At 40.1% G+C, this 115343-nt stretch carries 101 protein-coding genes, 1 tRNA gene and 1 pseudogene (1 of these 103 running past the window's edge); 45 read left to right on the top strand and 58 right to left on the bottom strand.

The genetic code is table 11. The features are described from left to right. The 10 genes from NYF15_RS14915 to galU all read right to left on the bottom strand — a co-directional run. Positions 1-879: the 5' portion of an acyltransferase gene (locus NYF15_RS14915; RefSeq protein WP_371353968.1), read on the bottom strand. It extends 168 nt beyond the left edge of the window; the window shows 879 of its 1047 coding nt (coding positions 1-879); the start codon lies at positions 877-879; its stop codon lies beyond the left edge, outside the window. Positions 880-890: 11 nt separating this feature from the next. Beyond that, complete coding sequence (locus NYF15_RS14910) at positions 891-2798, bottom strand: hypothetical protein (RefSeq protein WP_130150001.1); 1908 nt, start codon at positions 2796-2798, stop codon at positions 891-893. After that, entirely contained in the window at positions 2795-3967 is a 1173-nt protein-coding gene (locus tag NYF15_RS14905; protein ID WP_130150002.1) for an O-antigen ligase, read from the bottom strand. Before NYF15_RS14905 ends, NYF15_RS14910 begins: the two co-directional genes overlap by 4 nt. Further along, entirely contained in the window at positions 3960-5138 is a 1179-nt protein-coding gene (locus NYF15_RS14900) for a hypothetical protein (protein WP_371353967.1), read from the bottom strand. Before NYF15_RS14900 ends, NYF15_RS14905 begins: the two co-directional genes overlap by 8 nt. Continuing rightward, a complete protein-coding gene (locus NYF15_RS14895) occupies positions 5128-5634 on the bottom strand; it encodes a glycosyltransferase (protein WP_130150004.1) in 507 nt (168 codons plus the stop codon). Before NYF15_RS14895 ends, NYF15_RS14900 begins: the two co-directional genes overlap by 11 nt. Further along, a complete protein-coding gene (locus NYF15_RS14890) occupies positions 5634-6086 on the bottom strand; it encodes an oligosaccharide biosynthesis protein Alg14 (protein ID WP_130150005.1) in 453 nt (150 codons plus the stop codon). The genes NYF15_RS14895 and NYF15_RS14890 overlap by 1 nt, the downstream gene beginning before the upstream one ends. Then, positions 6079-6396 carry a DapH/DapD/GlmU-related protein gene (locus NYF15_RS14885; protein WP_228074465.1) on the bottom strand — a complete coding sequence of 106 codons (318 nt, stop codon included), beginning with the start codon at positions 6394-6396 and terminating at the stop codon, positions 6079-6081. Before NYF15_RS14885 ends, NYF15_RS14890 begins: the two co-directional genes overlap by 8 nt. Positions 6397-6500: 104 nt before the next feature. Beyond that, positions 6501-7328: a glycosyltransferase family 2 protein gene (locus tag NYF15_RS14880; protein WP_341802837.1), complete on the bottom strand. Its 828-nt coding sequence runs from the start codon at positions 7326-7328 to the stop codon at positions 6501-6503. Positions 7329-7343: 15 nt separating this feature from the next. After that, entirely contained in the window at positions 7344-8687 is a 1344-nt protein-coding gene (locus tag NYF15_RS14875) for a UDP-glucose/GDP-mannose dehydrogenase family protein (protein ID WP_130150007.1), read from the bottom strand. Positions 8688-8697: 10 nt separating this feature from the next. Further along, positions 8698-9591: a UTP--glucose-1-phosphate uridylyltransferase GalU gene (gene galU / locus NYF15_RS14870; protein WP_371353966.1), complete on the bottom strand. Its 894-nt coding sequence runs from the start codon at positions 9589-9591 to the stop codon at positions 8698-8700. A 258-nt stretch (positions 9592-9849) separates the two neighbouring features. On the opposite strand from galU, the gene NYF15_RS14865 reads away from it, so the two are divergent. From NYF15_RS14865 to NYF15_RS14850, 4 genes are all read left to right on the top strand, one after another. Beyond that, positions 9850-10548, top strand: a complete 699-nt coding sequence (locus tag NYF15_RS14865; RefSeq protein WP_130150009.1) for a transglutaminase-like cysteine peptidase — start codon at positions 9850-9852, stop codon at positions 10546-10548. Continuing rightward, a complete protein-coding gene (locus tag NYF15_RS14860) occupies positions 10532-12538 on the top strand; it encodes an EAL domain-containing protein (protein WP_130150102.1) in 2007 nt (668 codons plus the stop codon). The genes NYF15_RS14865 and NYF15_RS14860 overlap by 17 nt, the downstream gene beginning before the upstream one ends. Before the next feature lie 21 nt (positions 12539-12559). Beyond that, the gene (locus tag NYF15_RS14855) at positions 12560-13105 is read left to right on the top strand and encodes a hypothetical protein (RefSeq protein ID WP_237118462.1); all 546 of its coding nucleotides are present in this window, start codon (positions 12560-12562) and stop codon (positions 13103-13105) included. Positions 13106-13169: 64 nt separating this feature from the next. Beyond that, entirely contained in the window at positions 13170-14480 is a 1311-nt protein-coding gene (locus NYF15_RS14850) for an O-antigen ligase family protein (protein ID WP_371353965.1), read from the top strand. 63 nt (positions 14481-14543) lie between these two features. Here NYF15_RS14850 and NYF15_RS14845 read toward each other — a convergent pair whose 3' ends face one another. The 14 genes from NYF15_RS14845 to yceD form a co-directional block, all read right to left on the bottom strand. Then, on the bottom strand, positions 14544-16400 hold the full coding sequence (locus tag NYF15_RS14845; protein WP_371354216.1) for an alkaline phosphatase D family protein: 1857 nt from the start codon (positions 16398-16400) through the stop codon (positions 14544-14546). Continuing rightward, positions 16400-17179: a TatD family hydrolase gene (locus tag NYF15_RS14840; RefSeq protein WP_130150013.1), complete on the bottom strand. Its 780-nt coding sequence runs from the start codon at positions 17177-17179 to the stop codon at positions 16400-16402. Before NYF15_RS14840 ends, NYF15_RS14845 begins: the two co-directional genes overlap by 1 nt. Before the next feature lie 13 nt (positions 17180-17192). Continuing rightward, positions 17193-17519, bottom strand: coding sequence for a PilZ domain-containing protein (locus NYF15_RS14835; protein WP_062569227.1), 327 nt, complete (start codon positions 17517-17519; stop codon positions 17193-17195). Positions 17520-17527: 8 nt separating this feature from the next. After that, positions 17528-18421, bottom strand: coding sequence for a DNA polymerase III subunit (locus tag NYF15_RS14830; protein ID WP_237118459.1), 894 nt, complete (start codon positions 18419-18421; stop codon positions 17528-17530). Between the two features lies 1 nt (position 18422). Continuing rightward, positions 18423-19049, bottom strand: coding sequence for a dTMP kinase (gene tmk, locus NYF15_RS14825; protein ID WP_130150015.1), 627 nt, complete (start codon positions 19047-19049; stop codon positions 18423-18425). Positions 19050-19064: 15 nt separating this feature from the next. Further along, positions 19065-20045 carry an endolytic transglycosylase MltG gene (gene mltG, locus NYF15_RS14820; RefSeq protein WP_371353964.1) on the bottom strand — a complete coding sequence of 327 codons (981 nt, stop codon included), beginning with the start codon at positions 20043-20045 and terminating at the stop codon, positions 19065-19067. Continuing rightward, entirely contained in the window at positions 20042-20854 is an 813-nt protein-coding gene (gene pabC, locus NYF15_RS14815) for an aminodeoxychorismate lyase (RefSeq protein ID WP_371353963.1), read from the bottom strand. The genes mltG and pabC overlap by 4 nt, the downstream gene beginning before the upstream one ends. Before the next feature lie 57 nt (positions 20855-20911). Beyond that, positions 20912-22150, bottom strand: a complete 1239-nt coding sequence (gene fabF / locus NYF15_RS14810) for a beta-ketoacyl-ACP synthase II (RefSeq protein WP_130150018.1) — start codon at positions 22148-22150, stop codon at positions 20912-20914. A 117-nt stretch (positions 22151-22267) separates the two neighbouring features. Continuing rightward, positions 22268-22504, bottom strand: a complete 237-nt coding sequence (gene acpP / locus NYF15_RS14805; RefSeq protein WP_016707440.1) for an acyl carrier protein — start codon at positions 22502-22504, stop codon at positions 22268-22270. A gap of 238 nt (positions 22505-22742) precedes the next feature. Then, on the bottom strand, positions 22743-23489 hold the full coding sequence (gene fabG, locus NYF15_RS14800) for a 3-oxoacyl-ACP reductase FabG (protein ID WP_371353962.1): 747 nt from the start codon (positions 23487-23489) through the stop codon (positions 22743-22745). 11 nt (positions 23490-23500) lie between these two features. Then, positions 23501-24427, bottom strand: a complete 927-nt coding sequence (gene fabD / locus NYF15_RS14795; protein WP_371353961.1) for an ACP S-malonyltransferase — start codon at positions 24425-24427, stop codon at positions 23501-23503. Between the two features lie 70 nt (positions 24428-24497). Then, positions 24498-25526, bottom strand: a complete 1029-nt coding sequence (plsX, locus tag NYF15_RS14790; RefSeq protein WP_130150021.1) for a phosphate acyltransferase PlsX — start codon at positions 25524-25526, stop codon at positions 24498-24500. An 11-nt stretch (positions 25527-25537) separates the two neighbouring features. Then, positions 25538-25708, bottom strand: a complete 171-nt coding sequence (gene rpmF, locus NYF15_RS14785; protein ID WP_062569235.1) for a 50S ribosomal protein L32 — start codon at positions 25706-25708, stop codon at positions 25538-25540. Between the two features lie 10 nt (positions 25709-25718). Further along, the gene (yceD, locus tag NYF15_RS14780) at positions 25719-26243 is read right to left on the bottom strand and encodes a 23S rRNA accumulation protein YceD (RefSeq protein ID WP_130150022.1); all 525 of its coding nucleotides are present in this window, start codon (positions 26241-26243) and stop codon (positions 25719-25721) included. A gap of 141 nt (positions 26244-26384) precedes the next feature. Between yceD and NYF15_RS14775 the strand changes: the two genes are divergently transcribed. Beyond that, a complete protein-coding gene (locus NYF15_RS14775) occupies positions 26385-26981 on the top strand; it encodes a nucleoside triphosphate pyrophosphatase (RefSeq protein ID WP_237118451.1) in 597 nt (198 codons plus the stop codon). Here NYF15_RS14775 and NYF15_RS14770 read toward each other — a convergent pair. Continuing rightward, positions 26929-27621, bottom strand: coding sequence for an HAD family hydrolase (locus tag NYF15_RS14770; RefSeq protein ID WP_371353960.1), 693 nt, complete (start codon positions 27619-27621; stop codon positions 26929-26931). The genes NYF15_RS14775 and NYF15_RS14770 overlap by 53 nt on opposite strands. Next, positions 27608-28576, bottom strand: coding sequence for a 23S rRNA pseudouridine(955/2504/2580) synthase RluC (gene rluC, locus NYF15_RS14765; RefSeq protein WP_130150025.1), 969 nt, complete (start codon positions 28574-28576; stop codon positions 27608-27610). The genes NYF15_RS14770 and rluC overlap by 14 nt, the downstream gene beginning before the upstream one ends. 617 nt (positions 28577-29193) lie before the next feature. On the opposite strand from rluC, the gene rne reads away from it, so the two are divergent. Next, positions 29194-32379, top strand: coding sequence for a ribonuclease E (rne, locus tag NYF15_RS14760; RefSeq protein ID WP_371353959.1), 3186 nt, complete (start codon positions 29194-29196; stop codon positions 32377-32379). Between the two features lie 109 nt (positions 32380-32488). Here rne and NYF15_RS14755 read toward each other — a convergent pair whose 3' ends face one another. The 5 genes from NYF15_RS14755 to yejK form a co-directional block, all read right to left on the bottom strand. After that, positions 32489-32800, bottom strand: a complete 312-nt coding sequence (locus NYF15_RS14755) for an EthD family reductase (RefSeq protein WP_371353958.1) — start codon at positions 32798-32800, stop codon at positions 32489-32491. Between the two features lie 233 nt (positions 32801-33033). Next, positions 33034-33906: a PhzF family phenazine biosynthesis protein gene (locus tag NYF15_RS14750; RefSeq protein ID WP_371353957.1), complete on the bottom strand. Its 873-nt coding sequence runs from the start codon at positions 33904-33906 to the stop codon at positions 33034-33036. 9 nt (positions 33907-33915) lie between these two features. Continuing rightward, positions 33916-34740, bottom strand: coding sequence for an alpha/beta fold hydrolase (locus NYF15_RS14745; protein WP_371353956.1), 825 nt, complete (start codon positions 34738-34740; stop codon positions 33916-33918). A gap of 187 nt (positions 34741-34927) precedes the next feature. After that, complete coding sequence (locus tag NYF15_RS14740) at positions 34928-35269, bottom strand: hypothetical protein (protein ID WP_371353955.1); 342 nt, start codon at positions 35267-35269, stop codon at positions 34928-34930. 170 nt (positions 35270-35439) lie between these two features. After that, on the bottom strand, positions 35440-36456 hold the full coding sequence (yejK, locus tag NYF15_RS14735) for a nucleoid-associated protein YejK (RefSeq protein WP_130150031.1): 1017 nt from the start codon (positions 36454-36456) through the stop codon (positions 35440-35442). Between the two features lie 63 nt (positions 36457-36519). Between yejK and NYF15_RS14730 the strand changes: the two genes are divergently transcribed. The 11 genes from NYF15_RS14730 to NYF15_RS14680 all read left to right on the top strand — a co-directional run bounded on the left by NYF15_RS14730 (position 36520) and on the right by NYF15_RS14680 (position 47543). After that, positions 36520-36732, top strand: coding sequence for a DUF1414 domain-containing protein (locus NYF15_RS14730; RefSeq protein ID WP_054554702.1), 213 nt, complete (start codon positions 36520-36522; stop codon positions 36730-36732). Positions 36733-36737: 5 nt separating this feature from the next. Then, the gene (locus tag NYF15_RS14725; RefSeq protein WP_130150032.1) at positions 36738-38231 is read left to right on the top strand and encodes a DUF3413 domain-containing protein; all 1494 of its coding nucleotides are present in this window, start codon (positions 36738-36740) and stop codon (positions 38229-38231) included. Between the two features lie 64 nt (positions 38232-38295). Next, a complete protein-coding gene (locus NYF15_RS14720) occupies positions 38296-38769 on the top strand; it encodes a DUF4124 domain-containing protein (RefSeq protein ID WP_371353954.1) in 474 nt (157 codons plus the stop codon). Positions 38770-38870: 101 nt separating this feature from the next. Continuing rightward, a complete protein-coding gene (gene aceK, locus NYF15_RS14715; RefSeq protein WP_237114155.1) occupies positions 38871-40595 on the top strand; it encodes a bifunctional isocitrate dehydrogenase kinase/phosphatase in 1725 nt (574 codons plus the stop codon). A 16-nt stretch (positions 40596-40611) separates the two neighbouring features. Then, positions 40612-41550, top strand: coding sequence for a LysR family transcriptional regulator (locus tag NYF15_RS14710; protein ID WP_062569248.1), 939 nt, complete (start codon positions 40612-40614; stop codon positions 41548-41550). A 198-nt stretch (positions 41551-41748) separates the two neighbouring features. Further along, on the top strand, positions 41749-42192 hold the full coding sequence (locus tag NYF15_RS14705) for a PA2169 family four-helix-bundle protein (protein ID WP_062569411.1): 444 nt from the start codon (positions 41749-41751) through the stop codon (positions 42190-42192). 1062 nt (positions 42193-43254) lie between these two features. Continuing rightward, positions 43255-43629, top strand: a complete 375-nt coding sequence (locus NYF15_RS14700; protein ID WP_371353953.1) for a hypothetical protein — start codon at positions 43255-43257, stop codon at positions 43627-43629. 141 nt (positions 43630-43770) lie between these two features. Further along, a complete protein-coding gene (locus tag NYF15_RS14695; protein ID WP_371353952.1) occupies positions 43771-44208 on the top strand; it encodes a hypothetical protein in 438 nt (145 codons plus the stop codon). A gap of 486 nt (positions 44209-44694) precedes the next feature. After that, positions 44695-45480, top strand: a complete 786-nt coding sequence (locus NYF15_RS14690; protein WP_371353951.1) for a hypothetical protein — start codon at positions 44695-44697, stop codon at positions 45478-45480. A 98-nt stretch (positions 45481-45578) separates the two neighbouring features. After that, positions 45579-46592, top strand: a complete 1014-nt coding sequence (locus NYF15_RS14685; protein ID WP_371353950.1) for a DUF4917 family protein — start codon at positions 45579-45581, stop codon at positions 46590-46592. 81 nt (positions 46593-46673) lie between these two features. Next, entirely contained in the window at positions 46674-47543 is an 870-nt protein-coding gene (locus NYF15_RS14680; protein WP_371353949.1) for an HNH endonuclease, read from the top strand. A 326-nt stretch (positions 47544-47869) separates the two neighbouring features. Here the strand turns inward: NYF15_RS14680 and NYF15_RS14675 are convergent, their stop codons facing one another. The 5 genes from NYF15_RS14675 to NYF15_RS14655 all read right to left on the bottom strand — a co-directional run bounded on the left by NYF15_RS14675 (position 47870) and on the right by NYF15_RS14655 (position 54683). After that, entirely contained in the window at positions 47870-48847 is a 978-nt protein-coding gene (locus tag NYF15_RS14675; protein WP_371353948.1) for a catalase family peroxidase, read from the bottom strand. A gap of 230 nt (positions 48848-49077) precedes the next feature. Then, a complete protein-coding gene (locus NYF15_RS14670; protein WP_371353947.1) occupies positions 49078-51927 on the bottom strand; it encodes a TonB-dependent receptor plug domain-containing protein in 2850 nt (949 codons plus the stop codon). 170 nt (positions 51928-52097) lie between these two features. Next, complete coding sequence (locus NYF15_RS14665; RefSeq protein WP_371353946.1) at positions 52098-53168, bottom strand: FecR family protein; 1071 nt, start codon at positions 53166-53168, stop codon at positions 52098-52100. Continuing rightward, positions 53165-53725, bottom strand: coding sequence for an RNA polymerase sigma factor (locus tag NYF15_RS14660; protein WP_371353945.1), 561 nt, complete (start codon positions 53723-53725; stop codon positions 53165-53167). The genes NYF15_RS14665 and NYF15_RS14660 overlap by 4 nt, the downstream gene beginning before the upstream one ends. Before the next feature lie 82 nt (positions 53726-53807). Beyond that, a complete protein-coding gene (locus tag NYF15_RS14655) occupies positions 53808-54683 on the bottom strand; it encodes a LysR family transcriptional regulator (RefSeq protein WP_130150042.1) in 876 nt (291 codons plus the stop codon). Between the two features lie 106 nt (positions 54684-54789). Here NYF15_RS14655 and NYF15_RS14650 point away from each other — a divergent pair, with 106 nt between their 5' ends. From NYF15_RS14650 to NYF15_RS14605, 10 genes are all read left to right on the top strand, one after another. Next, a complete protein-coding gene (locus NYF15_RS14650) occupies positions 54790-55443 on the top strand; it encodes a peroxiredoxin-like family protein (protein ID WP_371353944.1) in 654 nt (217 codons plus the stop codon). Positions 55444-55483: 40 nt separating this feature from the next. After that, the gene (locus NYF15_RS14645) at positions 55484-56206 is read left to right on the top strand and encodes a haloacid dehalogenase type II (RefSeq protein ID WP_371354215.1); all 723 of its coding nucleotides are present in this window, start codon (positions 55484-55486) and stop codon (positions 56204-56206) included. Positions 56207-56462: 256 nt separating this feature from the next. Continuing rightward, a complete protein-coding gene (locus tag NYF15_RS14640; RefSeq protein ID WP_371353943.1) occupies positions 56463-57665 on the top strand; it encodes an efflux RND transporter periplasmic adaptor subunit in 1203 nt (400 codons plus the stop codon). Positions 57666-57679: 14 nt separating this feature from the next. Next, positions 57680-60853, top strand: a complete 3174-nt coding sequence (locus tag NYF15_RS14635) for an efflux RND transporter permease subunit (protein WP_130150046.1) — start codon at positions 57680-57682, stop codon at positions 60851-60853. Between the two features lie 104 nt (positions 60854-60957). Beyond that, positions 60958-61551, top strand: a complete 594-nt coding sequence (locus NYF15_RS14630; protein ID WP_371353942.1) for a PilZ domain-containing protein — start codon at positions 60958-60960, stop codon at positions 61549-61551. A gap of 84 nt (positions 61552-61635) precedes the next feature. After that, positions 61636-62694, top strand: coding sequence for an agmatine/peptidylarginine deiminase (locus NYF15_RS14625; protein WP_371353941.1), 1059 nt, complete (start codon positions 61636-61638; stop codon positions 62692-62694). Further along, on the top strand, positions 62687-63580 hold the full coding sequence (locus tag NYF15_RS14620; protein ID WP_371353940.1) for a carbon-nitrogen hydrolase: 894 nt from the start codon (positions 62687-62689) through the stop codon (positions 63578-63580). Before NYF15_RS14625 ends, NYF15_RS14620 begins: the two co-directional genes overlap by 8 nt. 29 nt (positions 63581-63609) lie before the next feature. Further along, positions 63610-67083, top strand: a complete 3474-nt coding sequence (gene mfd / locus NYF15_RS14615) for a transcription-repair coupling factor (protein ID WP_371353939.1) — start codon at positions 63610-63612, stop codon at positions 67081-67083. Next, entirely contained in the window at positions 67083-67916 is an 834-nt protein-coding gene (locus tag NYF15_RS14610; RefSeq protein ID WP_237118424.1) for a peptidoglycan binding protein CsiV, read from the top strand. The genes mfd and NYF15_RS14610 overlap by 1 nt, the downstream gene beginning before the upstream one ends. Before the next feature lie 11 nt (positions 67917-67927). After that, positions 67928-68185, top strand: coding sequence for a DUF3862 domain-containing protein (locus NYF15_RS14605; RefSeq protein WP_130150052.1), 258 nt, complete (start codon positions 67928-67930; stop codon positions 68183-68185). 27 nt (positions 68186-68212) lie between these two features. Here NYF15_RS14605 and NYF15_RS14600 read toward each other — a convergent pair whose 3' ends face one another. The 3 genes from NYF15_RS14600 to NYF15_RS14590 form a co-directional block, all read right to left on the bottom strand. Beyond that, the gene (locus NYF15_RS14600; RefSeq protein WP_237118422.1) at positions 68213-69580 is read right to left on the bottom strand and encodes a hypothetical protein; all 1368 of its coding nucleotides are present in this window, start codon (positions 69578-69580) and stop codon (positions 68213-68215) included. A gap of 108 nt (positions 69581-69688) precedes the next feature. Beyond that, positions 69689-72391: a TonB-dependent receptor gene (locus tag NYF15_RS14595; protein ID WP_371353938.1), complete on the bottom strand. Its 2703-nt coding sequence runs from the start codon at positions 72389-72391 to the stop codon at positions 69689-69691. Between the two features lie 560 nt (positions 72392-72951). Beyond that, positions 72952-73362 (bottom strand): hypothetical protein, encoded by a 411-nt coding sequence (locus NYF15_RS14590; protein WP_130150055.1) that lies wholly within the window; start codon positions 73360-73362, stop codon positions 72952-72954. A 344-nt stretch (positions 73363-73706) separates the two neighbouring features. Here NYF15_RS14590 and ccoN point away from each other — a divergent pair, with 344 nt between their 5' ends. The 11 genes from ccoN to ttcA all read left to right on the top strand — a co-directional run bounded on the left by ccoN (position 73707) and on the right by ttcA (position 83633). Next, positions 73707-75140 (top strand): cytochrome-c oxidase, cbb3-type subunit I, encoded by a 1434-nt coding sequence (gene ccoN / locus NYF15_RS14585; protein ID WP_371353937.1) that lies wholly within the window; start codon positions 73707-73709, stop codon positions 75138-75140. 12 nt (positions 75141-75152) lie between these two features. Then, positions 75153-75827: a cytochrome-c oxidase, cbb3-type subunit II gene (gene ccoO / locus NYF15_RS14580; RefSeq protein WP_371353936.1), complete on the top strand. Its 675-nt coding sequence runs from the start codon at positions 75153-75155 to the stop codon at positions 75825-75827. Between the two features lie 5 nt (positions 75828-75832). Next, positions 75833-76018 carry a cbb3-type cytochrome oxidase subunit 3 gene (locus tag NYF15_RS14575; RefSeq protein WP_371353935.1) on the top strand — a complete coding sequence of 62 codons (186 nt, stop codon included), beginning with the start codon at positions 75833-75835 and terminating at the stop codon, positions 76016-76018. Further along, positions 76015-76980, top strand: a complete 966-nt coding sequence (gene ccoP / locus NYF15_RS14570; RefSeq protein ID WP_371353934.1) for a cytochrome-c oxidase, cbb3-type subunit III — start codon at positions 76015-76017, stop codon at positions 76978-76980. The genes NYF15_RS14575 and ccoP overlap by 4 nt, the downstream gene beginning before the upstream one ends. 150 nt (positions 76981-77130) lie before the next feature. Continuing rightward, positions 77131-77622, top strand: a complete 492-nt coding sequence (locus tag NYF15_RS14565) for a FixH family protein (RefSeq protein WP_130150056.1) — start codon at positions 77131-77133, stop codon at positions 77620-77622. A 9-nt stretch (positions 77623-77631) separates the two neighbouring features. Further along, positions 77632-80007, top strand: coding sequence for a heavy metal translocating P-type ATPase (locus NYF15_RS14560; RefSeq protein WP_371353933.1), 2376 nt, complete (start codon positions 77632-77634; stop codon positions 80005-80007). Then, positions 80004-80171, top strand: a complete 168-nt coding sequence (gene ccoS / locus NYF15_RS14555; RefSeq protein ID WP_130150058.1) for a cbb3-type cytochrome oxidase assembly protein CcoS — start codon at positions 80004-80006, stop codon at positions 80169-80171. The genes NYF15_RS14560 and ccoS overlap by 4 nt, the downstream gene beginning before the upstream one ends. After that, the gene (locus NYF15_RS14550; protein WP_237118416.1) at positions 80164-80835 is read left to right on the top strand and encodes a sulfite exporter TauE/SafE family protein; all 672 of its coding nucleotides are present in this window, start codon (positions 80164-80166) and stop codon (positions 80833-80835) included. Before ccoS ends, NYF15_RS14550 begins: the two co-directional genes overlap by 8 nt. 37 nt (positions 80836-80872) lie before the next feature. Then, positions 80873-81607 (top strand): FNR family transcription factor, encoded by a 735-nt coding sequence (locus NYF15_RS14545; RefSeq protein WP_062569274.1) that lies wholly within the window; start codon positions 80873-80875, stop codon positions 81605-81607. Positions 81608-81708: 101 nt separating this feature from the next. After that, positions 81709-82632, top strand: a complete 924-nt coding sequence (uspE, locus tag NYF15_RS14540) for a universal stress protein UspE (protein ID WP_371353932.1) — start codon at positions 81709-81711, stop codon at positions 82630-82632. 95 nt (positions 82633-82727) lie between these two features. Continuing rightward, entirely contained in the window at positions 82728-83633 is a 906-nt protein-coding gene (gene ttcA, locus NYF15_RS14535; protein WP_130150060.1) for a tRNA 2-thiocytidine(32) synthetase TtcA, read from the top strand. A 71-nt stretch (positions 83634-83704) separates the two neighbouring features. Here the strand turns inward: ttcA and NYF15_RS14530 are convergent, their stop codons facing one another. The 4 genes from NYF15_RS14530 to NYF15_RS14515 form a co-directional block, all read right to left on the bottom strand. Beyond that, on the bottom strand, positions 83705-84280 hold the full coding sequence (locus NYF15_RS14530) for an NAD(P)H-dependent oxidoreductase (protein WP_130150061.1): 576 nt from the start codon (positions 84278-84280) through the stop codon (positions 83705-83707). A 46-nt stretch (positions 84281-84326) separates the two neighbouring features. Beyond that, positions 84327-84686, bottom strand: a complete 360-nt coding sequence (locus tag NYF15_RS14525; protein ID WP_062569278.1) for a MerR family transcriptional regulator — start codon at positions 84684-84686, stop codon at positions 84327-84329. Positions 84687-84869: 183 nt separating this feature from the next. Beyond that, on the bottom strand, positions 84870-85538 hold the full coding sequence (locus tag NYF15_RS14520; protein ID WP_371353931.1) for a DUF2987 domain-containing protein: 669 nt from the start codon (positions 85536-85538) through the stop codon (positions 84870-84872). After that, positions 85531-86349: a glucosaminidase domain-containing protein gene (locus NYF15_RS14515; RefSeq protein ID WP_130150064.1), complete on the bottom strand. Its 819-nt coding sequence runs from the start codon at positions 86347-86349 to the stop codon at positions 85531-85533. Before NYF15_RS14515 ends, NYF15_RS14520 begins: the two co-directional genes overlap by 8 nt. A 212-nt stretch (positions 86350-86561) precedes the next feature. On the opposite strand from NYF15_RS14515, the gene NYF15_RS14510 reads away from it, so the two are divergent. Both NYF15_RS14510 and NYF15_RS14505 read left to right on the top strand, forming a co-directional pair. Beyond that, positions 86562-87857, top strand: a complete 1296-nt coding sequence (locus NYF15_RS14510) for an anti-phage deoxyguanosine triphosphatase (protein WP_371353930.1) — start codon at positions 86562-86564, stop codon at positions 87855-87857. Between the two features lie 95 nt (positions 87858-87952). Then, positions 87953-89044: a YdiY family protein gene (locus NYF15_RS14505; protein WP_371353929.1), complete on the top strand. Its 1092-nt coding sequence runs from the start codon at positions 87953-87955 to the stop codon at positions 89042-89044. A 68-nt stretch (positions 89045-89112) separates the two neighbouring features. On the opposite strand, the gene NYF15_RS14500 is transcribed toward NYF15_RS14505, so the two are convergent. The 6 genes and pseudogenes from NYF15_RS14500 to NYF15_RS14475 form a co-directional block, all read right to left on the bottom strand. After that, positions 89113-91266 (bottom strand): prolyl oligopeptidase family protein, encoded by a 2154-nt coding sequence (locus NYF15_RS14500; RefSeq protein ID WP_371353928.1) that lies wholly within the window; start codon positions 91264-91266, stop codon positions 89113-89115. A 156-nt stretch (positions 91267-91422) separates the two neighbouring features. Further along, a pseudogene (locus NYF15_RS14495) lies at positions 91423-92424 on the bottom strand (branched-chain amino acid aminotransferase); the annotation flags it as partial. Positions 92425-92602: 178 nt separating this feature from the next. Next, positions 92603-93391 carry an SDR family oxidoreductase gene (locus NYF15_RS14490; RefSeq protein ID WP_130150068.1) on the bottom strand — a complete coding sequence of 263 codons (789 nt, stop codon included), beginning with the start codon at positions 93389-93391 and terminating at the stop codon, positions 92603-92605. Between the two features lie 21 nt (positions 93392-93412). Continuing rightward, positions 93413-93916: a DUF962 domain-containing protein gene (locus NYF15_RS14485; RefSeq protein WP_130150069.1), complete on the bottom strand. Its 504-nt coding sequence runs from the start codon at positions 93914-93916 to the stop codon at positions 93413-93415. A 103-nt stretch (positions 93917-94019) separates the two neighbouring features. After that, positions 94020-94424 (bottom strand): hypothetical protein, encoded by a 405-nt coding sequence (locus NYF15_RS14480; RefSeq protein ID WP_371353927.1) that lies wholly within the window; start codon positions 94422-94424, stop codon positions 94020-94022. Positions 94425-94478: 54 nt separating this feature from the next. Further along, the gene (locus tag NYF15_RS14475) at positions 94479-95171 is read right to left on the bottom strand and encodes a Crp/Fnr family transcriptional regulator (RefSeq protein ID WP_371353926.1); all 693 of its coding nucleotides are present in this window, start codon (positions 95169-95171) and stop codon (positions 94479-94481) included. Between the two features lie 285 nt (positions 95172-95456). Here NYF15_RS14475 and NYF15_RS14470 point away from each other — a divergent pair, with 285 nt between their 5' ends. Next, positions 95457-96746 (top strand): amidohydrolase, encoded by a 1290-nt coding sequence (locus tag NYF15_RS14470; RefSeq protein ID WP_371353925.1) that lies wholly within the window; start codon positions 95457-95459, stop codon positions 96744-96746. Positions 96747-96859: 113 nt separating this feature from the next. Then, positions 96860-97489, top strand: a complete 630-nt coding sequence (locus NYF15_RS14465; RefSeq protein WP_062569289.1) for a trimeric intracellular cation channel family protein — start codon at positions 96860-96862, stop codon at positions 97487-97489. Here the strand turns inward: NYF15_RS14465 and NYF15_RS14460 are convergent. The 6 genes from NYF15_RS14460 to NYF15_RS14435 form a co-directional block, all read right to left on the bottom strand. Continuing rightward, the gene (locus NYF15_RS14460) at positions 97486-97941 is read right to left on the bottom strand and encodes a GNAT family N-acetyltransferase (RefSeq protein ID WP_371353924.1); all 456 of its coding nucleotides are present in this window, start codon (positions 97939-97941) and stop codon (positions 97486-97488) included. The two genes, NYF15_RS14465 and NYF15_RS14460, sit on opposite strands and share 4 nt — an antisense overlap. A 41-nt stretch (positions 97942-97982) precedes the next feature. Next, complete coding sequence (locus tag NYF15_RS14455; RefSeq protein WP_371353923.1) at positions 97983-100853, bottom strand: COR domain-containing protein; 2871 nt, start codon at positions 100851-100853, stop codon at positions 97983-97985. A 14-nt stretch (positions 100854-100867) separates the two neighbouring features. After that, entirely contained in the window at positions 100868-102904 is a 2037-nt protein-coding gene (gene recD / locus NYF15_RS14450; RefSeq protein WP_371354214.1) for an exodeoxyribonuclease V subunit alpha, read from the bottom strand. A 44-nt stretch (positions 102905-102948) separates the two neighbouring features. Next, positions 102949-106524 (bottom strand): exodeoxyribonuclease V subunit beta, encoded by a 3576-nt coding sequence (gene recB, locus NYF15_RS14445; protein ID WP_371353922.1) that lies wholly within the window; start codon positions 106522-106524, stop codon positions 102949-102951. Next, complete coding sequence (gene recC / locus NYF15_RS14440) at positions 106511-109855, bottom strand: exodeoxyribonuclease V subunit gamma (protein WP_371353921.1); 3345 nt, start codon at positions 109853-109855, stop codon at positions 106511-106513. Before recC ends, recB begins: the two co-directional genes overlap by 14 nt. Positions 109856-109976: 121 nt before the next feature. Then, a complete protein-coding gene (locus NYF15_RS14435; protein ID WP_371353920.1) occupies positions 109977-111020 on the bottom strand; it encodes an alkene reductase in 1044 nt (347 codons plus the stop codon). A gap of 121 nt (positions 111021-111141) precedes the next feature. Between NYF15_RS14435 and NYF15_RS14430 the strand changes: the two genes are divergently transcribed. Next, positions 111142-111723: a TetR/AcrR family transcriptional regulator gene (locus NYF15_RS14430; protein ID WP_371353919.1), complete on the top strand. Its 582-nt coding sequence runs from the start codon at positions 111142-111144 to the stop codon at positions 111721-111723. Between the two features lie 85 nt (positions 111724-111808). Continuing rightward, complete coding sequence (locus NYF15_RS14425) at positions 111809-112207, top strand: DUF2750 domain-containing protein (protein ID WP_237114174.1); 399 nt, start codon at positions 111809-111811, stop codon at positions 112205-112207. A gap of 26 nt (positions 112208-112233) precedes the next feature. On the opposite strand, the gene NYF15_RS14420 is transcribed toward NYF15_RS14425, so the two are convergent. Further along, complete coding sequence (locus NYF15_RS14420; protein WP_371353918.1) at positions 112234-113118, bottom strand: AraC family transcriptional regulator N-terminal domain-containing protein; 885 nt, start codon at positions 113116-113118, stop codon at positions 112234-112236. Between the two features lie 230 nt (positions 113119-113348). Between NYF15_RS14420 and NYF15_RS14415 the strand changes: the two genes are divergently transcribed. Further along, complete coding sequence (locus NYF15_RS14415; RefSeq protein ID WP_371353917.1) at positions 113349-113873, top strand: carboxymuconolactone decarboxylase family protein; 525 nt, start codon at positions 113349-113351, stop codon at positions 113871-113873. 10 nt (positions 113874-113883) lie between these two features. Here NYF15_RS14415 and NYF15_RS14410 read toward each other — a convergent pair. Then, positions 113884-113971 (bottom strand) — tRNA-Ser (locus tag NYF15_RS14410). 153 nt (positions 113972-114124) lie between these two features. Further along, on the bottom strand, positions 114125-115165 hold the full coding sequence (nadA, locus tag NYF15_RS14405) for a quinolinate synthase NadA (protein WP_371353916.1): 1041 nt from the start codon (positions 115163-115165) through the stop codon (positions 114125-114127). Positions 115166-115343: the final 178 nt, after the last annotated feature.

The raw sequence follows: 115343 nt of genomic DNA, 5'->3' as shown, positions 1-115343 counted from the left end.
ATAAGGATGTATGAAGAACACGGCAAAACTTGTACTCGCAAGATTGTCGAAAAACAAATTACTTTTTGAGTACTTTTCTAGCAATGAGAAGAAAAAGAAAGAGAGAAATAACTTTTGCAGAAACATCAGATCGATGCCGCCAAATTCAAAAAATGGCTTATGGTAGCTCCCTACATCACCTAAATAGCTCTGAACTAGTGTGAAACTAATTGATAATAAAAACAGCAGCCAAAATCGATTACCTTGAAAAGTGTTTAACAAAGGTTCTCTATACTGGGATACCACAGCACCAATTAGATAAATTGGGAAAAAAAACACGACAGAATGCAAGTGGTTCATATTATCGACAGGTCTATGAATAAAAATTGACACGCATGAAAGAACAAGAATGAGTGACACCTTAAATTTAAAATCTTTTTTAAGTATAAGAACCACTAATGGCGAGAGTAAAAATAAGAGTAACGCAAAAGGGATATACCAATACGCAGTCATAAAGCGGCCTGTTACTTCATATTTAAGAAAAGGTACCATAAACTGTGATATAGCTCCTTCTGAGTGAGGCAGAAAATAGCCATCAGAAATTGGGTTAGATACATATATATATAAGCAGATTGGTATGATCGACAATAATAAATATGGCCATACCAGCTTTGAAGCTCTGGAGAAATAAAATTTAGAAAAAGTAAACTTTTTTAAAAATACAACTTCAAAAAGAAAGCCTGAAATGAAAACAAAGAGAATGGTACCACCAGATAACAGATTTCTAAAAAACACTTCCCAAAAACTATCTAAAGCGACACCTGAAACATCGAAAGAATGACCGAAGACGATAAACATAATGGCGATCGCACGGAAATTATTAATTGAATTATAAAACAAACTATGACCTTTTAAATTGGTTCAATTTCAATATTACTAATCTTCCCTGAAAAGCCAGATTTACCTGAGGAAAATCTTAAGCGGCCAAACTCAGGCTTACAAATAGGTACCCTACTATAAAAAACTCCCGTATCGTTGATACTTTTATGGAAATCGCCAATATTGATATAGGCTGATCCTTCATTCACTTGAACTTCGTATTCAAGTAAATATATAGGATACTGTAACTTCGTTTTAATAAAATAATCTCCAGTAACTAAGAAATCATCAGCTTCATAATTCTCAACGGTTACATTATTAGGCCAAATATTGTCACCTAACTCTTCCACGCTATATTGGTCAAAATTAGTTTCGGATAGTATCGGTTTTAAAGAAATAGATTGCATCGCACCAGTAAACATTGTTTGCGTACTTACTACAGAAACCATATCCTCTGTAGGCTCACAAACAATTGCTACAAAAGAATTATCTCCCTCTTTTGTAATTGGAATGCTTGAATCTCCGATGTTAAAAATTGGGGTACCCGATTCTATTTCGGCATCAAAACTTACACGGTATAAAGCATAGTTTAAATCCCTGTTATTATAGCTCCCGCCAATAATAGAGTATGGCTCTGTCATATCAGCAACGATATCTCCATCATGCCATATATTGTTGCCACTTGGGTTTACAGAAGAAGACATACCGGGAGTTTGAGGAGTTATCTCTATAGAAAATTGCACTAACCAGTTATGCAGCGGCTGCTGATCCACAGAAGAAATTAATGTCGATGTATCTCTGATATTAGTCACTGGGGTTTTCTGGTTTGCAGTGTTATACCTGTCATCCAAGGTAAAACCACTGTCTATCTTTCCCCCCACCTCCAGTGTGGTATTGAACTCAAGCGTTAACGTATCACCCTGAATTGATACTTGAGGAATGTATTCTATATTATTTGGAGAAATATACTTTAGACCGTAGCCTGGTGCTTCTGGCAAAGTATGAGTATCAACAGTTAAATCCCCCTCTGGAACATGTAATTTCACAAAGGCTTTATTATTTTCTATTTTTAAAGATTCAGGTTGTAGTGGTTTCCATTTTTTATTGGATTCAAATGTAGAAAAGATTGCTTTTGCAAAATACTCACCTTGTAGAATATACCCTTTTGTATTTAAGTGGGTTCTTTCATCAGGTCTGTTAAAGTAATTTCTATTAAGAAAGTACTTTGGCATCACTAGAGAGACGGTTTCGTTATCGTTTGCAAATTCCCACAATGAAACAGCAATATCATGCCCATAACTAACGCCGGTTTGATCCACGAATAATATAGGATTGCGGGTTTTAGAAGAGGTAGTTTGTACTTTATTTTGGTAAGCATTATATAACTTACCAAGCTTTTGCTTATAGTCCTGTAAATTAGAATTTGCGTTAGATTCACCATGTATCCAAGTAATAAAAGGAACATTAAAACTTTCACCACTTTGAGCAGCTAACCTTTCCCCTGCTCTTAGCATTGTGAGCCCATTTTCAAATGGTTCAGTACCATATTCAAGTTTACTTATCTTTTGCCCTCCACGACCATGGGGAGCATAAACAAACTTAGGAAAAGGTTTGTTTTCAATAGAATATAAATACTCCAACATTTTGAACATTGAGTATGCATGTGTTTGTCTAGTCACATCTTTCAAAGGTTCCAAAAACCTTACGTCACTTTCTACTAACCTTTGATAATATCGAGGCGCAGTGGTCCTTACACCGTTGAACAAAAATACTTTGTTAGGATTAACTTCATTAGGGAAAATTATCGGATTCAAGTCTTGATCAGTGTGCCCTATACTTAATGACTGACCTGATGCTAAGACTAAATTGTAATCATCAATAGCGGCGAGGCTATTAGATGAGATAAAAAGAAGTAAAAATAAAATTAAATAGCGTCTCATTTTTCTTTACTTAAAACCATATAAATAACAGGGATTATAGAGTAGCCAGCTACACCGGATAAAAACGAGGCCTCAAATAAAGAGGTAATAACAATATAAACAGCCATCGAGTTACCCAATCTATTCTTGCATTTTACAACGAGATTATAGCCGAGAATTGCAGTTATACATAACATGCCACCAAGACCAAGACTAAAAAAAGCTTGTAAGACTAAGTTATGCGCATGAGCAGGTGTATAGCCAATAATATCTTCTAACGTTGGCAAAGCCAAAGACGTTACACCTATGCCATAGCCAGTAAAAGGCCTATCAAGTGCCATATCAAATACAGCTGGCCAGATATATGTTCTCCCTGTGAACGTGAGAACTTCTTCAGGATCACCGTGACGGGATACATGCTCAAGGAAACCATAGAAATCAAATGCAGCATATATTATTAATAAAGAGGTAAAAATTACACCTGATAAAATCACAAATAAAATAAACTTATTTCTTTTGTATAAAAATAAAGAAGAAAAAACAAATGATATAAAAGCGGTCTTACTATCGCTTAATAGTAAAGCAATTAAAGACAAGCCAAATGCAACTATAAAAAAAGACTTAGAGATAATGCTCTTGTTAAATGCATGTAACAAAAACAAGCAATATACGGCACAAAATCCCCCCATTGCATTCGATGTAGAGAAAACCCCACTCATACGCGGGCTCACAAATAAAACATCATTTAACCAATAAATATGTCTCCCTAAGTCGGGTAATGCCAAATAATAAAAGTATGAGAAACAAACAACTACGAAGAATGACAAAGAAATTGAATACAGGAGAAAGTCATCTCCAAACCTACTTTTTACATACTTAAAATAAAAATAAAAGGCAGCATAGGAAAGCACTACAACAAAGCTACGAAAAGGAAGCATTGAAAAAGGAAGCATCAAAATAGCTAAGAGAATAAAGGCAACAAATAACAACTCATGATTGTTAGACACCCTAAAACCAAATTTATAAAAATATATAAATGCGATTAAAATGCCTCCTCCCCATGCCATTAGTCTTAACACGATTTGAAAATCGACACTATCACTTCCATATTCGCGTATTCTAAAAACAAATAAAGAAAAGATAATAAACATTGAAAAAAGAAATAAGTTAAAGAGCCTTACCCTATTCATTGTCGACTCCTTTCATAACAATCAAATAATAAGTAATCGCCAAAAACAGCCACCCCAAAAAAATAGAAAATGATGGTGAAATTTGTACATGAAGAAATAAATTCAATAATAAAAGAGATGACACACCTAAGCCTGATAATAGGTATAGCGAATTCATCTTTTTATACATATTTTTTTTCACGAGCAGCATTTCAACACTTCTAGAGCAGGATAAACAAGTAAGGATACCTGCCCAGAACAGTAGATCACCAAGCTTAGGAACAGCCTGATCGGCATACACAACTGGAAATAAATAAACAGCTATTAATAGACAAATAGATGAGGCAACTAAAGAAATCAGCATATATTTTTTGAACAAACTCTTTACAAATGTGTGTGCATCATCTTTTAAGCTGGCGAGTTTTCTTTGATCAACAGCCTCCAGTGACTTAATCAAAATTTGTACTGGTTGAAACACAGAGCGAGCAATGAACAGTACAGAAGAAATTGTTGCAGGATATAAAGCCGATACTAACAAAAACGGGGAATGTACGAGTAATAATTGAGAGATGGATTGCACATTTCGATTTAATAAATGTCGTGTGTCACGAAACCAAAAAAAAATGTCTAACTTCTGCTCACCCGAGTTTGCTTTTTTAAATGTGACGAAAAGCGTGATTACAATTAATTCTAGTGCAAATAAACATAAATAGGTGTTTATCAAAAGCTCTATAGATAAACCACTAAACAATAAAGAAGCTGCAAAAGTAGATACCAAAACAACAGATACCAAAGCAGGTAAAAAGTACAGCTTACTTACCATAAGTAGATATCTAAATGATTCATGTATAAATAAAAAAGCGAATAAAGCTGGAGCTAGTAGCCACTGCCCCTGATATGAAAATGCAAAATAGGTGCTAATAAAAATTAACACTAAAAAAAGCACTAATAGGAAAAATGAGCAACTCAGAAACTCAATTATCCTGATTTTACTGCTCTTATCTTCTTTTAAATTAAAAGGAATAAGTACAATTGTTCTTTGAAAAGATAAGAAAATTAATGCCAGTGTCATAGCAACACCAAACATGACTACTGACTCATTCCCTTCATACTTAAGTAAAAGAAACGTAATTAAAAAATTAGCCCCCGAAGACAATAGCGAGTCAATCAATAAAGATAATTTATACTTCATCATCTATCATTTTTTTAATATATAAACCAAGGCTCTCTGTATCTTTCTCTTTTTCAGTCGTGAAGAAGTCATTCGTCTCGCTTAGTTTCTCGATCTCCTCGAAAGTCTGTTCTAAGTCTTCTAAATCACGGCACACTCTCATTAAGCTCGTTGATGAGGTCAATGGCTCAAATCTTGAAATAGTATCGAGTTGGTGATCATTTCTGTGCTCACCAAACCTAGCTAATCTAGGTACAACAATAAGCTTTTTATTTAATTCCAAACATTGAATAATGGTTCCCATACCGGCGTGAGCAATTACTATATCGCACCACTCTAGTTTCGCCTTGTACTCATTCGAACTCAAAAAATCAATCACTTGAATACCATCATAAGTATTCGAATCTTCACCAACCTGAGCAAAAACATCCAAACTTAGTGATTTATTAATATCGCTGATAGCCTCGATCAGTCGTTTAAAAGGTAATTGCGCACCCACAGTTACAAGCACTTTCATTATATAACTCGACCCTTGTATTCAACATTATCACCAGCTAAATCTGGCCATTGGGTTAATGTTTTATGTGCAAATTTCTTTGCCATTCGTCCCGAAGCGGATAATTGTTTTGTATTAGCAATACTATCTACCCACATGGTTTTTCTAAGTAATAGTCGGCCTATTACGATAGAAATTAACCCAGGCATTGCGCCTGTGGTTACTATCCATTTAGGTTTATGCTTTAAGACAAGTTTTAACATCTGAAAAGCGATGATTGGTGAACGGATTAATGTGTCTCTTGACACATCCTCAATTAGGGTTTCATTCTCAAAAGAAGGTGTATCGTGCGCATTTACTTTTGTTCGCACAAATAAAATGTCATTAGAATCAAAGTTAGCTTGTTTCATGATTCTGCTCAATTGCACATAATGACCACCCGTAGATGCAATTGCTATGAGCTTCTTACTCATTAATTAATATTCCTAAAGCTTTCGTTTTAATATTTGTACGAATTGCGACTGCAGGATTTCCTGCGACAATTGTCCCTGAACTTACATCCTTTGTCACAACAGCTCCTGCCGCAACAATACAGGAATCGCCCAAAGTAACTCCTGGCATTATGATTGAGTTACCACCAATGAAACAATTTTCACCTATTCTCACGTCTTTATGAATGTCTCGGCACATATCATGGGTGAGAATTACCGACCCAAATGCAATATAAGTACCCGCACCGATATGAACACCTTTAGGGTTTGTTTTATCTAGCTTCGCTTTCAATGAAATTCTAACGCTTTTATGTATATTCATTTTATAAAAATGGATATACCAAAGCGTAATAATAGATAGTATAAAATGTCGTACATAGACGTGTATGAATCTTTTCATATTCTCGTACTCTCGTCCCTTTCCCATTTAATTGTCTTTAATTTTTTAATTTGCAACTTCGCACGAAATGTCGCTATTGAAATGACCGTCGCATAAACTAAAAACTTAAACAACGCTTTCTCTTTGATGGCTATTTTAAACAAAGAAGAAAAACTATTACCGCCAGTAGTCGGTGAAGTAAACTTCTTCTTCAATTCCATATTGCCTAATTTACTTCTCGTTTTGATTTTAATAAGTGACCAAATTGTTCTTGGACTCATTACGACAGAATAGCAAGAAGGAATTGTTGTCAAGTTAGCTGAACCTAAAGTTCCCTTAACATAGCCATCATCAGCGATAACTTGTGGGAACTTCCCTAACATAGCACGGGCCTTTGGAGAAATAAGATATGCACCAGAATTAACCATGCCAACTCGATAAGCTGGAGTAAGTTTCAAAAAACTGTAGTACATGTTTGTTAACAAGCTACCATCTTGAACTATTTTTGTCTTTGGAGAGGCAAATAAATACTGCTCACTTTTAATAAACCTTAAAATACTTCTAATACTTTCCGTGCTTATGATCACATCAGCATCTTGAACAAGCACATGTTCAAACTGAGCAATTTCAAGCCCTTTATTTATAGCTAATATTTTTGAGCCAGTATCAAGCTCGACTACTTTAAATGAAGGAAATTTAGCTCTAACGAACTCGGCTGTATTATCAACACAGCCATTTGGCAAGACAATTACCTCAACCTCCAAACTCGAAAAATTCGTTAATTCGGATAACGTCCTTTCAATACATTTTTCTTCATTATATGCAGGTATTATAACTGTCAACATTTTAAGACCCTTATACTATAAAATATTTCGACCAATAGAATAATAACTAAAGCCTTTATTTTTTAGCCTCTTAGGTTCGAACAAATTACGTCCGTCGAAGATAACTGGAGTCGTTAGTAATGACTTTATCAACGAAAAATCAGGTGCTTTAAAATTTTGCCACTCAGTACAAATAACAAGAGCATCTGCATTATTTAATGCTGATTCTTTGGTTCCCATAAAGCTTAAATCATTTCGTGCGCCATAAATGCGCTGAGTTTCTTCCATCGCTTCAGGGTCATATGCTTGCACTTTTGCACCGGCAGCCCAAAGTTGTTCCATAAGTACTCGACTTGGTGCTTCTCGCATGTCATCAGTGTTTGGTTTAAAGCTCAAGCCCCACAAAGCAAACACCTTGCCTTTTATAGCATCAGGATTGTTTAATAAATCGAAGTGCTTCGTAATATATTCGAATAATTTATGCTTTTGCGCATAATTAACGGCTTCAACAGCTTTTAAAATTTGTGAGTCATAACCCAAGCTGTCAGTTGTTCGAACCAGTGCCTGAACGTCCTTAGGGAAACAAGAGCCACCATAGCCACAGCCTGGATAAATAAACTGGTAACCAATCCGAGGATCTGAACCAATACCATGGCGTACATGCTCAATATCAGCACCAACGCGCTCAGCAATATTTGCCATTTCGTTCATAAAACTAATTTTGGTTGCAAGCATACAATTAGCAGCATACTTAGTAAGCTCAGCGCTTTTAATATCCATTACGATTATTTTTTCGTGATTTCTATTGAATGGCGCGTAAAGTTCACGCATTTGCTCTTCTGTATCAGCTGAGTCAGTACCAATAATTATACGGTCTGGACGTTTGCAGTCATTAACCGCTGCACCTTCTTTTAGAAATTCAGGATTTGATACAACCGAGAAAGTTAAACCACTTCCACGGTTATCAAGTATCGACTGCACAGTCGCTTTTACTTTATCTGCAGTGCCTACAGGAACCGTTGATTTATCAATAATAACTTTGGGCGTTTCCATGTAAGTAGCGATTGTCTCCGCTACTTTTAATACATATTTTAAATCTGCAGAACCATCTTCGTCAGGCGGAGTCCCGACAGCTATAAATTGTAGATCACCAAACTCAACCCCAAATTTAGGATCGGTAGTGAAAGTTAAACGACCTTCTTCAAAGTTTTTTTGTACTAAAGGCGTCAAACCTGGTTCGTATATTGGAATTATTCCGTTCTTTAAATTTTCTATGCGTGTTTCATCGATATCCACACAACACACATCATGACCAGCGTCAGCAAAAACTGCGGCTTGAACCAAGCCAACATACCCAACTCCGTAAAAAGTTACTTTCATTTTATCCCTCTTATGATGCGATGAGTTCTTTTACATGTTTTGTAAATTCTTCACCCAGTAGGCTTGATTGCATCGCATACTCTACGTTAGCGAGCATATAGCCAAGTTTTGAGCCACAGTCGTGTGACTTACCTTTTAAATGATATGCTTCAATTTTCTCGATATGACGTAATTGCAACAACGCATCTGTTAGTTGAATTTCACCTCCAGCCCCAGCGGGAGTACACTCTAATAGATTCCAAATAGCTGGAGATACAACATATCTGCCTGTTATTGCAAAATTGCTAGGGGCAGCGCCTAGCTGAGGTTTTTCCACCATATTAGTGATAGTTGCATTTTCACCTGCCTTAATTGTTTTACCGCTAAGATCAACAACACCATAATTTTGAACCTGCTCATACGGAACAGGCTCAACCATTATTTGATTATGTTGGCTCTGCTCAAATTGCCTGATCATGTGTGCTAAATTATCAATCTTAAGGTTTGACTTATATTCATCGATAATTACATCCGGTAACAAAATAGCAAATGGGTTATTACCAATTATTGGCCGAGCTTCAAGGATTGCGTGCCCAAGTCCTAGGGGGGCTGACTGGCGCACCGAAATAATACTGACCCCTTTAGGAATGATTGAACGGACTTCCTCAAGCAAACTGCGTTTTACACGGGCTTCAAGTGTAGCTTCTAACTCAAAACTAGTATCAAAATGGTTTTCTATGGCATTTTTTGAGGCATGTGTAATCAGAACAATTTCTTTGATGCCTGCTTGAACAGCTTCATTTACAACATATTGGATAAGAGGTTTGTCAACTAAGGGGAGCATTTCTTTGGGTGCTGCTTTAGTAGCTGGTAACATACGAGTACCCAACACAGCAACAGGCAAAACAGCTTTTGAAACTTTCACTAGCAATCCTTTTCTATAACTTCATACAATATAGCTATCGCTGATAATCTATTAGTTTCAGCGAAACTTTGAAGTGCTACAATCCATATGGACCGTTATTATACACAACACAAACAACGGCTCAATATAAAAAAGAAGCCTTTTAGATTGTTTTTTGTTACCGAAAAGTTAACATTAAAGATTTTGCTTTTTTTATAACCTATCATTTTAATTTTAATGGGAATATAATCACCCTGTTTATTTTCTAGAGATGGTATTGTGCGTATAGGATTTTGCATAATTATATTTGTGTCTTTTTTTGTTTGTGCACAGGACATGCTATTGCATTTGCGTAACAGCGATATAATTACCCGTGCAAAACAGTTATACGGAGATACTGGCCATCACAGAATAAAAACATGGCTAAGTTTTATTGATGATTCTGCGAAAAAAAGCGAATGGCAAAAAATTCATTTAGTTAATGACTTTTTTAACACACATATAAAATACAAAACCGATGAAGAGCTGTGGCAAAAGAAAGATTACTGGGCCACTCCACTTGAGAGCCTTGGTGTGGGTATGGGTGACTGCGAAGATTATGTTATTGCTAAATACTTTACATTAATAGCACTCGGTGTGCCTGAAGAAAAAATAAGATTAATGTATGTACGCCAACGCACAGTTAACCAACCACATATGGTACTTATATACTTCGAAAAACCCAACCAAATACCACTCGTATTAGACAACTTTGATACTAAATTGGTACCTGCAAACAAACGCAACGATTTAAAACCTATATACAGCTTTAATGGCCAAGGCTTGTGGTTGGCCAAATCTAAAGGCTTAGGAAACAAAGTTAAGAATAGCAATGGCGTGTCTGCTTGGAACACTATGCTAGAAAGAATTGAACAAGGTGAGCTTGCGCCTTCAAATAGTAACAATAAAGGAACTAGTAGTTATGTCTCGAATCTTTAAAGATGGCTTAAGCTTAAAAACTCAAGTATATAGCTTGATCATTTTAATTTCTGTTACATCATTTTTTGTACGTGTTTTTACTGACGTAGATACCACCCGTCATTACCTGCAAACACAAATGGCCAGCCACGCTCAGGATACAGCAACTAGTTTGGGGCTTTCCATATCACCTTATTTAGAAGATGATAACATAATGATTGCAGAAACTATGGCGACCGCTATTTTTGATTCTGGCTATTACAATGAAATAAAATTTACTGATATGCAAAATAACGTCGTATTTCAGTTACAAAATCCGAAACGTGTTGAGTCCGTTCCTAGTTGGTTCATTAATCTCTTTGAATTGAGTGCCCCAACGATGCATTCTGAAATCAATAGCGGCTGGATAATAGCAGGTACACTGGATGTTTCTAGCCACACCGGCCAATCATACTTGACCTTATGGCAACACATGTTGCGTAGTCTATACAGTTCATTCTTATTGCTTGCAGCATCCTTAGCTGTGGCTTTTTTAATTTTACGCGCTGTGTTCAAGCCTTTAAAAGCAGTGGAAAATCAAGCTAAATTAGTCACTCGTAAGCGCTTTACTCTTAATGAAGAAATACCTGTTGCACGTGAATTACGTACCGTGACTCAAGCTATTAACAACATGGTGAAGAACTTACAAAGTACTTTTGACTCATTAACCAAACAAACTCAAACGCTTACAGAACAAGTATACATAGACTCAATAACTGGACTTGGTAACCGCAAGTCATTTGAAAATTACTTTCACTCAGTCGTAAATAATATTTCGGATGACTCACCCATAACGGCAATGATGCTTACCCTTCCCTCATTAAACAACATAAACCAAGTAGTGAGTTATCAAGATGGTGACCAACACGTTATTGATGCTGCTGAATTGCTCACACAGTCTGCTAGCGAACTACCGAATTCATCAGTATTTAGACTGAACGGTGGAACTTTTATACTATTGGCTCCTTACGATTCTGTGTTTTTAAATAAAGTGCGTCTGGAACTTAATGATAAGCTAAGCCAAAAAGAAAATAGCTTGCACATCAACGGTTACGCAAACTTAGCACTCGTTGCTATCGAAAAAGGGGCGAGTATTGGTGAAGTCTTGTCATTACTGGATACTGGCTGCACAACTGGCGAAGATAATAATATAAGTTGTAGTGATAAAAGGTCACTATTTAGCGTTAATCAATGGCGCACCCTAATCAAGTCAATTATAAATGCAGGGGAAGTAAGCTTTTCTATTCAACCGGTAAAAAAAGCAAACAAAGCTAATTCACAGTGTTATTTTGAAGTTTTTGCACATTTCACTCACGAGGGCGAAAAAGTAAATAATGCACACTTGTTTGCCATGGCTGAAAAGTTAAACTTAACCGAAGAGCTCGATAAAAAAATTATACTGAACTTTGTCAACATTAAAGAACGATACCCAGATGAGGTATTTGCATTAAACATTAGCAAGACTTCGTTGTACTCAACAAGCTTTATAGAATGGTTAACTTTGTTCTCCCAAGCGAAACCCGTTATTAAAACTAACTTACTGTTTGAGCTTCATGAAATAAGCTTGCTTTATAATGTGCACGTAGCCTCTTTACATATAGATGCTATAAAAGAGCTGGGCATTGGGGTATGTATCGAGCATTTTGGCACAAGTTTGACCTCATTCAAGTATTTGCAAGGTCTTGATATAGAATATGTTAAAATCGATGGCAGCTATATTCAAGATTTAGTAACTAACCCACAAAGTCAGTTTTATATCCAGACTGTTAATAATATTTGCCATGGTTTTGGTATTAAAGTTTTAGCTTGTTTAGTTGAAAAAGCGGATACTTTAGAAATGCTTGAAAACTTAGGATGTGATGGTTTACAGGGTAATTTGATACTGCCTCCATCAAAAATTATTAAATCTAATAATAATGGCGTGAATAAAGAGTTTACTTTTTGCGCCGATGCGTTAAAATTTTGCAATTAGTACTCAACCAAGGGACGAGAAATGAAAAAATTAATTCTTGCTAGCTTAGTCGCTAGCGCAACTGCTATAACAGCCCTTCCAACCTACGCACAAACGGACAACGATGCTGTAGTTCAAGAAGTTAGCACAAATAACATTATCGACGTTCTTAATAACGCAACAGCAGAAACCTCTTCGGAGCAATTACGTGAAGATTTAGTTGAAGCGATTAGACGTATTTGTAAAAACAAGGAAGAGGTTAAATTAGACGACAAACTGTTTAAAGGTGCTTGTGGTTCTGCAGATATGGATGCAATGGTTGCTACGGTTGTTGCAAACTTTGGTGTTGACAGCCCACTGATCTCTGACTTTTTAGCAGCACTTTCTGATGCAGGTTTTGATAGTGATGCAATCACTCTTTCTGCAATCACCGCTGGTATTGATCCGACTGTCGCATCAGAAGCAACAGCAGCGGGACCTGGTGCCGGCCCCGCACCTTCACCGGTAGTTAGCTTACCAACGCTTCCTACACCTCCAGGTGCTGGTGGTACAGGTGGTGATGCTGGTATCTCTGAAGTAGAGAATTAATCTGCACTTTTAGTCTATGTAAACGCAGCCAATCGGCTGCGTTTTTATTTTGTTTGAGTTTATTTTGAATCGTTTTATTTTCTTCTTTATTTGTTTAATCTTATTTTTACTTCCTCTACCTTTGGGTAGTTATAGACCTTGGGCAGTCTTAGCTATAGGCATTTTAATCTGTTTTAATTTTCTTACTCACCTTGCTAACAGTGCTTTAAATAGTGACCAAGCGCTATTCCCTCCTCGCTATAGTTGGCCTATATTGGCAAGTTTGAGCCTCGTCATTCTAGTATGCTTTGCTCAACTGTTAAGCATTAGCATTGATCCATTTCAAACTAAACAGATGTTATTAAAAAGTACATTCCTACTCATGCTAAGCTGGTTAATATTTACTTATTGCAATAGTACACAGAAGATTAAGGCGTTAATTTACACTGTTATTTTCGCCGGCGTTTTTCAAGCCTTGTATGCTACCTACTTAAACTTATCACCAGATTTAGTGAGTCCCCTTTTTGGATATAAACACACAGATCGCGCCATTGGCACATTTACTTATTCTAATTTTTTAGCTAATTACTTAGCCCTGTGTTTATGCTTAGGTATAGGTTTATTAGTTAGCGAGTTAAAGCGTACAAAGAACGACTATAAGCTCTCTTTTAAACAAAAATTACGTGCACTTGCAGAAGTGTCCCTGAGTTCTAAAATCATCCTACGTGTATCTTTAATTATCATTATAGTAGCGCTCATTTTAACTCGTAGCCGGATGGGTAATTCAGCATTTTTTATTGCTCTTGTAGTCGTTAGCTTATTGGCATTATTTTTTTATAAGCAAAAACCAAAAGCATTTAAGCCACTTATCATCAGTTTTTTTATAATTGATTTAATTGTAGTTGGGGCTATTTTTGATGTAGAAAAAGTCAAGCAACGCATAAGTGAAACCAGCTTACAATCTGAAACACGTGATGAAGTAGTTCGCGATTCAGTGCCACTTATTTTAGATAAACCATTGCTTGGCTCTGGCGGTGGTACATTCTATACGGCGTTTCCTGCATACCAATCTCAGCCTTACTCTGGATACTACGACAACGCCCATAACGATTACGTACAGTTTGCAGTTGAGCTAGGCATACCTACTACATTATTGTTAGGAGTTCTTGTTTTGTATTGCTTGTGGTTATGCATCAATACGATGCGAACTCGCAAAACAGCATTGTATCAAGGCGTTGCTTTTGGCTGTGCTACAGCTATTATCGCAATGATGCTACATTCATCAGTCGACTACTCACTGCAAGCTGGTGCAAACTCAATCATGTTCATAGTTATTTTATGTTTGGCTATATTAACTAATCAATTGCCTGCACCGAAGCGAATAAGAAAAAAGTAGAAAGGTTATAATCGATATCAATTCGCTAAAATTTGCTGAGTTGATAGAACTCGCTCACTTAAATTACTGCTCTTCTAAATCAAACTCTGTGATGCGATTATCAGCATGAATGAGCTCGTAGCGTTTTAATAAACCACTGTCGAGCTCAATTAAGCTGATTGCCGCATCACTCACCAAGTACTTTTGACCTTCTCCTTTCGTTTTGTGTTTATCAACTTCCATTTGCCAACGTTTAGTAAAAAAGTTAAGTGGGCTTTTTGGCGCATAGAGAATTGAATCTAGTTTATCTAACACATTGATAAGCTTTCGAGGAAACTCATTTTTGATGCCACTTGCAGTGAGCTGCCAAATACGGTTTTTATGTTTACCAAAGCGTTTTTGCACAGAGAAACAAAAGGAGTAATGTACATCACCAGAAAGAATCAAGGTTTCTTTTGGCGTATCTTCACGACGGAATATATCCAACAACTTTTTGGCCGAGCCCTCGTGGGCCATCCAATTTTCTACATCGACAAGTAAAGGCTGACCACAAAAATTAAAAATCGCTTGAATTGCTTCAATTGATTTAACACCAAACACTGGGGCTGGGGAAACAATAATCACTTTATCGTGAGATAATAAGCTTTCTTCCAATTCAGTAAGCCTCTCCCAATCAAGTAATCCTGAAGGTTCATTGAAGTTTTGCTCATTGCGCCAACGGTGAGTTCGGGTATCCAGTACCACCACTTTGGGTATGGTATTAAGTTCGTAGTGCCAATGATTAAAATCTAAAATGTGCTTATCGAATCTCTTAAAATCCCATAGATTAGTTGAAAAACTTCGCTTAAATGCAGGCAAAAGCTCAAATGTTTTGTCACCGGCATCATTACCAATCCCTTGCATTAACCAGTAACTAATTAAGCCATTATTTACAATACGCTTACTAGCTGGGTGCTGATAGATAGCTTGCTCCCACCCTGCTGTTAAATTCCAATCATCAGTGACATCGTGGTCATCAAACATCATTAATGTCGACACATTCGCAAATAATCTTTCAACACTACGCAAACCTTGTGCGAATCCAACCAGCGCTTCTTTTTCAAGTTTAAATAAATTAGCGTATTTAGGGGGCAATGCAGGACATTCGATTGCGTCAAACTCAATTAACTGCCAAGTAACCGCACTAAAGTTTAGTAGATAAAGCGCTATAAACTCTTGGAAATGAATTAAGTGGTTCTCAGCTTTTAAGCTTGAAAAGTGCGGTTCGTCTTTTTTAAGCCAATAACCAACACCAAATTTGCTTCGTTTTTGCCAAGGCACCTTAGGTAAGTTTAAATGGCGCTGGTAAAGTTGCTGCTCGAACCCTGTTGGTAAATCTAAATCAAGCTCAGCCTCTTCAAACACGCCAAATAAACTAATCACTTTTTCAATCGCGAGCAGCATAGGCCCTGCTACGTCATCCGCGTATATTTGGTCGCCAGATAACAGTAATAAGTCAGCACCCGCATTAAGCGACTGACGCTGGTCATTTTGCCAATTATCTGCAGCAACGAGACTGTCTTTTGCGGGGTGATGAGGGTTACGACACGAGCCATGAAGAATTCTATCCAGCCTATTAGGGATCACAAATGCAGGAGATTCCGCACGTTCATAGCAATATGCTGACAAATCAAGGCAATTTTCTTTATCATGCAATGTGTAGTAGATCAGTGAGTCAACCGCAAATTCGCCACTGGCAGGCATTACATTGATAAAATTTAAAAAAATGTTTTGCCCAAGTTGGATAGACTCAAAGTTCGAGAAGGTTTCAACACCTGTGAACTCAATTCGGTATTGGCAAGGCGTGGTGGTAACAAACTGAAAGCACACTCGCCCTGCATCTGCACGGCGTACCATTGGCCCCATAATTAGCTGAGGTAAGTTCGATACGCCGCTCACTATTATGCCCTTTTAGCTTGCTTAAACAACGAGTAAAAGTTATTGGTTGTTGCTTCTGCTAACTCGTTGAAACTAAGCCCCTTCAGTTCAGAAATATAATAAGCAACATCTTCAACGTAGGCAGGTTGATTTGTTTTACCACGATATGGAACAGGCGCTAAATAAGGAGAATCTGTTTCTATTAATAAACGGTCAAGCGGAATTTGCTTAACAACGTCTTTTAACTCAACTGCATTTTTAAACGTAACAATACCTGAAATTGAAATATAAAAGCCCATATCAATGGCTTTTTTGGCCATATCCCAATTTTCGGTAAAGCAGTGTAATACACCCCCGCATTTCTCTGCGTTGTGTGAACGCATTAAGTTGATGGTGTCTTCTCGAGCATCTCGGGTATGAATAATAAGCGGTTTATTAAGCTCATTAGCAACTTCAATGTGACCAACAAAACTTTCTTGTTGAACAATATGTGTATCTTTTGAGTAGTAATAATCAAGCCCTGTTTCGCCAATCGCAACCACTTTGTCGTGACTTGCAAGGTTGATCAGTGTTTGCTTATCAAGCGCATCCTTTTGATCTAGCGGGTGTACCCCACAAGATGCTGATACATCTGGATAGTGTTTAATTTTATCCAACATGCTTGGAAACTGATCTAATGTAACGCTAACACAAAGAAAATGCTCAACTTTTTTCGCCCGTGCATTTTCTAACACTTGGTCTAAATTAAGGTCGAGTTTATCGAAATCAAGGCGGTCTAAATGACAATGTGAATCTACAATCATGGTACAACTTTTATTACATGGTATAGGTCGGATTGCCTGAGTTTAACATAGTCCCAAGTAGTTTTTCGATTTTAGCATTCAAATTGGTTTTATCATCAATGAAGCTTACACCGATACCTGGTGGATTAGAGCTCTGAGCCCCTTGAGGTGTAATCCACGTAACCTTACCTGTAATTACATCATCTTCAAGTGCATCAGGTAATGTTACTTTTAATGCTAATGAATGCCCCATTTCAAAACGCATATTCGTGCGAACAAATAAACCACCGTTTTTTAAGTAAGGCATATAACAGCGATATAGCTCGTCTAAGTCTTCAATATCTACTAGTAATTCTTGCACACTATGTCCTAATTTTGGCTCTCACGTAAAGTCAACGCTAATTGTGAAATGGCAAGTGACATATTTAAGCCAAGCACATGAGAACTATTGTAAAGAAACTCAGAAAGTGCAGTTTGTGCTTTTTGATAGCTAAAAAAGTCCATACCTAATACTAATTGCGTTTTAAGGTGTTCAGTTAAAAACAGAGCAAATACATTAATAAGACTATGATCTTTATTTAATATATCGACTAACGTGCTGAAATTATGGCTGTCTTTTATCTCAGTTGCAAATTTATAAAGTAAGTCAACAGACTCTAACTGATGCTCTTTATGCCACTGCTCCACTAAAAGCGGTTGACTAGCAAATAATGCTAACCAAGAATAATTAGGAATACTTAAAGAGGCTAACCATTGTGTCGTAATTGAACTATCAACTTTGACTTCATGCACAGCGCAGCGACTTAGAATAGTCGCGGGCAATAAAGCTGTTTGCTCACAGGTTAAAAGTAAATAACGGTTTAAGCTTGGCTCTTCAAGTGTTTTTAATAAGGCATTCGCTGCCGCAGTGGTCATTTTATGACATTGTTCAAGAACAACTACTTTGTTGCCATTTTGTGCCGCGGAATGATTAATAAAGTGAGTGATATCGCGAATTTCATCAACACCAATTGTTTGTCCATCAACTCTCACAATTCGCTTATCTGGATGCGTTCCTGCTTGATTAAGCTGACAACTTTTACAATGACCACACGCTCTTAATTGCACAGGTGAAGCACATAGCAGACCATCGGCGAGTGAATCGACTAAGTGTTGTTTACCCACCCCTTTATCACCATTAAACAGCTGTGCATGATGAAAACGCTGCTGCGAAAAGCTATGGGCTAATTGCTGATAAAGACTTTCAAGCCATGGCAAAGGCATATTAGTTTAATCCAGCAAAAAAGTTGTCAAGCACAGTAATTATTGCCGCATGCACTTCGGGCATTGTTTGGTTTGCATCCACTGTTTTAATAGTACTGTCAGTTTTAGCAATTTCAAGGTAGCGTGCGCGAGTGCGTTCAAAAAAACCTAGCGCCTCTTGTTCAATACGGTCAAGTTCACCACGGCCTTTGGCACGAGCAAGACCGACAACAGGGTCAATATCTAAATAAATGGTCAAATCTGGTTTTAACCCTTTTAATACCATATCAGCTAAAAATGATAACTTAGTTTGCTCAATGCCACGACCACCGCCTTGGTAGGCTTGTGATGAAAGATCATGGCGATCGCCTAAAACCCATGTGCCTTTCTCAAGGGCAGGATTAATCACATTTTCAACTAACTGAGAACGTGCAGCGTACATAATCAATAACTCAGTTTCACCCGTTACTTGTTCTGTGTGATCTTGCTTAACAATATTGCGAAGTTCTTCAGCCATTGGTGTGCCACCAGGCTCACGCACATTCATAAAATCGACTTGTTTGTTCTCTAAATAAGCTTGGCATACGGCTATTGCCGTTGATTTTCCAGCACCTTCTAGGCCTTCAATCACTATAAATTTCGCTGTCATATGACTCTATTCTGGTTATTTGTTCAACTGGTACTGCTGCACAGCACGGTTATGCTCTTGTAATGTCTTCGAAAATTGATGGCTACCATCCCCTTTCGATACAAAATATACATACTCAGACTCAGGCGGGTTGACCGCTGCAAGCAAAGCTGCTCGAGATGGCATTGCAATCGGTGTTGGCGGTAGTCCTTTAATTTTGTATGTATTATACGGCGTGTAAGTGGTTAGATCTTTGCGCTTAATATCTCCGTCGAAATTAGCACCTATACCATAAATCACGGTTGGATCAGTTTGCAGTCGCATATTGCTTTTCAAGCGATTAGTAAACACCGCTGAAATCATGGGTCGCTCGCTTGCAAGGCCTGTTTCTTTTTCAATAATAGAGGCAAGGATCAACGCTTCATAGGGCGAATTTAATACTAAATCTTGCGCTCTATTTTGCCACACTGTATCTAATTCTTGCTGCATTTTACTATATGCACGTTTTAATAAGCCGCTGGCGCTATCTTCACTATGGTAATGATAGGTGTCAGGGAATAACCAGCCTTCTAAATTTTTTTGTGTGTTACTTATCTGCGTCGCTAAATTTCCTGTATCTAAATCTTGGGTTAAATAGGCTTGCTTTTGAATATTAGCAACGACGTCACGAAGTGGCTGACCTTCAATAATGGTGAAGCTAAAGCTTACTTGTGCACCTTGATTGATGCGACGAATATTATCAATAACAGTGTTTGTATCCAGTTCATAAAGACCTGCTTTTAAATCAGTAAGCGTAGGATCTAATTTAGCGAGTACCTGAAACTTAAAGCAGCTATCAACCCAGTGATTTGTTTGCCATGCTTGGCAAAGCTGATTAAAGCCAGTGCCACGCTCTACTTTGAATAAAGTATTGTTTTCAACTTTTAACGGCATTTTCAATGCTGATTGAAGTTGTTGATAACCAATACCACAACATAGCAATGCTAATAATAGCACGCTAACAATGACTTTAATCACTGACTCTCCTTGGCAACTTGCGCCTTTAATAATGCTTTACTGCGCGTAATATCAAACTGTGTATCAGCAATGTTTGCTACAGGAACCACGCCCATTAAACTGTTACACATAAACACTGCATCCATCGCTAAAAACTCATCAACTTGGATTGCTTTAAACTTAATGGCTAACTTATCACATAAAGCGCTTAGATAAACCCCTGTGATGCCACAGCAGTCTAACTTGGGGGAAACGATTTGACCGTCTTTAATCGCAAATAGATTTGCTGCAGAGCACTCAATCACATTGTCATCATAATCAAGTACTATAACGTCATCACACTCGATAGAGTACATTTGATGTTTGATAAGCACCTGCTCTAAGCGATTCAAGGTTTTTAGTCCAGCAAGTAAAGGTTGATGTGAAAGCCTGATATCACTGATTGCTAGGCTTACACCCTGCTCTTGCCAATTTTTATAATGTGGGACCTGAGGTAATACGCTGATCAGCACTTGGATAGTTGGCTCGTCTGGTAAACCATAACCCCGTCCACCTGCGCCACGGGTCACGACAACTTTTAATATGCCACTGAGTGTATCGCAAATCGCTTTGTTAACTACTTGCTCTATTTCGTTTAAATCTAATTCAGGGAAAAATAATCGCTCAGCGCATTCAACTAAACGCGCTTTATGTAAGTCCCAATGCTCAATGCAAGCATCAACAATAGAAGCTGTTGTAAAAAAGCCATCACCATAATTTAAACCACGATCTTGGGTGCTTATTGTGGAGTCTGAATTGGTTATTTTTATTGTTTGTTTTAATTTGCTCATACAAAAAAGCCCAGTTAAACAACTGGGCTCTTCTTTTTAGTCCGTTGTTAAAAAGAATTATACCTTTTTAAACAGCAACGAGCCATTAGTACCGCCAAAACCAAATGAATTACATAGTGCGTAATCCAATTTAGCGTCACGTGCAGTGTGCGGTACATAATCTAAATCACAGCCTTCATCAGGGTTATCAAGATTGATAGTCGGGCTTACTTTCTGATCAACCAGTGACAAGATAGTAATGATCGACTCTACCGAGCCTGCCGCACCTAACAAGTGACCCATCATTGATTTAGATGAACTTACCATCACATCTTTCGCTGCATCACCAAAAATAGTTTTAACGGCTGATGTTTCGGCTTTATCGCCTGCATTAGTCGATGTACCGTGAGCATTAATGTAGCCAACTTGGTCTGCATTAACTTTTGCATCGTTTAGTGCATTTTCCATCGCAAGGGCTGCGCCAGCACCGTCCTCTGGTGGAGACGTCATGTGATATGCATCACCACTCATACCAAAACCGACCAGTTCAGCGTAGATTTTCGCGCCACGTGCTTTAGCATGCTCATATTCTTCCAGTACGATTACACCTGCACCATCAGCAAGCACAAAACCGTCACGGTCTTTATCCCAAGGGCGTGATGCTGCTTGTGGATCGTCGTTACGAGTTGATAATGCACGTGCAGCATTAAAGCCACCCATACCAATTGGTGTCGATGCTTTTTCAGCACCACCGGCTACCATTGCATCTGCATCGCCGTATGCAATCATACGCGCAGCATGACCAATGTTATGCAGGCCTGTGGTACAAGCTGTAACGATTGAAATATTTGGACCACGTAAACCGTGCATAATCGATAAATGACCAGAGATCATATTGATAATGGTCGAAGGCACATAAAACGGAGAAAGCTTACGCGGACCGCTGTTTAATAGTTTAATGTGGTTTTCTTCAATTAAAGTTAAACCACCGATACCAGAACCCACTGCTACACCAACACGAGTGGCGTTTTCTTCAGTGATCTCTAGACCAGAATCTTGTAGTGCTTGTACACCCGCTGCAATGCCATATTGGATAAACAAATCCATTTTCTTTGCATCTTTCGGTGACATGTAAGCTGATGCATCAAAGTCATTCAGCAAACCTGCGAATTTGGTGCCGAAACTTGAGGTATCGAAATGCGTGATAGTTTGAATACCACTTTTACCGTTTAACAAACCTTGCCAAGTAGATTCAACATCATTACCTAGCGGTGTCAACATTCCTAAGCCAGTTACGACGACTCGACGTTTAGCCACGGGTTGCCTCCAATAAGGAAATTATTTTAGGTGGGGTGTATACCAAATTTATTAGTATCATTCTTCAGATAGACTAAGGGCAGCGTAATGCTGCCCTTAAAATCAAAATGCGTAAAATTACTCAGCGTGAGCTGTAACGTAATCGATTGCAGCTTGAACTGTAGTGATCTTTTCAGCTTCTTCGTCTGGGATCTCAGTGTCGAACTCTTCTTCAAGAGCCATTACTAGTTCTACAGTATCAAGTGAATCAGCACCTAAGTCATCTACGAAAGAAGCTTCATGTTTTACTTCTTCTTCTTTAACACCTAGTTGCTCAATGATAATTTTCTTTACGCGTTCTTGGATGTCGCTCATTCTTCTTTCCTTTATTAAAAACGCCAATGCGTTATTTTCAGATTGCGGCGTAGTTTACGCCGCATAATTCTGTGATTCAAGGATTTGCTGATAATAACTTATCTGGTCAAACCTCTTGATTGGTATTTGTTCATTTATCGCTTATTTTCACAGCGAATTCAAGTATGTTTAAAGCAAGATCACAAAAAATTCAATATTTTTCGATAAACTTTTGTTAGCTTTTTCAAGCTAACTTTCATTAAACCATATACATCGCACCATTTACATGCAATGTTTCACCTGATACATACGCCGCTGCATCTGACGCTAAATAACACACTGCTGCTGCTATTTCGTCAGGTTGACCAAGGCGACCTGCAGGTACATTTGCAAGCGTAGCTGCTTTTTGCTCTTCAGTCAGCTCGTCAGTCATATCGGTTTGAATAAAACCTGGTGCAACAACGTTTACTGTAATACCACGTGATGCAACTTCTCGCGCTAATGACTTAGTAAAACCAATTACACCCGCTTTCGCTGCAGCATAGTTAGCTTGACCCGCATTACCCATCGTGCCCACGACAGAACCGATATTAATGATACGGCCGTTTTTCTTTTTCATCATAGGGCGTAAAACAGCCTTAGATAAACGGAAAATTGAGCTTAGGTTAGTATCGATGATGTCATCCCACTCACCGTCTTTCATACGCATTAACAAGTTATCGCGAGTGATACCAGCATTGTTAACTAATACGTCGATATCACCTAAATCAGCCTTTATAGCAGCAAGTGTTGCCTCAATCGACTCAGGTTCTGTAACGTTAAGGGCATAACCTTTACCGTTGTCACCTAGGTATTCAGTGATTTTAGCAGCACCTGATTCGCTTGTTGCAGTACCGGCTACTTTTGCACCTTGTGCAACTAACGTCTCTGCAATCGCTTTACCAATACCACGGCTTGCCCCAGTGATTAGGACAACTTTGCCCTCAAGAGAAAATAAATTTGTCATTCTATTCCTACTTATTTCGCTTCATCAATAGCAGCTTGCGTATTAACCGCAGCGCATACCATTGCTTTATCAATTCGTTTCGCAAGACCCGTAAGTACTTTACCTGGGCCAAACTCGTAACTTTGTGTAATGCCTTGTGCAACTAATGCCTGTACTGTCTCAGTCCAGCGTACTGGGCTGTAAAGTTGACGTACTAATGCATCTTTAATTGCCTCGCTTGACTGCGCAGCTTTTACATCAACGTTGTTGATTACATCACACTTAGGTGTATTAAATGTTAAAGCAGCTAAATCAGCAGCTAATTTCTCAGCGGCTGGTTTCATTAGTTCACAGTGAGAAGGTACACTTACTGCCAGTGGTAAAGAGCGTTTAGCACCTGCTTCTTTACATGCTTCTGATGCACGTTCAATCGCGGCTTTATGCCCTGCAATAACAACCTGACCTGGTGAGTTGTAGTTAACTGGTGAAACAACTTCACCATTTGCTGATGCTTCACACGCTGCTTTAATTTCGTCGTCACCTAAGCCGATGATTGCAGCCATAGAACCAACACCCGCAGGTACTGCTTCTTGCATGTATAAACCACGATTTTCAACGAGTTTAACGGCTTCGCTTAAGCTTACAACGCCAGCACAAACTAATGCTGAATACTCGCCTAAGCTGTGACCAGCCATAACAACCTCAGCATCAGGGTTTGCATCTAACCATTGACGGTAAATAGCAACACTAGCAGTTAAAAGTGCTGGTTGTGTACGATGGGTTTGATTTAATTCTTCTTCTGGACCATTTAGTACAAGCGCAGCGAGATCATAGCCAAGAGCCTCAGATGCTTCAGCAAATGTTGCTTTAGCAATTTGTGAATCAGCTAATAGTTCAGATAACATACCCACAGTTTGTGAGCCTTGACCTGGGAATACGAGTGCAATTTTATGTGCCATACTTTGCTCTTATAATTAAACAAAAAAATATTCTGTAGCAGGCAGCATAACAAGTTTTAACTATGCTGCACTACTTTGTTGTTGGATGTGTTTGCTCAAAAATCGCAGCGATTTTTTCAGGGAGTTGGCGTTCGACTTCCCGCGCGGCTTCATCAATAGCAGCATGAAACGCCTTCGCAGAGGCATTACCATGGCTTTTAACAACGATACCGCGCAATCCTACCAGACTTGCGCCGTTATACTGGTCGGGGTTCACCCGTTTGTAGAGCTTTTTTATTACTGGGCGCAGTAAAAAAGCCAAACTTTTGTATAAGAAATGTTTGTGTAAGGCTTTGGTGAGTTTATGCATAATAAGCTTGGCAATACCTTCACAGGTTTTAAGTGCCACATTACCTACAAATCCTTCGCACACAATTACATCGGCTTTGCCACTGAAAATATCACTGCCTTCGCTATACCCTGTATAGTTGAGATATTTACACTGCTGCATTAATTGTGCAGCTTGTTTTATTCCTTCATGCCCTTTGATGTCTTCAGAGCCAATATTTAATAAACTGACTCTTGGGTTTTCGCAATCAAGGGCCTGCCCTGCTACCACAGAACCCATAATGCCAAATTGATAAAGTGTTTGCGCATCACAATGCACATTCGCCCCTAAATCAAGTAAGTAAACAGGTGTTTTCCGTTCAGTTGGAACAGCAGAAATAAGGGCAGGACGTTTTACACCTGGCAGCATTTTTAATACGTAATGCGCCATAAAAAACAACGCGCCCGTATTACCGGAGCTTACACAGGCTTGCGCTTCACCCGATTTAACTAAATCGAGGGCAACTCGCATTGATGAATCTTTTTTAGAACGAACCGCTGAAGCAGGCTCACACGCATTTGTGACAACTTCGCTACAATGGCGAATAATTAAACGAGGATGAGATAACGAATCGAGTGCTTCGAGTTCTTTTAAAATAACTTGCTGATTACCACATAAGATGAGTCTTAAGTTGGTATTAGCATTTACCGCGTTAACGGCAGCGGGGATAGATGAACGGGGGCCATAATCGCCCCCCATCATATCTAACGCTATGGTTAGATTGGTCAGCATATAGCAATCTCTTAGTTAGAAATTACTTTAACGCCTTTGTAGTAACCGTCAGCAGTTACGTGGTGACGACGATGAGTCTCACCAGAAACTTGATCTACAGTTAAAGTTGGACCATTGATCGCATCGTGTGAACGGCGCATGCCGCGTCTTGCACGAGACTTTTTGCTTTTTTGTACAGCCATTAGTCTTCTCCTAAGAATCTTTCTTAAGTTGTTTCAAAATATCAAATGGATTTGGTTTGTCATCTTCTGCTGCTAATTTACCAAAGCTTGAAGGCTCTGATGAATAACTGCACGAGGCTTCGTTGTGTGTAGGCACTATTGGAATAGCTAAAATCAATTCGTCTTCGATTAACTCAAACACGTTGATTTCACCGTTTTCGTCCAGTTCTACTTCATCGTAACCTGCAGGAAGATGATCTGACTCTGCATCCAAACCGACTGGCGAATACACAAAGTCTTGATCCAAATCCAACCCTAAATCACCATTACAGCGTTGACAAGTAACAGTTACATGTGTTGATAAGTTACCACTTATCACTACCAAACCTTGCTCATCAATTTTGCAATGAATCTTTACCGCTATTTCACCTGCTTCCTCCTGCACAACTTGCTCTAAACGAGAAAGTTTTTCAAGCGGAACAATACCGTCATAAGATAAACGATGTTGTGCTGCTTTGCTGGGATGAAGAGTGATGGGAATTTTCACCTTTTGCATAGGGGCTGCATCATATAGATAGTTAGTAAGTTAGTCAAAGTAAAAAACCATTTTTAGTCGGTTTTTAACGATCTTCCGCTTTGTTTTCGGGTTCATTGTGGCTTATCCTTGGCGAAATACAATTTTCATCCAGAATTTTTTATGAAACCAACACTTATATTAGCCTCAAGCTCACCATTTAGACAGCAATTATTAACTAAGTTCAACTTACCTTTTCAAAGTTTCTCTCCAGAAATTGATGAATCCCCTATCGCGGGTGAAACACCTGAGCAACTAGTAAAGCGTTTAAGTGAACAAAAAGCGCGTGTAGCAACACAGCATTTTGATGAAGGTTTAGTAATAGGCTCTGATCAGGTTGCAGTATTTAACAATGCGATTTTAGGAAAGCCCCACACTAAAGATAATGCAGTTGCACAGTTATCCTCATTCAGTGGTCATACGGTGACATTCTTAACAGGTTTGAGTGTTTTTGATGTCAAAAGCAATAAAGCTATCACTACTGTGGTGCCTTTTGAAGTGACATTCAAAACACTAACACTTGCGCAAATAAATGCTTATTGCGATGCTGAGCAGCCTTATAATTGCGCCGGCAGCTTTAAAAGTGAAGGGTTAGGTATTTGCTTATTTGAAAAGCTCAGTGGCGATGACCCAAATACACTGATAGGTCTGCCACTGATCACTTTAACTAAACTGCTGGCTGAATTTGATGTTGATGTGCTGATGCTTCAAGAGGCGTAGTTAAAACTTGCAGTAATTGTTGGTATGAATCAACAACACATAACGGCGTATGTTGTTCTAACTGCGCCTTACTATGGGCACCAAAACTGACACCAATACAGGCAATACCCGCAGCATTGGCCATTGCCATATCCAGTTGACTGTCACCAATCATCACAGCGTCGCGCTTAGCTATGTCTTGCTCGCGTAAAATTTGCTCAAGCATATCTGGTGATGGCTTCGACTTAGCATCGTCAGAGCACTTTACATTAACAAAGTACTTACCAAGGCCTGATTCTTTAAGTAACCTGTCTATACCTTCACGCCCTTTACCGGTAGCCACTGCCAATTGCATACCTGCGTCGCTTAGCTGATTTAATACCGTTTCTACATCAGCGAATAACGGTGTAGGTGTGACATCTAACTCACGGTATTGGGCTTTATAGCCTGCGACTAGCTCATCATTTAAATGTAAATGCGCCGGAAAAAGTGCTTCAGTCGCTTTGGTTAGCGATAAGCCAATCACATCTTTTGCTTGCTTCTCTGTTGGTATATCAATACCAAGCTGTTTGGCAGTATTTTGCAAACACGTAACAATTTTCGGCACAGAATCCATCACCGTGCCATCCCAATCAAAAATAACCAGCTTAAATTTGTTCATTATCAGCACGTAGTTTTTTAATACAGTTACTTAACGCTTTGTCTAATGGTGCTTCAACATGCATCGTTGTTTCGTTTTTAGGGTGCATAAAGCGTAAATCATGGGCATGTAAAAACAAACGATTTAAACCAGTCAGCTTATTCACGTATTGGTCAAACTCTGCGACACCGTATTTATCATCACAAGCAATAGGATGCCCCTTACATTGTGTATGCACACGAATTTGGTGAGTACGGCCAGTTACCGGAGACGCTTGCACTAATGAACACTCTGCATAACGCTCAAGCACACGAAAACGAGTATGCGATGGTTTACCTTCAGTGTTATCAACACGGACAACACGCTCACCAGACTTCAAGGTGTTTTTACGAAGACCCTCGGTGACATTTTTAGTTTTTGCATCCCACTGGCCATCCACCAATGCCCAATAGTTCTTTTCCATGGTTTTTTCACGTAACTGCTTGTGTAAATCGGTCAGTACTGAACGTCTTTTAGAAATCAGCAAACACCCTGAAGTGTCGCGGTCCAAGCGATGAACAAGTTCTAAGTTACGCTCTTCTGGACGAAGTACACGCAGTGCCTCAATTAAGCCATAACTTAGGCCACTACCGCCATGCACGGCCATACCAGAAGGCTTATTAATCACCATCAAGTACTTATCTTCAAATAAAATAGCGTCTTCAAGCTGTTTAACTTTGTCGAGCTTTTTAGGTACGAACTCTTCTTTTTCAGCCACTTTGATTGGCGGGATTCTTACAACATCATCAAGTTGTAATTTATAAACTGGTTTTATACGTTTTTTATTTACTCGTACTTCGCCTTTACGAAGAATTTTATACACTGCACTTTTAGGCACACCTTTTAGGTGAGTAATAAGAAAGTTATCAATGCGTTGACCCAAATGGTCTTCACTGATGGTAACGAATGATACTTGTAAGCCGGTTTTTTCTGACATTGCCTAATCACTGATTTAAGTAAATAATTTAGTTGCTAACGCGGTTGTAATAGTGGGATAATCACTAACGCAACGTAAGTTTGCAATTAACAACGGTGCTTTTTATCACATTAATACATTCGTGATGCATATTCTGGGTTGCCGATCATACAGATCCGCGCTAAGTTTTCCAAAGCTTTTATAACTGCCCAGCCAACACGAGCGTTCAATTATCGGCGATGCGCGTAATATATTGCCTGCATAATTTGAGCACGAATGTTGATAAATGATTAAAAAAGCAATTGAACAGATAAATTGTCTGATAGTGACGACGTAAAAACGTCGTTCAGAATTTACAATTGTAGCAAGACATTGAATCACAATTTGAACATGGTCGACTTCTGGACAGAACTCGTAATAAAGAGCCGTAGATAAGAACGGCAGTTTTGGCACCAAAAAGAATTTAATAACGTGACAGCATGTTATTGTCAGCCACACCATAGACACGCTCAATGTATGCATACAATAAAGGTTTTTGACCCTAACCAGTCGTGAGATTGCACAAAAACAACCGTCAAAAGCTACTGAACAGACGAGATGAATCGTCATGTCAGCGACAGAATTAGTAGAGTAACAATATGAAACGTATGCTAATCAATGCGACGCAGCAAGAAGAAATGCGCGTTGCACTGGTTGATGGCCAGCGCCTGTATGATTTAGATATCGAAAGCCCGGGTCACGAACAAAAAAAAGCCAACATTTACAAGGGTAAAATTACCCGTATCGAACCATCTCTTGAAGCAGCCTTTGTTGATTACGGTGCTGAAAGACATGGTTTTCTGCCATTAAAAGAGATCGCACGTACTTACTTCCCACAAGGCTATACTTTCCAAGGTCGTCCGAATATTCGTGACGTAATTAAAGAAGGTCAAGAAGTCATCGTACAAGTTGATAAAGAAGAGCGCGGCCAAAAAGGTGCTGCACTAACAACCTTTATCAGCGTTGCTGGCAGCTACTTAGTACTGATGCCAAACAACCCACGTGCTGGGGGAATTTCTCGCCGCATCGAAGGTGATGAGCGTACTGAATTAAAAGAAGCACTAAGCCGTTTAGAATTACCTAAAGGTATGGGCTTAATTGTTCGTACAGCCGGTGTTGGTAAATCATTTGAAGAACTTGAGTACGATTTAAAAGCACTGTTAGTTCATTGGGAAGCGATTCAACAAGCTGCTGACAGCGGCCCTGCTCCATTTTTAATTCATCAAGAAAGCAACGTTATTTTCCGCGCTATTCGTGACTATCTACGTCGTGATATTGGTGAGATTTTAATTGATAAAGCACGCGTATTTGAAGAAGCAAAAGCGCATATTGAGCGCTTCCGCCCTGACTTCATGAGCCGTGTGAAACTGTACCAAGGTGATGTGCCTTTATTCACACATTATCAAATCGAAAGCCAAATCGAATCAGCATTCCAACGCGAAGTTCGCTTACCGTCAGGTGGCTCAATTGTTATTGACCCAACAGAAGCATTAACGTCTATCGATATTAACTCATCAAAAGCCACAAAAGGCGGTGATATCGAAGAAACGGCGCTTAATACAAACTTAGAAGCGGCTGACGAGATTGCCCGTCAATTACGTTTACGTGATTTAGGTGGTCTTATTGTTATTGATTTCATCGATATGACTCCACCTCGTCACCAACGTGAAGTTGAAAACCGTTTAAAAGATGCAGCGCGTCCAGACCGTGCTCGTGTACAAATTGGTAAGATCTCACGCTTTGGTCTACTTGAAATGTCACGTCAGCGCTTACGTCCATCATTAGGTGAAGCAAGCCAAGGCCCATGTCCTCGTTGTAGCGGCCAAGGTACTATTCGTTCAAATGAGTCAATTGCCCTTTCAATTCTTCGTTTACTTGAAGAAGAAGCGATTAAAGACAATACATCGCAAGTTAATGCGCAAGTGCCTGTCGCTGTTGCCGCTTATTTGTTAAATGAAAAGCGCCGTAGCGTACACCGTATTGAAAAGCGCCATAATGTTGATGTCGTAATTATTCCAAATCAACATTTAGAAACACCTCATTATGAAGTGGTTCGCTTACGCAAAGATGAAACAATTGAAACCGTAAGCTACGAGCAAGTCGTTGCGCCTGAACCAGAATCATTCGAAATGGCTAAATCACCTTCTGCACCTGTTCGTGAAGAACCTGTGTTAAAAGGTGTTGTTATGCCTACAACGCCTGCTCCTCAAGCTGCACCAAAAGCTGAACAACCGGCTCCAGCGGCTAAAAAGTCTGAAGGTGGTTTATTTGCTGCAATTGGTAAGTTCTTCAAATCGTTATTCAGCAATGCCGAAGCTGAAGCAGAAAAAGAGCAAGAAGAGAAAAAAGCAGCGCAAAGACGTAGTAACAATCGTCGCAACAACGACAACCGTCGCCGTAGCAACAATCAACGTCGTCGCAATTCTCGTAATAAGCGTCCTGATGATGCACAAGCTAAAGAAGAAAACACAAACACTTCGAATAAGCCTGAGCAAAAAGAAGGGAACGAGAACCGCAACAAACGTCGTCGTAATTCTAACAACAGAAAACGTAATGAAAAACGTAATGACGATGTAGAACAAACGACAAAAGACACTGCTCAAGAAAAACAATCTGAGCAACCTAAAGAGACAAAGCCTAAGGTTCGTCGTCAACGTCGTAACTTGCGCAAAAAAGTTCGCGTAACAGACGAAAACGCAGATGAATCAAATACAGTAAACACTACAACTGAAACAGTTGAGCAAGCAGCTAAAGCAGAGAAACCAGCTAAGCCTGCAAAAGAAGCTGTAGCTGTTGAGACTGAACAGGCAGAACAACCTGTTGCTGAAAAGCAAGTACCTGCAGAACCTGTAAAAGCTGACACAGAGCCTAAACAAGCAGAGCAAGCTGAATCAGTGGTTGAAACATCAACTGAAGAAGAGCAAGCCCAACCACGTACTCGCTCTCGTCGTTCGCCGCGTCACTTACGTGCCGCTGGTCAACGTCGTCGTCGCCCAGAGCACGATGAAAAATCGAGTGATGAGAAAACTGATGTACCAGCATTCATCCCAGTTGCAGATCAAGCTGCTGCTGAATATGAAGCTGAACTAAAGGCAAAGCAAGCTCAAACTGAAGAACCAGTTAAAGCTGAAGAACCAGTTAAAGCTGAAGAACCAGTTAAAGCTGAAGAGCCAGTTAAAGCTGAAGAGCCAGTACAAACTGAAGAGCCAGTACAAACTGAAGAGCCAGTGAAAGCTGAAGAACCAGTTAAAGCTGAAGCACCAGTTAAAGCTGAAGCACCAGTACAAACTGAAGAACCAGTACAAGCTGAAGCACCAGTAAAAACTGAAGAGCCAGTACAAGCTGAAGAACCAGTACAAGCTGAAGAACCAGTACAAGCTGAAGAACCAGTACAAACTGAAGAACCAGTACAGACTGAAGAGCCAGTAGAAGCTGAAGAACCAGTACAAACTGAAGAACCAGTACAAACGGAAGAACCAGTAAAAACTGAAGAACCAGTAAAAACTGAAGAACCAGTAAAAACTGAAGAACCAGTACAAGCTGAAGAACCAGTACAAACTGAAGAAGAACCTGCTAAAAATGAGAAAACAATTTTAGTGAAAGGTTCAGCAAGCGCTGCAATGGCTAAACCTGCACCAGTTGCAGATAGTGAGCCACAGCCTACTCCACCAGCCATGTCGCATGATAAGCGTGTTGCTATTCCAGACAGCGGCTTACGTGCAGGTTCAATAAAGCCTGCAGGAAAAGCAAGTGCTGAAATGGCAAAAACAATGCTAGTAGACTAATAAGCTTCAGCAAATAAATGAAGCCGCGTTATCAACATAACGCGGCTTTTTTATTTTTACTGAGTTACATAAATACCAACGCACTTAATAAGTGTATTAACGGCCTAACTTAAATTTCAACCTTATTGATCTGAACTTGTGGTTGTAAGTTTGTAAAGTTCGGTAAATCTGCAAGGATCTCCTCTGCATGAGGGCTAAATGAATCCTCAAGTGCTTTTAAAGAATCAAACATCAAATGTCCAATCGCGATAAAGGCAGGTTTTTCATTAATAGTCCCGCCCGATAAACCAGAGTCAACACTCACTCCAATCAGCGCGTCCCCCAATAATCCTGAGACTAGTGGAAAATGAGTATTTACATAATAATTTATGTCAAAGAATGCCTTGTCACTATTAGGATACATAACACTTACTTTTATCATTGTTTTCACCTTTAGTTATAAAGTTAACCCTAGATCCAAACACACATAAAACCTAAATAAGGTACATTAAACCTACTGTATGTTGGGTAAAGTTACAATGAGCTTTTAAGATGGGATTTATAAACTAAGTTAGTTGATAACGCTGACTACAGAGCAATAGTAAGTTAACGAAAATACACAAAGGCAATGCAAATACTGTGTAAAACTAAAGGCCTTGCGGCCTTATGTAAGAATTAGCTTACAGATAGACGCCTAGTGCCTATTTCATTGGCTGTACCACCGACAATCACTTTCTTAATTTGCTTATTATTAGATTCAACTGACGCGGTAATTAATGAAGAACAGCCCATTGCTCGACCTTGCTCAAATACAAAGTGATTATTCGAATTTATAAAAACATGCTTTGTTAAATAACAGGCAAGCGCCCCACTCGCACTACCTGTTGCTGATTCCTCCGAAATACCAAATAAAGGCGCAAAATTGCGGCAGCTTGCAGTTATAGGGGTTTGCGTGTTTTCAAGCTCAAAGGCGTGAATGCCTACAACATTATGCCTTTTACTAAAATCAGCAATTAAAGAATCATCGCAACTAATTTTATCGAGTGTACCAAAAGGGACAGGCACAATTATATCTGCCAAGCCTGTTGATATAACCTCAATAGGCATCTTGGTTGATGATAATACACTCACATCAATCCCGATTAATTTTGCTATCTCATCGTATCTGAACGTGCCTAAAAACTGCGGTAATGCTTGCTCCATGGTAACTAGGCCACTTTCATCAATGCTGACACCAAGTAAACCTGCTTTGGTTCTCTGTGTATAGCTACCTGCTTTAACAAGGCCATGTCGAAACAAAGTTGAAAACACAGCGAGTGTCGCATGACCACAAAAATCGACTTCAGTAGTGGTCGTAAAAAATGATACCGCAAAATCAGCTTCAGGATCGCGTGAAACAAACGCCGTTTCTGAAAAGCCAACTTCTTGAGCTATTGCTAATTTCTGACTATCAGAAAGCTCATCGGCATTTAAAACAACACCTGCAGGATTCCCACCGCTACCCTGTGCAGTAAAGGAGTTAACTAAAAAGACATTAATATTTTTCAAATCGATTTCTCATTGTGGATATAACGACTGTGACTGAGTGCGTGACATCAGCTTTTCAATTTCAGCAATCACCATATCAGGCTCATCATTTTGTACAAAGTGATAACTATTACTGGTTAGAACACTTTCTCCTTGCGGAAACTGCGCAGCCCACTCTGAATGAAGTTTCCCCCAAAGCTCCCTTCCTTTATCGGTAAAAAATAAAAGTGGAGGGTTAGCAAACTTTTTAACAGAAGCAATGACTGTAACGGGTATATCAGGAATGTCAGGATAATCAGGTAATGGACGCTTAGACCAAAAATCCAAATACTGATTTGACATTCCATTCGCAAGATCGTCTAACTTTACCTGTGCTATCTCTTTTTCTGCTTGTTGCAAATCTATCTGGCGCATAATATCAACATCATGTTCAGACGCAGGCTCAATTAACATCAGTGCAGAGAGCTTACCTGGATAACGTGAGGCAAAAACCCTTGCTATATAAGCACCATATGAGTGAGCAATATAAATAACAGGTTCATTTACATTCAGCGCTGTCAGTAAGGTATGTGCTTCATCTGCATATTCTTCAGAACTGTAGTTTTTAGTTACTTTTTCGGAGCCGCCATTGCCAATACGCGAATATCTAATCACCTTAGCTTTGCTTGATAATTGTTCAAATATCGCATCCCAATCAGATAAACCTGCCGAACCACCCGCCTCAAGAAAAAGAGTGTGTTGGCCATGGCCTTTTATTTCGTATTCAACCTTATAGCCGTTCACTTTTACAAAACCCGTTTTAGCTACAGAACTAAACGTAACAATTGCCAGCAATAAAATGCATATTGATTTCACTTGTTATCCTTATATATTCGTCAGTGATTTATTAGATCTTCCACTGTAATATTACTTTTATACGTAAAGACAATGCTTTGCCGCTCTGTTATTGCAAAGAAAGCGACGCACCTTATACAGCTTGAACATGATTACCAGTAATCAAAGGTTACCACCATATTCATTACTAAAATCATGAATTCATATACTATTTTCTTTTCTTGTCCTCAACATAGCTTTTAACGTCCAATAAAATTAGAAAAAGTACAAATGATCCACACCACATAGCAAAGACCCATACCGCAGGCAATAACTCAGACCAACTGGTTATATTGATTACTTGATAATAAAACACACCTAATGAAATTAATGGCAATATGAATAGAGAATAAAAAAGCAAAATAATTGAACGGGACAATAGTTTTTGATAAATATTTTCTGTTTTAGATCTAAGCTCCACCAGAGCAAAAACACATTGCGTGGCTATAAAAAGCATAAATACTTGCAAAAAGCTACAGCCTATAGCTGCTAAAACTGCAATCCATTGCATATATTTCTCCATAAAATTAGTGAGTTACGTAGAATATTACTACAATTCTGCCTTAGGTAGCTAACACTGTTTTAAAAACAACCAAGAGTCGTCAGTGAAAGCGATAAAAAAAGCCCAACTACGGCAACAGCTGGGCTAAGAAATAACAACTCACAGTAAACCTAGTGCTACTAACCTTCTTCTTGCTCCATAAAGCGCTGAAGCTGGTCTTTAAGATTAGGTGGAATGCCTTTTATCACAAGCGTATCTGTTGCTTCGTTGTACGTCACACGTTCACCTAAATGTTTACGCTCAAAGCTGACACTTACGCCACCACCCATACCTGAAAATTTCACCATGCTGGTGACGGTCTTTTTATCTACAGGGAACGATTCTTCTAAGTCGTAGCTCTGCTCCTGGCAAAAGCTTTCAAATGGACTATCGTCATTTTTTGATAGTGTAGCCGACAGCTCTTTAACATTGGCATCTTCCCCTGTCGTTACGCAGTCATTACAATAATCAAAAACTTGTTTGCGTAGCTCGTCTTTTTCTGACTTGTCGTATTGCTGCTCTGATAAATAATCTTCTACGGCATTTAGCATCACTTGGCTTTGTTGCTTAGGATCAATTCCCTCTTCGCAGCCTAAAAAGTCTAAAAAGAAATCTGCAACTTTGCGACCCGCACGACCTTTAATGAAAGAAATATAACGATTATCCTCTGGTTGCGTGTCCCATGCCGTTAAGTCAACACGTGCAGCCAATTGCATACGAGAAATATCTAAGTGACGCGATGATGCTAAATCAAGCTCAGACGTAATTGAGTAATGCTCTTTAATGTTGATCATAGCAATTAACAGGAAGTCACTTGCCACATACTGATAATGACAAAAAACTAAATAACCTGTTTCATTAAAGGCATACTTATTGAGCTCTTCCTTTAGTACGTTAGTTGCTTGCTCGGTCATATGCCAAAAGCCGAGCTCATCATTGCGATAGCTTTGCATCGCCGATGCAACCACACTGTTTTTATCACCGCTAAACGCGCAATAACCTTTACCCGGTTTTCCATTGTATGCATGGTGTAACTGTTCAATAAATACAGCGACTTTGTCGTTAACAACCATCTCATCATTGCGTAAATGAATTTCTGTATCGTCGTCCTTTTTGTCTACATAATGAACGACTAATTTTTTAACATCTATTGTCATCTTTGTTTTTCACGCCTCTGGTGTTAAAATACGGGAATATAACTCTTTTTATCGAACCAACTGATGCCTATCATATCAAAATATTCCAATGACCAAGTAGAACAAATCGTTGATCAGCTGATTGATGTACTGACAGAGCATAAAGCGCCTGTTGATTTAAGTCTTATGTGTTTAGGAAATTCTATCACGCATATTTTAAAAGAGCATGTCCCGTCAGAGAAAAGACAAGCTGTTGCCGACAACTTTGCAAAAGCATTAGCACAGTCGGTTAAATAATATTTATGAATTTATCGCAACAAAGTCAATTCTCATCAAAAGTAAGTCAGCTTTTAAGCTGGGGGCACTGGTTTACCTTCGCAAATATCGGCTTAGTGTTATTTATTAGTCTGAGTTATTTATTTGCAGACAGCGCACCGACCACCTTTATGGGGGTTGTATATATGTTGGTAACCTGGTTAAGTCATACCAGCTTTATTACTTTTATTGCCTTTGTTTTAACGATATTTCCATTAAGTTTAGTCTTTCCATACCCGCGACACATACGCGGTATGGCTGCACTTATAGCCACTGTTGGGGCATCACTTTTAACACTTGATGCCTATGTCTATTTTAATTTAGGGTATCACTTAAACTCATCTGCATTACCTGAAATTGTCTCATTGTTATGGCATCGTTTAACCAGTTCTCCTGCACTTACAACCTTACTTGCAGGCGGTATTGTGCTGCTTATTCTCGCGTTTCAGTTACTTGTGAGTAATTATACTTGGCATCATCTTGCTCGTTTAAAGCAATACAAATTCGCACGTTATGCAACTAGCACTATTTTAGTGTGTTTTGCACTCAGCCATAGTATTCATATCTGGGCTGATGCTAACTTAAAGTTTGATATTACCAAACAAGATAATGTACTCCCGCTGTCATACCCAACAACAGCCAAAAGCTTATTAGCTAAAAACGATTTACTCGATATAGAAAGCTATAAAGAAGCGCACGATGTCAGGCTCGACCCTCATAACGTTGGCTATTTACCACCTTCGCCTATTGAACAATGTAGTGTAGAGACTGCCGCTAAAGTAGATATTTTAGTCTTTTCAGATAATCAAGCATTAGAGCAGTTTGTAGCCGGTGAGCCGACTTTACGCAAAACGGACTTATTTCTTCAACCTATTGAAACAGAAGACACACTATTTAGTTTGTTATACGGCTTACCTGCTTTTTATAAAGCCCCTATTATTACTAATCAGCAATTGCCGCTATGGGTTAATGAAAAACGTTCATTGCATGTAGAAGGCTTTAATCAATTCGATTATGTGAATATTACTCAGTCAGATGCCGCCGTTAGACTCATTAATGCGTCGAACACAACCAACGTTCGTGAAGATGCAACCACCATTTTTGCATTTAGCCTAGCACAGCAAAACAACGGTATTGTTACAACTTCAAGACTTTATAGCTCAGATAAAAAAGTTGTCCAAACTGACGGACTTATTCAGCCAAGTGATATTATCGCAACAAGCATTGGTCAATATCTTGGCTGCCAAAGCTTAGCTAAACAAACAATGCTAGGTAGTAATTTGTATAAACGCCATGACGACACAGGTGTAAACTATTCTCAAAATGTCTTTATTGCATTTAAAAAGGATCGGATCACACTAATAGATTCAGATGGCAACTTTAAAAATATATCGGCCGCACAGGGTTTTGCTATTGAGCAAGGACTCGACATTCCATTTTTAGTACAGAGCATAAAAAAACTAAAACGCTTTACCCCTTAATATGCTAAAAATGACGGCTTAATTATAGTTACTCAACACTATTAATTTAGAGGACATGGATGTCATGAAAGCCGTAATCCTTTTTTTATTTAGTTTTCTGTTTTTTATCTACCCTACAAAACAGTTTGCAGCTCAATACTATAAGTGTACGACAGATAAAGGCACTATTTTTAGTCAACAACCTTGCGGTAGCCGCGCAACTAAACACACCATCAATGTAACTGACCCTAATATAGAAGCACCGAAAGACTTTGTTAAGCAGTTAAACGAATTAGAGCGCCAGCAAATTGTTCGTAACCTTGAGGCTGAAATACGCAGTAATAAACACAAGCTTGCCATTTTAGACCGTGAGCGTGATCGCGCACAATTTCAGCAAGAGCAACGCCTTAACAGAATATTATCTGATCAAGACAAAAAGCTAATCGAAAAAGACATCAAGCAACAGCTAAAATCAATTAATAAGCAATACAAACAAGATGTTGACGTGTTAACTAAAAAACTCGCTAGATTAGAAAAAAAGTTAGAGCGATATAATTAGTTATGTTTAACTATTGGGTTTCATGATTAAATAACATATTCTTAACACGCTAGAGTTAAAGCTCTAATATAAGTGTATTGAGTTTTTAAGAAGGGGTTTATATGCAACCACAACATATTGCAGAGCTAATTTTATCTGGCTTTCGCAATCACTATAAACTTTTTCAAGCAATAACAGCTAAAGCCCCCTATGCCTTTGCTCAGCAAAATTGGCAAAAGATTAATGAAATTAGCAAACTCAGGATCAGCCATTACGATGATCGGGTAAACGAAACAATTACAAAACTAAAATCGTTAAACGAGCAACAAATCATCGAGCTTGATCAAACATGCTGGTTAGAAACCAAGCAAATCTATCAACATTTTTTAAGTTTCCACCCACAAGCAGAGCTTGCCGAAACATTTTATAACTCCGTTTTTTGTCGACTATTTCATCGTCGCTACTTTAACAATGATTTTATTTTCGTCGAAGCAACACTCGCTGATGCACCTGCGCTTCCTGTTGAGGCTGAGTATAGAAGCTATTTTCCTGTTGTTGATGGCTTAAGACCGACTATTCGCAAAATCATCACCCAATTTGATTTTAAAGCGCCATTTGTGGATTTAGAACGCGACATCCGCCTATTGGTAAAGGCCTTTTATAAACAAGCACCCGATACACACCATCAAGCGTGGCAAATGCGTTTTGATATCCTGCAAGCACCTTTTTACCGTAATAAAGCTGCCTACATTGTTGGTCGTGTGGTGTCACAAAGTGGTGTGCAGCCTTTCATTATTGCTGTTTTACACCATGAAGACAAAGGCTTGTATCTGGATGCGCTACTGACCAAGTCATCACAAATGCGAGTTATTTTTGGCTTCGCACGTGCTTATTTCATGGTTGAAACCCATGCGCCATCGGCACTCGTTCGCTTTCTAAACCAACTTATGCCAAATAAGACCTTAGCGGAGCTATACAATGCTATTGGCTTTCACAAACAAGGCAAGACAGAATTCTATCGTGAATTTTTAAGTCACTTAAACCATTCTAAAGACAACCTCGTTATAGCCCCAGGTACACCGGGGATGGTGATGATGGTATTCACCCTCCCCTCGTTTGGTTACGTATTCAAAGTGATTAAAGACACCTTTGGCGAAAGCAAACCGTTTGGCCGTGATACCGTATTGAAACGCTACCAACTCGTTAAAAGCCATGACCGCGTTGGTCGAATGGCAGATACAATAGAGTATTCGAACGTCGTATTTCCTCTTGCTCGCTTTGATAGTAAATTACTTGAAGAGTTACATAAAACAATTGGCTCTTCGATGATTATTGAGGGCGAGTGGCTGATTATTAAACATTTATATATTGAAAGGCGAATGACCCCCCTTAATATGTACCTTGAGAATGCCACTGAGCAACAAGCGTTTGAAGCCATTGAAGAGTACGGCCAAGCTCTAAAAGAAATGATTGCCGTCAACATTTTTCCAGGTGACATGCTCTTAAAAAACTTTGGGGTGAGTAAACACAATCGCGTTATTTTTTACGATTACGATGAAGTTCAGTATTTAACTGATATGAACTTTAGAGCATTGCCAAAAGCAAAATCATATGATGATTATCTAACAAATGAGCAAAGCTACTCAGTTGCGCCACAAGATGTTTTCCCTGAACAATTATGCACCTTTGTCACGGCAAACCCTGTATACAAGCAATACTTGCTGAGTACTCATCCAGAGCTTGAAGACCCAGAGTTTTGGCAACAAGCGCAAAAGAATATAAAACAAGGCAAGGTGAGTCATATTTACCCGTACCCTGCCGGACAACGGTTTATCCATTATTGGTAAACACTAAGGACATGCAATGAATATAAGTAAAATAGATTTAAACTTACTTGTTTACCTCGATACGCTGCTAAGGGAGTGTAATGTAACAAAAGCAGCCAATCAGCTGAGTATTACTCAGCCAGCAATGAGTAACGGCCTCAAGCGTCTTCGCAATTTATTTAACGATCCTATCTTAGTTCGCACCAGTGAAGGTATGGTTCCAACTGAACGAGCTAAAGAACTGCAACCTGTGATCCGCGGCATTTTAATGACGTTAGAAGAAACGCTTGCCCCTAACCGCGAATTTGAAGCATCGCAAAGTAAGCGAGTCTTTCGTATCATGGCCAGTGACTACGCTGCAAGCACCCTCGCACCACGCTTACTGAGTAAATTACACGAAGAAGCACCCGATACCACACTAGATATCTTAACACCAAGCGATGTGACCTTTCATGATGTTGAAAACGGTAAAGTTGATATGGCTATAAATCGCTTTGAAAACTTACCACAATCATTTCATTATAAGCAGATTTGGAAAGATAGCTTTTGTTGCTTAGTAAAAGCCGATAATCCTATTATTGAAGACTTTAGCCTTGATAGCTATTTAAAAGCCCGCCATATCTGGGTAAGTAAAACAGGCTTTGGTGTTGGCGTGGGTATGGACCCTAAAGATGTACAAAAGCTTGGCTGGGTAGATGAAGCACTTGCTCATTTTGGTAAGCACCGTAATATTGCAACCTTCACACGTAATTATCATGTAGCCATTCACTTAGCAAAAGAACAAAACCTGGTTGCAACTCTGCCTTCAAAAGCAGCCAATATATACCTAGATGACCCCGGTTTAACGATTCTTGAACCACCCTTCCCAATTCCTCCATTTGAGCTCGATATGATCTGGAGCCCTTTATTACACCGTGATGCCAGTCACATATGGTTACGTCAAAAAGTGGCTGAAGTCGCAGATGAGCTTAAGTAACATTTTACCTATTAATTTGTAATTATTGCTGATGTTTGCTTTAACGAGGACACATCAGCCCCTTTTTTATCTCTTTATAACTTTGCAAACCATTGAAAATAAAACTCTTTTAAATAATTGACGACTATGGAACGTGTCTTGCTCTAATTTACGTGCATTGTTTTTAAGTTATTAAATTTAAATTTTAAAGAGGTCATTATGCAAACACATCAAGGACATGACGTTCATCATATTGCAGATATCATTCAAGTTATGAACAGTGGTATCGATTTTTATGAAAAAGCACAGGAAAAGGTTGAAGATCCAGCCATAATTGCACTATTTCAACGCATGATAGATGCTCGTAAAGTAAGCATAGAGCGCTTACAACCTTACGCCATCAATGAAACAGGTGAACGCGAAAATGGCTCTGCATTTGCTGTAGAAGCACGTAAAGCCTATACCGCGTTAATCACTAAACTAGGCGCTGATAAAGATAAAACCTACGTTGATGAGCTTGAAGAAGTTGAAGACAAAACACTTGCTGAAATTAAGCACGCACTCGACAAACCTCAGCCACACGACTGTGAAGCAGCGTTATCAAAAACACTGCTAACTATTCAAAGCTGTCACGCTGAAATGAGTAAGCTTAAAAAACACTAACTTGCTAACTAATCAAAGCCCAGTTCAGCTGGGCTTTTATCTATTTAGATATTGGTTCGTATTTTATCTGAAAATCTAACAATTAGATTTGGGTATCATCTGAAAGACAACTAAGAACTAATTCACCATCCGTAGTTCGTTCTTTGCCAAAGTTCGGCTAAGGTCCAATAGCCGACCAACAAACACGACTCGTTACTGCCCCAATATGAGTTAACATAATTGCTCGTGAGGTCTGCTTTAAGCGAACATTGACTATTGTCTTTTGATGCTGTTTCACATTTGACCTTTCCCCCAGAATTTACATCTTTTCCCCTATATTCAGGAAAATAAGCAATTTGCGCATATATCGTCAGACCACTTTATCAATTTACAAATATTTTTTAGCTAGCAAAAGGTTAGCCAATTTGATAAAAACGTAGTAATCAGAAAGTGAGCAGTTGTGTGGTAGAAATATGCGCGATTTGCGCACTATTAAATTGTTAGGAAACAACAAATAGAAAGTACAACAATGAAGACAAAAGAAGAGCGTTTGGAAAAGTTAGACAAAATTTTGAAGGACAATAATCTAGGATTTATCTACGACTTTCTAGGTGAAAGAGATAATAGCTTAGTTTTGCCTTTTTTCGCCAAGTGGACTTCCCAAAATTATTCAGAGAAAATGCTCAAAAGTCGAATTTGAGCGTACTACGGAATTTGCCCAAAGCATAACGGTTGAGCAGCTAGGTAGCTAATTAAAATCAGTTAGTTAACCTGCTTAATTGCCCGGACTAGTGGCCTTTGTGTGCGTAAAAATATAATTGCTTATTAATGAAAATTTAGGTGTAATGAATACATAATAAACGCTGAGCAATGCAGGAAAGCTTACTTAACATTAGTAAAGCTGATTAAGTTAGCGAGGAAAGTGAGAACCTCCAAAAAGCCTATTTTTTATAAGTAAAGCCATAGCATAAACAACACCAACTCTGACACACCGAGCTGGTAGCGGCTCAGTCCAACAAGCGATTATGCAACTCAAACAGCGTGTTGCATAAATACTAAAATGTTATGTGGATGGAGGAGAAAATGGAAAGTCTTTTATATCTCGCAGCTTTCTTGCTAATGGTTGTATCTATTGCTCATTCTTACCTCGGAGAACGCTTTATCCTTTCTAGGTTGTTTAAGCGTGACAACTTGCCAAAGATCTTAGGAAGCGATGATTTTACTAAACGTACGTTGAGATTTGCATGGCACTTAACGTCAGTTGCCTGGTTGGGGCTAGCTGGCATTATTGTGGCTCTAGCGCAGCCAGAGTTTGGTAAACAACTGGTTGGCCAGATAATCGCTATTACATTTGGTGTGCACTTTCTGACGGCCCTATTGGGATCAAAAGGAAAACACCTATCATGGATACTGTTTGGTGCAATTACCGTTTTGGTGTTGGTGGGAGCATTCACATAACAAACTGCTCAAGAGGGATTCGCAACGCGTGGTATTTTTACTATGCATTAAATTTAGTGATCAAGGTGGTTTGCGATGGCTTCGGTATTGCGTTGCTCACCCCTTAGCAGGGCGTTATGAATCTTTAGTTCGGAGCTAATTTTGAGGCTATTTGTATTAACCATTTCTTTATTTCTTTGTTCATGTTCATCTGAAGTTGAAAACAAAGATTTAGTTGGCACTTGGGAATTGCTATACGACGGTCAAGGCGATTTTTGGTTTAGTCATGTTGCATTTACTGCTTCAGGAGAAAAATGCACTATTAGCTATAGCTTTGATAAAAATAAAGAGCTTAGCGCTAGTTACTACTTAAGCACTTATAATTTAGAAAACAACGAGCTAACTGTAAAAGTAGTTCAAAGCTCTTCCCCCTATGTTAATGTTGGGGAAGAAATTAAAGATAAAATTTTAAACTTTAACCAAAATACTTTTGCAATGAAGATGTATTACCCCATCGTAGGATCTTCCGTTGACCGTTTTATAAAACTAGAAGACATAAAGGCTAGCAGCATTTGTAGTGTGGTTAAAAACAATTCATAACAAGCTGTTTAACAAGGACAAAATACAGTTGGCTTTTGCTCCTTCGTCACTTAATTTTAGCCAACTATATTTTGCCTATTAACAGGGCGTTATGTGCTAAGGAAAGTATGAAGCCTGAGAAGCCAACAATAATGGGAATGGCAGAGTTTAAGCCATCAGCAAAATGCCCTAGTTGTAACTTAATAATGTATTTGGGTAACAGGTGTCCGCACTGCGATCATTTATTAAGTCAGCCAGAGCAGGAAGCTCAAAAATTGTTCTGGAAAAAAACTAGAAATAAAGGCTATGTACGTGGGTTAGTCTTTTTCGTGATAGCTCTATTTGTATTGTCGTGGCTATTTAGCACATAACAAGGCAATTATGCATGGGACGTCTAAAGCTTGGCTGGCGCTCATTCTTCGCTAATTTTAGCCAAGCTAATACGCCCCATATTGCGGCGTTAGGCATCAAAGGCCATAGGCTCTTTATAATTGTATTGAAGAAAAAATGGAATTAAACACATATACCTTTATCAACGAAGCGCTCATTGATAGCTACTTTTTTCAACTTCCTAATGAGTTGAGAAAGAAGGACTTTAAAGTTAAAAAATCTATTAGCTTTTCACTAGGGGGGCCTAAAGTCTCTGCCTCTCAAGAAGTTGATGATAAAGAGCTTTCGTACGTAGAAAAGATATCTATTATAAATCGAGTGCTACTTAATTCAGACAGTATATCGTTAGCTAGGCCTGTCGAAGCGTATGATTCATGGGGGAATATATATAACCCTCCAAGAGAAAGTGATAATACTAGATTCGTCTTGGAATCTTTTTCTGCGAAAAAGGTGATAATACCGACCGGGAAAAATTTTAAATTTCCTCATGTAAAATATATTGTTGTGTGGGTGTCAGACCCTGATCCCGGAATATACACAGAGGAAGAATTTGTGTGGCGGGGTAGCTTTTTGTACTTGGTTCAAATTATGGAAGATCAATATAATTATCAATCTGTAATATCAGGTGTGTCTGCGCTTCAAGCACTTTCTAATATCATAGATGGGCGACCATTTTTTGAATTCTCTAAATGCAAGGGTGAGCCTTTAGGTAGGTGGAGCAATAAGCATCCGCTAGATAAGCTCGTCGATCTAGGAGGAGAGGTGTCGGATGAAAGGCAACTTACCAGCCTTTATAAAAAACGGTACATAACGGATGAACAATGTTACGAATATGATGGTGAAAAAAGGCGTGTCAACGATTTATTAGCTTATCCATTATGGATTAAAGAAAAGCATGCCTAACAAATCAATCAACTTCGCGCCTTCGGCGCCGGACAGCCTTACAGGCTGCCGGTTATTGAGGCGTTATGCATTTCATGGTTTCTCGGAACGGAGTATCGATGCCAGAGATTAAAATTGATCAAAACTTAGTTGAGTGGGAAGAGCTATCCGAGTTGGAGTGGAAAAACCTGCTTCTTGGAAATGGTTTCAGCATCAATATTTGGATCCGATTCGGGTACGGAACACTGTTTGAGGTTGCTCAGAGGGAAGATATAGACCATCAACTCACCGCGCAAAGTCTTGCCCTTTTTGAGCATGTTGGCAGCGCTAACTTTGAAGACGTTTTGAGAATCCTATATCACGCGAAGCTCGTAGATGAGCAGCTTGGTAGTCCTCAAGATGCGGAGATTACAGCTCTGTATGAAGGCGCTAAGAATGCCTTGGGTTCAGCTGTTAACTTTGCCCACATACCACCAGCACTTGCTGACGTCGCTGAGATTAATGCAAGGCTTAGGAGTTACAAGAACGTTTTTACCACGAACTATGATCTAATCCCATATTGGGCCATTATGGATTCTGATACATGGAGATTTAAAGATTATTTCTGGGGTGAAGATGGTTGCTTTGACTCATCTGATACAGCTGTTCCTGCAGACAGAACAAAGCTCCATTACCTGCATGGAGCTATCCACCTCGTAGAGCTTCCGAATGGGAGGACTAAAAAGCTAACAGCAAATGGTCTGAACAGGCTATCAGAACTCTTCGATTTGGACCATCCAGAGCAGTTTCCTCTATTTATCACCGAAGGCAGCTCTAAATGGAAATTGTCGCGGATCAAACGGAATGACTATCTCCGATTTTGTTACGAAAAGCTTGCGAGCAGCAAGAATGGATTGGTGGTAATTGGGCACTCTTTACATAAAGATTATGACCAACACATTATTGACGCGATCCTGCAGAGCGAGTCCAGTAAAGTAGCAATCGGCGTATGGCCGCATCAAGATGGAGAGGAAATTATCGCCGTGAAATCTCGGCTAACCATCGATTTGAAAGGTAAGGAACTATATTTCTTCAATTCGGAAAGCCATCCCCTTGCTTCAGCAGGCCTCAATGTTCGAGACGAAGATGCATAACAATCGCCAGCACGGGGACAAAGTTTACGCTACGCTTCAACTTTGCCCGTGTGGCTGGCGTTAAGTTTTTAGGAGAGTTCGATGCTCGAAGCAAAGTTCTATGAGACGTACTATTTTTGCAACGTAGTACATAATGTTCTTCAAGATCAGGAGAACTTCCTACGTAACTTGAATGATTTTTATGGCGATGGGAGGGTTTTTTTCCTTCTGCAGCCTTTTAGTAAATATTCTACATTCCACCGCTTTATTGAGTTTATTGTTGATGACCTTAGTTGGGAAAATACTTCAAATGTTGACCTAGGGAAAAGACAAGAAAGAATAAGGGAAACAGCAAGTTTCCCTTATTTGTCCGAGTATGCCAAATGGGACGTTTTGCCTATCGAGCAAGCTTTAGAGTTTCATGGTTTAACCCATGAAAGTTTTATAACATTCCTTACTCGAAGAGGGGGCGACTTTCTAAATTGCGACGAAGAAGATATCCATGAATATTTGGTGTTTCTGAGAGACGAAGGCACCTTTGATACTCTTGTGGAGCATACGGTGAAAGAGGTCTTTCATGTACTATTTCAAAACCGGGAATTAATGCTCACATTTAACGTTATGGTCTCTGATGCTCTGAAAAGAGAAAAAGATGAGGAATCATCGTTTGTTGAGCTTAACGGTATTAGGCGTAAAGATGGTAAATTGAAGCGGAAAAACATACCTAAATGGGTGCAAAGGGCTGTATTTTTTCGTGACAGAGGAAGGTGTGTTCTTTGTGATAAAGACCTGTCAGGAATACTTAATGCTCACAATGTCGAAAACTATGATCACATAGTACCTTTATCTCAATATGGCCTTAATGATGTATCTAACATTCAGTTGCTCTGTAAGGAGTGTAATCAAATCGCCAAAAAAGATGGAAGTGCCGTTACGTCAAGGGTGTATCAATATTGGTACAAGTACTCTTAATTTTAAGCTTCCGGTACTTGTTACATTGCCGACAGAAAAAACTTAACAAAGCATTTAAGAGTGATTCGCAACGCTTGGCGCTTTCGCTTCGCTCAAGTATAGCCAAGCGCCGCTCACACCTTAATGCGGCGTTACCACCGTCAGCTTTTGGCACTGAGCCATCCTTAGGCTCTAACTCATAAATGTCCAAAAACGAGTTTATCCGACAGCCTGCTTCTCGCTCATATACGCCTGTCAGGTTTGATTAATTCCTTTTAATCAAACCTGACAGATAGAATTAAGATGTATTTACTTTAATGTGTTAATACCAAGCGATTTAGTGTAATTTATTGACCCGTTAAACGCTTAGCAAATGAAATAGCGTAGGCTGTTGAGCGTAATTTAAGTACTTTGTCATCACTTGGCATAAAGCCTTCAGACAATAGGTTTGGGTCATAATTAGTGAGGTCGCAACCTGATTCGCCCGTAGATTCTATAGTAAGCTTTCCTAAATTAATTGTTGTGCGATCAACAGGCCAACGAACTGAAGGATCCGTTAATACATCACCTGGCTCGGCTAACTCTGCTTGAAAACGATAATGAACCTTCCCTTTTGCTAAATCCTCTTCAAGCCGCTTAGCCAGAAATGATTTAGGGAAGGTTTTCATTTGCTCTTCTGTTAGCACCTGCTCTGGCTCTTCTGGCACCATAGTCCACCTAAAGGCATGCTTAGCGCCCTTTTCATCAACCATGTAAAAGGTATGCACACCAAAATAACGCGAAGACACATACGATGCAGGCGGATTATGGTTTTGTAGCCAATTAAACTGCCCTAAGGTACTCGGGTGTTGTTGCCTGTATGCTTTCACTTTTGCAAAATCGATTTGACCCGTTTTTTCGTCAGGTAACAAAGTGCTTAGCAAACCAAAAAATGCTTCAGGGCTGTTACCTGCAAAAACAGGTGTGGTAAGCCCTGCGATATTGTGCACATCGCCATTTTCTAGCAAAAACTGCACCCCCATACCACGTGGTGAACGTGATGTTTCATCAGCGTGAGGGTTTCCACCGCCCATAGAAAAACGGATATTCGCTTTAGACGGCGCATTAAATAAAGGGCTGATTGAATACTGTTTTGCAGCTTGATTAGGTGTAAATGTACCGACAGCGCACACACCTTTGGCGTGACCTTTTCTGATACCAGGCTGCTTACCCGAGAGCTTCTCAAATAAATTTATGAAATCTTGCCCATTTACTGATTGCTCCGCAAAACTTGCTGTGGGTAAAACAAGAGATACAGCACAAACTAAAGACTTAATTTTTAGCATTTATCCATCCTTTTAACTTAGTTATATTGAGATGACCCAACAAAGCTCATTATGATTTCATTAAACGAAAAATAGTTTACCCCTATAAAAATACTACAAGCATTTAATAAACTTAGAGTACCTATAAACAATATTAAGATACCCACACTGCAATCAGCAGCTCTTTATAACTAAAAAAGGGCCTAACGGCCCTTTGCAAGTTTATAATAATAAAGGAATCTAAAGGGAGTTTAGAACTTGTACTCTGCACCTATATAGTAGTATGCACCGTTAAAACCAAATGGTGCTGAACGACGCGAGTAAGTGAATACACCAGGGCTTGACACTATTGTGTTGCCGTTTGCATCAACAATCGTACCCGAGCGCGAATTACCAATGGTGTTCTTATCTGGATAAACATCAAATAGGTTATTAGCACCAATGTTAAACGATAAGTTTTCATCAAAGAAGTAACTCACTTTCACATCCGTTAAGATTTCAGCACCGTATGTTTGACGTCCGCCGTCTTCCACAGTGTACTCACCATAACGATTCAGTGATAAGTTTACTGTCCAGTCTTCAAGTCGGTAAAGTGCACTTAAGTTAATGCGATCTTCTGGCTGCCACTCTTCGATGATTGACGTTTCTTGAGCAGAAAACACATCTTCAACAGGAATCGTTTCAAGACCACTGCCTGATGGCGTAAATAAATCAACCACATCTGTTTTGGTGAAGTTAGCAGCAAAGGTGAAATCGAGCGTGCCGCCAAGGCCTTCAGTGTTCCATGTGGCAACTAAATCAACCCCTTCTGTTTCTGTGTCCGCACCATTTAAGAAAAACTGACCAGCCCCTGCGCCAGAGCTGACAAGTGCAGCATCAAGTGTATCTGATAAACCTTTGCCTAAACGGTTAGAAATAACGATACGGTCATCAATATCAATCGAATAGTAGTCAATGGTTACGTTGATATTGTCAGTCACGTTATACACAATACCTAAACTACGGTTTTGCGATTTTTCTTCTTTTAACTTAGGAATACCAATCGATTGCGCGAGTGTACTGTCGTTTCTAAAAGTACCCACTTGTTCAGCCACTAAGCTGCCATCATCGCCAACAACAAACTGTGTACTTATATTATTAAAGTAAAGCTGTTGCATCGACGGTGCTCTAAAACCTGTACTCAATGCACCGCGTAAAGAAACATCTTCAGTAATCGACCAATTAGCCGCTAGCTTAAAGTTAACAGTGTCGCCAAAGCCTTTGTAGTTATCGTAACGAAGCGCGCCTGAGATAATAACATCATCGATCACGTAAGTTTCAGCATCCGCATAAAATGAAATCACATCACGTGACTCATCCACAGATGACGCAGGATCAGAACCACCAAAGCCTTGTGTACCACTGGCTGCATCTTCACTACCCACACCACCACTAAGGCCTGAATAAATGCTTACACCATCAACGGTGTCGTAATCACGATAAGCATATTCACTGCCCTCTAAGATACGAAATTCATCTGTGCGGATTTCAGCACCCAATGCTAATGAAAAATTATCATAATCTTTTGTGTAATCAAGATTAAGTGTTTGTAGAGATAATTCTAGGCCATATGCAAACGCTGAACGCGGGATGGTGGCACGAATTTCATCTGCTGATAAACCTTGCTCATAACGAAGTAAGTTCGCATACGAACCATTAATTGTGTCACTTGTGGTGTAATCAATGCTGTTTTCACCGTAGGTGTAAGATAAGTCAATGCTTGAGTCATTATCGAACGACTTTTTAAAACCTACGTTATAAGACACGTCATCAATAACGGTATTAATTTTCGGTAAGAAACCCATTGGAATTGTTGCATCACCGTCTTGTAATACAGGGTTACCAGTCGCATTGGCGTTGTGGCGGAAAAATGCCGCTGATTCATTTTCACGGTTTGAATAAGTGATAAAGCCATACAGCTCACCACCAGCAAGTTCATAACCAGTATTAACGGTTAAAGCAAATTGCTGAGAATCAGCATCACCAATTCTAAATGTATCACGCGGTGCTGTTAGTTCGCGTGGGTCACCAGCAAGTAAAGTGCCGTCATCAAGCTCCGTACAACCATAAAATTGACATGAGCCATGAAGGCCAGCACGGTTGGTTGGAGCGCGATCACGGTAGTTAATTGTGGTATTTAAATAACCATCATCACCCAGGGCAAAACCTTTGTTAAAATCAATATTAACGGTTTCGCCATCACCCTCTGAGTATTCACCATAGTTAATGGCTGCTTTACCACCTTCTTCAGCATCTTTTAACACGATATTGATAACGCCGGCAATCGCATCTGAACCATATTGCGCGGCTGCACCATCACGTAAAACTTCAATGCGCTTAATTGATGCCGCAGGAATAGCATTCATGTCAGTACCTGCGGTACCACGACCTACTGACGTATTAATATGGATGATACTCGCTTGGTGACGACGCTTACCATTGATAAGCACTAAAGTTTGGTCGGGCCCTAAACCACGTAGTGTAGCCGGACGCAGCGCATCAGTACCATCACTGATAGACGAGCTGGAAAAGTTAAAAGAAGGGGCGATAGCTTGAAGCATTCGGCCCACTTCTGTTTGTCCTGTATTTTCAAGTGCCTCCGCACTTAAAATATCAACGGGTACCGGTAAATCCTCAACTGAGCGTCCTGCTACACGACTACCAACAACAGCGATTTTCTCGATATTTTCTTCTGCAGCTTGTTCTGCTGCAAATGCCTGATTATTGCTTGCAAGTAGTAACGGCACGACTGCAGCACTGACCCCTGAAAGGTTTTTCATGTTGTTATCTTTCCTATTGATTTGTTTGAGTTTTATACTCAGTAAACCAGTTTGATCAACAACCGCATCGAGCTTAGTTCCTTGAAGCATGGTCTCAAGTGCATCTAGCTTGGTATAAAAACCAAACACCGACTGTGCTTGATATTGCTTAGCAAGCTCAAAAGAGAAAATAACCGTTTGGTCTGTTTGCTTAGCGAATTCAATCAAGGCTAAATCTGCTCGTTGCGCTTTAATATCAAATTGCAGCATTTGCTTTTCAGCAGCAATGGCTGGTTGCCCCATACATAAGCCGTAGACAGCCATCGACGCTGGAAATAAATGCAATTGTTTACTGCGCAACTTAATCAAACAGTTCAGAAAGAAAAATCCACTATGTAAATTTAACTTTTTTTTATTTAATTTTTTGTGATTAACATTAACAACGTGAAAATCATTTTTTTTCATGAGGGAAATTAGCTTTTACTTTCAAAACTTAAACTAACACGATGCTCGCCTAAGCGTTGATGTTTAACCGCTAAATTAGCGTGTAACGACTCAAGTAATCCTTTTATATCGCCAGCCTTGAAAACGCCCGCAACTTTTAAAGAAGTTAAATCAGGATCAGTCAATTCAAAACGGGTAGCCGTGTAACGACTAACCTCTTGTAGCGCTTCACCTAAAGGCTCACCATTAAAAATAATCATGCCATGCTGCCATGCTAAATCTCGTTGTACATCATCCATCGATAGTTGTTTAACAGGCTCTGTTTTACTGTGTTTTATAAGCGCTTTTTCACCCGAGACAACCACGTTCGCATGGAGTTTTTTTATCGATAGACTCTCGTTTGAAGCATCTTTTAAATGCTCAAAGTCATTTGCATCAACAAGCGTGTGTGGCTCAGCTATCATTACTTTGCCCTCTGTGACTACCAACTCAAGATCTGATGAAGTGTTACGCTGAACATTAAACACGGTGCCAAGAGCAGTAAAAGACTTATCCCCAGCAATGACTGTAAAAGGTCTGCTCGCATCCTTGGCGACATTGAAACGCCCCTCGCCTCGATTCAATATAAGTTGACGACGATCGCCCGTGTACACTACTTCTAACTTTGTATTGGTGTTAAGCTGAACAATCGTGCTGTCTGGCAAGACATAGGTTGCCTGCTCACCGACTTTGGTTCGATAAATCTTTGTAAATTTCGCATGGTCGTCTTCAGCTGATTGCCAATAACTTGAGTAAATCAGTAAAACACAACCCAGTAACATCACAACTAGAAAACTTGTTGCGGTTGCCAAGCCAAAAACCGCTGGTTGTTTATGCTGAGTTTTTTCAGGAAAAAGGCTACTTAGCTCATTGAGCACACTCATTTCATCCCAAAGTTGAGCGAGTTCAAATAACGCATCTTGATGGGCATTGCTTTGTTTTGCCCATTGTTGTAGCTCATGCACTTCTTTATCAGATAAGCCTCTGTCAATTGCACTTACCCAACGACTCGCCTGAGCTTGAATCATATCTTTCGACGAAAAAGGATGAACATTACTCATTTATTCACCTCTTTGGCGGTTACATCAGTGGTATTTAATTGATTTAGTTGGTGAGTGTCATGTGCTTTCATAGCATGCAATGCATGCAGGAGCCCTTTGGCGATGTGCTTTTCAACTGTACTTTCGCTCAACTTCATTTTAATTGCGATTTCCTTTTGGCTTAGACCATAGACCTTTTTTAAAATAAAACACTTTTTAACTTGAGGGCTCAATTCGTTAGTCACGCGGCAAAAAAATAAAAACCGCTCTTTCGAGGTGACTTCATCTTCAAGTGCCATTGAGCGCATCTGATTGGTGACTTGTTGATGCTCATCAAGGGACTCTTTGTATTTATTATCCCATTTCGCAACGTGATTTAATGCCAAGTGCTTAGCAGTTTTAAGCATATAACTGTGGGTATATTCAATATTTTGCTTAAGATCAGCCTCGTAACTTTTAATAAACGTTTCTTGAATTATATCTTCAACGTCATCAGGGCTGACAATACGTGCAACAAATCGTCTGAGTTTGCTTGATATATCAGTAAATGCGGTAATAATCCCTGTCTGTTCCGTCATCCGTAACTCGCACTTGTTATTTTATAGCTAAGGTTACGAGATTTCATTTTAATTACAAGACAATTTGTTAATTTTCTGTTCCTCAAGTAAATAAAGTTTTCATGAAATTATAAAAAATCTCTGTTTTTCGAGTGACTAAACTGTTTTGAGGCTTTAAAAACCAAACTGGCGCATCTGCATCAGCGAGACAATTGGGTAATATTTCAATTAGCTCACCTTTACTAAGTTCATCCTGAATGGCTATACGCGATTTAATAGCAATACCATGCCCTGCAATTGCTGCTTGAGTCATGTTATCTGAGTTTGAAATAGTAAACCGAGTACGCGCATTGTGATGAATAACTTGATTATTTTCGATGAGCTTAAGCTGACGCTGCCACGGTAAACATACCCAATAATGATCAACTAAATCATCCACAGACTTGGGCATGCCATATTTTTCAAGATAACTTGGTGCGGCACACAGAATACGGGAATTAACAGCAAGTTTTCGAGATAATAAATTAGAGTCAACTAACTGTCCTACCCTAATCGCCACATCTTGGGCGTCATCCACTACATTCACAAAATGATCTGTAATCATAAAATCTAATTTTAAATCAGGGTATTGTTGCTCAAACTGATTAAGCCTTGGCATCACAAATTTAGAAAAGACCCATGGCGGCATGGTGACACGCAATAACCCTGATATTGCCGAACCTCTTGCACCTATTTGATGTTCAGCATCATACAACGCTTCCAAAATTGCACTTGCGCGTTGGTAAAAGACGTCTCCTGCCGGTGATAACCTTATCCGCCGACTATCTCGAAAGATAAGCACGGTAGAAAGTGCCTTTTCGAGCTTACTTAAACGGTGGCTCACTGTTGCTGGCGATAAGCCTTGTGCTTTTGCTGCCGCCACGACCCCTTGGTTCTCAACAACCGCTATAAATGTTTCTAAATCGGATAGGCTATACATATTTTCAGTTCAATATTTTCGAATTTAGCTTTCACTTTTGCCTAGTATATATAAAAAAATAAAACACTATACTGCATTTTTTACACTAATGGTCTGGAGCCACACTATGTCTTTAAAAAGCCAAATTGACGCATTCGAAGTACAGAAAAAAGCAAATGTTCCAAGTGATATCCTAAACTTAATGGACATTACCACCGAGAAACTGATCGCTAAGCAGTTAAATCAACATGCATTACCAGTAGGTGCCGTATTTCCTGACTTTAGCTTGCCAAATAGTCATGGTGAAACCGTGACACTCTCGCAGTTATTAGACAAAGGACCTCTGGTGCTTAGTTTTTACCGTGGCGGTTGGTGCCCATACTGTAACTTAGAATTACGTGCGCTAAATGCACTGAAGGACGAGTTTGCTAAACACCATGTTCAACTAGTAGCAGTTTCACCACAGTTACCTGATCACTCGTTATCAACTGAACAACAGAATGAATTAGCCTTTACGGTCTTATCAGATGTTGAAAATACACTAGCAAAAGCATGTGGATTAGTGTTCACATTAGATGAGCGCTTAATTCCAGTATATAAAGAGCTGGGCTTAGATATTCCTACTGCAAATGGGGATAACAGTTATGAGCTTCCTCTGCCTGCAACCTACGTTATTGATAAAGACCGTACTGTTCAATATGCATTTGCTAAAGAAGACTATACTCTGCGTGCAGAGCCAAGTGACGTATTAAATGTGGCAAAAGGGTTGCTGAATGCGTAATGTCAGTCTATCAACTAAATTATTATGTGCTTATATATTAATGTTTAGCACCTTTATTGGGAGTGCAGCAGTGGCAAAGAGTCAACCTCTTAAAACCCCAAAAGTAATTGTATTTGATGTTAACGAAACCTTGCTTGACCTTGAACAAATGAGGCATTCTGTCGGGGAAGCACTTAACGGACAAACACAACTATTGCCCCTTTGGTTTTCGACCATGCTACATCACTCATTAGTTAGCACCGTGACGAATGAGTACCATGATTTTGGTGAAATTGGTGTCGCAGCATTAATGATGGTGGCAAGTAACCATCAAATTAATATTACTAAAGAGCAAGCAAAACAAGCGATTGTACCACCGCTTTTATCTCTTCCAGCACACCCAGATGTAAAGCACGGACTTGCTCAGCTTAATGATAAAGGCTTTAAGTTAGTAAGCTTTACTAATTCATCAAATAAAGGGGTAGCAGCGCAATTTAAACACGCTGAGTTGACGAGTTTTTTTAGCGACCGATTCAGCGTTGAAGATATCAAGGTATATAAGCCCGATCTTCGCTCGTATCAGTGGCTACTTAAACAACTTGATATAGCACCAGATGAGGCGCTGATGGTGGCCGCCCACGGTTGGGATGTCGCTGGTGCAAAAGCCGCAGGTATGCAAACTGCCTTTGTTGCAAGACCAGGTAAAGCGCTGTATCCACTAGCGACAAAACCTGACTACATTGTTAATGATATAAAAGAGCTCGCTTTACTACTTAATCGTTAATATAAACCCTATGAAGGCTACAAACGGTAGCCTTCATAGGGTTTATTGTTCGCTTCGCACACAACCCAGTAATTTTAATGTATAGAGCATTCATTATTTAGTCTAAAAAACAAACCAAAAAGTAAACTAAATGGTGTACCTTTAAAAGTTTTAGGTATACACTGATTGCGCTTAATCCTAGCATGGTTCGCCTTTTCATGACTTGTGGGCTATCGACTATGCTTACTATACTTAACAATTGGACTGTGGAGTAAACATGCGTCTGTCTTTCGCACCTGCCAAATTATCATTATCTTTACTATTTTTGATCGCTGCACCACTTGTATTGCAAGGCTGTTCCGAAGCCCCTAAACAACAAGAGCAAATGCATCCTGCTGCTGTTGCTACAATGACCATAAAAACAGAAGATGCACCATTCACGATTGAATTACCAGCAACCCTATCAGGCTCTAAAGAAGTTGAAGTTCGAGCGCGTGTAGCGGGTATTTTAGAATCGCGTAACTTTGAAGAGGGCCAGCGTGTTGAACAAGGTCAATCACTATTTACTATTGATCTTGAACCATACCAGCTTGCTGTTGATCGTGCCCAGGCGGCTCTTGATGGTGCTAAGGCATCACTGGTACAAACTGAACGAGACGTTAAACGTTTAGGAAAACTGCGTGCAGAGAAGTCAGTTTCACAACGCGATTATGATAACGCGAGCTCAGCTAATGATATTGCCAAAACAAACCTTGCAGCGGCCAAGGTTGCGCTAAAAGAAGCACAATTAAATCTTGAATATGCCCAAGTAAAAGCACCTGTTGCCGGTGTGATGGGACGTGAATTTGTTTCTGAAGGTACGTTTGTTTCAGGCCCCGACGTTTTACTCACGCAAATGACCCAGTTTGACCCTATACGTATTCGGTTTGGCTTGTCAGAACGCGAACAACTACAAATGCGTCAAGATGTTAAAAATGGTTCACTAACTTTACCAGAGCAAGGCCATTGGAGAACGCAAATAAAACTTCAAGATGGTTCTTTATACGCTAAAACTGGCGAAGTGAACTTCTCTGATGTGCGAATTAATCCGAACACCGGTACCAGCGAGTTTCAAGCTGTGATCCCAAACCCTGATTTTCAGTTACGACCTGGCCAATTTGTCCGAATTGAGCTAACTGGCGCGGTACGCAAAAATGCCATCATCGTACCACAGCGCGCCGTACTCGATAACGGCACAGGCAAGTTTGTTTATGTTGTGAGTAAAAATGAACAAGGTATGGATGTAGCACTACCTGCGCCTGTTGAAGTGGGTGAATGGATAAAAAAACCAAACAATCAACAATTCCAAAATTTTTGGTTAATTCGCAGTGGTTTAAAAGAAGGTGACCAAGTTATTGTTGATGGCATGGCGCGTATTTTCTTCCCAGGTATGCCAGTCAATGTTGGCAAACCAGCCGCTAACTCAAGCCACGCAGAATAAGCACAGGGAGTCTTATGTTTTCTCGTTATTTTATAGACAGACCGATTTTCGCGTTTGTTATATCGATTGTTATTGTGCTTGCGGGTCTTGCTGCGATGCGCAGCTTACCTATTGCTCAGTATCCTGAAATAGCGCCTCCTGTAGTGCAAGTGACAGCTTCCTATCCAGGTGCATCTGCCGAGGTACTCGAACAAACAGTGGCAGCGCCGATCGAAAATGCAATAACTGGTGTTGAGGGCATGATGTATATGTCGTCTACATCAACTAGCTCGGGTTCGACCACAATTGAAGTAACATTTGAAATAGGCACTGATGTCGATCAGGCCGCAGTCAATGTTAATAACCGTGTTAAGCAGGTTGAAGCACGCTTACCAGAAGAAACACGCCGCCAAGGTGTGGTGGTACAAAAAGGCTCTTCTAGCTTTTTACAGGTGCACGCTTTTTATTCACCTGATGGTTCTCGCTCAAGTTTGTGGACATCAAACTATGTCACTATGAATGTGCTGGATCGTATTAAACGTATTCCAGGCACTACTAGTGTGCAAATATTTGGTGCGAAAGATTACGCAATGCGTATTTGGTTACGTCCAGATGTTATGAGCCAGCTCGGTGTCACTGTTGAAGAAATCTCAGCCGCCATTCGTGTGCAAAACTCACAATATGCTGCCGGTAAAATTGGTGCAACACCAACGTCTAAATCTCCTCAGGAACTGGTTTACAGTGTTACCGCACAAGGGCGTTTGTCAGAGCCTGAGCAATTTGAAAATATTATTATTCGCTCAAATCTTGATGGCAGTAGCTTAAGATTAAAAGACGTAGCACGCATTGAGCTGGGTTCAAAAGACTATAACTTTAAAGGCACAATAAACGGTAAAGAAGCGGTACTGTTGGGTATCTTCTTACAACCAGGCGCCAATGCCCTAGATGTTGCAGAAGAAGTAAACAGTGTTATCGAAGAAATGAAAAGTCAGTTCCCTATCGGGCTTGCTCATTTAACCTCATATGACACAACTCGCTTTGTGGAAGTGTCGATTCGTGAAGTAGTAAAAACACTGCTTGAGGCCATGGTATTGGTATTCTTAGTCGTGTATTTATTCTTACAAAACTGGCGCGCGACCCTAATACCTACTCTTGCAGTGCCAGTATCACTACTGGGCACATTTGCCGGCATGTATATGCTGGGTTACTCAATTAACTCGTTAACCTTATTCGGCATGGTGCTGTCGATTGGTATTGTTGTTGATGATGCTATCGTGGTGCTTGAAAACGTTGAGCGTATCATGCACGAAGAAGGCTTAGGCGCACGAGACGCCGCGGTTAAGGCGATGGGTGAAGTTAGCGGCCCGGTGGTGGCGATTGTTCTAGTACTGTGTTCAGTGTTTGTGCCTATCGCATTTTTAGGTGGCTTAACTGGTGAATTATTCCGCCAGTTCGCAATTACCATTTCGATTGCTGTAAGTTTATCGGGTGTGGTCGCCTTAACAATGACGCCTGCTCTTTGTGTGCTTATTTTAAAACAAGAACACAAGCAAACAGCCCGTTTCTTCTTATGGTTTAATGCTACTTTTACAAAAATCACAGGGCGATATGTTGGTGCCGTTGGCTTTATGATTCGACGCGGTTTACTCGGTTTAATTCTTATGACGGGGATGATTGTTGCAACTATAGGCCTTTGGCAAAATACGCCTGGTTCATTAGTGCCTGATGAAGACCAAGGTTATTACATCTCTGCGATTTTCTTACCTGACGGTTCATCACTTGAGCGCACCGAACAAGTCACGCAACAAGTTGTAAAAGCAGTGCAGTCAAACCCAGCTAACGAGAACGTGGTGGCCTTTACAGGTTTTGACTTTATTGGTGGTGGTTATAAAAATAGTGCTGCCACTTTATTCGTGACACAAAAGCATTGGGATGAACGTGAAGTTGATACCAAAGCATTGGTGCAAGAGCTCTTCATGAAAACAGCAGGTATTAAAGAGGCGCTGGTGCTTGCCTTTAATCCTCCGGCTATTTTTGGTTTAGGTAATACCGGTGGTTTTGAGTTTTACATTCAAAACAAAGGTGATAGTGACCCTGATAAGCTTCAGCAAGCCATGCAATTAATGACAGCCGAAGCACAAAAGAGCCCTATCATCAGTGGTCTGCAAACACTCTGGCGACCAGATGCCCCACAATTAAAAGTGGATATTGATCGTGAGCAAGCGCGTGCTATGGGTGTTGAAATAGATGCTGCATTTAATGCCCTTGCGGGTAACTTAGGTACTTATTACGTTAACGACTTCAATAAATTTGGTCGCGCATGGCAAGTGCTAATGTCTGCTGAACCTGAGTTTAGAATGAAGCCTGATGACATTGGCCGTATCTATGTTAAAAACAACCAAGGTACTATGGTACCGCTTTCAGCCTTTACCACCATTGAATATAGTCGTGGCCCAGAAAACCTTAACCGCTACAACAACTTACCAGCAGTTAAACTGATGGGTAATGCAGCGCCAGGCTATAGTTCAGGTCAAGCCATTGCTGAGGTTGAACGAATTGCACAAGCCGTGTTGCCCCCTAATATGACCTACGAATGGACAGGCTCTGCATTCCAAGAAAAACGCAGTTCGGGCACCACAGGAATTGCCTTAGGCCTTGCTGTGATCATGGTATTTTTGATTTTAGCAGCGCTATATGAACGTTGGTCATTACCATTTTCAGTTATGCTTGCCCTGCCATTTGGTACCTTTGGTGCGCTTATAGCAGTTTGGGTTGTTGGCATGACAAACGATGTGTACTTCCAAATTGGTCTAGTAACACTACTTGGTCTTGCCAGTAAAAACGCGATTCTTATTGTTGAATACGCCTTGATGAAACATCAACAAGGTTGGAGCGCAAGTACGGCTGCACTTGAGGCTGCACGTTTACGTTTTCGACCAATCATTATGACTTCGCTTGCTTTCATTTTAGGCGTAGTACCTTTAGTACTTAGCTCTGGCGCAGGTGCAGGTGCCCGTCATAGTGTTGGTACCGGTGTAATGGGCGGTATGATGGCCGCAACATTCCTTGCAGTATTCTTTGTGCCGCTGTTCTTTTATTGGTTAACGGCACGTAAATTAACTGAAAAACGCTCAAGACAAGAGCTTGCTGATGAAATAGCAGAACATCATCAACAAGAACATGTCAAAACCCAAGAGGGTAATCTGTAAAAAATGAAGGGCAAACAATGAGTTTGCCCTTTTTTTGATTATTTGATTACTAGCAATTTACAGCTTCCAACGCTAGTATTAAGGAAAGATGTGTGGAGTACAGCATGAATAATCAAAAATTAGCCGAATTTGAACAGTTTTTTCAAATCAACGAGAGCAACCGTGTCAATTTATATGCCGTTGAACCAAGTACTGTGCCAAAAACCAATGCTGAACTCGAAGCGGATATCCCTGCCCTGTTTAAACTTGCCAACGAAGTAAACGAACTTGAACAAACAAGCTTACGACCACTGCGTAATCTAGGTGATGTTGCACAAGAACTGGCAGCCTTTTTACAGGCGCAGTCTCGTAAAATTGATTTAATTATGAGTCACATCTTAGCCTCAGAGCAGCCTGACGATAACGCAAACTATTGCGATAGTTATGGCGGTGGCGGTGTAAAACTTACCTCAACTGATGTGTATGAATTAGGCCAAACATTTCGCACTAAGTTATTCTTGCAACACGAAGCATCAGCTATTTATTGCTATACCGAATTAGTGGCCATTGAAAAATGCGATGATGATAAATACCAGTACACATTATTGTTTACTGCCATTCGCGATGCTGACCAAGATTTAGTCGTAAGAGCGGCCCTGCACGCACAAACACGTCAACTTAAAAAACGTCAGCAAGAAAACAATCAGCAAGACAGTTAAAAATCACGCTTTATCGCGCACAAAAAGCTGACATCTATGGCTAAAATGCTAAACTAGCCCCACCTTAGTTTGTTTATTACCTTCATGAAATTTAGACTTTTACCTGAATGGGCTGAGCAAGATGCCGTTATGCTCACTTGGCCTCATCAAGACACAGATTGGGCAGCAAATTTAACAGCTGTTGAGCCTGTGTATGTAGCGCTTTGCCAAGCAATTAGCCAGCAACAAGATGTTGTGATTGTGGCCCATGATAATGCCCTCAAAGCATATATTGCAGCTTTACTTGCAAATGCAGATGTCGATGCTAATCGCATTCACTTTGTAGTGACACCGTGTAACGATACTTGGGCACGCGACCATGGTCCATTAACCTGTGCGAATATTGATGACGCAACAGAGTTAAAAGTAATGGATTTTATTTTTAATGGCTGGGGCAATAAGTTTGCAAGTGATCTTGATAACCAAATTAATCAAGTGCTTGTAAAACAAGTGGCTAACCCTAAAAATGGCTATCAGCAAAGTGAGCTGGTTCTTGAAGGCGGTGGCGTCGAAATCAATGAACACGGCGTGCTACTCACAAGCAGCGAGTGCTTGTTAAACCCAAATCGTAACCCAGAACTTACAAAAGCAGATATAGAACAAACGCTGGTTGAGCAACTAGGCGCTACGTCGTTTCTTTGGGTTGATCACGGTTACCTTGCGGGTGATGATACCGACAGCCATATTGATACACTGGTACGTTTTGCACCAAACAATACCCTTGTTTATGTTAAGTGCGACGATAAAAATGATGAGCACTTTGCAGCCCTTGATGCAATGGAAAAGCAACTGCAATCATTTAAAACAGCAGAGGGTGAAAACTACACGCTGATTGCCTTACCTTGGCCAAAAGCAGTGTTCAATGAAGACAGTGACAGACTCCCTGCCACCTATGCTAATTATTTAATTATCAATAAAACCGTTTTAGTACCAATTTATGGTGACGAAAACGACCAACTGGCGCTTGGTCAGGTTGCCAAAGCATACCCAGATCACACTGTGGTGGGTATTAATTGTGTGCCAATTATTCACCAATTTGGCAGCTTACACTGTATTACAATGCAATTACCGCGCGGCTTTTTAGCAGGAACAAACAATGACTAAACCAACGCATTTAAAGGTTGCTCTTGTTCAGCAATCAAACACCGATAATGCTCAAGACAATATGGCTAAATCAATTGCTGGTATTCGTGATGCAGCAAGCCAAGGCGCTAAGCTTATTGTTCTTCAAGAGCTACACCGCAGTTTATATTTTTGCCAAACCGAAGATGTAGACGTTTTTGATTTAGCAGAAACAATCCCGGGCCCAAGCACAGACACCTTAGGTGCACTTGCTAAAGAACTTAATGTGGTGATCGTGTCATCATTATTCGAAAAGCGCGCTACAGGACTTTATCACAATACTGCTGTGGTACTTGAAACTGACGGCAGCATTGCCGGTAAATACCGAAAAATGCATATTCCTGATGACCCAGGTTTTTACGAGAAGTTTTACTTCACACCGGGTGATTTAGGTTTTGAGCCAATTCAAACCTCTGTTGGTAAACTAGGCGTATTAGTGTGTTGGGATCAGTGGTTTCCAGAGGCTGCACGCTTAATGGCGATGGCCGGTGCTGAAATTTTAATTTACCCAACAGCTATTGGCTGGGACCCGCGTGATGAAAAAGACGAACAAACTCGTCAAAAAGACGCTTGGGTTATTTCACAACGTGCTCATGCAGTTGCCAATGGTGTACCTGTGATCAGCTGTAACCGTGTTGGCCACGAAAGTGATCCAAGCAGTCAAAGTGAAGGTATTCAGTTCTGGGGTAACTCGTTTATAGCAGGCCCACAAGGTGAAATCTTAGCCGAAGCGAACAACAGCGATGAGCAATTATTAGTTGTTGAATTAGACCAAGCACGTAGTGAAAATATTCGTCGAATTTGGCCTTACCTTCGTGATCGTCGTATCGATCACTATCAGGACTTAACCAAGATTTATCGAGACTAAGCAGTAAAAACAGTTTAAAGGAGTAGTAAATGGCGTTTGCGCAATGGGCAGCATTGCCTTGGGTAAAATCTGAAAAAGATAAAATTCAATGGGGACAACTTACCGGTAGCGGACTTAGCATCGCTATCGCAGAAGGTGTAAAACAGCACAACGAGCTGGTTGTGATTGTTACCCCAGACACACCAAGCGCCCTACGCCTTGAAACTGAACTCGAATTTCTATTGCCTGAAAACCCAGTCATGGTCTTCCCTGACTGGGAAACGCTACCTTATGATCATTTTTCACCCCATCAAGATATTATTTCTGCGCGCTTAGCCACGTTAAATACCTTAAAAAAAGAACAACAAAGCGTATTAATTGTGCCTGTATCGACCTTGATGCTGCGTACTGCCCCTGCTTCGTTTATTTATGGTTCGACTCTTAACTTTAAAGTGGGTGATACCTTAGATACTCACACATTGCGTGAAAACTTAGAACAAGCGGGCTATTTACATGTACAACAAGTGATGGAGCATGGTGAATACGCTATCCGTGGCTCTATCGTTGACTTATACCCTATGGGTAGTCCTCACCCATTTCGTTTAGACTTTTTTGATGATGAGCTCGACAGCATTCGCTTATTTGATGTTGAAAGCCAGCGCTCAGATGAAAAGGTCGACAAAATTGAGTTACTGCCCGCTCACGAGTTTCCAACTAACGACGCTGACATTGAGCGTTTTCGTATCAATTATCGTGAACAATTTGGCGCAAGCTCTGAGCAAGACTCAATTTATATGCAGGTGACTAAAGGAACCTGGCCTGCGGGTATCGAATATTACATGCCCCTGTTTTTTGATGGACTGGCAACCATCTTCGACTACTTACCAAGCAATACGACGTTTATGCATTTTGGCGATATCGAGCATGCTGCTGATCAGTTTTGGCACGATGTAAATGTTCGCTATGAAAACCGCCGTGTTGATCCGCTCAGACCTTTACTTGAACCTGTAAAGCTGTATCAAAGCGTTAATGAACTATTTGGTGAGTTTGGTAAATACGCACGTATTCGTTTATCACAAGCAAAATTAGGCACCAAAGCGGGTCACACAAACCTTGCTAGCAAAGAGCTGCCGAATGTGCGTATTGATCATAAGTTACACGAACCGTACCAAGGTTTAATTAACTATGTTGCTGGCGAGAAAAAACAAAAAGGCCGCGTGCTGCTCTCGGTTGAATCGGATGGCCGCCGCGAATCATTACTCACCTTATTAAAACCAAGTGGTTTAAAGCTCAAAGAATTTGAATCGTTTAGCGATTTTACCAATAGTTCGAGTGATGTTGGCCTTATTGTTTCACCGCTTGAACAAAGTGTGGTGTTAGACGGTACACCGCGTTTAACCATTATCACAGAGCAAGAATTATTAGGCATTAAGGTCTCGCAACGTCGACGCCGTAAACACAAATACGAAGCAAGCCAAGATGCGCTTATTCGTAACCTTGCTGAGCTACGTGAAGGTCAACCGATTGTGCACCTTGATCATGGTGTAGGACGCTATCAAGGCCTTGAAACCATTGATGCTGCCGGTGTTATCACTGAGTTTGTTACGATCATCTACGCCAACGAGGCAAAGCTATACGTGCCCGTTTCAGCGTTACATATGCTGAGCCGCTATTCAGGTGGCGAAGAAGCCTCTGCCCCGCTCCATAAGTTAGGCTCTGATGCGTGGGAAAAAGCCAAGAAACGTGCCGCCGAAAAAGTTCGTGATGTGGCTGCTGAGCTTTTAGATATTTACGCTAAACGCCAAGCCAAGCCTGGCAATAAATTTAAGCTTGATGGCAGTGCTTATCGTCAGTTTAGCGATAGCTTCCCATTTGAAGAAACTGACGATCAACGCAACGCCATTGAGTCTGTGCTCGGTGATATGCAAAGTAAGCAAGCGATGGACCGTTTAGTATGTGGTGACGTTGGCTTTGGTAAAACCGAAGTGGCAATGCGCGCAGCCTTTGTAGCCGTGAATGATAACAAGCAAGTTGCGGTACTTGTACCAACCACACTGCTTGCACAGCAGCATTATGAAAACTTTAAAGACCGCTTTGCCGATTTACCAATCGAGGTTGGCGTTTTATCGCGCTTTAACTCAACCAAAGAGCAAAAAGATACCCTAGATAAAATGGCCGAGGGTAAATTAGATATCGTCATTGGTACTCACAAGCTTATTCAACAAGATATTCAATTTAAAGATTTGGGCTTACTGATTGTTGATGAAGAGCACCGTTTTGGGGTGCGTCAAAAAGAAAAAATCAAAGCATTACGTGCCGATGTCGATATTTTAACGCTCACTGCGACCCCTATCCCACGTACGTTGAACATGGCAATGAGTGGTATGCGTGACTTATCAATCATTGCCACACCGCCAGCGAAACGTTTAGCGGTTAAAACCTTTGTTAGACAAAGAGATGCTGAACTTATTCGCGAAGCCATTCTGCGTGAGATTAAACGCGGTGGTCAGGTGTACTTCTTACACAATAATGTTGAAACGATCGACCGAGTTGCAGAAGAAATCACTGAATGGGTACCTGAAGCCAGCGTAACAACGGCACATGGTCAAATGCGAGAACGCGAGCTTGAGCAAATCATGAGTGATTTTTATCACCAAAAATATAACGTGATTGTGTGTACCACGATTATTGAAACCGGTATCGATGTACCGACTGCCAACACCATTATTATGGATAGAGCGGATAAACTCGGTCTTGCACAGCTGCATCAGTTGCGTGGTCGTGTTGGCCGCAGCCACCACCAAGCGTATGCCTACCTACTGACTGGCAACCCCAAATCGTTAACTAAGGATGCCGTTAAGCGCCTAGAAGCAATTGAATCACTGGAGGACCTAGGTGCAGGTTTTGCCCTAGCAACGCACGATTTAGAAATTCGTGGTGCCGGTGAGCTGCTTGGTGATGATCAATCGGGTCAAATGCAAACCATTGGCTTTAGTTTGTATATGGAAATGCTTGAACAGGCGGTTAACTCCCTCAAAGAAGGTAAAGAGCCAACCCTTGAGAACCTACTCGGTCAGCAAACTGAAGTTGACTTAAAGCTGCCTGCGTTATTACCTGATGATTATATTCATGATGTAAATGCGCGTTTAGGTATCTATAAACGTATTGCAAGCTGTGCTAACCTCAATGATATGGACGAGTTACAGGTCGAGCTGATTGACCGTTTTGGTCTGCTGCCTGACGCCACGAAAAACTTATTCAGCCTGCAGCAATTAAAACTACAAGCAAGTCATATTGGCATTAAGAAGATTGAAGCAAACCCGAAAGGCGGTTATTTTGAGTTTAGCCAACATACAAAGGTTAACCCTAGCTTCATTATAGGTTTGATACAAAGTGCACCGCAGGTGTACAAAATGGATGGCGCAAACAAACTGCGCTTTGCTATTAGCGAGGCAAATCCTCGTGAACGCTTAAAAATGGTCACTGCAATGATTGCAGATTTCGAAAAAAAGGTTAGCCATTAATGTTGTTTAGAAATAGTTTTATTTTGCTTTGCTGCTTATTTACGAGCTCAGCCTTTGCAACTCGCTGGTTCGAAATTGAAGTTCTTATTTATAAACAGCGCCCTGCCCCTTACTTACAAGAAGATTTCAGTTTAAAACACGATGAAATCAATGCAAAAAACAAACTGGACTTGCTCACGCCAGCCCTTGAAGAACAAGCAAGGCAAGCCTGTATAGAGGGTGACAGTCGTTTTAAATCAAACTCATTTACAGACAGTCTAGTTAGCAACTCACCACACTCTAATGTGTGTGATGATAGTGTTGACTTTTTATCTAGCTATACGCAATTACCTGTTACACCTTCAGTTAAGTCTCGTGAAGATACTAATGAAATATATCTTATCGCTTCATCAGATTTACAATTTACTGAACAAAAAAACCAGCTGGATAGAAAAGGGTTGACCCCTATTTTACATACCGGTTGGCGTTTCCCTGAAATGAGCCAATCAAGAGCGCCCAGTATACGCCTATTTGCTGGGGAGCATTTACAAGCTGAACAATCAACTACTCCAAATGTTGATAACGACTTTATAAGCTTGGTCTCACCTACACAGCAATATATACCTGACACAATACAAAGTGCTCCTAAGTGGGAGTTAGATGGTTTAATGAAAATCTATGTACGCCATTACCTTTTCATTAATGCCGACTTTGATATTAGCAAACGTTTAGAGACTGGTGACTACGAGAAAGCTCGCTTCTCACAATTTAAACGTGTGATAAGTAATGAAATACACTATTTCGATCATCCTAGAATGGGGATGATTGTACAAATACGACGCTACAACCATTAATGGAAATGACTATGAAAAAATATATGGTAATTGCTGCAACAGCGCTTGCATTAGCTGGCTGTTCAAAAGTAAGTTTAGAAAATTACGAAAAGATCAAAATCGGTATGGATAAGACAGAAGTAGAAGCCATTTTAGGCTCTGCTGATAAGTGTGAAGAAAAAACACTACACACTAACTGTATTTGGGGTAACAAAGATAAGAATATCGAAATAACACTCGTTTCTGACAAAGTTTCGCTATATAGCAAAACAGGTTTAGACGCTAAATAACTTCCTCGTAGGGTGGCTCAAGCTACCCTACTCCTTTTCTTCAACTTGGCTGTAAATTTGTTCTATATTCACTATTTTGCTGCGATTTAACGTGATTTTATAGCGTTGATACAAGGTTTCTTGCCCACTTTCACTGAACACAAGCACCAAATTCAATTGATACCGCCTTTCAACAGACTGTTTTGATATTTTATTACTCTCTAAATGATAAAGCTTTCCTTCACCACGTTTTAAGTAACGAGCAAACGGCGCTAAACTAAAGTTAATTGTTTGCTGCAAGCTATCATAACCAGGTAAGAATTTTTTCGCATTAACTTGCGTTTCACTGGCAAAATGTAACCACTGTGCAGCCTGCTTATTTTGGTGGCGACGTTTTGAAAAGATTTTCCTTACCTTTAGAGGAATACGCTTAAAAGAGGTATACTCAAGCCAAATATACTGACTGGCAATTTTATCCTTTGTGATACTATTTCTAAACTGAAAACGCCACTTTGGGCGCCCTCTAACAATAGCACGCCAAATAACCCGCGTGATATCTTCTTTAAATATCTCACGTAGGCCATAAATAACCCCTAAAATCAAAATCAGTGTGGCTGTGACTTCAGTAAAGTTAGAACGCGCATTAAGCACAACAAGCATCACAAAAGCCATGATAACTGCTGTGACAGTGCCTTTAACCATGCGCTTTAGGTAACTATTCAAGTAACGCGTATGTCGGCTTAAAATGACGCCATGCTCTATTAAGCGCTGCAATAACCGCATCTTATTAGTAATGCGATTGGCATCTTCTATGGTTGATTGCGAATTATATTCTTGCTCTTCTCGGTAATTATTTTCCGCTTTACAAAATTGCAGTAAATCGCCTCGCTCTTTTGCATAGTCACTACTTCGCGGCCCTTCGTCTAATAGCTTTAAAAATGATTGTTCTACGTGCCAACTTAAATAATTATCCGCGTTCTTATAAAAGGGTAAAAGCTTTTCATCATCTGGGGTATAGCGTCTTAACTTTTTCAGAAGACCTTGAGTTTGTTCACATAGCTCTATTGCTGCGGGGTAAAATAATTCTGCTTCTTTATATTGCAAGGTGTCTTTCACATCGGCATTCAATGCAAGCCTTACTTGGTAGCAATACAAGTTTAAGTTTTGGCGATAATCTTGCTGCTCACCTTTATTTTTACTGACAAAGCGACTGCGTACTAAAGGTAAGTGAATGTTGTTAGCGTTATAAGCTAAGTGCGATTTAAAATGGTTATTAAAATAGGATTCTTCACTGAGTGTTTGCGGGTTCACACTCATTTCATTGGGAATAGAGAAATACAGGTCGAGACGCTGCTCTGAACGTGGGTTAAGCTCAGGCTCAATAATAAAAGATAAGTTTTCGTCTTGTTTAAGCAATATTACCTCGTTTGTTAAAAATACCTCTATAGTTTACGCGTTGATAGACTTTCAGACAATAAAAAAGGCCCAGTAAAAACTGGGCCTTAGTATTCATTTCAAGCTAGATTAGAACTTAACGTTAATACCAGCGTGGAAACGACGACCTAGTACATCGTATGTGTACGGGTCAGTGTTTGAGTCATTGTTACCTGAGTAGTAAGGTGGCTCTTTATCAAACATGTTGTTAACACCTGCAGATAACGTCACACGGTCAGATAATAAGTATGAACCGCTGATGTCATGGTAAACAACAGATGGTGTTGTAGGTGCTAAACAGCTTGATGGATTTGCTTGACAAGAGTAGCTATCCATACCAGCAATGTAACGTGCTTTATACGTTGCATCCCAGCTTTCGCCGCGTGCCGATAACGTGAAGTTAGACTTAAGGTCAGCATAACCACCTAGGCCAGAAGTGATAAGGCCAGCATAATCAACTGTGTCATCAAGAACCGTTACAACGTACTCGTCTAAGTATGTTGTATCAAGCGTCGCTCTCCAGTTAAGACCCGCAGCTTCGAAGCTGTATGTTAAGTTAAGGTCAAAACCAGATGTTTCTTCAGAACCAATGTTTTGTAATTGGTTGTTGAATTTAACACGACCTGTGCTGTCCATGCTGATGTTAGCAGATTGACAAAGCGTAGAACCAGCATTAGATGATGTAGCTAAACATTGGTCAACAATGTATTGCTCATTCACAGATGCAATCGCATTCTCGATTTCAATTTTGTAGTAATCAAGTGTCATGCTGAAACCGTCTAGCCACTCTGGGTCATATACGATACCAGCAGTTAGCGTGTCAGCTTCTTCTGGAGTAAGTAGTGAGTTACCACCAACAGTTACTTCAGCTTGCTGTTGAGCACCTGGGAAGTTAATTTGTTCAAATGATGGTGAATTACCTGAGTAAAGCTCATCAACAGTCGGCGCACGGAATGCTGTTGAAACAACGCTACGTAGCATTAATTCATCGTTTGCTTTCCATGTTAAACCTAGTTTCCACGTTTCGTCAGAACCAAATGTGCTGTAGTCAAACGCACGAATAGCAGCGCTTAGTTCAACATTTTGTGCAAATGGTGCATCAGCTAATAGTGGTAATGCGAACTCAACATATGCTTCGTTTACGTCAAAGCCACCTGCTGTTGGCTCAACTGGAGGATCATTTGCCAAACCTTGTGCTGTTAGAGAATCTGGTGTGTACCATGCTTTCTCTTGACGACGCTCAATACCTGCTGCGAATGCAGCATAACCAGCTGGCATTTCGAACATTTCGCCTGAAACAGATGCAGCTAGGATGAATAACTGGCTACCACCGTTGTTTACTTCTGTGTAAACATTCTTACGGAAGTCATCAGAAACCCATGCAGCTTGATCAATAGGGTTGAATGTACCAGCTGTGATCTGGTCTTGGATAGCACCCATGTTATGAAGGTTGCTTAGCTTATCTACTGAGTCGTTACGACCGAAGTTAGCTGAAACGTCCCAAGAGTAGTCACCGATGAAACCTTGTGCGCCAACAACTGCACGTACAGTGTCAACAGATTGTTCGAAGTAACGGTCACCTGTGTCAGACATACGACGACCGTACGAAATCATGTCACCGTACTGGTAATTTCTTTCTTGAGTTACGTAGCTGCCATCAGCATTTTTATCTAGGTAGCCGTCGCCATCAAGATCAACACGCTCATCATAGCTTTGGCTAAGAAGTGCATTACCCATATTTTCAGTGTATTCGAAATCGAACCATACTGGTTGTGGAGCCATTTGTTGCTCTGACCAACGCTTAGTGTATGTAAATTCAGTGAATAACGACGTATCGTCAGATAATTCGTATGTCGCGATACCTGTAAGGTTTAAACGCTCCATTGGCGTGTAAAGGTAGCTAGATGGTGAGTAGTTGTAGGCATCAGCATTGCCATAACGGTGATAATCACCACCAAGACCAGATAAACCATTGTCGTTAATTAAAGAAACTGGTGTATCTTCACCATTTGCATTAACTGTTAGGCCTTGTTCACCATTACCATTCCAAATGTGACCGCCTTCATTGTATGAAGAACCAGTACAGTATAGGCCATTGCTACCTTCAGCTAGAGGACACTCAGAAAAGTCGCGGTCTGCTTGAGAAGCTTTACCACGGTCAGTGTACTGCATACCGATTACGATATTACCTTTGTCGAAAGATGTACCTACAGTGAAGTCAATTGAGTTTTCTGTAGCATCGCCTTCGCCAGTGATCGCAGTATTTGCGTTCATGTCTAGGCCTTCGAAATCATCTTTAAGGATAATATTTACAACACCTGCTACTGCGTCAGTACCGTATACAGCTGATGCGCCATCTTTAAGTACTTCAACAGAACGGATCATTGAAACTGGGATAGTATTTAAGTCAACAGTCGATGCTGCGCCTGTACCAGAAGCGATCATACGACGACCGTTTACAAGTACTAATGTACGACTAGAACCTAAACCACGTAAATCGATACGTGCGTTACCGCCTGAACCATTATTGATACCAGGGTTAGTCATCGCGCCGCCAGTGGCAGTCATTTTTTGTAATACGCTATCGATGCTTGTTGCACCCATTGCTTTAATGTCATCAGCGCCAATAATTGTTACTGGGCTAGCGTTTTCCATATCAGAACGCTTGATGCGTGAACCAGTAACTTGAATCTTTTCGATTGACTCAGCTGCGTCATCAGCAGCTAAAGCTTGCATGCTTGAGAACATTGGGATAGCTGAAACAACAGCTAAACCAAGAATTGATTTTTTCATGTGAAAACCCTACTTGTTGGAAATTTACCTTTATTTAGGTAGCGCTCGTTATTATTAGAATCACGAGTCAGCGGAGGGCAACTTAGGCGGGTTTAACTGAACGAAAACTGAATGAGAGAACAAATAAAATACAGTTTAATTTTTAAGTACCTAATGGAGGTAATAACGTTTCACGATGTATCAATGTTAACAATAAAAAACACTTACATTACATAAAGATAAAAAAGGTACGATACAAAAAAAACACCAATGATACTATTTGTATTCACTTTGTAATCAAATGTAATTGCTCAGCAAATATTCCTATATATGAAATTTTTACAAGTTGATCACACATCATTATAAAAACCGTAATAGGTCAATAAATCTGCTAACCATAGTTATTCACAAAAACTAACTAAATAGATAAAGTTAGCTTACGAATGCATTATTAGGGGATGAATATTGTAATAAGTTCCAACTTTTAACGTTTTTTGTTGAAAAAGACTGATGAAACTTTTAAGTGCGGCTATAGATAGTGGAAAGAAATTTCTAAGTGCTAGCTTTTAAAGGAGTTTTTATTAATAACGAGAGTCAAAGTAATATAATAAGCTGTGTGTTTGATCATCCGCCCCTGTATAAGATACAGTCATTTTCCAAGTCATTACTTTTTCTGAGCATAAACCAACCATGGTATCTGCATGCCAGTAATTGGCGCCCTTTTTAAACTGCAAAGGTATGTAACCCATGTACATAGTCACGCCTTCAAGTTTTGCTGAATTGATACTTGCCCCTTCAGGAAGCTTTAAATTAATTGTAAATGGGGTTTCAGGAGAAATGTTAGGTGCTGATAGCCAAATTTCAGTTTTATCAGCAAATAAGCAATGGTCATTATTTTTACAGGTTGCAGATACACTTGCCTCTTCTATACTTTCCCTATCACAAGCAGTCGCTAAAAGGCACAACGTTAAAAGAAGCGGGATGTTTTTCATTTTTATTAGCCTGTAAAAATAAAACGGATACTAGTCAGCTGTGCTGTAAAAAACAACTATGTTAAATCGAATGACTTAAAAAAACACAATGGCTGACAAAAAATAACCAACAAAACGTTAAAATTTGATTGATGTCATAATTTTATGCAATTGACCTATCTTTTTAAGGTCAAAAATTTTATCATTTCCATCGCAAAAATAAGGGTTTCTCGAGTTTGTTTCTGAAGTTAACGTCTTTGGTTAGCTTTAGATAACACGCTTGTGAAGTAATAGTAGGGCCCGCTTATTTTACAGTAGGTGGGTAATTCATTTCTAAACGCATTAATTGCAGCGGAAGCCAGAAAATGAGCCAAACAGTAGCATCACAAACTGAGTACAACTATAAAGTTGTACGCCAATTCGCTATTATGACAGTGATTTGGGGCATCGTTGGCATGAGTATTGGGGTTCTAATTGCTGCCCAATTAGCATGGCCAGCACTTAACTTTGATACACCATGGTTAACATACTCTCGACTACGTCCGTTACATACGAACGCAGTAATTTTCGCATTTGGTACGAGTGCACTTTTTGCGACGTCTTATTACGTCGTACAACGTACGTGTCAAACGCGACTTTTCTCAGATAAACTTGCAGCCTTTACCTTCTGGGGATGGCAACTTGTTATCGTACTAGCAGTCATCACCTTACCATTAGGCCTAACTAGCTCAAAAGAATACGCAGAACTAGAATGGCCTATAGATATTCTTATCGCGATTGTTTGGGTTACCTATGCAGTTGTTTTCATGGGGACGATAGCTATAAGAAAAGTTTCGCACATTTATGTAGCAAACTGGTTCTATGCTGGTTTCATTATTACTGTGGCTGTATTACATATTGTAAACAGTATGGCAATTCCAGTTTCACTCACTAAATCTTACTCTATCTACGCAGGTGCGGTAGATGCGATGGTTCAGTGGTGGTACGGTCACAATGCTGTTGGTTTCTTATTAACTGCAGGTTTCCTAGGTATGATGTACTACTTCGTACCAAAACAAGCAGGTCGCCCTGTTTATTCATACCGCCTATCTGTAGTTCACTTCTGGGCACTTATTTCTTTATACATTTGGGCTGGTCCTCACCACCTTCACTACACGGCTCTACCTGACTGGACACAAAGCTTAGGTATGGTTATGTCAGTTATCCTATTCGTTCCATCTTGGGGTGGTATGATCAACGGTATCATGACGTTATCAGGTGCTTGGCATAAGCTACGTACTGACCCAGTATTACGTTTCTTAGTTGTTTCTCTATCTTTCTACGGTATGTCTACGTTTGAAGGCCCGATGATGGCTATCAAGTCAGTTAACGCGCTTTCTCACTACACTGACTGGACTGTAGGTCACGTGCACTCAGGTGCGCTAGGTTGGGTTGCAATGATTTCTATCGGTGCTATCTATCACCTAATCCCTGCTCTATTCTCACAAGGCCGTATGTACAGTGTTAAATTAGTTAACACGCACTTCTGGTTACACACTGTGGGTGTTGTTCTCTACATTGTAGCAATGTGGATCTCAGGTGTTATGCAAGGCCTAATGTGGCGTGCAGTAAACTCAGACGGTACGTTAATGTACAGCTTCGTACAGTCTTTAGAAGCTTCATATCCGTTCTATATCATGCGTTTCCTGGGCGGTGTATTCATTGTAATTGGGATGCTAATTATGGCTTACAACGTTTATCGTACTGTTGCTGCGAAAAAAGACTCGCTGCAATTAGACGCTGACGCACAATTGGCATAACGGAGTAGCACGATGAGCAATAATAATTCACAAAACAAACACGAAATAGTCGAAAAAAATGTTGGCCTGATGGCTATCTTGACTGTCTTCGCAATCAGCTTTGGTGCACTTGTTGAAATTACTCCACTAATGTTCCAAGACGATACAACAAAACCTGTTGATGGCCTACGCCCCCTTACGGCCTTAGAAATGGAAGGTCGCGACATTTATGTACGTGAGGGATGCTCTAATTGTCACTCACAAATGATTCGTCCATTCCGTGATGAAGCTGAGCGTTACGGTCACTACTCTGTAGCTGGTGAATCAGTATGGGACCATCCTTTTTTATGGGGTTCTAAGCGTACTGGTCCGGACCTAGCTCGTGTTGGTGCACGTTATTCAGACGATTGGCATCATGCTCACTTAATGGATCCACGTGCTGTGGTTCCAGAGTCAAATATGCCTGCGTTTCCTTGGTTGGACGAAAACAGAGTCGATACGACCCATACTCTTAAAAAGCTTCAAATATTCCGTGATAGTTTCGGGATCGACAAAGCGAGTAACCGTTACGACGGTAAAGGTTATGGAAGCGACGAAGAGCTACAAGCAGACATTGCGAAAATCGAAGCCATGAACAATGGTGAAGGCGCAACTGAAATGCAAGCTCTAATTGCTTACTTACAACAGCTTGGCACACACTTGAAGTAATGATTATGGATTACGGAACATACAGAGGCATTTTGACTCTGGTAATTTTAGTACTGTTTATTGTGATTGTTGTATGGGCATACAGCAAGCGTAGCAAAAGTCGTTTTGATGACGCTGCCAATGCCATATTTGAAGATGAAAAGAAACACAACAACACAATCTCTAACGAGGAAAAGGGGTCTGAGAAATGACTAGCTTTTGGAGTATTTGGGTTATTGTATTAACTCTATCCTGTCTATTGATTCTCTTTGTTTTACTAGTGTGGAATTTAAAAAACTACACAGGTGTAAAAGAAGGTGAGAGCTGTGGACATGAATTTGATGGCATTGAAGAGCTAAACAATCCACTACCAAAATGGTGGACTTACATGTTCTTCGCGACATTTGTTTGGTCTGTATACTACCTTGCGGCTTACCCAGGTTTAGGTAACTGGGAAGGTTTAGGTAAGTGGACAAGTTCTAACCAAGGTATCACCTCTTTAGAAGAGTCTAAAAAGGCAACTGAACAAGCATTAGCTAATGGTGAAAACGTTCAATTAGACCAAGAGTTTATCGCAGCTGATAAGCGTTTCGGCCCTATCTTTGAAGCATTTGCTAAACAAGATATTGAGACACTTGTTAAAGATGAAAAAGCGCTTGAAATTGGTCAACGTTTATTCTCTCAAAACTGTGCGCAATGTCATGGTTCAGATGCACGTGGTGGTCAAGGCTTCCCTAACCTAACGGATAACGATTGGTTATATGGCGGCACACCAGATAAAATCAAAGAAACACTTCTTCATGGTCGTGTTGCTGCGATGCCACCTTGGGGTGATGCATTAGGTGAGCAAGGCATTAAAGAAATGACAGCTCACGTACTAAGCCTATCTGGCCGTACTGTTAACCAAAAAGACGCTGAAGCAGGTGCAGCTAAGTTTGCAATGTGTGCTGCGTGTCACGGTGCTGACGGTAAAGGTTCAGTAGCTCATAACTTACCATTTGGTGCACCTAACCTAACTGATAACATTTGGTTATATGGTGGTTCTAAACGTGCCGTTGAAGAAACACTTATCAATGGCCGTGCAGGTGTAATGCCAGCATGGAAAGACATTTTAGGTGAAGACAAAGTACACCTGTTAACAGCGTACGTTTACAGCTTGTCACAAGAAAAATAACCACGCGGTTAATAAAATGTATATTCAATTAATCTTTTAATTCAATAGATTAATTAAGATCAAAAAAGCCTCCATCTGGAGGCTTTTTTTTAGTCTTTTGCTTTTAGATCCGATAAAATGCGTACAACGTTTTTAAAGGTAGTAAGTACTATGAACCCCACTCCTTGGTATAAAAATTTTTGGCCTTGGTTTTTAATCTCTTTTCCACTTGCCGCTATTATTGGTTGTGCTGGTCTTATTTATATGGCTATAGGCAACGGACCCGACATGGTTGTTGATGACTATTATAAAAAAGGCAAAGCTATCAACCTTGAACTCAGTAAATTTAACAAAGCAAAGGCGCTCTATTTGCATGGTGACTTAAATGTGACCGGCGACAAAGTAACCTTCACTTTTACCAAAGGCGATGCGAGTAATGTGCATTCTTTAAAAATGTCATTTTATCACCGCACCATTAAAGCAAACGATTTTGATGTTAGCCTGATGAAAAACGCCCATGGCGATTTCACTGCCCTATTAGATGCGCATGTAAATGGTGCTTACACAGTGTTTATTGAACCTATTGATGGTAGTTGGAAACTAAAAGAAGATATTATTCTACCAACTGAAAAAACAATTTCGATTAGCCCTGAATATAAGTAGTAAACTCTGATGTCTGATAATTGCTTTCATTGTCTTGAAAGTGTGCCAAAAGGCTTTAATGCGACTGTCGAAATAGATGGTAAGGCACAACCTATGTGTTGTATTGGCTGCCAAACGGTTGCTGAGAATATCGTCGCCCAAGGCATGACCGATTACTATAAATTCAGAACGGTGCGCTCTGGCAAGGTAGAACAACTTGTTCCAGAGCAACTTGAATTAATTAAAAGCTACGATAACGAAGATATTCAAGACGAATTTATTTCAGCCGCCAACGACTTATCTGAAGTGCTTCTCACCGTTGAAGGTATAACGTGTGCGGCATGTGCTTGGTTAATTGAAAAACAGTTACTTAATTTAAAGGCGATTAAACGTGTTGACGTAAATACATCAACTAATCGTGCCATGATCCAATGGGATAAATCGGTTACTCCACTTAGCCAAATTATCACCTCGTTACATGAAATCGGCTATAAAGCTTATCCATTTCAGGCTGACCTTGAAGCCAGTCAAAAACAACAAGCTGCCAAAGCGTACATTCGCCGTTTAGGTGTTGCGGGTCTAATGACCATGCAGGTTATGATGTTCGCTTTTGCCATGTATTTTGGCATGTTCTCGGGCATGGAAGAAGACTTTGAGCAATACTTTCGCTGGATAAGCCTAGTACTCGCATCACCTGTTATTCTGTACAGTGCCCTACCATTTTTAACCAATGCCATTAATGGGTTAAAAGCCAAACAGTTGAACATGGACTTACCCGTATCTTTAGCTATTTTTGGTGCTTACGGGGCAAGCTGCTATGCCACTTTAATGTCTGTTGGCGAAGTTTATTTTGAATCTATCTGTATGTTTACCTTCTTATTGTTACTGGGTAAATATTTAGAGTTTAGAGCTCGTTTAAAAGCCAGTGAGTTTACTGCTAATCTACAAAAACTACTGCCTCTTACCGCCCGCATTATCGATAAAAACAATCAAGAATCGATTATTGCCGCTAAAAAGCTAAAACTAGGTGATATTGTTTTGATCAAAGCGGGTGAAACCATCCCTGCCGATGGTGTCGTGGTCAAAGGTAAAACAACCGTAGATGAAGCCATGATGACAGGCGAGCACCAACCTGTTAATAAATTTGTCAGCCATCAAGTTTTCGCTGGCACAATTAACCATGATGGTGTGATCAGTATTGAAATTAACAAAATTGGTCAAAACACACTGCTTAATCAAATTATTAGGCTACAACACACAGCACTAACCAAGCGCCCAAGATTAGTTGAAATCACTGATAAAGTAGCACAGTGGTTTGTTGCTTGTTTATTACTGTTTGCCTCAATGACAGCAATTGGTTGGTATCAAATAGACCCTGAACATGCCTTTTGGGTTACTATTTCTGTGCTTGTAGCAACCTGCCCATGTGCGCTTAGTTTAGCTATTCCAACTGCGCTAACTTGTGCGGTTGCCAGTCTAACTAAACGCGGTATCTTGATTAAACAAGCCCATGTGTTAGAAACGCTACCACAATTAACAGATATCGCCTTTGATAAAACAGGCACCTTAACGCAAGGTCGTTTCACTATAGAGCGAGTTGAGCTAGTCAACACTCAGTACAGTGAAGCTGATGCATTACGCTTGGCAGCCCAACTTGAGAGCTTCTCTGAGCACCCGATTGCCAATGCATTCGCTGGTTTAAACGACACAGTAAATCAAATCGAAAATGTTACCATCGAGCCTGGCAAAGGCATTACAGCTGCGCTTAATAGTCAACACCTTGCGATAGGTAAAAGTGGCTGGTTTGATACTGACAAAGCGGATGCACAAGCAACCTTATATATCAACAAACAAGTTATTGCTCGTTTTTATTTGGCTGACGGCTTACGTGATAACGCAGAAAAATTGATTTCCAACCTTCATTCACAACAGCTCAAGTGCCATATGTTGACGGGTGATGCGTCAAACAGTGGTGAGCGACTCGCAAAACAGCTAAATCTAGATACCGTGCATGCAGCATGCAGCCCTCGCGACAAACAAACCCATGTTGAAGCACTTGCAGATAAAGGTGCCATTGTTGCTATGGTGGGTGATGGTGTAAATGACAGCCCTGTATTTGCCAGCGCGCATTTGTCTATTGCCATGGAAACAGGCGCTGATATTTCCAAAAATACTGCTGATGTGGTATTACTCAACAGTGACTTAAATGCAATCGAACATTTGCTCACTGTATCGAAAAAAACACGTCGAATAGTGAAGCAAAACTTGGCATTGTCGCTCATTTATAATGGTTCGATTTTACCACTAGCTGCACTTGGCCTCGTTGCGCCTTGGATGGCTGTAATCGGTATGTCTGCAAGCTCCATTCTGGTTATTACTAACTCATTAAGGTTATTAAAACTATGAGTATTATCTATATGCTAATCCCTATTGCTATATTATTTGTGATTATTGCAATTGGCGTTTTCTTTTGGGCTGTAAAAAGCGAACAATTTTCTGATTTAAACAAGCAAGGACACAGCATCTTGTTTGAAGACGATAAAGAGCAACATAAAAATAGTAATGATTGACCCCCTATTCATCAGCGCTTTTGTTATGGGTTTGCTCGGCAGTGGGCATTGTCTTGCTATGTGCGGTGGCATAGCAAGCAGTTTACAGCTTGCTGCAAAAAAGCAACAAGCTGTAAGTTATTCTGTTGCTTACAATATTGGCAGAGCACTAAGTTATATGCTTGCTGGCGCACTCGTCGCTGGGATAAGTAGCAAATTTGCCGCTCAAAATTCTCAATTAGCCATTGTCTTATCCTTCCTCAGCGGCATATTTATGTTACTTGTTGGAATTTACATTATGCGCTTAGCTGCCACTTTACAATGGCTTGAGAAACTAGGAAAAACTTTTATATGGCAGCATTTAGTCAAACTTAATCGCCATCTTCTGCCGGTTGACTCCCTACCAAAAGCATTATTATATGGTGCATTATGGGGCTGGCTTCCTTGTGGCTTGGTTTATTCAGCGTTAACATGGGCATTAACAAGCCCATCAGCAGCACATGGCGCCGGTGTTATGCTCTTTTTTGCACTAGGTACCTTCCCTGCAATGGTCAGTATTGGGCTAGTTAGCCATAAAATAAACACTTTTTTAAACCATGTTTGGACTAGGGTTATTCTAGGAAGTGTAATAATATGGTACGGTATATACTTATTAATTATAGCAACCGATAAACTCGTTCATTAGTATTCGTGTTGTTAACTTATTTGAATGGATTGGATGTATGGACTTTTCTCAAAACAAGTCAAAAAGCTTATGTACGATTAGCTGCAATAATTGTAGTATCAGTCAGCTATGTTTGCCATTTTCACTCAATGGTCAGGAAATGGATCGACTTGATGAAATTATTGAACGTAAAAAGCCACTCCACAAAGGCGATTACCTTTTCGAGTCTGGAGCAAGCCTTAATGCAATCTATGCGGTACGCTCAGGATCATTCAAATCTTATACACTCTCTGAGCAGGGTGACGAACAAATAACAGGATTCCACTTAGCCGGTGATCTCGTTGGTTTTGATGCTATAAATAAAATGGCACATCAAAGCTTCTCACAAGCACTTGAAACTTCAATGGTATGTGAAATTCCATTTGATACCCTTGATGAATTAGCAGGTAAGCTCCCTAAACTACGTCAGCAAATTATGCGCTTGATGAGTAACGAAATTAACTATGACCAAGAAATGCTGTTACTACTCAATAAAAAATCTGCCGAAGAACGTTTAGCCAGCTTTATTTTTAATCTTGCTGAACGTTTTGGCGAACGCGGCTTTTCACGCAAAGAGTTTCGTTTAACCATGACACGCGGAGAAATCGGTAATTACTTAGGCTTAACCGTTGAAACGATTAGTCGCTTACTTAGTCGCTTCCAAAAAGCAGGGCTTATCAAGGTTGAAGGCAAGTTTATTACAATTTTAGATCAACAAGCACTGGCTACAACTGCTGCTATCAAATGTAAATAGAGTTTGATTTAGCGCAACTTTATCTGGCTTGCCCCTTTAACTGTTCTAAATATAGGTTACACTCAACGTATACTTTTTGCGGAACAGTTAAGGAGCAGCACATGGACGCAATTAAACGAATCTTAGCAGTTATAGACCCAACTAAAGAACATCAACATGGCTTAAGCCGTTCAATTGATTTGGCCAAAAAATCTGGCGCCACCATCACCGCATTCCTCAGTATCTATGATTTTTCTTATGAAATGACCACAATGCTTTCTAGTGATGAGCGAGAAGCCATGCGCGAAGCTGTTATCAAAGATAGGCAAGTCTGGTTAGATGAGCAAATTGCACTCTACCCTGAACTTAGCATAGAGTCGTGTGTTGTTTGGCATAATCGCCCTTACGAAGCGATTATTAATACTGTTATTAATGATGGATTTGATCTTGTCGTCAAAGGCACACATGAACACGACACTCTAAAATCGGTTATTTTCACTCCCACTGATTGGCATCTTATTCGTAAGTGCCCTGCCCCTGTATTACTCGTTAAAGAAAAAGAGTGGCCGGCTCAGGGCAATATTTTAGCTGCCGTTAATGCCGTAACTGAAAATGAACAACATCTAGAGCTAAATAAACGTATCATAAATGACGCCCGCTTTATTTGTGAACTCGCAAATGCGCAGCTCAATCTTGTTAATGCTTACCCAGCAACGCCGGTAAACATTGCCATTGAAATCCCCGAGTTCAACCCAGGCGTTTATAACGAATCAGTAAAGAAACATCATTTTGAATCAACCTTATCGCTTGCAAAGAGCTTTTCAATTAGTGAAGAACACTGTCATATTGAAGAAGGTTTACCTGAAGATGTTATTCCTGATGTTGCCGCTAAGCTAAACAGCGAATTAGTTGTTATTGGCACGGTAGGACGCACAGGTTTGAGCGCCGCCCTCGTTGGCAACACAGCTGAGCATGTAATTGATAGTCTTGATTGCGATGTATTAGCACTTAAACCTGATGGCTACATTAGCCCTCTTGCAAAATAATTAACCGTGCAAAGGGTAACTAACAATTGTTGTTTTCCCGCGCTTCCAATATAATACGCCCCTTTATTTTACCCATGTATTTTTAAGGGGGCGTAGTGTCTCACTCAGTAGAAGCTAAAGCGCAATATAACTTTAATAAGTTACAAAAACGCTTACGTCGATTAACCGGCCAAGCCGTGATGGACTTTAACATGATCGAAGAAGGCGATCGTATCATGGTATGTTTATCCGGTGGTAAAGACAGCTACACTCTATTGGATACGCTGCAACATTTGCAACGCGTTGCGCCAATTAAGTTTGACTTATTTGCAGTCAATCTTGATCAGAAGCAACCAGGCTTTCCTGAACATGTGTTACCCGAATACCTAGACAAGCTTGGTATTGAATACAAAATAGTTGAAGAAGACACCTACAGTATTGTCACCGATATTATTCCTGAAGGTAAAACAACCTGCTCGCTTTGCTCGCGCCTTCGTCGTGGTATTTTATACCGTACAGCAAAAGAGATGGGTGCAACCAAAATAGCCCTTGGGCATCATCGTGATGACATGATTGAAACGCTTTTCTTAAACATGTTCTATGGCGGTAAATTAAAGAGTATGCCTGCTAAATTAATGAGTGATAATGGCGAGCACATGGTTATTCGCCCACTTGCTTATTGTAAAGAAACTGATATTGAAAAATATGCAGACCGTATGGCGTTTCCTATCATTCCTTGTAACCTGTGTGGTTCACAAGAAAATTTACAACGTAAACACACTAAAGCAATGCTTGCAGAGTGGAATAAACAACACCCAGGCCGCATTGAAAGTATTTTTACAGCAATGCAAAACGTTGTACCGTCACACCTAGCTGACAATGCGTTATTTAACTTTAAAGACCTTCAAACCGGTGAAGTAATTGATGGCGGTGATATCGCTCTAGATAAGCCTGATATCCCAAAACAGCCTGCACTTGAACAAGAACAGGAAAATAACGTAGTAACAATTAACTTAAGCTAAGCAACTCTATTCATTATGCTAAAAAGGAGAGCCATTCGCTCTCCTTTTTAATTTTAGAAAACACAAATCGTCTAATTCACTTTCGCTCCTAATTGAGCTGCTTTGTTAAGCCACGCTTTTCTTTTATCACTACTGGAGTTTATAACGGGCCCAAAGTATGTGGTGGCTTTATTTTTAATTCCTGAAAAGTCCAAAATACAATGTTTAAAGTTTTTATAGATGACATTCCCTTGTATGTATTTGTACCAAAAAACGGGGGTATCCAAGGTTACTAACAACTCTGATGTACGGCCTTTTAATAACTTTTGCGGTATTGATTTACCCTCAACATATTTAAACGAAAAGCCTGGTAAAAAAACTCGGTCAATCGCCCCTTTAAACTTAGCAGGCATGGTCCCCCACCAAACAGGGCTAACTATCACAATATGCTCGGCCCAAAGGATTTTCTTTTGCAGATCAGCTAAACAAGGCTCTAACTCTATCACTTCATCGTAGCCTTCTGCTAAATTTATTGCAAAATTCAAATCCCCGATATGAACTTGTTTCACATCGTGTTTTTTTATGGCAACAGCGGCATATTGCTCTGCTAAAGATTTACACAAGCTCGTTGATTTAGGGTTTGCATTAATTACTAATATTCTTTTCATACACTTATATATCCATTTACAGTAAGGATACAGTGTAAACTCTCACCTAAGGGTGAGAGTCAAGTTCTTGAATACACTTATCAATTGAAATTCGGTAATTTTTAATACGCTGTCTTTGGAGTTCAAGCTGCTTTATATTTTCTTCAACTAGAGCTTGCTTTTGAATGAGGTAATGGCTGACTGCCTGCCAATCAAAATCCTCATTTTCTCCCTTTAAAGCAACCATATCTGACAAGGCAACACCCAGAGTTTGAGCCTCTTTTATTAGTTTGATTAGATGAATATTTTCTTGGCTATAAACTCGATACTTCCCTCGGCGAGAAACAGTTAGTAGCCCGACTGATTCATAGAGTCTTATAGCTCTTTGTGTTGCCCCTGTGAGTTTTGACGCCTCATTGATATACATTCGAACTTCCTTATTCATCAAATCAATTTATATAACACGCTTTATTGTATTTATTTGAGCATGTTAGCTATTAACAACTGCCATATTAAATACTTAAATAGTGGTTTAAAATCAATAAAAAAGGACCTGTTAAGATCCTTTTTTGAAAAGTTAACTATGCTGGCAAATGTGCACTGCCAAATATTATTTCGCAATCCAAGGAGTTGCACTTAATAACGCTCCATTATTACTTAGACGAGTTTCATCCCCTTCCCAGTCGTCAGTAACATTAATAAAACAGCGATTTTCTTTACAGCTTACTCCTTCTGCCGACATTGCATCTGTGCTATCAAACTTCAACACAACGCCTTTTTGTTCAGGTAACAGGAACCACATTAGTTTGCTCACAAAAAAACCTGAAAGGTCGGAGAGTAGTTCATCAAATTCTTGGTCAAGAGCAAATAGATTCGCTTTTGTTAATATAAACTCATCCAGTTGTGTTGCCTCAATCTGTAACTTAAGCTGACAATCATGTTTAGGATTCATAGGCTGTACCACAATCACAGCTTTGTCAGTATCTAACTGTTTATCAAAAGGCAGTAAAAGCTGCGCTTGCTCAGTATAAGTTAGATCAAACTCCTGCTGTTCAGTTATGATTTTTCCTGATTTAATTGTACATACTTCATTGCTAGCAATATCAGTTAAATAGAAATTCACTTGTGCATATTGAAATTCACCTTTATTGACCACTTTTAAGCGGTCATAAAAACCATCATAAGCTACAACAAACTCACTCGCCGCGACCTTGAAGCTTGAAAAGCTTAAAGCCGCAACAGTGCCAATTACTTTCAACCATGAAAACGTTTTATTCATCAAAGTATGCTCTGTTTTGATTAATCATTGTGTTTAATTCTTCTATGTACGCTTCACCACGCTCAGAGTATGACATCAACCCGTGTGTTAGCTTCGTCGCTTCAATAGGTTTTTGCTGACGTCGCAAGTCTTCGCGAATTGAGCGTAAATCTGAATATGCTGCGTGGGTATTAATATTTTTAAAATAAGAACTGACTGCTGCACGCACAGACTTAAATGCAGTAACTTCGTGTGCGGCTTCATTTGCACGGCGTCGAGGAACCATGCCACAGCCCTTTTTGTAGCACCACTGGCCAAAAAAGTTTAAGCCAATTCTTGCAAAGCGAGATGTTCCCCAAGCTGACTCATTTGCAGCCTGCATAAGTGCAAGTTCTTTTGGTATGATATCTACACGCCGTAATGCTCGTGTAAGTGATAAAACATCCAGTGAGTTAGATAACTTGTAGCTAGCTAAGATTTTTTTAATATCTTGTTTTTGCTTGTTAGATAAAGGCTCATTAAACTCAAGCATCATGCGGGCAATTTCTAACGTTGCACGTTGCTGTAAGATCTTTTTATTTTCAGCTTCAATGTGTGGACGAATAAAATCAAAAAAAGCATGCTTTTTTTCTTTTACATCTGTAAAGCTCGAAAAGTCAGGCAGCTTTACATTATGTAAAGGTTTCTCTTTTTTTTGTACACGTTGTGTTCCTTTTTTTGTGCTGTCTGATTGTTCTACGCCTTCAACAACATGGTCTGTATTTATAAATGGATAAAGTAATGCCCAGGTAAAGAAAGCGGTAAGTAAGCCTCGAAAAAGGTATTTAAGCATGTATTCTCTCAAGTAAACAACAACTCTGTGCGGCAACGTCACGCACACATAAAAGCGAATTATATCAAAGGGTATTTTTTTTGGCGAATTTCACTAAAAAGGTTACTTATTAGCTTTACAATTTATTTAGAGCTTCAAGTAATTAGCTCGCATTTTTCAAGTGCTTGCGTATACTAAAAGGCACCTGAGCGAGTAATTACAAGGTTCTTTTTATGTGCCAATATTGGCAAGCCCGTATTATTGATCAACAAAAATATCGCCCAAATGATAACCGTTCTGCGTGGCAAGTAGACAGATCGCGTATCATACACGCAGCCGCATTTAGGCGTTTACAGGCAAAAACGCAAATAATGGGCATTGGCCTTAATGATTTTTACCGAACTCGCCTTACACATTCTCTTGAAGTTGCGCAAATTGGCAGCGGCCTACTTCGACATTTAAAAACGCAACACGCTAATTTTAAACATTTTCCCAGTGCAAGTTTACTTGAAACTCTATGTTTAGCTCATGATATAGGCCATCCCCCTTTTGGACATGGTGGGGAAATAGCCCTTAACTTTATGATGCGTGAAAATGGTGGATTTGAAGGCAATGCGCAAACATTAAGAATAGTCTCTAAACTGGAACCATATAGTAATGGTTTTGGTATGAACTTAACACGCCGCACTTTACTTGGGTTTATCAAATACCCTGCGTTTATTGATGATTTATGGCATACAGTTCCACCTTTAAGTGAAAAAAAAAGCTTTATAAAAGCAGATCATTGGCGCCCTGCTAAAGGGTTATATAAAGATGATCAAGATATATTTAACTGGATAATCGCCCCCCTGTCAGACGATGATAAAAAGCTTTTGTCTAGTCATTACCAAGCCGATGAATTTAGAGCTAGAACCCATTATAAATCACTCGACGCTGCCATTATGGAGTTGGCTGATGACATTGCCTATGCCGTGCACGATCTCGAAGATGCCATAGCGACAGAAGTGCTTACCCTTTCAGATTGGCTTAATCACGCTCAACTACAATTAGAAGCCCTAAATTCACCTTGGTTAAACGAGCACTTAAGTTCAATAACCAATCGGCTATTTTCAGAATACGAGTATGAGCGCAAAGATGCCATCGGAGAGCTGGTTAACACCTTTATTATTAATGCTCAGTTAGTAGTTCAAAACGCTGATTTTGAATCTGAAATATTGCAATACACAGTCAGCTTACCTGATGAGTTTGCAGCAATTCTCAATGTTTTAAAGCATTTTGTGTTTAAACGCTTAATTCGTGAACCCAAAATGCAGCAAGTTGAATTTAAAGGACAAAATCTATTGATTGAACTGTTCAGTGCTTTTGCTAGTGACCCTATGCGTTTGCTACCCGAAACAACCCAAGAAATGTGGTTGAATGCTCATGATAAGCAAGAAAACTCAATGCGCATTATTTGTGATTATTTATCAGGAATGAGTGATGAATACGCATATAAGACCTATCAACGATTATTTCTTCCTGTTAGTTAATCATTTTTTGTGTGTGCCTAAAAGTTGGTCTAGTCTTAAGTAATTAGAACTAAATAACAAACTTTTCACGCATTAAATGAACATGGATTGCAATAATGCTTCAACGATACTTACTACTTAGTGCCATATTAGCTCACTCCCCAATGAGCTATAGCACTGACCCCCTTCCCGACCCATTACTTAAAGAGCGCGAGATTATTATTAAAGATGCCTCAAAGTTTGATTGGATCCGCTTAAATTCAGGCGAGTGGCTCAAGGGTGAACTCATATCAATGTATGACAAAGAACTTGAGTTTGACAGTGACATACTCGATACACAAATTATAGACCGCGAAGATGTCTACATGATTATATCTGAACGCCACCACACGGTACGTTTTAATGATGGTCATGAACTTAGCGGTAGTTTAAATATTTCAGGTGGTTATGTACGTGTTGGTGATTCTCCTGCCAAATACCGCTATAACGACCTTGTGTCGATTGCTCCATCGATTGACAGTGAGTTAAGTGCATGGACAGTTAAAATATCGCTCGGCGCTAATTTATCACGCGGTAATACTGACCAAACAGAATACTCTGCGCAAGCTGATATAAAACGCCGCACTGCTTCGAGTCGTTTCCTCGCTGAGTTTTTAGGTTATCGCACAACCAATGACAATGAAGTCACTAAAAATAACATTCGGGCCAATGGGACATTCGACTGGTTTTACACACAAAAAATGTATTTTCGCCCTATTTTCTTTGAGTATTACCGTGACCCATTTCAAAATATTGCCAATAAATACACTATAGGTGCGGGTGTTGGTTATTATGTCATGGATACAGATAAAACTGAGTGGGACTTTTCTACAGGTCCAGCATTTCAGAAAACTCAATTTGATACTGTGGCGGTTGATGAAGACGAAAGTAATTCATCTATGTCGTATTTTCTTGGCACTAATTTTGAGCATGAAATAACGAAAAAAATAGATTTTACATTTAACTATCGTTACTTATTCGCTGATGCCGATTCAGGCGGAGATTCTCAGTATGCTATGGCCAGCTTTGAAACTGAAATCACCGAAGATATCGATTTTGATGTGTCACTCGTATGGGACTATCTAGCTGAGCCAATTGCTGATGAAAACGGACTCGTGCCAGAAAAAGAAGATTATAAAATGATATTCGCGTTGGGTATCGATTTGTAAGTGTCTTAACTCAAACAATCACACCGAGCAATTGCTCGGTGTGATTGTTTAGCCACATTACCTGTTTACTAAAGGCTTTTTACACCCATATTATAAAGTGTAAAACCATAAATATCAGCGTACATATCAATAACCTTGCTAGTAGGAGTACCCGCTCCATGCCCTGCATTTGTCTCAATGCGAATCAGGTACGGGTTTTGTTTTGCACCTTTTTCTTGTAATTCAGCAGCAAACTTAAATGAATGCGCAGGCACCACACGGTCATCATGATCCCCTGTTGTCACTAAAGTCGCAGGATAACTTACACCCGCTTTAACATTATGCACAGGTGAGTAGCCTTTTAAGTAATCGAACATTTCTTTACTTTGCTCACTGGTGCCGTAGTCATACGCCCAACCAGCACCCGCTGTAAATGTGTGGTAACGCAGCATATCTAATACGCCCACAGCAGGAAGCGCAACTTTAAATAGCTCAGGACGCTGTGTCATAACCGCACCGACTAATAAGCCACCATTAGAACCACCACGTACCGCTAAGTAATCAGGTGAGCTGTATTGCTTTTCGTTTAAGTACTCAGCAGCAGCAATAAAGTCATCAAATACATTTTGCTTTTTAAGCTGTGTACCATTCACATGCCATTCTTTGCCATATTCACCACCACCACGAATATTCGCTACCGCATACACACCACCGTGCTCAAGCCATGCTGCAACCGTAGGGCTGTAGCTTGGTGTTAGGCTCACGTTAAAGCCACCATAACCATATAAAATAGTTGGGTTTTTACCGTTTAGTTCCGTGCCTTTTTTGTATGAGATAATCATCGGCACTTTAGTGCCATCTTTTGATTTATAGAATACTTGTTCAGAAATATAGTCTTCGCTATTAAATTTAGCGCCCGACTTGCGATACACATCAGACTTGCCTGATTCAACATCAAACGAATAGGTATTACCTGGCGTGGTGTAATTTGTGAATGAGTAATACAGAGTTTCTGCATCGTGCTTACCGCTAAAGCCATATGCAGTGCCCACACCTGGTAGGCTGATATCGCGCACCAGTTTACCTGATTTATCGTATTGTTTTACTTGCGAAATCGCATCAACCATATACTTAGCAAAGAAGTAGTCACCGCCTTTTGAAATACTAAGCACATTGTCAGTTTCAGGGATTAAATCTTGCCAATTTTCAGGGCTTGGATCAGCGGCATCGACTGTCACTACACGCATATTTGGTGCGTTTAAGTTAGTAACTAAATAGAGTTTCGAGCCCTCATTATCAATTATAGAAGTATCTGAGTCTGTGTTATCTAAAATCGTCACTAGCTTGCTGTCAGGCTTAGTTAAATCTTTGATAAACAGTTTATTACCTGAAGTTGAAGTACTAGCAGCGATAATTAAATAACGATTATCACGAGTTACCTCTGCGCCAATATAACGGTGCTTTTGTGCCTCTGTGCCACCATAAATTAATTGGTCATCAGCTTGCGCTGTGCCTAATTTGTGATAATAAACTTTATGTTGATCTGTTTTCGCAGACAGCTCACTTCCTTTTGGCTTATCGTAGCTCGAGTAATAGAAACCTTCGTTACCAAGCCAAGCAATACCACTAAATTTCACATCGACTAATGCTTCTTCAATTGGCTGTTTTGTCGCTGTATCAATAATGATAATTTTACGCCAATCACTGCCGCCTTCAGAGATTTGATAAGCTGCTAACGTACCGTCTTCTGTGAAGGTTAAGCCCGACATTGAGGTTGTGCCGTCGCTACTAAAAGTATTTGGGTCTAAGAACACCTCAGCTTCTGAGTCGCCTTTTTTGCGATACACCACATATTGATTTTGCAGACCATCGTTTTTATAAAAGTAGGTATACTCACCCTCTTCAAATGGTGCTGTGACTTTTTCATAGTTCATCAGCTTTTCAAGCGTGGTTTTAAGCTCATCACGATAAGGGATATTTTTTAAATAAGAAAACGTGACGTCATTTTCGGCTTTCACCCACTGGGCTGTTTCGTCACTCATATCGTCTTCTAACCAACGATACGGATCAGCCACTTTTTCACCGAAGTACTCATCGACAACAGTGCCTTTTTTAGTTTCTGGATAATTCACAGCAGCTTTTACCTCTGCAGTTTTTACAGTTTGTTCTGTATTTTTTGGGGTTGATTCACCACACCCCGCCAGTGCAACAACAATCGCACATGCAAGCGTTTTCTTGATCATAATAGGTTTACTTGTTAGTCATTATTAACAAAATGAAAATAAAGTTAATACCCATTAATGTCTAGTAATTTGCGCCTAAACACGGGTAGAGCTGTAAACCAATGTAAAAACAAAAAAGCCACGCAATTTACGTGGCTTTCCATATTTACTGCTCAATTATACTTTTGTTAACCAGCCGTGTTTATCCGCTGATTTACCCCATTGAATATCATTCAATGCTTGGCGTAATTTTGCGACTTTTTCGCCAGGTTCGCCCGAACCCACTTTAAACTCTTGGTCATTATGAATAAGCGTGCCAACCGACGTCAGTACCGCAGCGGTACCCGATAATGCAGCTTCAGTGCCTGGTTTAGCGGCTCTTTCAAGCAACTCAGACACAGTAAAATTACGCTCAGATACGGTCATACCTAAATCTTTCGCAATTGTTAAAATACTATTACGCGTTACACCGTGTAAAAATGTGCTATCAAGTGCTTTTGTGATGATTTCATCCCCATCAATTAGAATGAAGTTTGCAGCACCGGTTTCTTGTACATCGCCACCTGGGCAGAATAAAATTTGGTCTGCTTGGTGCTCAGAGCGAGCCTGTAAGATTGGACCTAATGCACTTGCGTAGTTACCACCACTTTTCACCATACCCATATGTGGCGCACAGCGCATGCCATCTTCTTCAAGTAATACACGTAGTGCCGTTGCACCACCAGCAAAGTAATCACCCACTGGCGAAAGTAATACATACAGTAGTGAACTCATTGACGGCGCAGCCGCTTTACCAATCGCTGCTTCTGTACCAATGTGCGTAGGGCGAATATACATAGACCCCGGAGGGGTCGGTGTTTCGTCTGCATACTCTTTTACAATGTCTTTAATCATTTGCTCAAGCATGCTTTCGTCAAAGTCAGGTAAGTTTAGTAACTTAGAGCTTTGTTTCATACGCGCGATGTTAGCATCCATACGAAAGATATAGACCGTGCCATCTTCATGACGAAATGCTTTTAATCCTTCAAAACAGGTGCTTGAGTAATGTAATACGTGAGCACCCGCATGTAATTCGATTTTATCAGATGGGACCAGCGCGCTTTCACTCCATGAGTTATCAGCAAAACGTGCTTGGATCATTTGTGGCATAAATACAGTACCAAATGCGGCCATTGTTGTTCTCTCTTGTTTGGACTACTTTTACCCCATTGTATGCTAATCCATCCCTGTTTAACCATAGCAAACTAGTGCCTTTTATCGATTAAAGTGATAATAATTCGACCGTTTGGTACAAAAAACGTGCAACCTAAGCTGCACATTGTTTACTAAGAATCATTCACTAACTAATGACTATAAATTATCGATAATTCATTTTTGCTGTGAGGCGATTAAAAAAGCTTGGGAAAAAACGCTTGATGGTCGGTGCTAGACCACTTATTCCTTCACCAATCACAACCTCATCTTTCTCGGCTTCAATGGCTTTAATCATTTTTGCAGCGGCTTTTGCGACATCCATGCCATTTTCGATTGATTGCTCTGGCTTATTTTGCGGCTTACCTTGGCCATCTAACGAATTATGCGCAATGGCTGTTTTAATTGATCCAGGGCAAATTGTCAGGCAATTCACATTTTTATCGGCTAATTCTGCTCTTAAGCAATCCATAAAACCCACGACCGCATATTTAGAACCCGAATAACCAGTTCTGAACTTTGAACCGACTTTACCCGCCACACTGCTAATTGAGACCACCATACCCATACCTTGCTTCACCATCTGTGGTACAACGGCTTTGGTTAAGGCAATTAAACCAAAGTAATTCACTTCCATTAGTTGGCGATAAACCGTAAATTCGTTTTCTAAAAATAAGCTACGCTGCGACACTCCACCGTTATTGATAAGTACATCAATTCGGCCAATTTGCTCAATCACCGCCGGCATATCCTCAAGTAAAGCTTCAGGTTTCGCCAAATCAAGGGCGACCACATGATGATTACCGCCAAGTCTAGTATTAAGAGCGTTGAGTTTTTCCTCATTACGGGCAGACAGTATTAGCGTAGCCCCTTTTGCTGCCAGTTGCTCACAAAGTGCCTCACCAATTCCAGAAGATGCCCCTGTTACCCAAACTGTTTTACCATTTAATTGCATGTGTGTTCCTTATTATTGTTGTTATGCTTTGTTAGGCCCAGCATGTTGTTCGATATGATCAGCAATGTCTTTATAAAAGCCAAGCATAATCAAGAACTCTGCTAATACAAATAAAGGCCCTATTACCAAACCAATTAAATCGTCAACAAAAGCTGGTTTTTTACCTTCAAAATAATGACCAATAAACTGAAATACCCAACCAACAACGAAACTACCAATACTCACAGCTAGCCATAACTCTGTTGAAAGCGACACCACAGGATCAGCAGCAATGCTCAACAAACTCAAGCATACAGCCATAATTAACCCCATAGATAAGCTAAGTAATAAGTAATAAAGACAAGTGAGTGCAATCACCACGGTTGCCAAGGAGATAACAGCAGGTTCAGAGGTAAGCGTGACGCGTTGCAATAAACAAATAATTGCAAACACAATTAATGGGATACCAATAAAGTGAGTGTAAATATTGCGTTTTGAGCGGTGGTAGAGGGCGTAATTTGTTAATTGTTGTTTTAATGTTTTCATTATTTTTCCTGCCAAAACTGTGTTCAAAGTTCAGATTAGCAGATAATTCACCGCAAAGAATGTCAACTAGCCGACATTTGACGAACCGGCATTAACTTACACATCAAACCAGTGCATCGATAACCTTGCCCTTTTCAGCGTCTGATTGCATGTCCATTCGATCGCGTCCTTTTTGATACTCCTCTTCTAGCATAGATTGTAACTCTTCTATTTTTTCTTGCAGGGCTTTCATATCTGCGCCTTGTTGTTGCATTTGTTCAGCAAGTTTTTCTATTTGCGCTTTAATTTCATCAATTTTCTCTTTGTCCACACCTAAACGCTGATAAACAAGCGCTTCCTTTGCTGTGTCCAAAAATGAGCTTGGCTCTGTATGTTTTCTTAACAACTGTTGTGCATCTGAAGAAGATTGCGCCATGGGTTTTGCTTGTAATGAAGTGAGCGACGTCTCACTATTTTTAGTGCCAGAGTAATGATAAGGGTTGTACTGATTATGAAATGTAATTGCCACACGCTGTCTTCCGTTTAAGCTTGATTGCTGCTTTGTTGCAATTTTAGTTCCAAATCAGCACTGTGATTGCAATTTATCTATATTAATTATTTCAATCGATTGATATTTAAGATTAATAACTGAATCAGCTTGTAGAGATTTTAAAATTTGATTAATAGTTTGCCGTGTTAAATAGGTCATATCGGCAAGTTGTTGCTGGGTGAGCGGCAAAGAGTTTTGCATTGATGACTGATAAAGCATATATAACCGCTTACTCACCTTTTGCTTTGCCGTGAGGAGTGCGTGATCTTCTAATGAGTCAAACAAGTTGCGCACTTTATTGGTAAGCAGCAGCCCAAAATCATGCCAATAAGCGGGATGCTCTTGCAATAACTGGCTTAATGCCCGCTCAGGAACGTGTAAAAGCCGTACCGCAGTTTGCGCATACACATCGTGAGTGCGTCTACCCCCATCAAACAAAGCAACCTCACCAAACCACATAGCACTGCTTACGAAACTGAGCACCGCTTCTTTGCCTTGGCTATTAACCCCAGAAACTCTAAGCACGCCATTAATAACACAATACAGACCGGTATTTTCATCGCCACGCAAAAACAATGCATCACCTGCATTTAAGGTGATTAATTTAGCATTTTTAAGTAGGCTATCTTTAAAGTTCTGTGTGCGCTGCCCAAACCAATTATCTTGATTTATTAGCGCCTGTTCCTGTTCATTCAAAGCTTTATACTTTACATTGATGTAGTGCATATATCCAAGCCATCTCAAAATGCAGAATTCAGCGTTTCACAGGTGCTTAATATCAAGGCGTTACTTTGCAAGAATGGCAGTCCCTTTTAGGAAGTAACAACGATGAGAGTAAGTGCCTGTGAAGCGCCCAAAGGGTTGGTTTAAAAGCGATTTATACTGCGTTAATGGTTTTAACAATAGAACATTTATTACTTCCAATCAATGCCTTACCTAAATCGCTTTTAATTCCAACTGAAACTAGTATTTTGAGGTTGTTTGGATATCCAAATAATAAAAGGATACGGGATGTTAAACAAATTACTTTCTACCAGCCTACTACTCAGTGCGATTTCGACCCCTGCATTAGCTAGTGATATTAATACTGAGCTTAAATCTGCAAATAAAAGCGTCAGTGAAAAAGTCATTAAATGGCGCCGTCATTTACACCAATATCCAGAGCTTAGTAACCGTGAGTTTGAAACAGCCAAATATGTAGCGAAGCATTTACGTTCGTTAGGCCTTGAGGTTCAAACAGGTGTGGCTCATACCGGTGTGGTTGCCAAACTGAAAGGGGGCAAAAAAGGTCCGCTTATTGCGCTGCGCGCTGATATGGATGCACTACCTGTTAAAGAGCAAGTAGACTTACCCTTCGCGTCAACCCAAACAACTGAGTACAAAGGCAATACCGTTGGCGTAATGCATGCCTGTGGTCATGATAATCATGTGGCTATTTTAATGGCGGCCGCTGAGTCTTTAGTCAAAATAAAAGAAGAGCTCGCGGGGGATATTCTGTTTATTTTCCAACCTGCTGAAGAAGGTGCACCAGATGGTGAAGAAGGCGGTGCGGAGCTTATGCTTAAAGAAGGCTTATTTAAAGAAAAGCCAGAAGCTGTATTTGGTTTACACGTAACCAGCTCGCTAAATACCGGACAAATTGGTTTTCGTGAAGGGCCGCTAATGGCCAGCGCCGATAAATTTACTATCACAGTAAAAGGTCGCCAAACTCACGGCTCTCGCCCTTGGAATGGGGTTGACCCAATTGTGGCGTCATCACAAATTATTATGGCAACACAAACCATCGCTTCTCGCCAAGTTGATGTAACCAAAGCACCTTCGGTGGTTTCATTTGGTGCCATTAATGGCGGTGTGCGTAACAACATCATCCCAGATCAAGTTGAAATGGTGGGCACAATTCGTACCTTTGACCAAGAAATGCGTGCTGACATTAAAAAACGTTTAGCTAAAACTGCTGAGATGGTAGCTGAATCAGGTGGCGCAGAAGCGCATGTTCACATTGACCATGGTTACCCAGTAACCGTAAACGATGTTGAATTAACCAAAAAAATGACACCAACACTTGCTGGTGTGGTTGGTAAAGAAAACCTGATCACAACGCCACTTATCACAGGCGCCGAAGACTTTAGTTACTACGCCTTAGAAACACCAGGCATGTTCTTTTTCTTAGGTGTCACACCAAAAGGTCAAGATGCAGTTACAGCACCAAGTAACCATTCACCACACTTTTTTGCAGACGAAAAAGCCTTACAGCTTGGCGTAAATGCAATGACGCAATTAGTGGTTGATTACCTTAAATAATAAACATTTCCATATCGGCGGGTGACATCATTACCCGCCCTACTTTCTTATCTGTTCAGCGCCAATAAAGTTCATTTTGCTAGGGTTAACTCACTAACAGGTAAGGAGGCCGCATGACATCAGAATACTTTCACTTTTTAAGCATTATTGGGGTGGCATTTTTTGCTATTTCTGGCACCTTGCTAGGTCATGAAAAAAGTGTCGGTGGTTTTGGTGTAGTGGTGGTTGCCACGGTAACAGCCATAGGTGGTGGGACACTTCGAGACATATTGCTTAACAAACCGGTATTTTGGATAGCCCAACCAGATTATTTATACGCAACTTACATAGCCATATTCGCGTCTATTTTATCAATTCGTCACCTCCCCGATTTAAGTAACACCACCATGCTATTAATGGATGCTGTAGGAATGGCAATTTTCAATATTATCGGTATTGAAAAAGCACTTATTGAAGGGGCTGATATGGTTGTTGCCATCACCATGGGTATGACAACAGGTATTTTTGGTGGATTGATGCGCGATGTAATCTGTCGAGAAGTCCCACTGGTAATGGGGGAAGAGCTTTATTCAACCGCTTGCCTATCTGGCGGGCTTACTTATGCTGCATTATTTACTTTAGAGGTGGACTATATCTGGTGTATTGTTGGTGGTTTAGTTGTCACCGTTTTTTTAAGATTAGGCGCTCTTCATTTTGGCTGGCAACCTAATCTATTTCGTAAAAGCAGCTTTAAACGCTCTTAGCAGGTCATATAAATACAGCCATCGAGGGGCATGTCAGCTGGGTACTGAGTTTGAATAAACCCCAGTTTCTCATAGGCCGTTTTAGCGAGGTTATTGTGGGTGTATACAAACAACGACAAGCTATCGCAGTTCAATTGCTGTTTGCCCTGCTCTCCTAATAGATTTATCAACACTTTCGCAAGACCTTTGCCTCGCTCGCTTGGCGCGATAACTAGCCGCCCCAAATGACAACGACCTTCACGTAAATAATATTGGCCAAACCCTAACATCTGGCCTTCGTCATTAACCAACGCGAACGAATTCAACTCATCTAGGTTTAAATCTTTTTTAAAGCTTTGCGTATCAAATGGGTAATTAAAAAATGGCCCTGACCAAATACGCAGCTCAGCCTCTGTGTTAAACCAACCCATTAACTCGTTGAGTTGATCACTCGTTACTTTAACTAGCTTCATGTTTTAACCTATCGTATAAACCCGATGCACGAGTAACAGATTTATTCATCTCCATGAGCAATACCAAAGTTAATTACAATATGTACGATTATTCTTTTCTCATCTATTCCTTCAACGTCAATATGAGAATGACCAACTTTAAGAGCATGCTTATTTGTAAAATCATCAGAAACATCATCAAAATTAGTAAAATTTGTCATATATTTATTCCAAAAGTAACCGAAGTTTTTTACTTTGGCATAAGTAATTAAAAAATCGAAAGCATTTCCTTGAGTATTATAGTTGTGTATTAACTTTTTATAATGACTCACTAGTGTTTTCTTTACCAAGCTTGTTAGAGTTAAAGCTTCTATTAAAGCCCCTTGCTGCCCATATTCATTAGTAAGTATCAAATCCCTTTCACCAACACCTCTACCACTACCACTTAGCCCACCTCTTGATTGATCCTTAACATAGTACCCAGTAGCAATTAACGACTCTCTTAATCTATCACTTATTTCATCTTCTGTTTCATTTAATATTTTTGATTTAAAATCAGTAAGTCTAAGTAGTATTTTTGAAATTACTGCGGTAACTTCCGAAATGGTAAAATTATTAACCTTTTTATTATATAAGCCCAACAGCTTAGAAACACTGGCTTCTATGTCCAAAATTTCGCCAGTTTCAGTACACTCTATTTCTACATCAACGGTTTCTTTACCTCTTTTATTTGCTCTAATAAGTTTTTGATAACTAACATAACCGGTGGTTACTTCACAATCATCATCAAAAATTGCAACTTCCTCTAAATAGGGTAAAGCTTCATTTTCTTTAGATTTTATTTGAGCATGCTCAATTTTTTCTAAATTTGACCTTACCCACTGTAGTAATACTCTCGCATTTTCATTCCTTTCCGATAAAAATACTTCTATTGATTGATTTGGTTCATCAGCTATTACGACTCCCAAGCAATCTTCATGTTTAAGAAATAAGCCATGCCTCCAATATTTGCTCGTATTTTCATCTACATATGTATGCATTCTAACTATTAATTGAGGCAACACATTCTGCTTTAGTAACCCAATCCGATGATAGTTAAACCTAAGATTTAAACCTTGATTGTATTGACGACGATCGAATTCTGGCATTACAGAGGGCAAACGCATAGGAATCAACAAATCCGAAGTCTCAGCCAAGCGAAACCCAAGTTCAAATTTTATTAACAAATCTATAAGCCACTGCTGATGGGCATGACTATAACCATCTTTTAAAATATCTGATATTTTCTCTTCCGAATATAAACCTGGAGTTTCACTAGGAGTTCTAACAATTTTATAAACCGCATTTGTAACCCATTCAGGCTTTAATATTTGATTTAGTTTAAGCCTGAAGTCATTAGGGTAAGCAATAACAGTTCCGATACTATTGAGAATTTTCAATAATGCACTTTGCAGTGGTGCACCTAATACTTTTTCTTTATTACAAAGATTTTCAAAAACACTTTTATCGATCACATTTTGTGTTTCTTTATATTTGCTCATTGCATTTTTTACTTCATGCCAGTTTTCTGGTAACTTTTTATTAATTCCAGGTAAGTTAGGGAGTTGCCTTTCTATTGAAGCATGTAATGTACTGATTGAGTCACCAAGATTATATCTAATTTGCTCTGGCAATGAGTTTAAATTACAAGCAGAAGTCTTTATCACGTCAACTATTTCGAAATCATCATGGTAACGTTGAATATCAAACTGGTAATTTACATTCTTATCACTATGGTTTACTACAACAATAATTGGTGAGTTTTTACTATAACTTTTAATTGTATTGAACCAGTGTATATCCCTTGCTTGATTATCTTCTTTTTGTGCATCCACAACATATAGATATAAGCTCCTTTCAGTGAGAAAGAATTGATGAGTTTGATGTGTTAACTCTTGCCCAGCGAAATCCCAAATATGGGCTTCATATCCATTAAAGTTTAGTTTCGAAATATCAATCCCTTGGGTACTAGCCTCATTTTCATTGTGGAGATTCCCCAATAGCCGATTTATAATTGAGGTTTTCCCAACCCTTTCATCACCAACAACTAATATTTTAGCTTCTTTAAGTGCTTTTAATTTACTTTTTTGGATAGATATTAATGTTTGAATCTGCTCTTTTGGGGTCAATTCATGAAATGAATCATCAGGTATTGGTAGTGGATTATTAACCAAACCAAGGATATCTAAACTTTCATCTAACATTGACATATTATTAGGGATACTTTTAATTTTATTATTCTCAATTAAAAGAAAGTTCAGGTTAGATAAAGCACCTATCTCATCCGGCAAGCTCTCTATTTTGTTATCATTGAAGTTTAAAAAAAACAAATTTGATAAATTTGAAATCTCTGCATTAATATCCATTAGATTGTTAAATGACATCGACAACAACACTAATGATTTCAGTTTAAAGATAGAAGTTGGAATAGTATCAAAATTATTTTCATTAATCGTTAAATCTTCTAAACGTTTAAGATGAATTATACTCTCAGGTAAAGATGATAGATTATTAGAGGTAAAATCTAAGCCTTCCATTTCCTTAAATATTGAAAAGTCAAAATCAATTGAACTTATATCATTGTAGGGTAGAGACAAATAAACAAGCCCCGGCATTAAAGAAAGCTCATCTGGCATAGATGTCAAGTTACAATCTCTTAGGCAAAAAGATTTTATCGTCGAGCACCTTGATATTAAATTCCAATCTATCTCACTAACTTTCCTCCTTGAATATACCAAGCCATTGATACGACCACTAGAATCTAAAGTGTAGTATTCTTTATGATCTCTATAATCGATATGAATAAACCTTTTATCTCTTGTGAATTCACACCCTTCAACAAGCGTCTTAAATTCACCTAAGTTTTCTAACATTTCCAACTCTTCATTGTCCATAATCTACCCTACATTTAACTAGCTTCATGTTTTAACCTATCGTATAAACCCGATGCACGAGTAACAGATTTATTCATTGCCATAAGCAATACATTTTTATCGGCCACCAGCTCAAATGTGGTTTTCGCGCGGGTGATCCCCGTGTAAACCAATTGCCTATTAATGCCCTGATTAGCCTGTTTTATTGGCGGTAAAATCATTGCGGTATAAGCAAATTCTGAGCCTTGCGACTTATGAATTGTCATGGCATACACTTTATCGTGAGCAGGTAAACGTGCAGGCGAAAAAGCACGAATATTTTCTTGTTCATCAACAAACATGGCTTTTAACTGACCTTGCTCATCATTCATTAAAATACCTATGTCGCCATTAAACAGTTTTAACTGATAGTCGTTTTGGCTGATCATAATTGGCATACCCACGTAATGCCTTTGATATGGCGAAATTAAACCTTGTTGAGCCAGTGCTTTTTCAATACGCTGATTAAGGCTATTTACACCATAATCTCCCTCTCTAACGGCAGCCAGTAACTGATAATGCGCAAATGCTTTATGCACACTGGCAATACTTGCCCCTTGCTGGATAAGATGCAAATAATCGTGATATTGCAACGCCGCTTGTTGCACAAATTGCTCAATCGGTTTACTGATTACGCTGTAATTAAGTTTAAGGTCTTTAAAGCCACCTTGATTAATCGTTTGCTCAACGTAGCCCAGTAAGCCACTGTTATTGGTATTTACAGCTTGTGCTAATTGACCAATGCCGCTGCTGCCATCAAAACGATAACTTTGCTGTAAAAACGCAATACAATCGTTAAGTACAAAATGACTGCTGGCCGCGGGTATCTCGCTCTGATTATTAAAACAAACGCGATTAAGCTGCGCTGCTCTCTCACTGCTGTAATCAGGCATTTTGTCAAGCTCTAACCCTTGGCATAGGTCGCTAAGAATACTGCCCGTATCAACCGAGGCTAATTGGTCTTTATCACCCAGTAAAATAAGCCTTGCATGGCTCGGTAGTGCCTCAATGAGTTTTGCCATAAGCGATAAATCAACCATCGATGCTTCATCAATGATCAGTACATCTAAGTGCAGCGGGTTACGCTTGTTATGGCGAAACTTATTGGTATGCGGAATAACACCAAGTAAACGGTGAATCGTTTGCGCGCTCTGGGGAATAAGTGGCGCGATATTATCAGGGATCATACTGAGCTTTTGCTTTGCCCCTAAAATCGACTCAGTTAAACGTGCTGCCGCTTTACCTGTCGGTGCAACCAGCTTTATTGTTAGCGGTGCACTGGCATACAAAGATTGTAATATGGCTAGTAGCTTAGTTACCGTGGTGGTTTTACCGGTACCTGGGCCGCCAGTGATCACACTAAAGCCTTTTGTTGCAGCAATTGCACAGGCTACTTTTTGCCAGTTTAATGTTTTAATAGGATCGCTTGGGTTGGGTGTATGTTCACTGCTAGGAAAATACACCTCAAGTAGTGCTGTTAATGCGGCTTCATCAAGGGTGAGTTCTTTCGTTGCTAAATGATGTAAACGCGAAGCCAGTGTGGTTTCGTATTCAGCCAAACGGGCAAAATAAAGTTTATTCGCAAACAATAGCAGTGGTTTGTCGTCCCCTACACACTCAGCATTCATTAGCGTATCAACGGCTTCAGCAAGGCCAAATTCCACATCAAACGGGGTTAAAACATCAGGGGCTGCAATGCTGGCATCAGCTAAACTTTGCTGTTTAATTTCAAACGGGTTTTGCCAATTTATATTTACGAGCTCTAAACAACTGTGCTGACTTTGCTGCGCAGCCGCAAGTAATAAAATCAGGTAAAAAACCTCACTATGCGCTGCTTTGTTATTTTCTATCAGTGTTTGTGAACCGGTTATTGTTTCTGTACCAGTCAATAGCTCGGCGAGTTTCACATCAACTAAGCGAATACGTTTTGCCTCAAGTAAATAACTCAGTAATGGCTGCGTTTTAATCTCTGTGGCAGGCAACACTGAATCACTTTGGGCATGTTGTGCTGGTTGTTCTGGCTGCTTATTCATTGGCTCGATTGGCTCATGGTCATCAAAGCCGAATGTCAGTTGACTCATAGCATGGCTCCTTGTGCGAATAAGCTATCAAGCTCAGTTATTTGCTGTTTCGTAAGCTGATTAAAATACACCCCTTGCCCTTCGCTCATACCACGTAAGAAGGTGTAGTAAACACCGCCTAAATGCGTGTCGCTATCGTAATCTTGAATACGTTGTTTTAATAAACGGTGCAGTGCTACGGTATAAATTAAATACTGCAAATGATACTGGTGACTGGTCATGGCTTGCTCTAGTTGCTCATGTTGGTAGTCAGCCGCACTATTGCCTAAAAAGTTCGATTTATAATCAAGAATATAATACTTACCCTGCCAGCAAAATATTAAATCTATAAAGCCTTTTAGTAAGCCTTGCACCTCACTAAAATCAAGCTGCCCAGGTAAGTTAAAGTGTTTTACTAACACTTGATTAAGCTTATCGCTTGAGAGCGATAACAAGGGTAAGTTAAATTCCATTTCGACCAAACAGGTATCAGGCTCAAGTACCGATAAACTAAGTCCTTTATCGTTTAGTGGGCAATTCAGTGCAGCAAGGATCCACTGCACGGTCATTTCCTGCCAGCTATCATCAATATGGTATTTTTCAAATAATGTTTTGATCACTTTATCAAGGGCGTGGTCGTCTTGTTCACTCGCTGGACGCTTTAGCGCATAAGGGTCGGTAAAGTCTAATTGCTCAAATATTTCATGCAAACAACTACCCGGCTTTGCCCCTTTAGGGAAGCTGTAAGGAGTTAAAGCATTGGCATTTTGGGCTAAAAACTCATCTTTTTCGTGGTCTTCATCACTGCGGCCAAGTTCAATATGATCAGTATGCTTTTTCAGCGTTAAGCTACTAAAGCTGGTTGAGCGCCAATCACGCTGAATGTCTGCTTTAACAGTATTAACTTGATAGGCTTGCTCACTGTCAGCACCAGCAAATATTAACTTCTCAAGCTCATCCGCTTGGCTAAACGCCTCATAGTGCATGTGCGAAGAGCCTTCACAAAATTGTTGTAACAACGCGCGCCATTCATCGCCCGATTTAATCTCTAAACCTGCAAATAATACATGGCCAATACTGGTACTTTGAATACCAGGGCGAGCACTGCGACCTTGCGAAATGTTATACATACCCACAGAACAAAAATACACGGCACGAGTCAATGCCACATAAAGTAAGCGCAAATCTTCAGCCAAGCGCTCTTGCTCTGCTTTTTGCATTGCGTCGTCACTTTTAGCAAGGTCATAAATCAACTTACCGTCTTTATGGTAAAGGGCTTCTTTGCTTTCGCGATAGCCACAGGCAAACGGCATGAATACTATCGGGTACTCTAAGCCTTTTGAGGCGTGCATGGTGACAATTTTCACCAAATTAGCATCGCTTTCTAGGCGTACTTGCACCGCTTCACCATCTTGTTGACTCACTTTTTGTGCAAACCAACGCAGCAATCGATGGGTTCCCTCAAGCTCAATTTGCTTTTGCTGTAAGATTTCCCCTAAATGACGGAAATCGGTGAGCCAGCGTTCAACGTTGTAACCTAAACCTTGCCAACGCGCTGCGAGCTGATTATGGCTTAATAAACGCTCTAGCATCGCCATAGCGCCTTGTTTATGCCAAATATGAGCAAGCTGAGCAAAAAAGTTTAAATGCTCTTGCCATGCACTTTCATTTTCGTGAAGCTCATAAATGCGGTTGTAGCTTAAGCAAAACAATGGCCCAGCAAGCACACCACGCAGTAATGATTCATCATACTGTCCATGCAATGCCGTTAAAAAGTTCAGTAAATGATGACTAAGCTCTTGGTTAAAAACACTATCACGGGATAAATACACACTGGCAATGGCGGCTTCTGCCAGTGCTGTTTTCATAAGCTGTGCTTCGTTTCGGTCACGCACTAACACACAGATATCAGCGGCCGTGAGAGGTTTTCCTGCAATAGTCGCATGGCCTGCATCCGCTTGCTTGAGTAGCCCAGTAATTTTTTTCGTATACTGCAAAGCCAATGCCTGTTGAGCCACCCCTTTGCTGGTTGGCTTGTTGTTGGCTTCGGCGTATTCATCAACAAACACCGAAAATTCAAACGCACTGGGCATTTCACCGTTTATTAAAAACGCTTTTTCTTGTGATTTTCCCTTAGCATTAACCTTTTGAAATGGGATTGCATCGTTGTAAATAAAGCTATTAGCATTTTTAGCAAATAAACGGTTTACGCTATCAACAACCCCTTCGCTTGAGCGGTAGTTGGTATCTAGGGTGTATTGCTTGTCTTTTTCAACGGCTTGTTTTGCGCCAATATAAGTAAAAATATCTGCACCACGGAAACCATAAATAGCCTGTTTTGGGTCACCTATCATGGCAAGCGTGGTGTTTTTAATGCCATAAATGCGACTAAAAATGCCATATTGAACTGGGTCGGTATCTTGGAATTCGTCAATCATGGCAACTGGAAACAAAGCGGCAATTTTTTCACTTAATGCGTGGCCTTGCTCACTTAAAAGTGCATGATGCAAGTTACTCAGTAAATCATCTGGAGTAATAACGCCTTGTTCTTGCTTACGTTTAACTAATGCATTTGCCACCCATTTAGCTGCGTATTGCACTATCGCAATTTTCAATCCATTATTGATAAGGCTACTGAGTGTGGCCATTTCATCAAACTGAGCCAGCATTTCGTGACTGAGTAAGCTACCGTTTTTCTTATAATTTGCAGGGTCGCTTAAATTCTCTGTGCTCCACACTTCAAACGAGTATTTACTGGTACCAAATACAAAAAACAATTCGTCATTGTTTAAGTATTCCTCAAGCGCTGCAAGGCTGTTTTTTCGACCTGGGGTTTTTGAACCACTTAAATCAGATGCTTTTACTGCATTAATAAACTCACTCTCACGGCACGCTTTTTTAAATGCCGGTACTTTTGCCACAAAGTTATCGCGCGCTTGCCATATTTCGTCAAGGTCATACTCAGGGGTGATTGTTGCCCCTTGTTTATTAAGTAAACTCACCACCTGTGAATACAGTGACGCCGGCACAGGGAAAATATCGGTAATTGCTTGCGTGCGCTCTTTTGATTGTGGATAAACAAAGGCACGCCAAAAGTCATTAAGGGTTTCTTGAATAAGCTCTCGCTCATCTAAAATAAACTCTAAGTTAAACGCCACGCCGGATTCAAAAGCATGTTGTTTCAGCATTCGCTGACAAAAGCCATGAATGGTGAATATAGCGGCTTCATCCATCGACTTTGCTGCAGCGTCTAGCAAATCAAATGCGGCGTGTTTGTCAGTCACCTCGTTAATCACTTGCTCAATCAGCTCATCATCTGGCTTTTTACCAAGCAGTGCATCTCTGGCATTGATTATACGCGCCCGCACACGGTCTTTAATTTCTTGAGTTGCAGCCTCAGTGAAAGTCACCACCAGTATTTGCTCAACAGTCAGCGGTGTATTTAATGGTTCATCTTCACCGGTCGCTTTTTGTAAGCCCAACAAATACCGTAAATACAAACCTGTGATTGTATAGGTTTTACCTGTACCGGCACTGGCTTCAATAAGGCTTTGCCCACACAGCGCCATACTCATTGGATTAAGCGTTTGCATGATCTGCCTCCTGTGCTAATTCAACAATTGGCGATAACAGCAGCTCGCTCCATTTTATAAACTCTTCTTCACAGTCTTTAAGACTCTTTATGGTTAAGCGAATGTATGGGTTCTCACCTTCACCTATGCCTATGTATTGCGGCGCGAATTTATTGTTTGCTTTGACCATGTCTTTATCTGTTTTTATGTACTCGTAACCACTGACTGGAAAGAACGCCACTGGGCGAGTTAAAAGCGTTTCATAAAGCGAGAACCAATCGTTTAAATAGCTGCGGGCATCGTCTTCTGACAAGGGTGAAAAACTAATTTGCTTGTCTAAACCAAGAATGAGGGTTTCAACAGGTTGCCCCATTATTTGCGCCGCTAAATGATGCACAAAGCCACGAATTACATCTTTAGCTTTAATACTGGCGGTGCGATAAAACACCTGTTTTTGACCATAAATATGATTTAGCCAACCTTCTAAAGTGGTGTTGGCAATTTTAATATTTACTTCAACGGGTAATGCTTCATCACCTTTAATATGCGCTTTCACTTGCCCAGCAAGCGCATCAACTCGGTGCTGCATACTTTCAAACACAAGGTAGCCAACATGGGCTTGGGGTAACTCACCGCGCTGCATAATTTGCGCTTGATTAAGAGGAGTTTCTTGAATACTCGCTTCGAGAATTTCATCGAGGTAAAAGTAGCGGCGTAATGCATCTAAACTAAATGGCTCTTCATCTTTAGCAATATCGTTAAATTGCGGTAAGCGTAACCCCAAACTTTGCTGATAAAAGCTCTCGTGCGGCTGGCAAATACTGCGAATAAACTGAGTTAACTCAACACTGCTTTCTGGCTGAACACTAAGTGCTTGCTGAGGCTCAGGGTTAACAGGTTGAGTTGGCATCCACACTGGGTTATAGCTGTGTAATTGTGTGACTAACAGTTTATTTTCTTTTTGCTCGCCATCAGTTTGGCTTTTATTACCTTCTTTGTTAGTGGTCAGATAATAAGCTGGGTTAAATGGCTGTAAATGCTGATAATTAATCAGCGCCTCTGGTAGCTTTAAGTGAGGGTATTGATCAGCAAACTCAAAACTACGGGCTATGTATTCCAAAAGCTCACTCACTAGAGTTGAGGGCATTCTTGGTTGGTTATCAAAGCAAGAACGACCAATATAACTGATGTATAGATTCTCACGGGCACTTAAAATCGCTTCTAAAAACAGGTAACGGTCGTCGAGCTTACGAGAGCGGTCGCCTTTTTGGCGTTTTGAGAAAGGGACTAAGTCAAAACCAATTGGCTGAACTGTGCGTGGATAATCTGCATCATTTAAACCTAGCATGCACACCACTTTAAATGGCACTGCACGCATTGGCATCAATGTACAAAAGTTAACTTGCCCCACTAAAAAGCGCTGTCCTACGCCTTTTTCTTGAATACCTTGTTTTACAAGGTAACTAACAATGCGCTGCGAAACAGCTTGTTGGTAATCGCCATTGTCATAATGCTTAATCAGTGTATCGAGCACTTTTTGCAGCACTAATAAATCCCAGCTTTGTTCGCCTTCATCGCTGTACACATCGTTTAATAATTCTTTTAGAATTTCTGCTTTTTCGTTAAGTGGTGCATCAGCTTGCAGCTTGGCTTTATAACGGGCCAGTACATCAATAAACTCAATGAGTTTATTTAAGGTATTTAATGCCATGCCCTCAACTTCATCGGCACTGTAAATCCCCGAAAACGGCAATTGTTCATCCCGTTGTGCAACACCTAATAACAAGCGATTTAAGCCATGTTGCCAGGTATTTAAATCTATTGCGGGTAAGCCAAAACTGTCTTTGTGAGCGGCATCTAAGCCCCATTTAACGCCAACGCGTTCAAGCCAAAAACCTATTTGCTCATACTCATGAACTTCGAGATTAAATTTTTCGGCAATTTGCGTGACTTGCAGTAAATCAAGAATGTCAGACACACCAAAGCGTGAGTAAGGTAAATCGGCTAAACTAGCAAACGAGCTAAGTACTGGTTTTTCTTGCTCTATCGCTAAATCGGCTAACGCATAAGGAATAAAACGTCGCCCTTCGGCACCACCAAACACCGCCTCAATATACGGGCTGTATGTGCCAACATCTGGCATCATTACAATAATATCTTTAGGTGTTAGCGCTTTATTTTCATTGAATAAGTTAAGCAAGTAATCATGTAGTCGTTCTACTTCACGAAGTGGCGTGTGACAATCGCTCAGCACAATACTGGTGTCATCAGTCTGAATCGGCAATTTGCCTTCGTCATTAATAAACCATTCTTTATCAGGCGTTAGTGATTCACCCTTAAATGCTAATTGGTAAATTTCAGACTGAATTTGCGATAGCAAGCTTTGATCAAACTCGTTATCGAATCCGTCAAGCCACTGCGCATCGAGTTGTAGTAACTGCTCAAAATAGTCACGGCCTAATTTACCCCATGACGAGAGTAACGGGTTACCAATAAAAAAGTATTCGTGATCAGGGTTTTTAACGCTGTCTTCAAGCGCTTGCAACTGCGGGCGTTTGGCATATTTAGCAGCAATCTTGGCTGCTGTTTTTTCATCGAGTGTGTCGCCCCAGTAATGTTCACTAGGGTTGAAGAAAAACAAAAATACCTGCGTTTTTTTCGCAATGGCTTGAAATACTTCAAGCTGGCTGCTCGCAATTGCAGAAATACCAAATAAGCTAATACGCTCAGGTAATTGGCTTGCGTCCATTTTTTCAAGGGCTGCAAGGAGTTTGTCTTGCATATTGGCGCGGTGATATTGGCTTTGCCCAAGCTCTTTACTGTGCGCCACCAGCTTACGCCAAAGATCTGGTTGCCATGGCGCAATGCCTACATCAACATCATCAAGCTCATCGATGCCCTGCTCCCAAGTGGCAATCCAATTGGGGCGATACATTAAGTATTGGTCATAAACGTCGGCAATTTTCTCGCACAAGGCAAACGTTTTTTGCCCTTCACTGTCACCCTCTAAATAGGTTTTGAGTGGTAAATACAGCGGCTCATCAATGCAGTTTGGTAAAATCGCAAACAGCTTCCAAGCAAGGTTAGCTTTGTTATACGGAGATTCACTGGGTACATCAGGCAATAATTGTTGGTAAAGCTGCCAAATAAAACTCGAAGGCAGCGGAAAATCGACCTGAGCGGCAATCCCTAAGTGTTCACTTAAACCTATTTTTAGCCACTGCGACATACCCGGTGACTGCACAAGCACAATTTCTTTTTTAAAGGGACTTGTTAACGGATTAACTTTAAGCAGCGCGTGAAACCGCGCTTGCAGTGCTTCCATGCGATTTGATTGAATTATATTCAGCACTTTACACTGTCCTTGCCTGAAACTAACTAATTGACACAGTGTAAGATATTTTAATTAGATGGGATAGGTATAAGCGTCACCTAAGCGAATACTTAGGTGACAATTTAAGCTGCCTATGAAATTAAATTAGTTCTGCCAGCATTTCGTCGCTGTATGGTGTTAACGCTTCACCATTTTTAACTTTACTCATGTAATCTGGGTTCGCAATGAATGGGCGACCAATCGCAATTAAATCAAATTGATCATTCTCAATTGACTCTTTTGCTGATTCAAACGTGTAACTACCCACTCCCACTAAGGTGCCTTTGTACGCACTACGTAAGTATTCAGACGTCGTTTTGTCTTCTAAGCTTGCAAAACGCATGCTGTCGTCAAAAATACCGCCATGAAGATAAGCTAGATGGCGACTTTCAAGAGCCGCTAATAAATAATCGAACACGGCTTTATCACGGTTGTCTTCATCCATATTAAAGTATGCACCAGGTGATAAGCGTAACGCTGTTTTATCTGCACCAATTGCAGCAATTACAGCATCGACGACTTCAAGAGCAAAACGTGACATGTTTTCTGGTGTTTGACCGTATTGGTCTTCACGTTGGTTGGCAGCAAAATGTAAAAATTGATCAATCAAGTAACCATTTGCACCATGAATTTCCACCCCATCAAAACCTGCTTCAATTGCGTTTTCGGCCGCTTTTGCGTAATCAGTAATTAAACCTTGGATATCTTCAATGGTTGCAGCCTTTGGCGTAACATAAGTAAGTTCGCGCATACGAGGAACAGTCCCTTCAACACCGATTGCTGATGGTGCCAGTACATCCCCACCAAAAAAGTGTGGATGAGCAACACGGCCTACATGCCAAAGCTGAGCAAACATCTTGCCGCCTTTCGCGTGCACCGCATCGGTGACTTTTTTCCAGCCCTGAATCTGTTCACTGGTAAACAGACCTGGTGTATTTGGGTAACCTTGCGCATCTGGGCGAATAATGGTTGCTTCGCTAATAATTAAGCCCGCATCGGCACGGCGGGCATAATAATCAACCATCGCTTGGGTAGGTACTAGATTATCGTCGCTCATACAACGTGTAAGTGGTGCCATTAGTACACGGTTTTTAAGCTCAATGCTGTCATTTAGTTTAAATGGAGAAAGTAAATCGGTTGTCATGGTTTTATCCTTATCTTGAACATACATTCAAGATAAGGGCGAATCAAACATACTTCAAGGTTTATTTTGAATAATCGTTCAAGATTACGTAAACTTCGTTTATAAACCGTGAGGAGCCTTAATGAGAACTGCTGAATTTGATACTGAATTTGTCCTACGCCAAGCCATGCATGCCTTTATGCAATATGGCTATGCCAAGACAAGTATGCAAAAGTTAAAGGAAGTGACTCATCTTCATCCGGGTTCTATTTACGCGGCTTATGGCAATAAAAAAGGCTTGTTTTTAGCAGCCACTGAGCAATATCAAAAAGACAGAAACCAACAATTTACAGCGCTTTTCAATAACCAACAATCTATTTTATCGACCCTCAAACATTACTTAACTGTGATTGTCGATGAATGTATTGAAGGTGAAGTTGCTAAAGTGTGTTTGCTTACCAAGAGTATTTCTGAAGTTGAAGGCAACGATCCACAAATTTGCAGTGTACTGCGTGGTAACTTAAACGCTTACGAAAATACTCTTGCCGAGCAACTGCAAAAGGCGCTGGATAATAACGAATTTACAACGAGTAAAACGCCACAGCAACTAGCGCGCTTTTTAGTAATGGGCATATACGGCATTCGTACCTATGCGCTAACAAATCAAGATTCTAAGGCTCTGCAGCAACTTGCTGATGATCTATTCGTTGCATTAATAAATTAATTTACCTAATAACTTTACTTGTCATATTTATTTATCACCTTATGATTAAGGTGTAGCTGTGTATAACTAAAAGAGTGAGCCTGTCATGAATAATGCAACTGCTAAACGTGTTGAAACTGAGTTTGATACTATTCTCGCTTTAGGCGCTAAAAAACGACTCGCTTATATGTTTGAAACGGTTCAAGAGTTCAAACAAGTGTGGATCCTCAATGATGAACATGGCTGCGTCATGCTCTCAAATGAAGACGACGACTGCGTACCTGTATGGCCTAGCCGCGAATTTGCACAAAGCTGGGCAACCGGTGAATGGCAAGATTGCACGCCAAAAGCCATACCAATAAAAGACTGGTTAAGCCGCTGGACACCTGGCCTTGAACAAGACGACTTATTAATTGCCGTGTTTCCAACTGATGAAGATGACGGCACAATTTTATTCCCCGATGAGTTTGACTCACAACTGAGAATGCCAAAAAGACGATTTTAAATTATGGGAGCTTTAAGCTCCCTTATTTATGCAGTTTGCTGTAAACGTAGTGCTGAAATATCTTTTATGGGTGGTTTGCCAAAAAAGCGTGTGTACTCGCGACTAAATTGCGATGCGCTTTCGTAACCTACTTTAAGCGCCGCAGAACCTACATCAATGCGTTCATTGAGCATAATTTGCCTTGCCGCCTGCAGTCGTAAGTTTTTTACATACTGTAACGGGCTCATTTTAACAACATCCCGAAAGTGCAGCCTAAATGTTGAAGGACTCATGTGAGCATCACGGGCTAAATCATCAATCGAAAATTGGCTACTGAAGTTTTCTTTCAACCAACATAAGGTCTTGGCTATTTTTTGATGAGCTGAACCAGACATCACAATTTGCCTTAAATAAGGGCTATGCGGGCTATTTAACAAGCGCAATATAATTTCTTTTTTGATCAGTGGCGCTAAATTAGCTTTTAGCAATGGCTCATTGTCGAGTTTGATAAGTCTCAGCAAAGCATCAAGCAAACCGTTATCAGTATCAACTACCGACATGGCTTGGTGTTTAGGGAACTTGTCTTGCCCTGCAAATTCCATTTCAGCAACAATGTGACTTATTTCATGTGCATCTAAGCGTAGATACAAGCCATAAAATGGCTGCTCTTTACTGGCACGAGTAATGTGTGACGTAACAGGCACATCGACCGATGTCACCAATGATTGGCCATCCGTATAATCATAACTGTGCTCGCTAAGCACAACACGTTTTGAGCCTTGTAAGCTAATGCCCAAACCTAATTGATATACGCAGGCCATAGGTAACGACACTTCACTTCGTCTGTAAACGAGTAACTCAGGAATCGTTGTTTCAAAATTACCATCTTCAAGTGCAATCGCTTTTACTGCTTCAATTAATGCCTGACGCATCTAGCCTACCTCTTTTAATTACTCATTTAAGTGTATCACCGTAATTTAAGCTTGGGAGTATTTATGATGATGGTTCGTTATTTTAGGCAAAAATTAAATCATTTATAGCAAGCATAAACATCTGTTATCGACCATAATATATTTTCACATTTTCGATTGCTTAGTCTTTGCAATCAACCACAGCTACAAAACCTCAATACATTCAATATCTAAAAATCTAAAGAGAAATTATGAGCCTAAACAACACAGATTTATTTGTGTTTGTCGCGATCGCTGCTTTGGTCACCGTTCATGACAAGCCTTTGTTAAAACGAGCATGTCAGCACGCATTGAATGATGGCGTATCAATGCAAGAGTTGTGTGATATTTTACCGCATATTAGTGTGTATTCTGGGGTGCCAAAATCACTGATGGCGCTAGAGATTTTAAAGTCGCTTGATGATATTCAAGGTTCAAATACGTTACTTATCAAGCGCACAGAGCAGCAACTAAAAACCGCACTCACATTTGGTCAGCTACCTTTTGGCAACGAGCAGCAAAACAACACCGTATTTGAGCTTGCTTCTTTAGGCGCACTATTTGCGCTGGACGATGCCAGCAGTTTAGTAAGCGAGCAACTAAAGCGCTGTGTATTACTTGGTTATAACCGTGAACAACTTGAATTGTTAGTGATAGAACTTGCTAGAAAGGTCAGTAGCAATATTGCCATGCGTGCTAAATGTAATCTCGAAAAGCACTTTGCTATGCTGGGGTAAATTTAAGAAATGGCGGTGACGGAGAGATTCGAACTCTCGATACGTTGCCGTATACACACTTTCCAGGCGTGCTCCTTCAGCCACTCGGACACGTCACCTAAGGCGCTTTGAGTTAAGCGCGGCGTTATAGTATGAAAACAACCCTACAGACGCAAGGGCTTTTTAAAATACTGTGATTAAGCGATTAGTAATTAAACAAAAAAGGCAAGGTAAATAAAATACCTTGCCTTTCATATTCACTGCACGTGTTATTAACGCTGTAATGATGCAGAGAAGTCCAACATACGGTTAAGCGACTTTAATGCGCCTTCGCGTAAATCCATATCAACAAATACTTCTTTACCCTCTGGGTCTGTTAGTGCTTCTTCAATTGCTTTTAAACCATTCATTGCCATCCACGGGCAATGTGCACAGCTTTTACATGTTGCGCCTTCACCGGCTGTTGGTGCTTCAAAGAATTCTTTCTCTGGGCATAACTGCTGCATTTTGTAGAAAATGCCACGGTCAGTCGCTACGATAAACTTTTTATTATCCATGGTTTGCGCAGCTTTAATAAGCTGACTTGTTGAGCCAACCGCATCAGCAAGGTCAACAATCTCCGCAGGAGACTCTGGGTGAACCAATACAGCCGCATCTGGGTGTAAGGCTTTCATATCCATAAGTGCTTTGGTTTTAAACTCATCATGAACGATACAGGCGCCATTCCACATGATCATATCGGCACCTGTGTTCTTTTGAATGTAAGAACCTAGGTGTTTATCAGGGCCCCAAATGATTTTTTCGCCTTGCTCATCAAGGTGCTCAACAATTTCAAGAGCACATGATGAGGTAACAATCCAATCTGCACGCGCTTTAACAGCAGTTGACGTATTCGCGTATACAACGACTTTGCGATCGGGGTGCTGATCACAAAACGCTGAGAACTCATCAATTGGGCAGCCTACGTCTAACGAACAGGTTGCAGCCAATGTAGGCATCACTACTGTTTTATTAGGCGTTAGGATTTTAGCCGTTTCACCCATGAAACGAACACCTGCCACCACAATTACATCAGCGTCATGCTTTGCACCAAAACGTGCCATCTCTAGTGAGTCAGCAACACAACCACCGGTTTCTTCAGCAAGCGCTTGAATTTCAGGATCAGTGTAATAATGGGCAACAAGAACGGCGTTCTTATCTTTTAATAATTGTTTGATACGTGCCTTATACTCAGCTTGCTCGTCTTTTGATAACGGCGCAGGCTTTGGAGGGAAGATATAATCTTCAGGCATAATTTGTTCAGCTAGACTCATTTCTCGACCACTTAGTCCACAGTGCATTCATGGCGCGAATTATACGAGAATCTTACGCTAAAGAACAGTATTGCTGTAAGCTGTTAAGATAAATAAAGGATAACTTAGATAGAAAAGATAAATAAAGAATGGTGGGTCATGATGGACTTGAACCATCGACCAATGGATTAAAAGTCCA

Origin of the sequence: Pseudoalteromonas sp. 68 DY56-GL68, assembly GCF_041414825.1 — a bacterium.
Classification (GTDB): Bacteria; Pseudomonadota; Gammaproteobacteria; order Enterobacterales; family Alteromonadaceae; genus Pseudoalteromonas.
Note: the sequence above shows the minus strand (reverse complement) of the source record. Positions and strands in the feature narration are given on the sequence as shown.

What these genes read in the sequence shown, in the direction of transcription:
- NYF15_RS14910 (WP_130150001.1), bottom strand. Translation starts at nt 2,798, where the DNA reads ATGAGACGCTATTTAATTTTATTTTTACTTCTTTTTATCTCATCTAAT.
- NYF15_RS14905 (WP_130150002.1), bottom strand. Translation starts at nt 3,967, where the DNA reads ATGAATAGGGTAAGGCTCTTTAACTTATTTCTTTTTTCAATGTTTATT.
- NYF15_RS14900 (WP_371353967.1), bottom strand. Translation starts at nt 5,138, where the DNA reads ATGAAGTATAAATTATCTTTATTGATTGACTCGCTATTGTCTTCGGGG.
- NYF15_RS14895 (WP_130150004.1), bottom strand. Translation starts at nt 5,634, where the DNA reads ATGAAAGTGCTTGTAACTGTGGGTGCGCAATTACCTTTTAAACGACTG.
- NYF15_RS14890 (WP_130150005.1), bottom strand. Translation starts at nt 6,086, where the DNA reads ATGAGTAAGAAGCTCATAGCAATTGCATCTACGGGTGGTCATTATGTG.
- NYF15_RS14880 (WP_341802837.1), bottom strand. Translation starts at nt 7,328, where the DNA reads ATGTTGACAGTTATAATACCTGCATATAATGAAGAAAAATGTATTGAA.
- NYF15_RS14875 (WP_130150007.1), bottom strand. Translation starts at nt 8,687, where the DNA reads ATGAAAGTAACTTTTTACGGAGTTGGGTATGTTGGCTTGGTTCAAGCC.
- NYF15_RS14860 (WP_130150102.1), top strand. Translation starts at nt 10,532, where the DNA reads ATGTCTCGAATCTTTAAAGATGGCTTAAGCTTAAAAACTCAAGTATAT.
- NYF15_RS14855 (WP_237118462.1), top strand. Translation starts at nt 12,560, where the DNA reads ATGAAAAAATTAATTCTTGCTAGCTTAGTCGCTAGCGCAACTGCTATA.
- NYF15_RS14840 (WP_130150013.1), bottom strand. Translation starts at nt 17,179, where the DNA reads ATGATTGTAGATTCACATTGTCATTTAGACCGCCTTGATTTCGATAAA.
- NYF15_RS14830 (WP_237118459.1), bottom strand. Translation starts at nt 18,421, where the DNA reads ATGCCTTTGCCATGGCTTGAAAGTCTTTATCAGCAATTAGCCCATAGC.
- tmk (WP_130150015.1), bottom strand. Translation starts at nt 19,049, where the DNA reads ATGACAGCGAAATTTATAGTGATTGAAGGCCTAGAAGGTGCTGGAAAA.
- pabC (WP_371353963.1), bottom strand. Translation starts at nt 20,854, where the DNA reads ATGAGCAAATTAAAACAAACAATAAAAATAACCAATTCAGACTCCACA.
- acpP (WP_016707440.1), bottom strand. Translation starts at nt 22,504, where the DNA reads ATGAGCGACATCCAAGAACGCGTAAAGAAAATTATCATTGAGCAACTA.
- fabG (WP_371353962.1), bottom strand. Translation starts at nt 23,489, where the DNA reads ATGACAAATTTATTTTCTCTTGAGGGCAAAGTTGTCCTAATCACTGGG.
- fabD (WP_371353961.1), bottom strand. Translation starts at nt 24,427, where the DNA reads ATGGCACATAAAATTGCACTCGTATTCCCAGGTCAAGGCTCACAAACT.
- plsX (WP_130150021.1), bottom strand. Translation starts at nt 25,526, where the DNA reads ATGCTGACCAATCTAACCATAGCGTTAGATATGATGGGGGGCGATTAT.
- rpmF (WP_062569235.1), bottom strand. Translation starts at nt 25,708, where the DNA reads ATGGCTGTACAAAAAAGCAAAAAGTCTCGTGCAAGACGCGGCATGCGC.
- yceD (WP_130150022.1), bottom strand. Translation starts at nt 26,243, where the DNA reads ATGCAAAAGGTGAAAATTCCCATCACTCTTCATCCCAGCAAAGCAGCA.
- NYF15_RS14775 (WP_237118451.1), top strand. Translation starts at nt 26,385, where the DNA reads ATGAAACCAACACTTATATTAGCCTCAAGCTCACCATTTAGACAGCAA.
- NYF15_RS14770 (WP_371353960.1), bottom strand. Translation starts at nt 27,621, where the DNA reads ATGAACAAATTTAAGCTGGTTATTTTTGATTGGGATGGCACGGTGATG.
- rluC (WP_130150025.1), bottom strand. Translation starts at nt 28,576, where the DNA reads ATGTCAGAAAAAACCGGCTTACAAGTATCATTCGTTACCATCAGTGAA.
- rne (WP_371353959.1), top strand. Translation starts at nt 29,194, where the DNA reads ATGAAACGTATGCTAATCAATGCGACGCAGCAAGAAGAAATGCGCGTT.
- NYF15_RS14755 (WP_371353958.1), bottom strand. Translation starts at nt 32,800, where the DNA reads ATGATAAAAGTAAGTGTTATGTATCCTAATAGTGACAAGGCATTCTTT.
- NYF15_RS14740 (WP_371353955.1), bottom strand. Translation starts at nt 35,269, where the DNA reads ATGCAATGGATTGCAGTTTTAGCAGCTATAGGCTGTAGCTTTTTGCAA.
- yejK (WP_130150031.1), bottom strand. Translation starts at nt 36,456, where the DNA reads ATGACAATAGATGTTAAAAAATTAGTCGTTCATTATGTAGACAAAAAG.
- NYF15_RS14730 (WP_054554702.1), top strand. Translation starts at nt 36,520, where the DNA reads ATGCCTATCATATCAAAATATTCCAATGACCAAGTAGAACAAATCGTT.
- NYF15_RS14725 (WP_130150032.1), top strand. Translation starts at nt 36,738, where the DNA reads ATGAATTTATCGCAACAAAGTCAATTCTCATCAAAAGTAAGTCAGCTT.
- NYF15_RS14720 (WP_371353954.1), top strand. Translation starts at nt 38,296, where the DNA reads ATGAAAGCCGTAATCCTTTTTTTATTTAGTTTTCTGTTTTTTATCTAC.
- aceK (WP_237114155.1), top strand. Translation starts at nt 38,871, where the DNA reads ATGCAACCACAACATATTGCAGAGCTAATTTTATCTGGCTTTCGCAAT.
- NYF15_RS14710 (WP_062569248.1), top strand. Translation starts at nt 40,612, where the DNA reads ATGAATATAAGTAAAATAGATTTAAACTTACTTGTTTACCTCGATACG.
- NYF15_RS14705 (WP_062569411.1), top strand. Translation starts at nt 41,749, where the DNA reads ATGCAAACACATCAAGGACATGACGTTCATCATATTGCAGATATCATT.
- NYF15_RS14700 (WP_371353953.1), top strand. Translation starts at nt 43,255, where the DNA reads ATGGAAAGTCTTTTATATCTCGCAGCTTTCTTGCTAATGGTTGTATCT.
- NYF15_RS14690 (WP_371353951.1), top strand. Translation starts at nt 44,695, where the DNA reads ATGGAATTAAACACATATACCTTTATCAACGAAGCGCTCATTGATAGC.
- NYF15_RS14685 (WP_371353950.1), top strand. Translation starts at nt 45,579, where the DNA reads ATGCCAGAGATTAAAATTGATCAAAACTTAGTTGAGTGGGAAGAGCTA.
- NYF15_RS14680 (WP_371353949.1), top strand. Translation starts at nt 46,674, where the DNA reads ATGCTCGAAGCAAAGTTCTATGAGACGTACTATTTTTGCAACGTAGTA.
- NYF15_RS14675 (WP_371353948.1), bottom strand. Translation starts at nt 48,847, where the DNA reads ATGCTAAAAATTAAGTCTTTAGTTTGTGCTGTATCTCTTGTTTTACCC.
- NYF15_RS14670 (WP_371353947.1), bottom strand. Translation starts at nt 51,927, where the DNA reads ATGGGGCAACCAGCCATTGCTGCTGAAAAGCAAATGCTGCAATTTGAT.
- NYF15_RS14665 (WP_371353946.1), bottom strand. Translation starts at nt 53,168, where the DNA reads ATGAGTAATGTTCATCCTTTTTCGTCGAAAGATATGATTCAAGCTCAG.
- NYF15_RS14660 (WP_371353945.1), bottom strand. Translation starts at nt 53,725, where the DNA reads ATGACGGAACAGACAGGGATTATTACCGCATTTACTGATATATCAAGC.
- NYF15_RS14655 (WP_130150042.1), bottom strand. Translation starts at nt 54,683, where the DNA reads ATGTATAGCCTATCCGATTTAGAAACATTTATAGCGGTTGTTGAGAAC.
- NYF15_RS14650 (WP_371353944.1), top strand. Translation starts at nt 54,790, where the DNA reads ATGTCTTTAAAAAGCCAAATTGACGCATTCGAAGTACAGAAAAAAGCA.
- NYF15_RS14645 (WP_371354215.1), top strand. Translation starts at nt 55,484, where the DNA reads ATGTTTAGCACCTTTATTGGGAGTGCAGCAGTGGCAAAGAGTCAACCT.
- NYF15_RS14640 (WP_371353943.1), top strand. Translation starts at nt 56,463, where the DNA reads ATGCGTCTGTCTTTCGCACCTGCCAAATTATCATTATCTTTACTATTT.
- NYF15_RS14635 (WP_130150046.1), top strand. Translation starts at nt 57,680, where the DNA reads ATGTTTTCTCGTTATTTTATAGACAGACCGATTTTCGCGTTTGTTATA.
- NYF15_RS14630 (WP_371353942.1), top strand. Translation starts at nt 60,958, where the DNA reads ATGAATAATCAAAAATTAGCCGAATTTGAACAGTTTTTTCAAATCAAC.
- NYF15_RS14625 (WP_371353941.1), top strand. Translation starts at nt 61,636, where the DNA reads ATGAAATTTAGACTTTTACCTGAATGGGCTGAGCAAGATGCCGTTATG.
- NYF15_RS14620 (WP_371353940.1), top strand. Translation starts at nt 62,687, where the DNA reads ATGACTAAACCAACGCATTTAAAGGTTGCTCTTGTTCAGCAATCAAAC.
- mfd (WP_371353939.1), top strand. Translation starts at nt 63,610, where the DNA reads ATGGCGTTTGCGCAATGGGCAGCATTGCCTTGGGTAAAATCTGAAAAA.
- NYF15_RS14610 (WP_237118424.1), top strand. Translation starts at nt 67,083, where the DNA reads ATGTTGTTTAGAAATAGTTTTATTTTGCTTTGCTGCTTATTTACGAGC.
- NYF15_RS14605 (WP_130150052.1), top strand. Translation starts at nt 67,928, where the DNA reads ATGAAAAAATATATGGTAATTGCTGCAACAGCGCTTGCATTAGCTGGC.
- NYF15_RS14595 (WP_371353938.1), bottom strand. Translation starts at nt 72,391, where the DNA reads ATGAAAAAATCAATTCTTGGTTTAGCTGTTGTTTCAGCTATCCCAATG.
- NYF15_RS14590 (WP_130150055.1), bottom strand. Translation starts at nt 73,362, where the DNA reads ATGAAAAACATCCCGCTTCTTTTAACGTTGTGCCTTTTAGCGACTGCT.
- ccoN (WP_371353937.1), top strand. Translation starts at nt 73,707, where the DNA reads ATGAGCCAAACAGTAGCATCACAAACTGAGTACAACTATAAAGTTGTA.
- ccoO (WP_371353936.1), top strand. Translation starts at nt 75,153, where the DNA reads ATGAGCAATAATAATTCACAAAACAAACACGAAATAGTCGAAAAAAAT.
- NYF15_RS14575 (WP_371353935.1), top strand. Translation starts at nt 75,833, where the DNA reads ATGGATTACGGAACATACAGAGGCATTTTGACTCTGGTAATTTTAGTA.
- ccoP (WP_371353934.1), top strand. Translation starts at nt 76,015, where the DNA reads ATGACTAGCTTTTGGAGTATTTGGGTTATTGTATTAACTCTATCCTGT.
- NYF15_RS14565 (WP_130150056.1), top strand. Translation starts at nt 77,131, where the DNA reads ATGAACCCCACTCCTTGGTATAAAAATTTTTGGCCTTGGTTTTTAATC.
- NYF15_RS14560 (WP_371353933.1), top strand. Translation starts at nt 77,632, where the DNA reads ATGTCTGATAATTGCTTTCATTGTCTTGAAAGTGTGCCAAAAGGCTTT.
- ccoS (WP_130150058.1), top strand. Translation starts at nt 80,004, where the DNA reads ATGAGTATTATCTATATGCTAATCCCTATTGCTATATTATTTGTGATT.
- NYF15_RS14550 (WP_237118416.1), top strand. Translation starts at nt 80,164, where the DNA reads ATGATTGACCCCCTATTCATCAGCGCTTTTGTTATGGGTTTGCTCGGC.
- NYF15_RS14545 (WP_062569274.1), top strand. Translation starts at nt 80,873, where the DNA reads ATGGACTTTTCTCAAAACAAGTCAAAAAGCTTATGTACGATTAGCTGC.
- uspE (WP_371353932.1), top strand. Translation starts at nt 81,709, where the DNA reads ATGGACGCAATTAAACGAATCTTAGCAGTTATAGACCCAACTAAAGAA.
- NYF15_RS14530 (WP_130150061.1), bottom strand. Translation starts at nt 84,280, where the DNA reads ATGAAAAGAATATTAGTAATTAATGCAAACCCTAAATCAACGAGCTTG.
- NYF15_RS14525 (WP_062569278.1), bottom strand. Translation starts at nt 84,686, where the DNA reads ATGTATATCAATGAGGCGTCAAAACTCACAGGGGCAACACAAAGAGCT.
- NYF15_RS14520 (WP_371353931.1), bottom strand. Translation starts at nt 85,538, where the DNA reads ATGAATAAAACGTTTTCATGGTTGAAAGTAATTGGCACTGTTGCGGCT.
- NYF15_RS14515 (WP_130150064.1), bottom strand. Translation starts at nt 86,349, where the DNA reads ATGCTTAAATACCTTTTTCGAGGCTTACTTACCGCTTTCTTTACCTGG.
- NYF15_RS14510 (WP_371353930.1), top strand. Translation starts at nt 86,562, where the DNA reads ATGTGCCAATATTGGCAAGCCCGTATTATTGATCAACAAAAATATCGC.
- NYF15_RS14505 (WP_371353929.1), top strand. Translation starts at nt 87,953, where the DNA reads ATGCTTCAACGATACTTACTACTTAGTGCCATATTAGCTCACTCCCCA.
- NYF15_RS14500 (WP_371353928.1), bottom strand. Translation starts at nt 91,266, where the DNA reads ATGATCAAGAAAACGCTTGCATGTGCGATTGTTGTTGCACTGGCGGGG.
- NYF15_RS14490 (WP_130150068.1), bottom strand. Translation starts at nt 93,391, where the DNA reads ATGCAATTAAATGGTAAAACAGTTTGGGTAACAGGGGCATCTTCTGGA.
- NYF15_RS14485 (WP_130150069.1), bottom strand. Translation starts at nt 93,916, where the DNA reads ATGAAAACATTAAAACAACAATTAACAAATTACGCCCTCTACCACCGC.
- NYF15_RS14475 (WP_371353926.1), bottom strand. Translation starts at nt 95,171, where the DNA reads ATGCACTACATCAATGTAAAGTATAAAGCTTTGAATGAACAGGAACAG.
- NYF15_RS14470 (WP_371353925.1), top strand. Translation starts at nt 95,457, where the DNA reads ATGTTAAACAAATTACTTTCTACCAGCCTACTACTCAGTGCGATTTCG.
- NYF15_RS14465 (WP_062569289.1), top strand. Translation starts at nt 96,860, where the DNA reads ATGACATCAGAATACTTTCACTTTTTAAGCATTATTGGGGTGGCATTT.
- NYF15_RS14460 (WP_371353924.1), bottom strand. Translation starts at nt 97,941, where the DNA reads ATGAAGCTAGTTAAAGTAACGAGTGATCAACTCAACGAGTTAATGGGT.
- NYF15_RS14455 (WP_371353923.1), bottom strand. Translation starts at nt 100,853, where the DNA reads ATGGACAATGAAGAGTTGGAAATGTTAGAAAACTTAGGTGAATTTAAG.
- recD (WP_371354214.1), bottom strand. Translation starts at nt 102,904, where the DNA reads ATGAATAAGCAGCCAGAACAACCAGCACAACATGCCCAAAGTGATTCA.
- recB (WP_371353922.1), bottom strand. Translation starts at nt 106,524, where the DNA reads ATGCAAACGCTTAATCCAATGAGTATGGCGCTGTGTGGGCAAAGCCTT.
- NYF15_RS14435 (WP_371353920.1), bottom strand. Translation starts at nt 111,020, where the DNA reads ATGACAACCGATTTACTTTCTCCATTTAAACTAAATGACAGCATTGAG.
- NYF15_RS14430 (WP_371353919.1), top strand. Translation starts at nt 111,142, where the DNA reads ATGAGAACTGCTGAATTTGATACTGAATTTGTCCTACGCCAAGCCATG.
- NYF15_RS14425 (WP_237114174.1), top strand. Translation starts at nt 111,809, where the DNA reads ATGAATAATGCAACTGCTAAACGTGTTGAAACTGAGTTTGATACTATT.
- NYF15_RS14420 (WP_371353918.1), bottom strand. Translation starts at nt 113,118, where the DNA reads ATGCGTCAGGCATTAATTGAAGCAGTAAAAGCGATTGCACTTGAAGAT.
- NYF15_RS14415 (WP_371353917.1), top strand. Translation starts at nt 113,349, where the DNA reads ATGAGCCTAAACAACACAGATTTATTTGTGTTTGTCGCGATCGCTGCT.
- nadA (WP_371353916.1), bottom strand. Translation starts at nt 115,165, where the DNA reads ATGAGTCTAGCTGAACAAATTATGCCTGAAGATTATATCTTCCCTCCA.